This window comes from Paenibacillus riograndensis SBR5, assembly GCF_000981585.1.
In the GTDB taxonomy this organism is placed as follows: Bacteria; Bacillota; Bacilli; order Paenibacillales; family Paenibacillaceae; genus Paenibacillus_AQ; species Paenibacillus_AQ riograndensis.
The window spans coordinates 7,165,131-7,280,473 of record NZ_LN831776.1 but is presented as its reverse complement, the minus strand read 5'-3'; the positions used below and the strand labels follow the sequence as shown (position 1 = coordinate 7,280,473).

The following is a 115,343-nucleotide window of genomic DNA, read 5'->3' as shown; positions in this document are numbered from 1 at the left end:
GAAGTAACAATCCCGCTGGCAGGTGTAACGCTTCGTGCGGAAGACCGCAGCGACGATATGTACGCATCCATCGATGCCGTGGTGGACAAGCTGGAACGCCAAATCCGCAAGCACAAGACCAAGCTTAATCGTAAATTCCGCCAGGAAGGAAGCCTGAAAACACTCTTTGTGGAAGGCGCACCAAGCAGCGTTGCTGTGGAGGAACAGGATTACGATGATTTGGAGGTTGTGCGGAACAAGCGCTTCACCTTGAAGCCGATGGACGTAGAAGAAGCGATCCTGCAAATGAACATGGTTGGACATAATTTCTTCGTGTTTTCCAACATCGACACTTCTGAAGTCAGCGTTGTTTACAAACGCAATGACGGCAAATATGGTCTGATTGAACAAGACTAGGTCTGGTGCATGAAGCCCGGCCGGGACTTGGGATAGGCGGTTTGCTTCAAACTCACGCAGAAAATTAACCGAGCCCCTATTCGCCTTAAGCGAATAGGGCTCTTGTTCGTATATATATGATGTGAGTATGACAATTTAGCGGCACTTTGGCTGAAGAGGGCTCACTTGAAAAATAAGGTTGGAGCTGCTTGTATTGCGGCTTGTCTTACAAACTGTTACAATTTATGAAGCAGCGGAATCGAAATCTTATATGGCCCTTTCAATATTTAGTGAGGATGGGCTCGGTTCCACCATCTGTGTTGCATGAAAGGGGTTAACCATGCTAGGACTTGTAAAAAAAATATTCGGCGACACCAACGAACGTGATGTCAAACGTCTTATGAAGACGGTCGATGTAATTAATGGGTTGGAGCCCGATTTTGTATCGCTTTCCGATGAAGAATTGAGAGCCAAGACTGCTGAATTCCGTGCCCGGATTGAGAAGGGCGAAACCTTGGAAGAACTTCTTCCCGAGGCATTTGCAACCGTACGCGAAGCTTCCAAACGGACGCTGGGCATGCGGCATTTTGACGTTCAATTGGTTGGAGGCATGGCGCTGCATGAAGGCCGGATCTCCGAGATGAAGACAGGTGAAGGCAAGACGCTGGTAGGTACTCTGCCAGTCTACCTGAACGCATTGCTTGGCAAAGGTGTGCATGTCGTAACAGTCAATGACTATCTGGCTCAGCGGGACAGCGCGCAGATGGGACAAATCTATAACTTCCTGGGCATGACGGTTGGGGTGAACCTGAACGGCATGGACCATGCTGATAAACAAGAAGCTTATGCCTGCGATATTACGTATGGCACTAATAATGAATTCGGTTTTGACTATCTGCGCGACAACATGGTGCTCTATAAGGAGCAGATGGTTCAGCGTCCGCTCTATTTCTGTATTATTGATGAAGTTGACTCCATTCTGATTGATGAAGCGCGGACTCCTCTTATTATCTCCGGGCAAGCCGAGAAATCCACGGAGCTGTACTATGCAGCAGACCGTTTCGTGAAGAGACTTACTGCTGAAGAAGATTATACGGTTGATATTAAGGTGAAATCCGTAGCTTTGACTGAAAAGGGTGTGGCTACGGCAGAACGCGCTTTTGGCGTTGAAAACCTGTATGACCACAGCAATGTAACCCTGAATCATCACATTGTTCAAGCGCTCAAGGCGAACGTCATTATGCGCCGCGACGTTGACTACGTAGTGAATGAGGACGAGGTTGTTATTGTCGATGAATTTACCGGCCGGTTGATGGCTGGGCGCCGCTACAGTGATGGATTGCACCAGGCGATTGAAGCCAAGGAAGAAATTCAGGTGCAGAATGAGAGCATGACCCTGGCCACGATTACATTCCAGAACTACTTCCGGATGTACCGCAAGCTGGGCGGCATGACGGGTACCGCGAAGACTGAAGAAGAAGAGTTCAAGAAGATCTATGGTCTGGAAGTCCTGCAGGTGCCAACCAATAAGCCGAATCAGCGTGTGGATATGCCGGACGTTGTGTACAAAAGTGAAAACGGCAAGTTTAACGCGGTTGTAGAGGAAATTGTGGAGCGCCACAAGAAGAATCAGCCTGTACTGGTAGGTACCGTATCCATTGAAAATTCGGAACGTGTATCCGAGATGCTAAAACGCAAAGGTGTCAGACACCAGGTGCTGAATGCGAAGCATCATGCGGCAGAAGCAGAGATTATCTCGCATGCCGGCCAGCCGGGAACAGTAACCATTGCTACGAATATGGCGGGACGCGGTACGGATATCGTATTGGGTGAAGGTGTGACGGATCTGGGCGGTCTGCATATTATTGGTACAGAACGCCATGAATCGCGCCGGATTGACAACCAGCTGCGCGGACGCGCGGGACGTCAAGGCGATCCGGGTTCCACCCAGTTCTACCTGTCGCTCGGCGATGAACTGATGAAGCGTTTTGGTGCAGATAACGTGCTGAACATGATGGACCGTCTTGGTTTTGAAGAGGATCAGCCGATTGAGAGCCGCATGATTACGCGTGCTGTAGAGTCCGCCCAAAAACGTGTCGAAGGCAACAACTTCGACATCCGTAAAGTCGTCCTTCAATATGATGACGTCATGAATCAGCAGCGTGAGATTATCTACAAGCAGCGCCGCGAGATTCTGGAGTCTGACAATATCAAGGATATTGTGGTTGAAATGATCAAGCCGGTTATTGACCGTATCGTTAATGCACATTGCAGTGACGACATTCCGGAGAACTGGGAGCTGCAGGAGGTTGCTGATTATGTGAACAGCAAGCTTTTGGAGGAAGGCCAGTTGACCCGGGACGATCTGTGGGGCAAGGAAGTTGAGGAGCTCATCGAATACATCTTTAACCTTGTGCTGGAGAAATACGCAGCCCGTGAAGAACGCCTTGGCTCTGAGCTGGTGCGTGAATTCGAGAAGGTTATCGTGCTCCGCTCCGTAGACAGCAAATGGATGGATCATATTGATGCGATGGATCAGCTTCGTCAAGGGATTCACCTGCGTGCGTATGGCGGTACTGACCCGCTCCGCGAATATCAATTTGAAGGCTTTGAAATGTTCAATGCCATGACTGCCACCATTCAGGAAGAAGTTGCGACCTATATTATGAAGGCGCATATTGAAACCAACCAGGAACGTCAATCCGTAGTGGAAGAGAACAAAATTTCCACCAATGGCGAGCCTGCCGAGAAGCAGCCGGTACATGTTCAGGCTGCGATTGGCCGCAACGATCCTTGCCCTTGCGGCAGCGGCAAGAAGTACAAGAACTGCCACGGCCAGAACGCTTAAGCGCAGCAGGCCGATTGAGTTTAGGGATTTTGCACTTTGGGACTTGTTCCAGAGTCCGAAGGTTATAATGACAATAAAAAGCGGCTGGGCCCGGGGGATTCCCCGTTTGCGGCCCGGCCGCTTTTTTGGGCATTAAGACTTGGGTGAATGATTCAAGCAGAGAAGGATTGGAACTTGAATATAAAAAATATGGTGAAAGTAACGGAGGGGAAGTTTGGAACTGGAGGAGCGAACGCGTCCGCCTTTATGATTGAATTTCTACCGCGTCCAGCGGCTTAGATCAGGAAATTCAATCATAACAGCGGCCGGAAGTCCAAACATTCCCCGCAGTTACGGCCATCACCTTATGAAGTATTTGAAGTTCCGGGATTCTCAGATGGCCTTTTATTCCCCCTCTTTATGTCCAATAAGCCGCCCCGGCGCAATCATTTTATTTTGAAAGGTGAAGTGACTCCACATGATCGATGCTAATGTTAAGCAGGACCTGCGTGAAATAGGCAAGAAACTAACTGACCTTAGGGGGTCTCTTTGACTTAGATCTCAAGCAGGAAATGATCGCGAACTTCGAAGAAAAGATGGCAGCACCCGGGTTCTGGGATGATCCCGAAAAAGCGCAAGGTGTAATTGCCGAGATGAATGCGGTGAAATCATCCGTGGATCAGTACGAGAAGCTGCAGCAGGAATATGACGATGCAGCGATGATGGTAGAGCTGGCAGATGAGGAAGGCGATGCGGAGCTGGCGGCAGAAGTTGCCGAGACCATCCGCAGTGTAGGCGGCAAGGTCGATGAATTCGAGCTGCAGCTGCTGCTCAACCAGCCGTATGACAAGCTCAATGCGATTCTGGAGCTGCATCCCGGCGCTGGCGGAACGGAGTCCCAGGACTGGGGCCAAATGCTGCTGCGCATGTACACCCGCTGGGCGGAGAAACGCGGCTTCAAGGTAGAAGTCCTGGATTATTTACCGGGGGACGAAGCCGGGATCAAGAGTGTTACTCTGCTGATCAAAGGCTACAATGTCTATGGCTATCTGAAGGCGGAAAAAGGGGTGCACCGGCTGGTGCGTATCTCCCCGTTCGATGCATCAGGCCGGCGGCATACCTCCTTCGTATCCTGCGATGTGGTGCCTGAGATTACGGATGATGTCGAGGTGGAAATCCGTACGGAGGACCTGAAGATTGATACGTACCGTGCCAGCGGCGCGGGCGGTCAGCATATTAATACAACCGACTCTGCGGTGCGTATCACTCACCTGCCCACCGGCGTGGTGGTCACCTGCCAGAATGAGCGGTCGCAGATCAAGAACCGGGAACAGGCGATGAAGATGCTGCGTTCCAAGCTGTATGAGCGCAAGCTGCAGGAGCAGCAGCAGCAGCTTGATGAAATCCGAGGAGAACAATCGGATATTGCCTGGGGCAGCCAGATCCGCTCCTATGTATTCCATCCCTATAGTATGGTAAAGGATCACCGTACTTCCGTGGAAACCGGAAATGTCGGAGCAGTGATGGACGGCGATCTGGACGCTTTTATCGATGGATATTTGCGCAGCCAGATTAAGACGGAAGCTGAATAAGGGCATCATGATAATTCCTACGCGTCTTCGGAGGTGTAGGAATTTTTTTGAGAAGATTAGGAAGTCTATGCTTTAAGTATAATGTTAAGGAGAAAACAACCGGCATGCAAAAAATGAATTCACGCAATAAACCCCCGTTAATTCCACTCAATGGGCCCTTGCGCCATACGGTGGATATTCTGCTGATTCTGCTGGGCTCGCTGATTACGGCTCTGGCTTTCAATCTGTTTTTCCTGCCGAACAGAATCGCTTCCGGAGGGGTGTCCGGCTTGTCCGTACTCGCGGAGGCCTGGCTGGGAGCTGAACCGGCGTTCACCCAGTGGGCGCTGAATATTCCGCTCTTTATCCTGGGGGTGGTAATCCTCGGCAAGCAATATGGCCTGCGTTCGCTGCTGGGCAGCTTTGTGCTGCCGCTGTTTATTTTTCTGACGAAGGATGGGCCGGTTCCGACCACAAATCCGCTGCTTGCCTCCATTTACGGAGGGATTGGTGTGGGGCTTGGGCTTGGGCTGGTATTCCGCGGGCGCGGGTCTACGGGGGGACTGTCCATTTTGGCGCAGATCATTCAGAAGATTACGGGGTTCAGCTTCTCGCTGTCTGTCGTGCTGCTGGATGGTACGGTAATTACGCTGGCTGCTTTTGTACTGGGCATGGAACAAGCGATGTATGCCTTGATCGGCTTGTTTGTAACAGGTAAGGTGATCAACGCGCTGGAGGTGGGCTTCAGCACAACCAAGGTAGCGTATATCATTTCCGACCAGACGGAAGAGATTTCACAGGCGATCTTGAACGATTTGGACCGTGGGTTGACCAAGCTGAACGCGCAAGGCGGGTATACCGGGGATAGCCGTACGGTGCTTATGGTGGTAGTAGGGCAAAATGAGATCACCCGGCTGAAAGCGTTAGTGCGTTCTGTGGATCCGGGGGCGTTTGTGATTATCACGGAGGCGCATGAGGTGCTGGGTGAAGGGTTCAAAAGAGAGGTGCAGTCTCCTTAGGGGGCTGCTTCTTTTTTTGGCGAAATGCTTCGGGGATCTGTGCAGAATAAACTTGACGTTACATGTTGTATTTATATTAATTCAGTCGTATAATAATACATATTTCCAAGAGCGGTATTCATTTATTCATGAAAAGCAGGAAGCGGGGATGACAGTGACTGATAAGCTGAGAGCGGCAATTGTGGGATCAACGGGATATGGGGGCGTGGAGCTGATCAGGCTGCTGCAGGGCCACCCTGATATAGAGATTACTTCGGTGATTTCCTCTTCAAGCGCCGGTGCGCCTATTGAGGAGGGTTTTCCGCATTTAACGGGGATTGTGCAGCGCAATCTGGATGGAGTGGACGCGGCGGAGATCGCCGGGAGGGCAGATGTGGTGTTCACTGCAACGCCTTCGGGGGTAAGTGCCAAGCTGGTGCCGCAGCTGCTGGAGGCAGGACTGAAGGTGGTTGATCTGTCCGGTGACTTCCGGCTGAAGGACGGCGCGGAGTATGAGCAGTGGTATAAGCATCCGGCTCCGCCTGAAGCGTATCTGCAGCAGGCTGTATACGGATTATGCGAGGTGTTCGGGGAGCGTGCGGCTGGAGTGGATTTTGTCTCGAATCCGGGCTGTTATCCGACAGCTACCCTGTTGGGCCTGGTTCCGGCGCTGCAGGCTGGCTGGATTAAACCTGACAGCATTATTATCGATGCCAAATCAGGTGTATCCGGCGCAGGGCGGGGAACGAGTCTAACGGTCCATTTTGCCGAGATCAACGAGAATTTCAAAACCTACAAGGTCAACAAGCATCAGCACATTCCCGAGATTGAGCAGACCCTGACGGAGATCGCGGGAGAAAAGGTGACGGTGACGTTCACTACGCATCTGGTGCCAATGACCCGGGGAATTATGAGCACGATGTATGCCGGGATGAGTGGCGGGTACAGCGAGCAGGATTTTGTGGACTTATACCGTAAGTATTATGCAGGACGCCCTTATGTGCGGGTTCGTGATGCGGGTGTGCTTCCAGCCACCAAAGAGGTCAGCGGCTCCAATTATTGTGATATCGGTTTTGCCACGGATGCCCGTACAGGACGGGTAACGGTTGTATCCGTCATTGACAATATTGTTAAAGGCGCAGCCGGGCAAGCGATTCAGAACCTGAATTTGATGATGGGATGGGAGGAAACCCGCGGTCTTGGTTACACACCTGTGTATCCTTAAGCTTCAGCGGTCAACACTATAATGAGTGAGAAACAGGTTTTTACCGTCGTTGAGGGCGGAAGTGTCACAACCCCTAAGGGGTTTACGGCTGGCGGGCTGCACTGCGGACTCAAAAAAACAGAGCGCAACGACCTGGCGGCGATTCTCTGCGAGGTGCCTGCGACAGCGGCTGCGGTCTATACAACGAATGTATTCCAGGCTGCACCGCTGAAGGTGACGCGGGAGAGTCTGGCGAACGCGACGCTGCAGGCGGTTATCGTGAACAGCGGGAATGCCAATGCCTGTACCGGTGAACAAGGTGAAGCCGATGCTTATGAAATGCGTGCGGCCGCTGCCCGTGAGCTTGGGGTGAATGAATTGGACGTCGCGGTTGCTTCTACCGGTGTAATCGGCGAACTGCTGAAGATGGACCGTGTGCGCAGCGGCATTGCCGGACTGCCGGAGAAGCTGGATGGAGGAGCCGCCGGGGCGGAAGAGTTCTGCCAGGCTATTTTAACAACAGATCTGGTCAAAAAAGAATGCTGCGTCACAGTAAAGGTCGGTGAAGTGGAAGTTACCATCGCCGGAGCTGCCAAAGGTTCGGGGATGATTCATCCCAATATGGCGACCATGCTGGGCTTCATGACCACGGATGCTGTGATTGACGGCGAGGATCTGCTCAGTCTGCTGCGTACTGCGACCAACACCACTTTTAATATGATTACGGTAGATGGAGATACAAGCACCAATGACATGCTGGTGACGATGGCTAGCGGGCTGGCCGGGAATGAAAAGCTGACGCGGCTGCATGCGGACTGGGATGCTTTTGCCGCTGCGTTCACACATGTCTGCAAGAGTCTGGCTATGGCGATTGCCCGTGACGGCGAAGGAGCGACGAAGCTGATTGAAGTGCAGATTGACGGTGCAGTGCATGATGAGGCTGCGGCGGCGATTGCCAAGACAGTGGTCGGCTCCAGTCTTGTGAAATCGGCGATTTTTGGTGCGGATGCCAACTGGGGCAGAATTATTGCGGCGGTAGGACGCGCAGGAGTGCCGGTATCCCCGGAACGGGTAGATATCTCACTTGGCGGGATTGAGGTGCTCAGACAGTCGCGTCCGGTAGCTTTTGATGAAGAGCAGGCTCTGCATTATTTGCAAAAAAGCGATACCGTGCGGATTACCGTAGCTTTAGCTGACGGAGAAGGCAAGGCTACCGCCTGGGGCTGCGATCTGACGTATGATTATGTGCGCATTAATGCCGCATACCGTACCTGATTGACGGCTGGGCTGAGCTTACTGGGAGGGTACCGATACTATGACTTTTGAACCTGTTGAGAACCATAAGGCTGGCGGACTGTTCGTTATGAAATGTGGCGGCAGTACGCTGGCGGCGCTTCCGGATTCATTTTTTGACGATTTGCGGGAGCTGCAGCTGAGCGGTGCCCAGCCTGTTATTGTGCATGGCGGCGGACCGGCGATTTCCGGCAATCTGGAGAAGCTTGGCATTGAGAGCAGCTTTGTGAACGGCTTGCGGGTGACGACCGAGGAAGTGCTGGATGTGGTGGAAATGACGCTGGCGGGAAGCATCAACAAGGCGATTGTCCGAAGGATTCAAGGCAGTGGAGGGCAGGCGCTCGGCTTATCCGGTGTGGATGGGCGGCTGATTACGGCCCGGCTGGTTGCCAATAGCGGTGAAGTGGGGCTGGTCGGTGAAGTGACTGAGGTCAATGCAGAAATTGTGGCGGGTGTTCTGGCGATGGGCTATATCCCTGTGATCGCGCCGATCGGCGTAGATGCCGGGGGCCAGCGCTACAATATTAATGCGGATACGGCGGCGGGTGCGGTGGCTTCTTTTATCGGGTCGCCCCAAATGATTGTGGTCACGGATGTGCCGGGCATTATGCGCACCCTGGACGGACGCAAAACCGTGCTTCCGTCTGTGACGGTAGGGCAGATCGAAGACTTAATCAAAAATGGCGAAATCTATGGCGGGATGATTCCAAAAGTGCGTGCCGCGATCGACTGCATCCAGGGCAGTGTGTCCGAAGTCGTCATTGTTGACGGCAAGGAGCCCCGGGTGCTTAGCCGGGTGCTGCAGGGGGAAAAACTGGGAACACGGATTATTCGTTCATAACTAATAAGATGAACTAAAAAATTCATAAAAGGGTAGAAGTGCGGAGGGGAAGTTTGGAACTGGAAGAGCGAATGCGTCCGCCTTTGTCACCGGATTTCAACCGCAAAAGGCGGTTCAATCAAGAAATCTGGGGACAACAGCGGCTGGAAGTCCAAACATTCCCCGTAGTTACGACCATACCCCACAATGTAAAACTAAAGTTCAACTTATATAATAACAAGCGCTGACGGGAATGCCGGAAGCAGCATGGTGGGAGAGTGACTAAGAATGAGTGAGCTTACGCAAGCGGACAAAGATTCTTTGACAGGGGCACCGCAGGACCGTTCAGCAGAAACAGGGGTTCAGGAGGCTGCTCCTGCCAAGCTGGGTGCGGTATTCCCGTCCTATGCCAGATACGACATCAGTCTGGTTAAGGGTAAGGGCAGCTGGGTGTGGGATGATCAGGGCAACAAGTACCTGGACTTTATGTGCGGCCTGGCCGTAACGAGTCTGGGACACGCACCGGAGAAGGTTGGCGCGAAGCTGAAGGCGCAGATTGATACGCTGTGGCATGTCTCGAACCTGTTCCACATTCCTGGACAGGACCGGGTGGCTGCGCTGCTTACAGCGAACAGCTGTGCAGATCAGGTGTTCTTTTGCAACAGCGGGGCGGAAGCGAATGAGGCAGCGATCAAGCTGGCGCGCCGTTATCACCAGAAGGTGAAGGGAACGGGCCGCTATGAAGTGATTACGTTCGAGCAGTCCTTCCATGGACGTACTCTGGCCACACTGACGGCTACCGGACAGCAAAAGGTAAAAGAAGGCTTCCTGCCGCTTCCGGCAGGCTTCAAGACTGTGCCGCTGCACGATCTCTCGGCGCTGAAGGCTGCAATCTCCGGGAACACCGCAGCAATTATGCTGGAGATGGTCCTCGCTGAAGGCGGCGTGCTGGAGGTGCAGCAGGAATTCCTGGATGCGGTGGTTGAGCTGTGCAAAGAGCATGGCTTACTGCTGATCGTGGATGAAGTGCAGACCGGCATGGGACGTACGGGCAAGCTGTTTGCACATCAGCATTACGGCATTGAGCCGGATATCTTCACCTTGGCCAAAGGGGTGGCCAGCGGCTTCCCGGCAGGTGTCATGCTGGGCAAGGGATACCTGCGTGAGGCGTTCAGTCCAGGCAGCCATGCGTCCACCTTCGGCGGAACGCCGCTGGCCGCAGCGGTAATGGAAGCGACGATCGAAACGATGCTGGAAGATAATTTGGCGCAGCGTGCTGCCGACATGGGAGAATACCTGAAGGGACTGCTCGGAGACAAGCTGGCGGATACGCCGTTTGTGAAGGAGATCCGCGGCAAAGGCCTGCTCATTGGCATCGAGTGCGCGGCACCGGTAGGTGATATCGTGCTGGCCGGACAAAAGCGCGGGCTGCTGTTCGTGCAGGCCGGCCCCAACGTCATTCGGCTGCTGCCTAACCTGTACGTAAGCGCCGATGAGATCCACCAGGCGGTGGACATCCTTTCGGAACTCATTCATACTTATGCTAACAATGGAAAGTGGGAGGCAGGTTCATGAGCCAGGAAGTGAAAAGCGGTGCACAACAAATCGCGCAGCAGCTCAAAGGCCGTGATTTGCTGGAGCTGAACGACTACAGCCCGGAGGAAATCACGTATTTGATTGATTTGGCGATTGAGCTGAAGCGGAAGCAAAAAAGCGGGGAGGTCTATCAGCCGCTGAAGGGCAAGACGATTGGGCTTATTTTTGAAAAATCCTCGACCCGCACACGCGTGTCATTCGAAGTGGGCATGTACCAGCTCGGCGGCCATGCGCTGTTCCTGAGCAAAAATGACATTCAGCTCGGACGCGGCGAAACCGTCGGCGATACGGCGCAGGTCATGTCCCGTTATCTGGACGGCATTATGATCCGCACCTTCGGCCATGACAAAGTAGAGGATCTGGCCCGTTATGCTTCGGTGCCCGTCATCAACGGACTGAGCGATCTGGCCCATCCGTGCCAGGTGCTGGCTGATTACCAGACCGTCTACGAGCATAAAGGCAAGCTGAAGGGCCTGAAGCTGGCCTACATCGGCGATGGCAACAACATGGCGCATTCCCTGCTGATCGGCGGTGCCAAGCTGGGCGTGCATGTCTCGGTTGCCGGACCGGAGGGCTATGAGCCGGATGCGGCTGTTGTTGCGGAGGCGCGTGAGATTGCCAAGGAAACCGGAGCGTTAATCGTGGTTACCCGCAGCCCGCAGGAAGCCGTACAGGACGCCGATGTAATCTACACAGATGTCTGGGCGAGCATGGGCTTTGAAGCCGAGCAGCTCGCGCGTGAGGCCGCGTTCAAGGATTATCAGGTCAACGAGGAGCTGGTCAAAGGCGCGAAGAGCGACTACCTGTTCCTGCACTGCCTGCCGGCTCACCGTGAGGAAGAGGTCAGCACCGGCGTGATCGACGGCCCGAATTCGGTCATCTTCGACCAGGCCGAAAACCGCCTGCATGCGCAGAAAGCGTTGATGGCGGCATTGATGGGCTAAGGACCGTATTCACGGGCTAAGCTATAGCTAAGAGTATTCAGCGATCTGGAGTAAATCAGGATTGGTCATGCAAATCAGGCAAGGCTCTTGCTTGGTCTTATATTATATAAAACACTATATAGGTTGAACTTAGTATTGAGCGTTAGATTCCGGTGCATAGCAGCGGAGTGAAAGTTTGGAACTGTAGGAGCGAATGCGTCCGCCTTTGTCTCCGGATGTTATCCGCAAAGCGGTATAATCAGAAACATCTGGAGACAACAGCGGCCGGAAGTCCAAACATTTCACGCAGCTGCGTCCGGGCACCGGAATCTGCACGCCTGTCTGGGTTCATCCTATATCCCCACACGAAAGGAAGTCGCACCCCCATGCCAAAAGAAAAAATCGTACTCGCCTACTCCGGCGGGCTGGATACCTCGGTCATCCTGAAATGGCTGAAAGAAACCTATGATGCGGAGATTATTGCTTTTACAGCCGATATCGGCCAAAAGGAAGAGCTGAACGGCCTTGAGGAAAAAGCCCTCGCAACCGGCGCGTCGAAGGTCTACATCGATGATCTCCGTGACGAATTCGCGAGCGACTTCATCTACCCGATGTTCCAATCGGGCGCTTTGTATGAAGGCCAATACCTGCTCGGCACAAGCATCGCCCGTCCGCTGATTGCAAAGCGTATGGTGGACATCGCCATCGCGGAAGGCGCAACGGCGATTGCCCACGGCGCAACCGGCAAAGGAAATGACCAGGTGCGCTTCGAACTGAATGCGGCGGCCTTGTCGCCAAGCATCAAGGTGATTGCGCCTTGGCGGCTCGAAGAGTTCCGCAGCCAGTTCCCCGGCCGGGCGGAAATGATCGCCTATGCGGAAGCGAACGGCATTCCGGTTCAGGCCTCGGCGGCCAAGCCGTATTCCATGGACCGCAACCTGCTGCACATTAGCTACGAGAGCGGCGTGCTGGAAGATCCGTGGTTCGATCCAAGCGCACCGGAGAACAAGGGAATGTTCCTCCTCAGCAACGCGCCGGAGGATGCCCCGGATCAGCCGGAATACCTGGAGCTGGAATTCCTCAAGGGAGATTGTGTCGCACTGAATGGCGAGCCGCTATCTCCACTGCAGGTCATGGAGAAGTTGAATGAGCTGGGCGGCAAGCACGGCATTGGACGCGTGGATATGGTGGAGAACCGTTTTGTCGGCATGAAGAGCCGCGGCGTGTACGAAACGCCAGGCGGAACCATCCTGTTCACCGCCCACCGCAAAATGGAGTCCATCACGATGGACCGCGAAGTGATGAACCTGCGCGACAGCCTGATTACCCGCTACAGCACACTCGTGTACAACGGCTTCTGGTTCGCGCCTGAACGCCTTGCGCTGCAGGCGCTGGTGAAGGAAAGCCAGAAGAATGTTACCGGCACCGTGCGCGTCAAGCTGTACAAAGGCAACATTATCGGAGCCGGCGTAAAGTCACCGGTCAGCCTGTACAATCCGGAGATTGCTACTATGGAAGCAGACCCGACCCAGGCCTATGATCAAGGGGATGCAACAGGCTTTATCCGCCTGAATGCCCTGCGTCTGAAGGTTTCGGCGGGCGTAGCAGAATCGAACAAATAACATAACCAGACCGCTGAAGGCCGTTCCTCCCGTCAGGACAGGGGCGGCCCTTCTAGCGTCAATAAAGGAGGATACAACAGGTGAGCAAGCTGTGGGGCGGACGTTTTACCAAAGGAACGAACAAACTGGTGGAGGAATATACGGCCTCCATCGGGTTCGATAAGGTACTTGCTGAAGAGGATGTGCAGGGCAGTCTGGCTCATGTCACTATGCTGGGCAAATGCGGCATCCTGCCGCAGGAAGATGTAGAGACGATCAAGAATGGACTGAACAAGGTACTCGGCAAGGTCCGTGCGGGGGAGATTGTTTTTTCCGTGGCAGATGAAGATATCCATATGAATATCGAAAAGAATCTGATCGAGGAGATCGGCCCGGTCGGCGGCAAGCTGCACACCGGACGCAGCCGCAACGACCAGGTGGCTACGGACATGCACCTGTACTTGCGCAATCGGGTGGTCGAACTGGTAGCTCTGCTGCATGAGCTGCAGGAAGCGCTGATCGGTCAAGCCAAAGACAACGTGGATACGATCGTGCCGGGCTACACGCATCTGCAGCGTGCCCAGCCGATCCTGTTCGCTCATCACCTGCTGGCTTACGTGTCCATGTTCCGCCGCGATGCGGAGCGTCTGACGGACAGCTACAAGCGGATCAATGTGCTGCCGCTGGGAGCAGGCGCGCTTGCGGGGACCACCTTCCCGATTGACCGTCATTTCGTAGCGGAACAGCTCGGGTTCGACGGTGTCTATGAGAACAGTCTGGATGCAGTCAGCGACCGGGATTTCATCGTCGAATTTCTGGCCAACGCGGCACTGGTGATGACCCACCTCTCCCGGCTGAGTGAAGAACTGGTGCTGTGGAGCAGCACGGAGTTCAGCTTCGTGGAGCTGGACGATGCCTTCTGCACAGGCAGCAGCATTATGCCGCAGAAGAAGAACCCGGATGTGCCGGAGCTGGTGCGGGGCAAAACGGGCCGTGTCTACGGCAACCTGATCGGCCTGCTGACGGTGCTCAAGTCCCTGCCGCTGGCATACAACAAAGACATGCAGGAAGACAAGGAAGGCATGTTCGACACCGTAGCCACTCTGACAGGAGCGCTGCAGCTGTTCGCGCCAATGATCTCCACGATGAAGGTGAACAAAGGCCGGATGCGGGAAGCCGTCAATACTGACTTCTCCAACGCGACTGATATCGCTGACTTCCTGGTAGGCAAAGGTCTGCCTTTCCGCCAGGCGCATGAGGTCATCGGCAAGACGGTGCTGTACTGCATTAACGAGGGCAAATTCCTGCTGGATCTGACGCTGGAGGAGTTCAAGCAGTTCTCCCCGCTGTTTGACGAGCAGATCTACGCTGTGCTGCAGCCGGAGGCTGTGGTGAACGCCCGCAACGTCTATGGCGGTACGGCTACGGTGCAAGTGAAGGCCGCGATTGAACGGGCAGAGGCAGCCTTGAATGAGGCTAGTGAGTGGATTGCGCAGCACGTAAATACTATCCGGTAAAATAGGCCGATTGGCTACAATAGACTGCTGATCAGATTGCTGGATAGATTCTGAATAGATTGCTGGATATACGGCTGGATAGATTGCCGAAATGAACAAAAAACTGTCTTTCACCGCATCACCGGATGTGGGGAGGACAGTTTTTTTTATGATATAGAAAATCTGTCCGGAAACTACGGCAGAACTGCCGTTGTCGGAAGCCCTGGAGTGGAAAAAGGAAACTTAAATTCCTCAGAAATCAACATTCCCGAGGATTAAGTGGAATAAGGGAACTTAATTCTGCGATATTCCCATATCCGGAGCGAAATGTGCTGAAATAGGGATACTTTTTCCACTTAACCAGCCGAGCTGCTTGATGCTCAAGCCAATTAATGATACTTTTTCCACCTAAGCAGCTAAAGAAGCGCCAAGAAGACAGGTACTCTCTTACATAAACTGCTTGGCACCAAAAGTACCTACCTTTGAATTCTGCGTAAGCGGGCAATTTGAGGAAATGAGAGGTTCCACGACAAGCTAAGTTCTATCAGGACTTAGCTTGTCGTGCGCCACCTTAGCTAGCTCCGCGTCCACCTTAACTTGTTGTGCTTTCACATTCATCTTAGCTAGCTGCGCGTCCACCTTAGACTTGCGGTGCGTACACCTCAGGCTAAACCTGCCCTTATTTTTCTAGCGGCAGCCAGGCCAGCACATCACGGATTTTGGTATCCCAATAACCCCATTCATGTTCGCCCGGACCTTCCTCGTAGGTTAAGGACAGCGATGTCTTGGCACAGGCCTTGCGGAAGGTTTGGTTGTTCTCATAGAGGAAATCCTCCGTTCCGCAGCACTGGTAGAGCAGCGGTTTGGGCCCCTTGGAGCGGTCTACCTCTTTTAGCAGATATAGCAGATCATCAGGAGTGTTTTCAATGCTCTGTTTACCAAAAACCCGCTCGTACTCTGGGGACTTCCTGGCAGGGTCCTCGGGGTTCATGAAATGATGCGCCATATCCAGCGCTCCCGACAGACTTGCCGCCGCCGCAAAAGTGTCAGGCTTGCGCAGGCCCAGCTTGACCGCCCCATAGCCGCCCATCGAAAGCCCGGCGACAAAGGTATCCTCGCGTTTGGGGGACAGGGGGAAGAATGAACGGGCGAGCGCGGGCAGCTCTTCACTGATAAAGGTCCAATACCGGCCTCCCTCGGCCATGTCCGTATAAAAGCTCCGGTGCACCTGCGGCATCACCACCGCAATCCCCATTTGCGCGACATAGCGCTCAATAGAAGTACGTCGGAGCCAGATCGAGTCGTCATCTGACAGGCCATGCAGCAAATAGAGTGTCGGGTGCAGCTCTCCTTTAGTAACATTGCTCATGCCAATCTGGGTGGTGGTCTGCTGCGGCAGAATCACCGTCATGGAGGTGCTCAGTCCCAGTACATCCGAATAAAATTTGCATTCGATCAAAGCCATTTTATTCTCTCCTTTCTATTCAGCCCAATAATAGCACAGCACAAAATAGATATATATTGTAGAAGTCTCTCGAATTATTACTCGAAAGGATTCTACAGTCTGGTATCAAAGAATTTTAGTGTAACTAAATCCACTACATTACGAAAGGATATTGCAAGAAAAGCAAACAATAGAGCGCGATCTAAGCTAAGCGTAATGTCAACAAACAATGAAATAATCATCACGGTTGCAAGCAGAAGCATTAAAAAGTCATTGTATCGTGAAGATATCTGATGTGTTTTATTTTGGATGCTTTGCCAACGCTCATCATTTTTATATTCTACTTGTTTTTTTGCTTTGTAGACATATAAATATAATGTAGCAGCCCCCACAATAATTAATATAATTAACATAAATGCCTGATCCATCATTTTTCTTCCTCCTGTTCAAATACATCATTAATTGAAACTCCAAAAGCCTTTGCAATATTAAAAGCCAATTCCAAAGATGGGGTATATTTGTACTTTTCAATCGAAATAACTGCTTGTCTGGAAATGCCGACTTTTTCAGCTAAATCTGCTTGTGTCCAATCACGTTCGGCCCTTAATACTTTAATTCTGTTTTTTATCAACGTAACGAACTCCTTACTCAATGTAATCGTTTGTTTACATTATAAATGTAACTACATGATTACAATTTGTCAATAAAAAAGAACCGCAGGCAAGCTGAAAGAAAACAGAATGTCCGTCATATTTTTTTCGCGATGTGTGGGGAGGCGGAGCTTTATTATTTTTTTCTGCCGTAATCTTGTTTTGACCCTATAGGGAATTGGGTATTTTAGCTTAAAAGCTGCAGTAAGGTATAGAGTACTTATCGCACAACTATAAGGAGGAACTGATAATGAACAAAAAAGTGCTGCTCAGCTCAATCGCTCTTTCACTGGGTCTGGTATCGGCGGGGAGCGGAGCGTTCGCGGCTACGCCAGCTTTTGGAGTTGAAGGTGTAAAGGCGGTAGCGGTATCCGCACCGGGCAAGGAAGGTCCGGCAACGATTAACAATCTGACGGTGAAAAGTGTGATCCCGCTCCTGGTTCACGCCAAAAAGCTGTATACATATACCAGTCGCGGGGGCGTGACGTTCCAACCGGAAACGTTTCAATATAAAGGGACGGAGTACCGTTATCTCTCCAGTGATATTGGGAGCAAGCAGCAGCTGATGAATTACGTCAAACGCGCCTACACGCACAATGCCGCTGCGTTTTATGTGCAGACACAGTTTTTGGAGCAGAACGGAAGAATGGCACAAGTGAACACCGATATAGGCAACTCAATGCAGTATGATAAGGCGACAGCACGTATGGTTTCGAAGACTGCGACCGCTGCTGTTTTTGAGTTAAGTGTGCCGGATCAAGGGATGAACCAAAGCGTAGTGGTGAAGCTGAAGAAAGTGAGCGGATATTGGAGAATTGACATGTCTCCGGATACGCTGTTTTAATAGCGGGGCTGGCAGGAGGGATGGAGAAGCGGAAAAGCAGCAGCCGGGTCCGGGCAGACTGAGTGGATGGCAAAGGGGAGCCGGTGAGGAAGGCAAAGGGGATGTACAGAGCTTCACTGGGTATGCACTTGGGAGGGGAGTTAATGCTGCTCCTGTGTCAGGTCAGAAACATACACCACACCGGCAAAAGCTCCTTCCTCCGTAACGATAATGCAGTCGTTCCTCATCGCTTCAGGGCGTTCCAAGGCTGATATCAGAACGTGTTCCGGCGGGGTAGAGATGTCAACAGCCAGCGGTTTGCGGTTCATGAGCCTGGTTACGGATTCCCGGTAGAACAGCTCCATACCCGAACGTCCGGTAACCTTGAGGAAAAAGCGTTCACACATCAAGAGACCAACCGGCGTATGGTCTGGATTGCAGACAACGAGGCATTTGGCTTCGGGGTGCTGGAACATCACGCGGAGGGTTTCACGGCAGGTATAGGCAGCGGGGACGGCTGGGGCGCTGCGGAGCAAGGCGGATAATGGATTGGAAGCAATTAAGCTCATAGCAGTTCATCCTTTCTATTCCAATTCTGCCTCAAGGATACCACTCCATCGTAAAGAGCATATGTTACCGAGGTAAGCGCAATGTAAAGCAGGGGAGGGAAGCTCCTGCCCAGTTAATCTTTATGGCAAAAAGGCGGCAGGACTATGATTGTCCTGACCGCCTTTTTGATGAGATGCAGGGTAGAGCATACTGACTGGAAGCCGCCAGGCGTATTGGCTGCAATCACCCCCGCACCCCATCCTCCACCAGAGGCTGCCTGCGGGAATCAGGCTGGATGGACTTGCCCATGCCGCCCCGGTTGATGGCGATGATGCGTTTTTGTGCGTAATAGGTGTCCCGGGAGAGCAGCTTCTTCTCCACGGCTTTGCCGTCAACGAGCCGGGTGATGTAGGTTTCAACGATATAGCCGGTTCTTCCGTTCTGGATCACCCGTGTGCCTCCGCGCGGGAGTGAAGGATCGCTTACATATTTGTCGGCGGGTGCAAGCAGCTCCACCGTCCGGGACTGGACCAGGAAGGTGACGTTCTTCGGGAACGTGCCGAACAGCTTCACGGTTAAGGTGCGGCCTTGGACGGCGGCATGGATAATCAGAGATTTGCCGGTGTTGTTGCGGAAGCGGAAGTTGATGTTGCCTTCAGAAAAGGTAGCATCCTGTCCTTTGGGCAGATAGTTAACCGGCAGGGAATGGTTGCGCCGCTCCACGATTTCGAGCCCTGAACGCAGGGCGGCGTTATACAGCGTGCTGGATACCTGGCAGATCCCTCCGCCCACCCCGGGCTGCAGCCTGCCGTTGACGATCACCGGTGCTTCCCGGAAGCCGGTGTCAGCCTGGGCTTTCTGGATGGCCTTGCCGTAATCGAAGACTGCGCCCGGAGGCAGAAGGGTGCCGTTGACAGCTTCGGCGGCAGCCTGGATATTAAAAGTGCGTCCGGGGCCGCTTGCTCCGAGGGAGGTGCTGAACTGCGAAATTTTCCGCTCGATGCCCTGCTCTTTCAGGATTTTCAGCGTGACCTCCGGCTGCCGGATGCTGAGCGGAACTTCAAGCATGATCTGTTTGCCCTTAAGGCTGTCGGCATTGTGGAGTGACAGGGGGACTGCTGCCTGCAGGATAAGCTCCAATGCACGCCAGTCTACCTCATAGGTGGTCTTCTCAGGCGTGTATACCACACGGTCATCTGCGGTGATGCGCCGTACAGCGTCAACGGGGACGCCAAAGGTTTCCTTTTCCCAGTCTGGACTCAGACTTTTCTGCAGCTGTGCCAGATCCAGATGTACCCCGAGCTCCCAGCTGCGGGGAAAACTCCAGCGCGCGCGCACCCGTTCCAGCAGTCCGCCTTCGGTGAGCGTATTCAGTCCCTGCAGAAATTTCTCTGCCTCATACGTCATGCCTGCCTGCCGCAGCGTAACCGTGAGCCGGGTGTTAGGCTCTGCTTTCAGCACCAAAGGAACCGCCCCCAGCGCCTGCAATCTGGTGGCTAGTCCCGCACGAACGTCAGCTATTTCCATACCCCCGACGTCCCAGCCGGCAACAAGGGTTTTTGGGGGGAGTGTCTGCTGGCTGCCATATAAATGAAGTCCTCCGGCTACAAGGGAGCCGGCCAGAATCAGGCCGATCAGGGCAATGAGGGCGGCATGGATTTTTTTCATGAAAGATCTCCTTCAGTTGGGCGGATTTGCGCGGATGGGGCGCAGGCCAGGAATACTAGACTTATTGAATGGCTTTTGCAGCCGATATAAATAGATAGAACCGGTAGCAGCCCGGTTGTTTCTGAATTTGCAGAATGCAGATCTAGTGGCGGTACCGAGGTTTTTGTCCGGTTTTTAAGATGCTTTTTATGTATATGTGCGATATCGGTAAAACTTTCGGGTACTCAAGCAGTTACGGATTTGTTACAATAGATACGCCTGCGGTATTCATGCAGTTTATGGAAACTTCCGCGGTTTGCTGCGGAATATGTCAGAATCGGGAAGTGATGAAGTGATTGAAATGCAGGATGTGTGGAAGACCTATCCGAATGGAACCCATGCGCTCCAGGGCGTATCCGTCAAGATTGACCGCAATGAATTCGTCTATGTCGTCGGACCGTCCGGCGCCGGTAAATCAACGTTCATGAAATTAATTTATAGAGAAGAAATGCCAACCAAAGGACAAATTTCGGTAGGCGGGTTCAATATAGGCAAGCTGAAGCCGCGCAAGATTCCCTATGTCCGCCGCAATATCGGGGTGATCTTCCAGGATTTCCGCCTGCTGCCGAAGCTCACGGCCTATGAGAATGTCGCGTTTGCGATGGAGGTCATTGAGGCTCCGAAGAAAGTGATCAAGAAACGTGTTCCTGAAGTGCTCGAATTAGTGGGCCTGCGCAGCAAGGCAAACCGTGAGCCCTCTCAGCTGTCCGGCGGGGAGCAGCAGCGGATTGCAATCGCCCGGGCAATTGTCAATAACCCTTCTGTCATCATTGCGGACGAGCCTACCGGCAACCTGGACCCTGAAACCTCGTGGGGAATCATGCAGCTGCTGGACGAAATTAATTTTCGCGGGACAACCATTGTAATGGCGACTCACAACAGGGATATCGTCAACAAAATGCGCAAGCGGGTCCTGGCTATCGAGAACGGAAATATCGTCAGAGACCAAGTGAGAGGGGAATATGGTTATGAGTTTTAAAACCTTCTTGCGGCATGTGCGGGAAGGCTTCAAAAACGTATTCCGCAACGGCTGGATGTCGGTGGCTTCCATCACTTCCATTGTCGTCTCCCTATTCGTGCTTGGTGTCTTTATATTGCTTGTGCTTAATGTCAACGCTATCGCCGACAAGGCGGACAGCCAGGTGCAGATCAACGTGCATCTGGCACTGAATACCGACCAGAAGATGCGTGAAACGCTGGAGAATGAGATCGGCAGCATGCCGGAGGTCAGCAAGGTGGAGTTCGTCTCCAAGGAGCAGGGGCTGAAGGAATTCCGCGAGGATATGGGGCCGGATGCCGCCGAGCTGCTCGAAGGCTTTGATGAAGATAATAACCCGCTGCCGGATAAGCTGCTCGTGGAAGTCATTCAGCCTACGACGGTTCCGTTTGTGGCGGAGAAGATAGAAGCGCTTAACAAGACCCATGAAGAGAAGCCGATTTACAAAGTGAACTATGGCAAAGGCTCGGTGGAAACGCTCTTCAAGGTGACGAAGGCAGTACGCAACATCGGATTTATTTTTGTAGCGGGACTGGCGCTCATGTCGATGTTTCTGATCTCCAATACGATCCGGGTGACGATCCTTGCCCGCCGCAAGGAAATTGGCATTATGAAGCTGGTGGGTGCGACGAATTATTTTATCCGCTGGCCCTTCTTTATTGAAGGAGCGCTGATCGGGCTGATCGGCTCACTGGTTACCTCGGGGGCGCTTTATGCAGGCTACAGCAGTCTCGTGTCCTCTGTCCAGGGAGACCCGATGCTGGGGCTGCAGCTGATTCCGTTCCAGGATATCTGGGTTCTGCTCTGCGGGCTGCTTGTCGGCCTGGGAGTGCTGATCGGTATATGGGGAAGTACCGTATCGATCCGCAAGTTCCTCAAAGTATAGTCTATGATCCGATTGCAGGATGACCATCTTACAAGACAAAGGACGGGGAGTGCGAGTTGAAGAAGATTGCCGCCGGGCTGGCCGCTGTGCTGCTGGCTGTCACACTATTCCAACCCTCTGACGGATATGCCAAAAAAACTACGGTCGCAGAAATCGACAAGCAGCTGAAACAGCTGCAGCAGGAGGTTCAGGCTGCCAAAGCTGCACAGGACAAGGCCGCTTCACGGAACCAGGAAGCCAAGCATTATTTGAATAAAACGAATCTTAATCTTCAGTACGTGCTGGATCAGATTGATCAGGTCAAAGGCCAAATGACGGACATTTCCGGCAAAATCGCCAGTACGGAGAAATCGCTGAACATTACGGCCGCCGCACTCGATGAGGCGGAAGCGCGTGTGGCTTCCCGTGAGAAGCTGCTGGAGTCCCGGGTCCGCCTGATGTATACTGACGGTGCGGTTTCCTATTTGGATGTACTGCTCTCATCCACCAGTTTTTCCGATTTCCTGGACCGGGCGGATTCCCTCAAAATGATTGTCGACCAGGATCAGGACCTGCTCGTGCAGCACAAGCTGGACAAGCAGACGGTTATTGCCAAGAAGCAGGAGCTTGAAGGGCAATACGCCCAGGCCAAGCAGCTGTATACGGATCTGGAGTCCCAGCGGAGCACGCTAAAAGAGAAGGAGGCGGAGAAGCAGGAGCTGATCGCCTACTACGATAAGGAAATCCAGGAGACGGACGGCCTCACGGAAGAGCAGGATGCCAAGCTGGTGCAGCTGGCCAGCCAACGTTCTGCGCTGGAGAATAAGAAGGACCAGATCAAAGCTGAAGAAGCCGCACGCAAAGCAGCGGCAGCCAAAGCTGAAGCGGCGCGCAGAGCGGCAGCCGCTGCTGCAGCGGCCAAAGCCCGGGCTGCCAAAGCCCAGGCTGCCAGCAGCAGTTCAGACTCCAGCTCCGGCTCGGACAGCAGCGGGGACTACTCTGATTATGCAGGCGGAAATGGGCCATTCCTGCTTCCTGTGGGATCGGCACGGATTTCTTCCCCATACGGGCTGCGTACCCATCCGGTGACCGGTGAAGTAGGCAAGATGCATACGGGTACGGACTTTGCCGTTCCGCAAGGGACAAGCATTCATGCTGCCGATTCCGGTACGGTCATTGTCGCTGAGTGGTGGAGCGGCTATGGATATACGGTAGTGATTGACCATGGCGGCGGGGTATGGACGCTCTACGGCCATATCCGCGAGGGCGGCATCAAGGTTAGTGTGGGCGATCGGGTATCCCGCGGTCAGACCATTGCTGAATCGGGTGCAACCGGCCGCGTCACCGGCCCGCATCTGCACTTTGAAGTGCGGATCGACGGCAAACCGGTTGATCCGATGCCTTACCTGTGAGGCTCGGGACGATCATAGAATGGATTTGGAAAAATAACGGTACAGCATGAACTTGAAACCGGCAGTTTTTATTGTGGATCAGTTGAGGTTTAGCATATTATAAATATTAATTTGGTTTCCGGCATATACTGGAAGAGATACCGTTCTTCGCAGAACGGGCGTGTCCTTGGCTTTATGCCATGGGACAAGAAGGGACGGTGGGAACATCATGTTGAAGAAAAGCACAGCGGCTTTTATGATTGTCGCTGCCTTGCTGTGCGGAAGCCTGCTGACCTTGGGCGTCACCGGCTATGCGGATATATTCGGGCGGGCAGCGGGTGAAAGTGCGGCGGCAGCGGTTGTGCCGCCTGGTGGCTTGCAGGAGAAGGAGTCACAGAAGCTCGGAACCGCGCTGAGCCTGATAGAGGGCTATTACTACGAAAAGGTCGACCGGACGAAGCTGATCGACGGTGCCGTCAACGGAATGATGGAAGCGCTGGGAGATCCTTATTCAAATTATATGGGCAAGGAAACCGCTGAGAAATTTGAGGAGAGTATTGAAGGCTCTTTCTCGGGAATCGGGGCTGAGGTCTCCTCAGAGAACGGCAAGGTAGTTATCGTCTCCCCAATCAAAGGCTCGCCGGCCGAAAAGGCAGGGCTCAAGGCTAAAGACGTGATTCTGTCGGTAAACGGGGAAACGCTCGAAGGCATGGAGCTGAATGATGCCGTTGCCAAGATCCGCGGACCGAAGGGAAGCAAGGCTACACTCAAGATTCAGCGCACCGGAGCGGCGGAACCGCTTGAATACGTGCTCACCCGTGATGATGTGAAGCTGGAAACCGTCTATGCCAAGCTCGAAAAGGATGGCGTAGGTGTTATCGAGGTTACCCAGTTCTCCATGAATACCGCTGAGCGTTTCAAGGAAGAGCTCGGCAAGCTGGAAAAGCAGGGCATGAAGGGACTCGTCATTGATGTCCGCAACGATCCGGGCGGCGTACTGCCGGTGGTGATTGATATGGCTGAACAGTTCGTACCGGCAGGCAAGACCATTGTGCAGGTGGAGGAAAAGGGCAAGAAGCCTGAAGTCAGCCCTTCTAAAGGTTCAAGCAAAAAATATCCGGTCGTTGTACTGATGAATAAAGGCAGCGCAAGCGCCTCGGAAATCCTGGCCGGTGCCCTGCAGCAATCTGCTGGAGCCAAGCTGATCGGAGAAAATTCCTTTGGCAAAGGCACGGTCCAGACGAGCTTTGACAAGCAGCTCGGCGACGGCAGCCTGCTGAAGATTACGATTGCCAAATGGCTGACGCCCAACGGCACATGGATTCACGGCAAGGGCATCAAGCCGGATATCGCGGTGGCCCAGCCGGATTATTTCTCGGTGGCGCCGATTAACAAAAGCGTATCCCTGCAATACAACATGAACAACGCGGATGTCAAAAGCGCACAGACCATGCTGGACGGTCTGGGCTACAAACCGGGCCGCAAGGACGGGTATTTCGATACCGCGACGAAAGATGCGGTGAAGAAATTCCAGAGTGCATCCAAGCTGAAGGCGACAGGCATCGTTGATGCCAAGACCGCCGAAGCGCTGGAGCTGGCACTAATCAAAGCCATTCAGAACCCGGTTAACGACAATCAGCTCAATAGGGGAATTGCCGAGGTGCAGAAGGAAATTCAGGCGTCGTTGTCGAAAAAGTAAGAAGGCTGAGTTCAGCCTTCTTTTTTTCTAAGCGAACGCTGCATTGCTGCAGATCAACACTACCCGGACTTAAAAGGAGTGTGACGAACGGTTTGAATGGAATGCCGGAACTGCTTACTAGCTGGGGCACAGCAGTCGTACATCTGCTGATTCAGCCCTATTACTATATTGCTATTTTGTTTATTGCTCTCTACTACCGCAGGCAGGTGGCGCTGGAACGGAAATTCATTCATGTGAAGCTGCACAGCTGGGGCCGCGAGACCTGGCGTACGGTATGGAGCGGCCTGGTCGCAGGACTAGTCGTTTCTCTGGCAGCTGTAGCTCTGGGGATATCCCTGACCGGTACGGCGGTGGCTATCATTTGGGCTGTCAGCCTGGTGCTCATGCTGTTTCGTGTGCGCTATTTGTGTTTTGCTTACTCCATTGGATTGCTTGGCATCCTGCAATTTATTCTTTCGTTCTTCCCGGACACGCTGCAGAGCGGGCTGGCCGGAACCATCGCCACCGCGCTGCGGGAGATGGATATTCCCGCCCTGCTGGTGCTGGCCGCCCTGCTGCATCTGGCCGAGGCGCTGCTGGCGCGCTGGCAGGGCGCAAGGCTGGCTGCGCCGCTCTTTCTCAAAGGCAAGCGCGGCAAGGTGGTCGGCGGCTATCAGCTGGAGGCGTTCTGGCCGCTGCCGCTGTTCCTGCTGATTCCTTCGGGCGCAGGAATCGGCGATCTGCCCTGGCACCCGCTGCTGGGCGGCGGGCTGGGCCTGGTGTCCCTGCCGGTCATCATCGGCTTCAGCGAGATGACCCAAGGCCTGCTGCCCGGGCGGAAGAGCGCCCGCACAGCAGGACGGCTGCTGCTGTACAGCACCGTCCTGCTGGCTCTAAGCGGGCTTGCCGCCTGGTGGAGCCCGCTGACCGTGCTCGCGGCGCTCGCCGCGGTGCTGCTGCACGAAGCACTGGGCTGGTACAGCGCTCTGGAGGAGCGCAGTCTAAGCCCCATCTTCGTGCATCCTCCAGCCGGCCGCAAGGTGCTGGCCGTGCTGCCGGACAGCCCCGCGCAGGAGCTGGGCATCCTGCCGGGCGAGATCCTGCTGAAGGTCAACGGGGTCCTGTTGACCGATGCCGCGCAGCTGCATGAGGCGCTGCGCATGAATCCCGCGTTCTGCAAGCTGGAGGTGCAGAACCGCGCAGGCGAGAGCAAATACCTCCAGCGCGCGATCTATGACGGCGACCACCATCAGCTCGGCATCATTCTGGTGCCGGAGCCGGACGGATGGGTCACCGCAGAGGCCAAGTCTTCCAGTATCTTCAGCATTATCGCGATGAAGACCGGGGCGAGCCGCCGTAGTCTTCCATCCGGCGGACTGGGACGGGCCAAGGGTACGGCTGCGGAACCCAAGAAGGAATCAGCGGGAGTTTAGCGTGGGCCGATTTTTGCGGCTCTGAATACTGGACAAACTCCAGCAATTGTTATGCACGCCTACCCATGCGGGAAATGGGCAATTATAAAGGGCAGTAATAATTCAAAAGCCTGTGTTCTCCTGGTATTCAGGGAGCACAGGCTTTTTTTACAGTACAGGAATTATAGAATACAAAAATTGCGGATGACTTGAAAGTTGCCGGCGATACAGGCGGCGCACTCGGGTTCATCTGCAGCATGAAGCGGACGAGAAACCTGCGTGTTGTGCAATAATGTGCACTCCAAGCACTTCAACTGGTAACTCTCCTGCACTATGTACAATAATGTGCGCCTCAAGCACTTCAATTGGTAGTTCTCCTGCACAATATACAACATTATGCACGCCTAGCACGCCAAATGGGCAAAAATCTTGCAACTCATACAACAATGAGCAGTCTAAGCGCGTCGGCTTAAAAATTCTCTTGCAAATTGTACAACAATCCAGGCCGTGTAGGCTCCGATTGTCTATTCACCAGTTATATAGATTGAGCTGAAAAAATTTATGAACTGAGCCAGTCATCCATAGTGGGAAAAAGGTTCACTCGTCAGACTCATTCAGCTTATGGAGTAGCCTATGTTGGAAAAAGTATCACTAATTCGCCTGAAAACGGTCGTATGGGATGAATTGGCCTGAATTAGCTTTAGTTTCTGATGAGCCTTACAAATGTTGTACTTTAGATTCTCATATTGGGGTTGGCCGCAACTGCGGGAAGCAGCCAGGCTCGCCGCCGCAAATCTCAATTCCCGTGTTCCCGCTGATTTTTCCAATAGAAGATGGCGATTTGTGTACGGTCCCGCAGGCCGAGCTTGCTGAGGATATCGGTGATGTAATTTTTGACCGTACCTTCACTTAAAAAGAGTTCGGCAGCGATTTCCTTGTTGGTATGGCCTTCCGCGATTAAGGATACCACAGCCAGCTCGGCTTTGGTCAGCCCGTATCCCTCCAATGTTTTGGGCATCGCCTCTTTCGGGGGCGCGGCCGGCTGCAGAAAACCGGCCAGCTTGCGGGCGATGTCGGGATGGATGAGCAGATTGCCTTCATGAACCGTTTTGATCCCCTGGATAATCCGGTCCGGCGGAATATTCTTCAGCAGATACCCGCTCGCCCCATTCCGCAGCGCTTCGATAATGTATTCGTCATCGTCGAAGGTCGTCAGCATCAGCACGGAGATACCGGGGTAAGCTTCCTTGATGAATTTGGTACCTTCGACACCGTCGCAGTTCGGCATCCGGATATCCATCAGCACCACATCGGCATGAGGCAGCTGCTCCAGCAGGGCCAGAGCTTCACGGCCATCGCCAGCGGAGCCCGCTACCTCAATCTCCGGGTCGAGTGCTACCAGTACCTTAAGGCTTTCGCGGATAAATGAATCGTCGTCAACGATAACTACTTTAATCATATGAGGCCGGTCTCCTTTAGCTATAAGAAGTTGAGCTTTAGATCTCCTGGTGTATACAACCTATTTTTCAATTTTGGGATTGGTCGTGACTACAGAGAATGTTTGGGCTTTCGGCCGCTGTTCATCTGCAGATTTCCCGATTGTGTAATTTCACAGGGGAAGTTTGTCAGGCTGACTGTGCAGGGCAACCCTGGTAATGACAGCAAACTCCGGCTCTAGCTGGAGCTCCAGCGTTCCACCGATCAAATGGACCCGCTCAGCCATTCCCTGCAGGCCCATCCCTCCTTTACCCCTGAGTCTCAGCAGAGGGTTTTCTTCCGGGCGCTGGCCGTTATTGCCTACCTCCATGGCCACCTCTTGCTCGCTGAACGAGACATTGATCCATATAGCGGTGGCCCGGCCATGGCGGATAGCATTGGTAAGAGCTTCCTGGGCGTTTTTGTAGAGAGTGACGCGAACACTGGGATATAGGGGGTACGGCATCCCGTGCACCTGGTAGGAGGTTTCAATGCCGGTATCCCGGCCAAGCTCCTCCAGCAGCCGGTCCAGCGCATAAGCCCCTTCGAGCTGTGAGCCATAATTGATCCGCCGTACCGCTGCACGCATATCGTCCATACTGGCCGCCAACTGGTCCCGGATCTGATTCATCATTTCCATCCCTGTCTCTTGGGAATGCGGCAGCGTGTGGATGGCGGCCTCAGTCATCATTTTAACCCGGATCAGGCGGTGGCCGATATCGTCATGCAGCTGACGGGCAATCCGTACCCTTTCCTCAGCTTGAGCGGCCGCTTCGATCTGGGCGGTGAATTGGAGCAGGCTGCTGCGGGCTTCTTCCAGCTCAAAATGCTTTTTGCGCAGCTCGTCATAGAGGAACAGTGTGTCAACTCTCCCGCGCCCCGAGCGCATAAGCAGCTTGTTCAGAGCAGCGGAGAGCAAAAAGGTAAGATTCATAACCACCCGGACCTGGGGCTCTGAGCCGCTTAACGCCACATTTAGCGCCACTGCATGAATGACGAAGAAGACAAGCACCATAAGCCTGTTCTCCAGTCGGGAGTAATTCAACATTGCCGAAACGGCCGGAAAAATCATCAGATCTCCATAATGCCAGCACAGCCAGGCCGTATAAAGCAGCTCAATGGCGCAGGCCAGCGCACGAAAAGGACCCGACAGCCGCCCGCCAAGAGCGGCAACCAGCAGCAGCAAAAGGAAATGGAAAGTAAACAGATCATAGTCCGCATAGTCATAGAGATAGATAGCCATCAGGGCGGGGATGATCATAAGCGCATAGCGCAGGACGTTCATTTCTCTGTTCAAATGGAGGTCATCCTTTATAAGGTTGTTATGTTTATCTTAGCATAAGAACCTGCTGATTCAGGAGATGACTTAAGTCACCTCCAATTCATGACCTTTCGTACCTTCGGGAGCCTCCATCTTACGCTACAATAAATCCATAGAAGCACATAGGAACAGGAGAGATGAAGATGGCATTTGCAGTCCTAAGCGATGTGGTGAAACGGTATGATCAAAAACTAACGGTAGATCACGTGAATTTCAGCATTCAGGAAGGAGAGATCTTCGGCCTGCTCGGCCCGAACGGTGCGGGGAAAAGCACTACCATCAGCATGATCTGCGGTTTGCTGAAGGCTGACGGCGGCGATATCGTGATTGACGGACTGTCGGTCCTGAGCAAACCGCTAGAGGTCAAAAAACGCATCGGCCTCGTTCCCCAGGAGCTGGCCTTATATGAAAATATGACCGCAACAGAAAATGTGAGCTTTTTCGGCAAGCTGTACGGCCTGCGCGGCAAGCTGCTAAAGGAACGGGTTGAGGAGGCGCTGGCCTTCACCGGACTTAGTGACCGGGCAAAGGACAAACCGTCCACCTTCTCCGGCGGGATGAAAAGAAGGCTGAACATCGCCTGTGCGATCATGCACCGTCCGAAGCTGATTATTATGGATGAGCCGACCGTGGGCATTGATCCCCAATCGCGCAATCACATTCTGGAATCGGTAAAGGCACTGAACAAGCTAGGCTCAACAGTCATCTATACGAGCCACTATATGGAGGAGGTAGCGGCTATATGCGACCGGGTAGCGATTATGGACAAAGGCCACATCATTGCCTGCGGAACCGAACGTGAGCTGCGGGAGCGGGTAGCCCATGAAGAAAGGATTGTTGTGAAGGCTGCTCATATTACGCCGGCCTTGATCCAGGAGCTGGGCAAGCATCCGCGGATAAACCGCGCCGAACTGAACGGAGATACAGTAGAGCTGTATTTACCTTCCTCGCAAAGTGAGCTGCAGGACATTTTATTTATTTTCGCCAAGCATGAAGGGGTTATTGCTTCCCTGAATATTGAAGAGCCGGACCTGGAAACCCTGTTTCTCAGCCTGACCGGGCGGACTTTGCGGGACTAGAGGAGGAGGGCTGAAATGAACATTTGGACGATTATGACATACGAGCTGCGCAGATTGTTCCGCTCACGCTCGATGCTGCTGAATATGTTTTTGCTGCCGCTGGTGCTGATCTTTCTTCTGGGCGCCTCGCTGTCCGGGGTGGTCGGTGTCAAAAGCGCAACCAAGATAGAACCTGTACGGGTGGCGGTAGTTAATCCAGCAGGTGACGGGCAGTCAGCGATGATTGCCGCTTTTCTGAAGCTGCCTGACATCCAGAAGGTTATTGTTCCACAGGACGCAGAGAACCGCCAGGCGGCTGAAAGTGGGCTGCGTACCGGCAAATACGGCTATGCGGTTATTGTTCCCGACGGCTTCGACAGCGAGGTGCAGCAGGGCGGTAAGGCACAGCTCGAATTTATTCTCGGCAAGAACCACACGGATAATATGACGGCGGGAACCGCTTTTGACAATTTTCTAAGCACGGTAAATTATAAACAGGCAGCGACAGCGGCTCTTGGACCACAGGCGTTGGCGGTTGCCACCCCCTCTTCAGAGGACCGTGAAGCCGTCAAGCTGGGCGATCTTAACAACGGGGGCAGAACCTATACGGCTTCCCAATTCTATGCGGCATCCATGCTGCTGATGTTTCTGCTCCTTAGCGGAATGACAGTCACGAACTCTCTTTTCAGCGAAAAGGATAACCATACCCTCCACCGGATCAATTCCATGCCGGTCAAAGCCTCAGAGCTGTTCATCGGCAAAATGCTCGGTGTAGGCATCGTATCCATTATTCAGTGCCTGGCGATTATTTTGCTCAGCGATTGGCTGTTCGGTGTTTACTGGGGCAACCGGCCGGGGCTGCTGCTGCTGTTCTGTCTGCTGATGATTATCGCCTCCATGACGATGTCCATTGTGGTCTCCATGTTCAGCAAAACGGCGGCGGGCGCAAGAAGCATCATTAGTTTAATTACGGTAGGCATGACCTTTATCAGCGGGGGAATGGCTCCTCTTCCGGATTCCTGGGTAAATACCTTGGGTGCTTTCACCATTAACCACTGGGTACTGCAGGCGATCATTCGTATGATGCTGCATTCGGGGCTGCCGCAGCTTACGCCGAATCTGCTCATGATATCGGTTATCTGTCTGGTGATGCTCTGCGGAGCGATTCTCTCATATTGGAAGGTGGGCTACCATGAATAAAATACTGGCGATTGCCTGGAATATGGTCAAGCGGACGATCGCGTCCCGCAAAGGCATGCTTACGTATATTTTGCTGCCGAGTATTGTCATCGCCGCCATTATTTCCGTTACCGGAGGGATGGAAGGCGACAAGCCAACTGTATTGTACAGCAATATGGACACTGGTGCAGCGGGGCGGCATCTGCTGGCTGAACTTGAGAACACCGGAGATTACAAGCTGATTGCCCGCAATGATGAAGCGGCACTGAAAGAAGGCATTATTCAGCAGGAAGGCGCAGCGGGAATATCGATTCCGGCGGAGTATACCGCCCAGCTTGCCCATGGACAGCAGCCTGAGCTGAGCGTATACGAGCTTAGAGCGTCAGAAACCTCGATTTTGGTCAAAATGAAAGTGAACACCATTGCGGGTGAAATGCTGGACACTGCCCGGACCGTAAACGCCGTTAACGGAGGAGCGGGTGATGCAGAGGCTAAGCTTGGCGAAATCCTGAAGCAGGCGGAGCAGCATAACGTGGGAAGTACGCGTACAGATTATGATCTGTACCCCCGGCAAACGCTCGGCGTCATTACTGGGCTGACACTCATGTTCCTCATGGGGCTGGTAACAAGCACCGTCTCCCTGATTATGGATGACCGCAAGGGGCGGACCATGATGCGGATGTTCAGCGCCCCGGTCCGTTCTTATGAAATTGCACTGGGTAATTTTTTGGGCAGCTGTATGGTGGGAATCCTCCAGATTGCCGTTGTGCTGACGCTCGGAAAATGGGTGCTGCGTTATGATTATGAGGTTCCGATGTACCTGTACTTCCTTGTTCTTGCAGCCTTTATGCTGGTATCGATGGGGATTGCCAGCACCGTGGCGGGGCTGGTCCGCAATCCCGGCAACGCAGGTATGCTGAATGCCCTTATTCTTACACCGACCTGCATGCTGGGCGGCTGCTTCTGGCCAATCTCGGTGATGCCGGACTATATGCAAAAAGCGGCTAACTTCGTGCCGCAGAAATGGGCCATTCAAGCGGTGGATATCGCTGCAGCCGGTGGAAGCTGGAATGAGCTATGGCTGCCCTTTGCCGTCCTGGGGCTCATGGCCGCGGTTCTGCTGGCGCTTGGCTCGGCCATTCTCCGTCCGAATGAGGCGGGGATCAGCGCTTAGGCTTGCAGCCCCTGTCATCAAAGGGATAGAAACAGCCTGCTATATCCGGCTTGGGGCCGGAGAGGCAGGCTGTTTCCTTTTTCAAGAATCATAGGAATCAAGAAAAATTATGGTATACTACTTGCAAAAGTTATCCGCAGAAATCTATTGTAATAGCGCTATGAAAGCGTTATTAATTCAATGGGAGGATGAGAACATGGGCAGCAACAAATTGGCTTGGACCTGGCGGGTTAAAGAGGAGAGTCTGGAAGAGTATGTGCAGATGCACCTGAATCCCTGGCCGGAAATTTTGCAGGAGCACTCCAAGGCCGGAATTACGAATTATTCTATTTTTCAGCACGGCAATCAGTTTTTTTATTGCTTTGAGTGCAACGACACGGAAGCGGCTTTTGCCTACATCGCCCAGAGTGAGGCCTGCAACAGATGGAATGCCATTACCTCGAAGATGGTCGAAGGCTCCTTTGACTTCAATGAGGAAACGCCGATGGTGCCGCTGCGTGAGGTGTTTTATCTGGAGTAAGGTTATTTCTGCTAACTGAACCCCACTTAGGCTTGCTTATTTAGTCCCTCTTCTAAGGAAGAAGGGCTTTTTTGTGCTGTGTGGATTTAACGCTGCACCAGAATGCTCTATCTCTGGAAGGAGAAGTCCCTGGTCTGGAGAACGAGAGCGAAACCCATCGCCGGGCGGTTTTGGAGATGGCCTTCAGGCCCTACACTTAGCTAAGTGAGCTATACATAAGAATCAGACATACAAAACCTATTTTTTCATGACTGGAAGGGGAAAAGAGAAATGGCATGGTTAACAAAGTGGTCGTTCGGCAACAAGGGGGCCGTGGGGCTTCTGGTTGTTATGGCGCTTGTGGTGGGGGTCCTGAGCTATACCTCGCTGCCAATGGAGTTTATGCCGGAGGCCGATAATCCTCAGGTTACAGTTACGGTGCTCGGCCCGGGCCAGGATGCGCATTCCATGGAGGCGAATGTGACGAAGCCGATTGAGGCGGCTACCTCAGCCGTGAAAGGCAAAACCGAGCAGATGTCCACTTCCGGAGACGGCTATGCGAAGGTGGATATTTATTTTGATGGCAAAACCGATATGAAGGATGCGGCACAGGAGGTGGAGAAGGCGGTCGGCGCGCTGCATTTCCCCGAAGGGGTTATGGACCCGTTCATTGTGCAGCTGAACACCTCGATGATTCCGATCTCCCAGCTCACGGTGTCCTTCGATGAAGGGATCACCAAGGATAATCTGAAGCTTGCCGAAGAGACCATCCTTCCCGAGCTGCAAAAAATCGACGGAGTAGCGAATGTGGCCCTGTACGGCAAAACGGCTCCGCAAGTCAACGTGAAGCTTAATCCGCAGGCGATGGCTGCAAAAGGCATAGCAACAGCCCAGGTGCTGGGACTGCTGCAGGGACGAAGCGTATCGGCTTCGATTGGAGAGCAGACCATCGGCGGGCAGACGGGAAATGTGAATGTGGTTTCCTCGATTGACAGCATCGATACGCTGAAAAAGCTGCCGGTCGCACCCGGCGTTACCTTGCAGGATATCGCTGCTGTGGAAGCGGTGACGGATCAGGAGAGCGTCAGCCGTTCGAACGGCAAGGATGTATTGTTCGCTGTTATTACGAAGGAAGCCAATGCCAATGCAGTCGATGTAGGCGGTAAGGTGCGTGACGTTGCAAAAGACCTGACTGCGTCGGTTAAAAATGCAGAGGTCGCCGTCATCTTCAGCACCTCGGATATGGTCGTCACCTCCGTTAACAGCATGATGCGTGAAGTACTGCTCGGCGCTTTGTTTGCAACCCTTGTCATTCTTGTCTTCCTGCGCAATGTGCGCGCCACCCTGATCACCGCGGTATCGATTCCGCTGTCACTGGCAGTTACACTTTATTTGCTGGACGTGTCCGGCATTACCTTGAATATTGTAACGCTGGGCGGCGTGGCCGTCGCCGTCGGGCGGCTGGTCGATGACAGCATTGTCGTCATTGAGAACATCCACCGCAGGATGCAGAAGGAGCCCTTCTCCATTCACATGATTATCAGTGCCACCCGTGAGGTCGCAAGGGCAATCACTACATCGACAATTGCTACGGTTGCTGTATTTCTGCCGATGGGTCTGCTGAATGGAAGCCTGCAGGCATTCCTGCTTCCGTTTGCGCTGACGGTAACTTACTCGCTGCTGACTTCACTGGTAGTGGCGCTGACTGTGGTTCCGCTGCTAAGCTCCCGGCTGCTGCGCAGCTCTTCCCTGAAGGAGCATGAGCCGTCCAGACGGTTTGGCCATTTTCTGGAATGGAATTTGCGCCATAAATGGATTACGCTGACGCTGGGTCTGGTGCTGCTGGTCGGCTCCGTTGCCGCCTATGTTACCATGCCCAAAGGGGCGCTGGATGCTTCGAATGCCAGCAATGTTACCGTTCAATTGGTCTACCCCAATGACGTTCCGGTGAAAGAAGTGCTGGAAAAAGGCAAACAGCTGGAAGCCGAACTCATGAAACAGCCGCAGGCCGAAACTGTAATTATGATGACCGGCAACAGTGCCGACTCGGCACAATGGGGGAGTGTGACCTCGCTGACCCAGGTGGATTATACCGTGATGATGAAAAAGGATGCCGATGCGCAGGTATTTCTGGACCAGGTTCGCGGGTGGCAGAAATCCTATGCGGGTGCAACGCTGACTGCCAATGAGTCCAGCATGATGGGCGGAGGCTCGACCAGTGAATACGTAGATATCGTTGGAGATGACCTGAAGTCTATTAATTCAGTGGCCCAAGCCGTAGCTGCCAAAGTGAAAACAGTAGACGGTGTACAAAAGGTTACCAGCAACATGGAGGATACCAAGCCGGTGTTCGCTTTCAAGGTGAACCCGGTTGCCGCCAATGCGCAGGAAATTTCCATGCAGCTGGCGGCGATGCTGAATCCGGTTCCGCTGGGGCAGATAGAACTGGACGGCTCGCCTGCCGGAGTGGTATTGGAGCCTGTGCTGCAGCCGAAGGGGCAGAAGGATCTGGAGAATATCACGATTATGACTGCCGGGGGTCCTCAGCCGCTCTCAACATTGGCGGCTCTTGAGGTCACCGACCAGCCAGCCATGCTCTACCATAAAGACGGCAAGCCTTATGTGCGCATTACCGCCGAAGTTGATCCGAAGAAAGTATCGGCCATCGGGGCAGATATCCAAAAACAAACAGACCGCATTACCCTGCCCGCAGGGGTAACACTGTTCGCAGGCGGAGCCTCGGCAGACCAGGCCGGAGACTTCAATGACCTCGGCATGACAGCGTTGATCTCCATCGGTCTCGTCTATCTGATCATGGTTCTGACCTTCAAAACACTGCGCGCACCGCTGGCCATTATGTTCTCCCTGCCGCTTGCGGCTATCGGAGCAGTGGTTGCATTGATTATTTCCGGTGTAACTCCCGACTTCACAGCCTTGTTCGGAGCCTTGATGCTGATCGGTATCGTTGTTACCAATGCGATTGTGCTGATCGACCGCATCAAACAGAATGAAGAGCATATGAGCGTACGCGAGTCGATTATCGAGGCCGCCAGAACCCGGCTGCGTCCGATACTGATGACGGCCATCGCAACCATCTGTGCCATGCTGCCGCTATTGTTCGGGCATTCCGAGCAGGGCAGCATTGTCTCCCAGAGCCTTGCAATTGTAGTCATCGGCGGCTTGACCGCAGCTACACTGCTGACATTGGTGGTTGTACCGGCTATCTATGAGCTGCTGTATTTCCGTAAGTCCGCTAAGGAACGGACACAAGAGAAGACTCCGGCTGCGGCTTAGGCAGTTCGTGCAGCAAGAATGGTTAACAATGCGGGTCTGCAGAAATTCAGACGGGAGAAGGTGCTGGACAACTACAAGCTGACGGGGAGAGAGAAGGAAGTCGCTTTGCTGTGGTTCTCCGACAAAAGTGCGCTGCATATCTCCAACACGCTGGGCATCAGCGAGGGCTCCGTACGCTATGTTGTGAAGAGTATCTATATTAAAATGAATGTAAGTGACCGTTCCCAATTCGCCAAGAAGCTTTTGTAAATGAAAAAAAGGCTAATCCGCAAAAAAGCCGGGAATGACTTCGGGATTAGCCGCTGTGAGTGATATTGCGCTGCCGTTCTTAGAGAAGGACGGCGTATCCGCGCTGCTTATTGCACTGTCAAAAGCTTAGCCGCAGGAGCAGTTCAGCACCGGCTTGCGTGCAGCCTGTGTCTCGTCAAGACGGCTGATCTCCGTGGTATGCGGAGCATTAATAACGATTTCCGGTGTTTCCTGGGCTTCCTTCACGATCTGAATCATCGTTTCAATGAAGCCGTCGAGCGTTTCCTTGCTTTCGGTTTCGGTCGGCTCGATCATCATGCACTCTTCTACTGTCAGCGGGAAGTACACCGTTGGCGGATGGTAGCCGAAGTCCAGCAGCCGTTTGGCGACATCCAGTGTGCGCACACCGTACTGCTTAAGGTTTCTGCCGGACATGACAAATTCATGCTTGCAGACACCCGGATACGGGATTTCAAAATACGGTGCGAGCCGGTGCATCATATAATTGGCGTTCAGCACAGCGTTCTCGGATACCTCACGCAGTCCATCCGGTCCGTAGGTGCGGATATAAGCGTAGGCACGGACCAGGATGCCGAAGTTGCCGTAAAAGGCTTTGACGCGCCCGATGGATTCCGGGCCGCCGTAGTTCAGCGAGTAGCTGCTGTCTTCGTTTTGAACCACTGTCGGCTGCGGCAGGAACGGAATAAGCTTCGCCTTCACGCCTACTGGTCCGGCTCCCGGGCCGCCGCCGCCGTGCGGGGTGCTCATGGTTTTATGCAGATTCAAATGCACAACGTCAAAGCCCATGTCGCCGGGGCGGGTAATGCCCATAATTGCATTGGAGTTCGCTCCATCGTAATAGAGCAGGCCGCCGGCTTCGTGTACAATCCGGGCGATTTCCACGATTTGCGTCTCGAACAAGCCGAGGGTGCTCGGGTTGGTCAGCATCAGGGCCGCCGTGTCGCTGCCGACAGCTGCTTTCAGAGCCGCCAGATCGACCATCCCTTTATCGTTGGAAGGGATCGTTACGGTTTCCAGTCCGGCCGCGGAAGCGCTGGCCGGATTCGTGCCGTGCGAGGAGTCGGGCACGATGACTTTGGAGCGGGTTTCGCCGCGGCTCTCATGGTAGGCGCGGATCATCATCAGCCCGGTCCATTCACCATGGGCCCCGGCGGCTGGCTGCAGGGACACGGCATCCATGCCGGTCAGGGCCGCCAGATCCTTTTGCAGCGTATGCATCAGCTCAAGTGCACCCTGAATGCTCTCTTCCGGCTGGTACGGGTGAATCTTGGCCAGGCCGGGGAAGCGGGCGACATCCTCGTTAATCTTCGGATTGTATTTCATCGTGCAGGAGCCGAGCGGATAAAAGCCGTTGTCGACGCCAAAGTTGCGGCGGGAAAGCGCGGTGTAGTGGCGGATGACATCCACCTCCGATACCTCCGGCAAGACTGCCGGCTCGCTGCGCAGCAGCCCTGCCGGAATCAGCGCATCGATGCTTTCTTCCTGCGGAACATCGCACTGCGGCAGGGAATAGGCCGAGCGGCCGGGACGGCTCAGCTCGAAGATCAGACTTTGTTCCGGTTTCATATACAGCCCTCCAGTGCGCCTCTAAATTGGTCAATTTCCGTTTTGCTTCGTTTCTCGGTCACGGCAACCAGCATATGTCCGGCCAGCTCGGGATAATCCCGGCCCAGATCATAGCCGCCAAGGTAGCCTTGCTTCAGCAGCTTGGCATTGATCCCGCTGACGCTTGCGCCTTCCGGCAGCTTCAGGACAAATTCATTGAAGAACGGTGCGGTAAACGCCAGGGCAGCACCGGCCAGCTCCCCGAGCTTGCCGGCTGCGTAATGGCTCTTGCGGATGTTCAGCTCCCCAACCTCGCGCATGCCCTCTTTGCCCATTACGGACAGATAGACGGAAGCGCACAGCGCAAGCAGCGCCTGGTTGGAGCAGATGTTGGAGGTCGCTTTTTCGCGGCGGATATGCTGCTCGCGGGCCTGCAGCGTCAGCACGAAGCCGCGCTTGCCGTTCCGGTCAACGGTCTGGCCGACAATCCGGCCCGGCATGCGGCGCATGAGCGGCTCGGCTACGGCAAAGAAGCCGCAGGTTGGACCGCCGAGTGAAGCCGGAATGCCAAGCGGCTGCGCGTCACCTACAACGATGTCGGCGCCAAGCTTGCCCGGCGTTTCGAGGATGCCGAGAGCCAGCGGGTTGGCGCTGACCACGAGCAGGCCTTTGACGGCATGGATCAGCGGTTCAATGGCGCCCAGGTCTTCTATCGCGCCGAAGAAGTTCGGCGACTGCACGAGCACGGCAGCCGTGTCGCTGTCAATTGCGGCGGCGAGTTTCGCCCCATCCGTCACTCCGTCTTTGTAGTCTATTTCTACAACATCCAGGCCCCAAGCCCCTGCAGAGGTGCGCAGCACCTGGCGGGCTTCCGGATGTACGGTCCGGGAGACGACCAGCTTTTTGCGTTTCGTGGCACCGGCGGCAAGCACAGCGGCCTCTGCGAAGGCGGTTGCGCCATCGTACATACTGGCATTGGCGACCTTCATGCCGGTCAGCTCACAGATATAGGACTGGAATTCAAAGATCGCCTGCAGCTCACCCTGGCTGATCTCCGGCTGGTAAGGCGTGTATGCCGTATAGAATTCCGAGCGGGAAATGACATGATTAATGACAACGGGGATATGGTGGTCATACAGTCCGGCGCCGAGGAAGCTGGCGTGGGTGTCGAAGCTGGCATTTTTGTCCGACAGCTCTTTCATATGGCGCAGCAAGGTGTATTCATCCAGCGCCTCTGACATCGGCATCGTTCCATGATAGCGGACGGATTGCGGAATATCGGCGAACAGCTCCTCCACGGACTGAATCCCGACCGCCTCCATCATCTCCTTGCGGTCTTGTTCGGTCATCGGCAGATAACGGTGCTTCATTGCGGCTTCACTCCTTGGCTCTTTTTATAAAATGGCGTTTTGACCACGGCCGCCTTAAGCTGCTTGCCGCGGATTTCCACATAAACCTCTGTTCCGGTTTCTGTATAGGCGGCATCCAACAGGGCAAGGCCCAGATTGCGCTTCAGTGTTGGGGACTGTGTGCCTGTCGTGACCTCCCCGATCTTGACCCCGTCCGCATAGACCGGATAATGGGAGCGCGGAATGCCGCGGTCGATCATTTCGAGGCCTACGAGGCGGCGGGGCAGTCCGGATTCCTTCTGCTTCAGCAGCGCGTCTCTGCCGATGAAACCGGCTTTGTCCAACTTCACGAAGAACTGGACTCCGGCTTCCAGCGGTGTAATATCCGCCGACAGCTCCTGGCCGTACAGCGGCAGCTTTGCTTCAAAACGCAGCGTATCGCGTGCGCCAAGCCCGGCGGGAGTCAGGCCGTGCGGGGCACCTGCGGCAAGCAGGCCGTTCCACAGCACAGCCGCTGTGTCCTGCGGGGCGTACAGCTCGAATCCGTCCTCCCCGGTATATCCGGTGCGGGAGAGCAGGACCTCTACGCCGCAGACTACGGCGCGCTCAATGAAATGGAAGGGGGCAAGCTCCGCGATGGGAGCTGAGGTTACTTCGGCCAGAATCGTCTCGGCCAGAGGCCCCTGCAGCGCGAGCAGCAGCGTCTCATCCGAGACATTTGTCAGCGTCACTCCGCTGAATTCATCGGTAAGATGCTCCTGCAGCCACTCGAAATCCTTATCGATATTGGAGGCGTTGACGACCAGCATGTAGCGCTCTTCGCCGAGGCGGTAGACCAGGAGATCATCGACGACTCCGCCGGTTGGATAGAGCATCAGCGTGTACTGCGCACCGCCATCCTGAAGACGGCTGACATCGTTGGTGGTCATAAGCTGCAGGAAGGCTTCAGAGCCGCTGCCGCTGACCATGAATTCACCCATATGCGATACATCGAACAGTCCGGCCTGCCGGCGGACGGCTTCATGCTCCTTCACGATTCCCGTGAACTGCACCGGCAGCTCCCAGCCGCCGAAATCAATACATCTGGACTCCGCGTAGGCGGAATAGAGATCGTAAAAAGGCGTTCTTTTCAAGGCTTCCATCTGCTCACTCCCTTGTCTGATTACATGCGAAAAAGGACAGGCGAAAGACAAATATGCATAACCCGCATATAAGTCCTTCGCTCTGTCCTTGGTACCTGAGAGTTACCCTGCCGCCCGGCGTGCAGGTTTCCCCGTTGGTGATCCGGACCCTGCGAGGCAGAGTCCCGATAGCTCTCCAGAGATGCGTCCGGCAAAGGTCCTTTTGCCTGAGAGATTCACCCTCCCGGGCTTACTCCTTCGGCGCTGTCTTCCTGTGAGACAGTCTCTCCCTATGCCATCATTCGCAAACCGTATTGTTTTCTACTGACTCCATTAAACCGGGTATACAACTCCGCTGTCAACAAAAAAACGTCAAAAAGATGACAAATTTTATTTTCCTGTTAGTTATATTGACATTGAGCGGCGCGATAACTTAGTCTATAACTAATTTTACAACTCCAAATTTGGAAAAGAGGCGGCTTAAGAATGAGTGAAGTGCTAGACAACCTGCTGTACAGCGAAGAGCACGAATGGGCCCAGCAGGGTGAAGGGCGCGTAGTGCGTATCGGGATAACGGATCATGCCCAGCATCTGCTTGGCGATATCGTATTTGTGGAATTTCCTGAGGTTGGGGCAGCTATCTCTGCGGGCGACAGCGTGGGCAGCATTGAATCCGTCAAGACGGTGTCGGAGCTTTACTCCCCGGTATCGGGAACTGTGACCAAAATCAATGACACACTGGAAGCCAGCCCGGAACTGATTAACGATCAGCCGTACAGCGGCGGATGGATTTTTGAGCTGGAAATCAGCGGGGAGTTTGCGGAAGCGGCGTCCGGGCTGCTTGATGCGGCAGCTTACCGCGAATTAATCGGGGAATAAATACCCGGAAGACAGCGGTTTTCCGGCTCACCAAAAAGGCAGACCTTTCTCATCACATTAAGTGTTACTAATGTGTGAGGTCTGTCTTTTTGTGATATTTTAATGTGGAATGCCGGGAGGGGGAAGTCCTGCTGCTCTCAGAGTTGACAGGTGAGCTACTCTTCTTCCTGAAGCTGCCGCAGGACTGTGATCTCAACGCGGCGGTTTTTCTGCCGGCCTTCCGGGGTGGAGTTGCTGGCAGCAGGGCGGGTATCCGCATATCCGGCATACTGAAACTTACCGGGGCTGAGGCCCTCATTATCTAAAAAGAAGCGCAGCACCGAAAGGGCGCGGGCACCGGACAATTCCCAGTTGTCATTATAACGTGAGCCTGCCGATACGGGGGTATCATCCGTATGGCCTTCGATGCTGATTGTGGCCCCAATCCCGCGGAACAGGCCTGACAGCTGCCGCAGCGCGGGAAACGCCGGCGCCTTGAGCTCGGCTCTGCCGGCATCGAACAGATAGCGGTCACTGAGCGTAATTGCGATACCCTGAGGCTTGTCCGCCACAAAAATCTGGTCGCCCAGGTTATTGTCTTCAACATATTTGGTGATGACGCCCATCAGTGCAGCGAGCTTCGCTTCCTGGTCGCGGAAGGCCTGTTCACGTGCCGAGGGCTGTGTGGCTTCTGGAGGAGGGCTGGCTGCCGGGCTGCCGCCTGCATTCTGCTGCTTCTGATTCATACCGGATTCAGCAGCATCTCCGGGTTCACCCTTCTGCCCGTTGTCTGTTCCTTCGGACGTTATTCCTTTTTGACCATCCAGTACGCCGTTCCCCCCCTCCAGCACCGGATTTCCGCTTTTAAAGGTGTCCGATAAGGCACCGGTCACAATATTGAATTTCTGAGTGTCCAGACTGCTCATCGCATACAAAATTACGAAAAAAATCAGCAGCAGCGTAATAAGATCCGCATAGGTGATCATCCAGCGGTCGCGGCTTTCCCGGCCTCCCGCGCGGGGTTTTCTCCGGTTTCTTTGTCTCATGACAGGCCTCGTGTATTGCCGGTGCTGCGTTCTTCGGCGGACCGGTTCAGGAATGAACGGAGCTTTTTGCGCACAAGCTGGGGATGGTCCCCGTTCTGCAGGGCAAGAATGCCTACCATAAGCATCTCCATCGAACCCAGCTCGCTTTGGCTGCGGGATTTGATTTTGGAGGCAATGGGTAAAAATATTAGATTAGCACTGGCTACCCCATACAGCGTTGCCGTAAAGGCAACTGCGATCGATGCTCCCAAATTGGAGGGATCGGTAAGATTGCTGAGTACGCGAATCAGCCCCATGACTGTGCCGATGATGCCCATGGTGGGTGCATAACCGCCTGCGGCTTCAAAAATTTTGGCATAGCCTTCGTACTTCAGCTCCTTGGCGTCCATCTCCAGCTCCAGAATCTGCCGGACCTGTTCGGGGTCTGTACCGTCCACAATGAGCATAAGACCCTCGCCGGTAAAAGGGTCGGGATGCTCTTCGGCTCGTTTCTCCAGGGCCAGTACACCGCTGCGTCTTGTCACGGCTGCCATGGAGATCAGCTCTTCGGCTTGTTCTTCCGTAGTGTCCGCATGTCTGCCAAAAGCCAGCCGCAGCGCCGCAGGCACGGAACGCAGTCTGGAGGCCGGGAAGCTGACCATAACGGCGGCAAGCGTACCTCCGAACACAATAAGCGCTGCATTCAGCTGGAGCAGCCCGGACAGGCTTCCGCCTTCCCAAAAAAAGCCGCCGACCAGCGCAGCCAGACCAGCCAGCAGGCCGATAATTGAAGTGATATCCATTAGTTCAAGCTCCTTAAATTTCTATATATTATGGTTTGCATGAATCTGGGCAACACTGTATAATAAACGGGAACAAGTATTCTTATCTTCCATATATTTCAGAGCAGTATGGAGAGAGAATCATCGGGCCACAATTATAATATATTCATATATTTTAGACGATAGAGGGGAGACGGGCAAATGAGTGATATTGTCGTCAGTACGCAGACTTTTCAATTGGAGTCCGAGTATACACCCCAGGGCGATCAGCCTCATGCCATACAAGAATTAGTAGACGGCATCCGGCAGGGCAAGAAGCACCAGACGCTGCTGGGAGCGACGGGTACAGGGAAGACCTTTACCATCGCACAAATGATTTCCAAGCTGAACCGGCCTACGCTGGTTATTGCACACAACAAGACACTGGCTGCTCAGCTGGCGAGTGAGTTCAAGGAGTTTTTTCCAAGCAATTCGGTAGACTACTTCGTCAGCTACTACGATTACTACCAGCCAGAGGCGTACATTCCCTCCTCCGACACCTACATCGAGAAAGATTCCAGCATCAATGAAGAAATAGATAAGCTGCGTCACTCCGCGACCAGTTCCCTGTTCGAACGGCGTGACGTTATTATTGTCGCCAGCGTCTCCTGCATTTACGGCCTCGGCTCGCCAAAGGAATATGGAAGCCTGCTGCTTTCGCTGCGGGTGGGGATGGAGAAGCCGCGGAACCAGATACTGAGCCGGCTCGTGGATATCCAGTATCAGCGCAACGACATTAACTTTGTGCGGGGCACATTTCGTGTGCGAGGTGATGTGGTAGAGATTTTCCCGGCCTCGCAGGGCGAGCATGCCATCCGTGTAGAGCTGTTCGGTGATGAGATCGAGCGCATTACCGAAATTGACGTGTTGACCGGAGAGCTGATCGGGGAACGCGACCATGTGGCGATTTTCCCGGCCTCCCACTTTGTTACCCAAGAGGAAACGATGCGCGTGGCACTTGTTAATATTGAGCGGGAGCTGGAAGAACGGCTGGCTGTACTCCGGGACGCCGGCAAGCTGCTGGAGGCCCAGCGGCTGGAGCAGCGCACCCGCTACGATATCGAGATGATGAAGGAAGTCGGCTTTTGTTCAGGTATCGAGAACTATTCCGGACCGCTTACCTTCCGTGAGCCTGGAGCAACACCGTATACACTCATGGATTATTTCCCTGATGATATGCTGATTGTAATCGACGAATCCCATGTGACCTTGCCGCAGATCCGGGCGATGTACAACGGCGACCGGGCACGCAAGACCGTTCTCGTGGAGCATGGCTTCCGCCTGCCGTCCGCGCTCGACAACCGGCCGCTGCAGTTTGAGGAATTCGAGGACAAGGTGAATCAAATCGTATATGTGTCAGCCACACCCGGCCCATACGAATTGGAGCATTGCGACACTATGGTTGAGCAGATCATCCGTCCTACCGGTCTTTTGGATCCGATTATTGAGGTGCGTCCGACTGAGGGCCAGATTGATGATCTGATCAGCGAAATCCGTGAACGGGTGGAGCGTGACGAGCGTGTGCTGGTTACAACCCTGACGAAGAAAATGTCCGAGGATCTGACCGATTATTTCAAGGAAATCGGCATCAAGGTGCGCTATATGCATTCCGACATCAAGACGCTGGAGCGCATGGCGATTCTGCGTGATCTCCGGCTGGGCACCTTCCATGTTCTTGTGGGGATCAACCTCTTGCGGGAAGGGCTTGATTTGCCCGAGGTATCCCTGGTTGCGATTCTCGATGCCGACAAGGAGGGCTTCCTCCGCTCGGAGCGTTCGCTGATTCAGACCATTGGCCGTGCGGCCCGCAACTCTAACGGCCGAGTAATTATGTATGGTGACCATATCACGGAATCCATGGAAAAGGCTATGACCGAAACCCAGCGCCGCCGGGAAACGCAGATTGCCTACAACGAGAAGCATGGCATCACCCCAACAACGATCAATAAGAAAGTGCGCGATATCATCGAGGCGACGAAGGTCGCCGAGTCCAAGGCAGAGTATCTCACCGGCGTGGGCGGCAAGATGAGCAAGAAGGACCGCCAAAGCCTGATGCAGCGTCTGGAGGCTGAGATGAAGGATGCCGCCAAGAACCTGCAATTCGAGCGCGCCGCTGAGCTGCGCGATGCACTTCTGGAGCTGCGGGCCGAGTAATACACCCAAGCCACACTCTTGGTTGATCCGCAAGTACAGGACGGCGCTGTCCCGGCCGTTCTTTTTAAATAAATGTCGCCCTTGCGCATCCCGAAGGGACAGCTCCGCAGTTAAGGCACTTTGCGCATCCCGAAGGGACAGCCTGCACTTAAAGCACTTTGCGCATCCCGAAGGGACAGCCTGCAGTTGAGGCACTTTGCGCATCCCGGAGGGACAGCCCGCAGTTAAGGCACTTTGCGCATCCCGAAGGGACAGCCCGCAGTTAAGGCACTTTGCGCATCCCGAAGGGACAGCGGTTTTCCCTGGAGCACCCACATTTCAGCGGTCCCGTAGGGACAAGCGCTCCTATCGTCACACTAGCTAGGTCCCTTCTCTCCAGCTCTCTCGCCAGCAGCCTTGCGGGTGTCCAGAGGGTGCAACCCTTGGGGCCCTCCCTTGGCTAAGGGAGGGTTTGGGAGGGATCGAAAATATTTTGAAATAGGCTTTTATAAAGGAGAGGTACCGTTGGCGAACGAAAATATTGTAATTAAAGGTGCGCGTGCGCACAATCTCAAGAACATTGACGTAACGATTCCGCGTGACCGCTTCGTCGTGCTGACGGGACTTAGCGGCTCCGGCAAATCGTCGCTGGCGTTCGATACGATCTACGCTGAAGGACAGCGCCGTTATGTTGAGTCCCTGTCGGCCTATGCCAGGCAGTTCCTTGGGCAGATGGAGAAGCCGGATGTCGACTCCATTGACGGGTTGTCTCCGGCAATATCCATCGACCAGAAGACAACAAGCCGCAACCCGCGTTCGACCGTGGGCACGGTAACGGAAATTTATGACTATCTGCGGCTGCTGTTCGCCCGGATCGGGCATCCGCACTGCCCGGATCATGGCATCGAGATTACGTCCCAGACCGTTGAGCAGATGGTGGACCGGATCATGCAGTATCCTGAGAAAACCCGGCTGCAGATTCTGGCGCCGGTGATTTCCGGCCGCAAGGGTGAACATAAGGGACTGTTCAGTGATATCTCGAAGCAGGGTTTTGTCCGTGTACGTGTGGATGGCGAGCTGCGTGAAGTCACTGAAGATATCGTGCTGGAGAAGAACAAGAAGCATACCATTGAGGTTGTAGTCGACCGGATCGTGATCAAGGATGATGTGCAGACGCGGCTGACTGACTCTCTGGAAACTGCGCTGAAGCTTTCCGGCGGGCAAATTCTGGTCGATATCATCGGCCAGGAGGAACTGCTGTTCAGTTCGAGCTTTGCCTGCCCGGTTTGCGGGTTCAGCATCGAGGAGCTTGCACCGCGCATGTTCTCGTTCAACAGCCCCTTCGGAGCCTGCCCGGAATGCGATGGACTTGGGATGAAGATGGTTGTCGATCCCGACCTTTTGATCCCTGATCAGGAGAAAAGCATTGAAGAGGGCGCTTTTCTGGCCTGGACAGGCAGCACTTCGAACTACTACCCGCAATTCCTGAAATCCGTATGCGAGCATTTTGGAATTCCGCAGAACGTTCCTGTGAGCAGTCTGTCACCAGAGCATATGAATAAGCTGCTGAACGGTACAGGCAGCGAGAAGATCCGCTTCCGGTATGAAAATGACTTCGGCCAGCGGAAGGATGCGCTCGTTGCCTTTGAGGGGATTATCCCCAACCTGGAGCGGCGCTACCGTGAGACCGCCTCCGATGGCATCCGCGAATTCATCGAAGGCTTCATGAGCGCCAAGCCTTGCCATGTGTGCAAAGGCAAAAGATTGAAGAAGGAAATTCTCGCCGTAACGGTCAATGACCGTAATATTGCCGATGTGACTGATCTGTCGATTGGCGACTGCCTCCAATTTTTTGACAATATTGCACTGAGTGAGAAGGAAACAGCCATTGCCCACCTGATCCTCAAGGAAATCAGCAGCCGTCTGGGCTTCCTGGTCAACGTGGGACTGAATTATCTGACGCTTAGCCGTGCAGCCGGCTCACTCTCCGGCGGTGAGGCGCAGCGGATCAGGCTGGCGACCCAAATTGGCTCCAGCCTGATGGGCGTGCTGTATATTCTCGATGAACCAAGTATCGGTCTACATCAGCGGGATAATGACCGGCTGATCTCAACACTTGGGCATATGCGCGATTTGGGCAACACCCTGATTGTAGTCGAACATGATGAAGATACGATGATGGCGGCTGACTATATCATTGATATTGGTCCGGGTGCAGGGATTCACGGCGGCCAGGTCATGGCCCAGGGCACCCCGAAGGAGATCATGAATGACCCGAATTCCCTGACCGGGGAGTACCTGAGCGGACGCAAGTTTATTCCGGTTACCTCCAAACGGCGTGCTACAGATGACCGCTGGATCGAAATCCGCGGCGCCAAGGAGAACAACCTGAAGAATGTGAATGTCAAAATTCCGCTCGGTGTCTTTACAGCGGTAACCGGGGTATCAGGTTCTGGCAAATCATCGCTGGTGAATGAGATTCTCTACAAGAGTCTGGCCCGGCAGCTGAACAAAGCGGTGAAGGTCCGTCCGGGGCAGCACAAGGAAATCCGCGGTCTGGAAAATCTGGACAAAGTCATTGATATCGACCAGTCGCCGATCGGCCGGACTCCGCGTTCCAATCCGGCCACCTATACCGGTGTATTCGATGATATCCGCGACCTTTTTTCCAAGACCAACGAAGCCAAGGTGCGCGGCTTCCAGAAAGGCCGCTTCAGCTTCAATGTCAAAGGCGGACGCTGTGAAGCTTGCCGGGGGGATGGGATTATCAAGATTGAAATGCACTTCCTGCCGGATGTCTATGTTCCCTGCGAGGTCTGCAAAGGCAAACGCTATAACCGCGAAACACTGGAAGTGAAGTATAAAGGGAAAAGCATCTCCGATGTGCTGGAGATGACCGTAGAAGATGCTACTGAATTCTTTAAGAATATTCCGAAGATTCACCGCAAGATGCAGACTCTGCTGGACGTTGGATTAGGTTACATCAATATCGGCCAGCCGGGAACAACCCTGTCTGGCGGCGAGGCGCAGCGTGTGAAGCTGGCTTCCGAGCTGTACCGCCGCAGTACCGGCAAGACGCTGTACATTCTGGATGAGCCGACAACGGGGCTGCATGTGGATGACATCGGGCGGCTGCTTGAGGTGCTGCACCGTCTGGTGGACTCCGGCGAATCCGTACTCGTCATTGAGCATAATCTCGATGTGATCAAAACTGCCGACTATCTCATTGACATGGGACCGGAAGGCGGAAGCGGCGGAGGTACAGTGATTGCAACGGGGACACCGGAGAAGATTATCGAGGTGGAGGAATCCTACACCGGGAAATACCTGAAGCCCGTACTGATCCGCGATACAGAGCGGACCAAGGCCCTGGAGCTGCAGACTTCGGACATGGTATAGCGGATAGCATATGGCTGCAGCGACAGCACTGTTTCTGTCCTGTAATCGAAGCATAGGAAGGGCCGTAGCAATACACTACGGCCCTTTTACATACATGCAGCTTTCTTAATAACTGCTGATCCCAATGATAATTTTGAAGGCAGTGCGTGTTTTTCTGGAACGCTTGAAGCCTTCTCTACTATCCATAATCCATACAGTTTGTCTTATCCATACTCTTATATACAACGAATGGAATTTGAGAGGAGGCACAATTCCCTTTTCTTCAGTCTCTGTGCCGTCACTCCATTCAGTTTCCGTCCGCAGCATCCATCGGTTGCCTATACCGAACTCGATATATTTCAAATTACAGTACCCCTTGGATATTGTAGTCGTATTACTCAGTCTCCAAAATAGCAGTAAGCTGTTCTTGAAATGCCGGTACACCTACCCGGTTTGTGAACGCATAGAAATTCTCCTGCTCCTGCCGTTGCTCAGTGTAGAAGGAGATGAGCTGCTCCAGAACCGGGCCTACCCGGTCTCCTTTTACCCGGCCCTTCAGCGGGCGGGCGAATTCGGCCGCAGGACCGCGGTCTCCGCAGCCGAGCGTCCCGCCTACTGCGATATCGAATGCATCGGTCATGCCTTCCGGTGTTTTGATCAGCGTACCTTGCAGACCGATATCGGCAACCTGCTTTTGCCCGCAGGCATTGGGACAGCCAACGAAATGAATGCGCAGCTTCTCATCCAGATGGATATGCTCATCCAGATATGCAGCAACACTGACCGCACGCTGCTTGGTCTCCACGAGAGCCAGGTTGCAGAATTCATTGCCGGTGCAGGCGACGGTGCGGCTGATGAAGTTTTTGGCGGTTGGCGACAGCCGCTGGAGCACCGGGGCATCCAGTAGAGCTTCAAGCTTATCATCCGGCACTCCGCTAATAATTATGTTCTGGGTCATGGTGGTGCGGAGTTTACCTTCGCCGTACTGATCGGCCAGCCCGGCCAACTGCTCCAGCTCATCGCTGCTCAAGCGGCCGGCTGGAACGTTCAGGCCTACGTAGCTGAGGCCTTCCTGGATCTGGGGATGCACACCGTCAAAAAAAGCGGCCTGCCACCCAACCGTCTGGTCTTCGCCGCGGGATGGGAGCTCGCCTACGGCTTCAATCAGCTTCGCTTTGAATTTCTCGGCACCCCAGTCGGCGACGAGGAATTTCAGACGGGCATGGTGGCGTTTCTCCCGGTAGCCGTAATCACGGAACAGGGTAACCACCCCGGCAGCTACCTTAAGCGCTTCTTCCGGTTTCACGAAGACATCCAGCTTTTGCGCCAGATGAGGTTTGGCTGAGAGTCCGCCGCCCACCATCAGATGGAACCCTTGGGTTAGAGCGCCATCAATGACTTTTACCGCAGGTGTAAAAGCCAAATCGTTAATTTCCGCCTGCGCATTATTGAACTTGTTGGCCGATACAGAAATTTTGAACTTGCGCGGCAGGTTGGAGAAATCGCGGTTCAGCATGAAAAAATCATTCAACTGCTCGACTATACCCGTGGTATCAAACAGTTCATCCTTATCAATCCCTGCCAGCGGGTTGCCGACAATGGTCCGTGGGCAGTCGCCGCACGCTTCGAAGGAATACAGCCCTGCGGCTTCAAGCCGCTTGAAAATATCCGGCAGATGCTCAACCGTCAGCCAATGGAACTGGATAGCCTGCCGCGTAGTTACATCAATTAGATTCCGGCCGTACCGCCTGGCGATTTCCGCCAGTGTTCTGGCCTGGTCTGAGGTCATAATGCCTGTATTAATGCGCACACGCATCATGAAATGTCCTTCACGCGGCTTTTGCTGGTATACACCGGCCCATTTGAACAGATCCAGGTCATCGGCCGGAATGGAGCTGTAGCCCTCTAAGGCATATTTTTCAATAATGGTGCGGATCACATCCAGCCCGTCCTTCTGCAGTTTGACGAATTCGAACTTGTTAAGTTTCTCGGGAGCAGCACTCCATAACGGTTCGTAAGCCATATCCAACATCCTTTCTGTATACGCTCATAAGCCCGATGGTAACACAGGTGCGGAGTCACAGGCAGTGAGGGTTGTGGCAAAGGGTATAACGATTGTTTATGAATAAATAAGGACTTGCTGATAGTTCGGACAGGCATAAGCAGAGCATGTCCACCATAAGATTCAAAGAAGGATATTTTCGTTAAATAATGATATAAGCAAGCTCTTTGACAAAGAATGCACACATGCAAATGAAGGTCCCCAACTGCTGTTGTGCCGCATAATTTCGCCCCGGATAATATTTTTGTGACAAATACATAATTTTTTAAGCATTTTCTATTGCGTCACTCAAATGGTAGCGATAACATAGAAGGAGATATGGAATAGATGAACTTGCTTGACAATACTCTCGGGGAGGTAATGCCATGCTGCTTGCTGAAGCTGCCGTGCAAGAGCCGTCTAAATTTCATACCTTCGATGTGTTTATGATTTTGTTCACCATTCTGATCTTTATTGGAGTGATCCGCTTGCTGCGGGCACCCCAGAAGAACAAATTCGCTATTGCTTTTGGAGTCGTGAGCCTATTGGTATTCGTGGTTTCGGACTATGCAATGGTGATGAACTGGTTAAGCTAGGAAGGGTCAAAATCACCCCTGGTACAGGCAAAAGAGACAATTGCAGAGTCGGAAATTCCCAAAAGACACCTTTACCGCCGCTGGCGTGGCTGAAGGCGTCTTTTTATCATTGTGCAGGAGTGCACTTAAGCATTTTTTAGAGTTTTGTAGACAGGGAGAGGGCCGGTGAAAGCTTGATGAAGTGGGGGAAAAGGATGTATAAAAAGCACCTTGGCATGTTGCTCCTGAGCGGGGTGCTGCTATTCGGGGCGGGAGGCGGTACACCTTCAGCGCTTGAAGCCGCGTTCCCGGACAGCAGTCCGGCTGCGGGGGAAGTTAAGAGCTTCGTTGACGGGGATTTCAGTCAGGTGGCCGCTGCGGCAGCCATCAGCAAAAAGAATACAGCGGTCACCGCCGATGCCGTGCCGCAGATTATTAAGGCGGTGTCCCCCTCGGTGGTGGGCATCATCGGCAAATTTACGGGTGACCCTGGCAGCGGACCGGATGACCGGTACAATTTGACCCATGGCTCCGGCATTATAGTCAAAGCGGACGGCTGGATTATAACCAATGCCCATGTCATCAAAGGGCTGAAGAATGCGGTCGTGGTAACATCAGACGCTAAAAGCTACAACATTACCGCCTCCTATCTGGATGAGGTCAGTGATCTGGCTTTGGTCAAAATCAATGCCAAATTCCTGAAGCCTGCCAGGTTTGCCAATGCAGCGGATAAGATTCAAGTGGGGGAAAAGGTGATTGCGATTGGGACACCGATCTCTTTTTCATTACGGAACTCGGCTACAGTAGGCGTGGTGAGCGGACTGAACCGTGCGGTGGATGCCGCCTACAGGCTGATCCAGAGCGATACGGCGATTAATCCCGGCAACAGCGGCGGTCCGCTGGTCAGCATGAAGGGGGAGGTGCTGGGGGTGAACAGCCTGAAATACGCCGCAGTTGGCGTTGAAAATATGGGCTTCTCCATACCGGCGGATACGGTTCAGTACATCATGAATCAGCTGTTCCAATACGGAGAGGTGAAACGCCCCAGTCTGGGCCTGGAGCTGGAGGAGAGCTGGTCTGCGATTGTCGGGCTGCCTGCACAGGACCCGCTGACCGTAACGAAGGTCGTGTCTGCGGAAGCGGAAAAGGCGGGGATTGCCGCAGGCGACGTGCTGTATGCGATCGACGGTCACCGGGTTGCGTCGCTGGTGGATATCAACGAATGGTTCAAAGGCTACAAGCCGGGTACGGCAGTGAAGCTGCTGATGCAGCATGACGGGGATATTGTGACCCGCAAGCTGGTGCTCGGTCAAGGTGACCCGCTGATCGGCGGAGGGGAGGCGGAGGGAGATGGAGATGCTGAGGCACATACAGAGGAATAACAGATCCCCGGTGGAGGCACAGACCACTGTAAGCAGAATGTTGCGTCGCGGGATTTGCACATTGCTGGCAGTGCTGCTGTTGCTGGCATGGCTGCCCATCCGGGAAGTACAGGCGGCGGAGCAGAAGCTGCTGCAGTTGAGCCTCAAGGCCGGGAGCACAGCTGCAACCGTTAACGGTGAGAAGGCTGTGATTCAAAAGCCCATAGAGGAAAACGGAGTGGTGCTCGTCCCGCTGGGAGTATTCAAAAAAGCCTTCGGCAGCACAGTCTCCCTTGAAGGGGACGATGTGGTGAAAGTGATGTACGGACCCCATACCGGGGCGATGACCATTGGCAGCACAACCGCCTGGAAGGATGGAGTCAAAGTCACACTGCCTGTTCCACCGCGTATCGTAGATGGAACACTGCTGGTACCGCTGCGTTTTGTGGCCGGAGTGCTGGGAGCGCGCATCTCTCCCGTAAGCGGCGGAGGGCTGCTGGTGACACTTACCTCATCAGCGAGTGAAGAAGACGCGCCGGAAACCGGCGGCATTGACAGCGATGTCGGCAAAACCCGGATAGGCAACAGCTACTATCGCTGGAGCCTGAATTATCCGCCGGGTCTTGTGGTCGGTGACAGTGGCGGCAATGAAAGTGTAGCCACCTTTACGAGTACGGAGAATAAGTATTACTTGGAGGTTCATGCCTCACCGCTCGAAAAAGCCGCAGATCCGGAAGAACTGCTGGACAGGCTGGTCCGTGAGGCGCAAGAAGGCGGGGAGACTGTGCTGGACCGGGGGGCTTTTCCGGATGCGGCAGTGCCCTACGCGCGTATTGTCAGTAAGGACACCAGCGGTGCTTTATGGGAAGGCAGGCAGTATTATAACGGCGGAAGATTGTTTGAAATCTATCTGACCGACGATACGGCAGCCAATTACAAGGATCTGAACAAATATGCTTCACTGCTGAACTCATTCCAACCTTCATTCAACGCCGAAGATAAAAGCATCCGCGATCTCTCAACGGTCAAAAACGGATTGCGCGAAGGCTACAACGACGATTATGGCTTATCATTGCAGGTGCCTGCGGATTGGAGTATGGATGACCAGCACCTCAACTACGAGAGCACAAAAGGAAGCTATCTGCGGGTAAAGGTCACTTCCGCCCCGTCAGGGTCTACGCTGGAGAGCTGGAGCAAAGATCTGGATTCGCAGATAAAAGACACCTATGTGGCCGGCGCCTACGCCATACAGGACGCTGTGAAGGCGGAAGTTTCCGGTGAACCGGCGCTCGTGAAAGAAACGAGGTTGAATCCAGGCAGCGGCTGGAGCACCAAATACCAGATCCTGCTGCAAAAGTCCGGGTACCGCTATTACGTGGAATATCTGGCTGCGGCGGGGCAGGACGAGGACAAGGCGAGGTTCAAGACAATCTTAAGCTCCATAGATATTGATTTTGACCGGATCAAAGAGAATTTCGGCAGACTGGAGACGGAGGATTACCCGGCTCTCCGCAGCCAGGCTGTAACCAAAAGCTCCAAAACCTACGGCTACAGCATCGATATTCCACGGCTGTGGATACCGTATCAGGATGTTTTTGAGACCCAGACCGTGGAGTACCGCTTCACCGGCGGGCGTTTTCTGATCAATGTGAGCCCGGAAGGTTCAGTAGACTATGCCGTAGGTTTGCTGCAGAGCTATTACAAGAACAGCAAAAACGACCCTAAAGGCCCGCAGCTCATCAAGGTAGAGGAAACCACCTTCGCCGGAGTTCCTGCGACCCTGCTGACTGTCCGCCAGACTAAAGGCGGCATCCCTGAGCAAACGCAGCAAGTGGTTTTTGGCAACAATGATCTGGTCTATACCCTCACCGTAACCCTGAACGACGCCAACGCGACTTCCGTACAGCAGGCCGATCTGGATAAGACGCTGAAGTCGTTCCGGCTTGCGGGAGGCGAGTAGGGGGCAATACCAGATAAAAAAACATCCCAGCCGCCGGGGGTCTGGGATGTTTTTGTACTGAATCCGTCTATCTGCTGAAAAGAGGGGGTGGTCTTAGAATAAGCTGCCGCAAGCACTACAGCACACTACCTTCTAATAGACGAAATTAAGTGAAACGTCCTTAAGCAGCGGTGCATTCTCATCTTTAGCAGACAGCACAGGGGTAACGTCGATCGGCCATTCAATACCGATGTCAGGGTCATTCCACAAAATACTCCCGTCGCATTCCGGTGCGTACAGCTCATCGCATTTGTATTGGACCTCCACTTCCTCGGTTAGCGTCATGAAACCATGGGCGAAGCCTTTAGGAATGAGCAGTTGCTTCTTGTTCTCAGCCGTTAGTTCAATCCCGAACCACTTGCCGTAAGAAGGGCTGCCTTGACGGATATCTACTGCCACATCATAAATTGATCCCCGTGTGCAGCGGGCGAGCTTGGTTTGCGCTTTTGGATTTAATTGGAAATGGAGTCCGCGCAGGGTCCCCTTAACGGCCGAATAAGATTGATTATCCTGAACGAACTGATAGGCAAGATTTTGTTCCTGAAACTTTGCTTCGCTGTAGGTTTCCATGAACCAGCCGCGGTGGTCTCCAAAGAGTGCCGGTTCGACAACGAGGACGCCTTCAAGATTGGTTTTGGTAAACTTCATCTTATTCACTCTCTCTACTTTTTAAAATTGGATTTTGCCGGTAGCTACCTTAATCAGGTATTGCCCGTAGCCGGTCTTGCTCAGCTTATGTCCGCATTCCAGCAGATGTTCCTTTGTAATCCAGCCGTTAATATAAGCAATTTCTTCAGGTGCTGAGATTTTAATGCCTTGATGGTCTTCGATTGTTCTGACGAAATTGGTGGCGTCGACCAGACTTTGGTGTGTTCCGGTATCCAACCAGGTGAAACCGCGTCCGAGCAGGGCAACATCCAGTTCTCCCAACTTCAAATAAGCCTCATTAATTGAGGTGATTTCTAGTTCCCCTCGGCGTGAGGGCTTCACTTCTTTAGCTAAAGAAACCACCCGATTGTCATAGAAATACAGGCCGGTAACTGCATAATTGGATTTAGGGTGCTCCGGCTTTTCTTCAACGCTGAGAACCTTGCCCTCTCCGTCAAATTCTATCACACCAAAGCGTTCGGGATCGGGCACATGGTAGCCGAAAACGGTTGCACCACGTTTTTTCCTGGCAGCTTCTTTTAGAATCTTGGTCATACCGTTCCCATAGTATATATTGTCTCCGAGAATCATAGCCACCGAGTCTTCACCGATGAACGATTCACCCAAAATAAAAGCTTGAGCCAGTCCATCTGGATTAGGCTGAACAATATACTGCAGGGAGATTCCGAACTGGGAGCCATCGCCGAGTAAATTTTTAAAACGTGGGGTATCCTCAGCGGTAGAAATTATAAGAATCTCTTTGATGCCTGCGAGCATCAGCGTAGACAGAGGATAGTAAATCATGGGTTTGTCATAGACGGGCAGTAACTGTTTGCTGGTCACCATTGTGAGAGGATAAAGGCGGGTGCCGCTTCCTCCCGCAAGAATTATACCTTTCATAACCGTTTTCAACTCTCCTTGCTCCATATGAATTTTGAACAGTGTAATCTCTTGCGTATTCATTCTTTCCATTCATATTTTACGCTGTATGTTCTTGATTTGTCTATTAGGGCAAGAACACATATATATTAAGATGTCTCAGAGTTGAAATTTACATCCAAGTGTTTCTATTTTGCTGGTAGATGGCTGTGATATTTGATACAATTAATAAGTTAAAAAGCTGTAAATGACCCGCCGGCAAGGCGGTTTGGGAGGATATAAATGAACGAGAAAGAAATACGCAGAGAAGACGTGGAGCTGCTGGCTCCGGCAGGTGACTGGGACTGCATGCGTGCGGCGGTGGCGAACGGGGCGGACGCTGTCTTTTTTGGCGTAGAGAAGTTTAATGCACGGGCGAGAGCGAACAATTTCCGCATGGACGAGCTGCCGGAGATTATGGCGTTTCTGCACAGCTATGGTGTGAAGGGGTTCCTGACCTTTAATATACTGGTATTTGAAAACGAACTGGCAGAGGCTAAAGAGCTAATCGATGCCTGCGTGGATGCAGGTGTAGATGCAGTCATTGTGCAGGATTTGGGGCTGGTTAAACTGATCCGCGAGATTTCACCGGACTTCCCGATCCACGGTTCTACCCAAATGACGATTACTTCACCTGAGGCGGTGGAGTTCACGAAGCCTTGGGGGCTGGAGCGCGTAGTGCTTGGCCGCGAGAATAACCTGAAGCAGATCCGTACGATCGGAGAGCAGGCACGCCTGCCGATGGAGGTTTTTGTGCATGGCGCGTTGTGTGTCTCCTATTCAGGCCAGTGTCTGACCTCGGAAATGTGGGGCGGGCGCTCCGCCAACCGGGGGGAATGTGCGCAGGCCTGCCGTCTGCCGTATGACCTGATGGTGGATGGTGAAGTCAAGCCGATGGGCGATGTCACCTATCTGCTGTCACCTAAGGATCTGGCGGCGATTGATCTGATGCCGGAGCTGATCGAGGCAGGGGTAACCTCCTTCAAAATTGAAGGCCGCCTCAAAAGCCCGGAATATGTAGCGAACGTGGTCAGTAAGTACCGTAAGGCGATTGACCGGTATTTTGACGGGAATTGGTCCCCGGCGCCCAAGGAAGACATCCGCGAGCTGCAGCAAAGCTTCTCCCGCGGCTTCACGCACGGATTCCTCGAAGGGACGAATAATAAAAAGCTGGTTGACGGCACGTTTCCGAAAAGCCGGGGGGTCTATCTGGGGACCGTCGAACAGATTCTGCGCGATGGTGTCGTATGCCGTATTCATGCCCCGCTGAAGCGCGGGGACGGCATTGTATTTGATGCCGGCGATCCGACGAAGAAGGAAGAAGGCGGCCGCGTCTACGATCTGCGCCGCAAAGGCGTGAAGCTCGAGGGCGAGGCCGGAGAAGGCTGGATTCTCGACATTGTGCCCGGCCGCAATGACGTAGACCTGCGCCGCCTGCATGTCGGCGACCGCATCTGGAAAACCAATGACCCGGCGCTCGACAAGGCGCTGCGCCAGTCTTATGAAACGGAGAAGCCCTACCGGGTCTTCCCGGTGCGCGTGAAGGCACAGGGCCGCGTCGGTGAACCGCTGGCCACCTGGTGGACCGACGTTCAGAAGAACGTCACGGTCCGCGTAAATTCGGAGCTGCTGCTGGAAGCCGCGCAGAAGCGTCCGATGGATGCCGCCCTGCTGGAAGAGCAATTCGGCCGCCTGGGCGGGACCGTATTCCAGCTGGAGGCACTGGAGTCGCATCTGGAAGGCGACGTGATTGTGCCTATGCGCGAGCTGAACAGCATCCGCCGCCAGGCGGTGGAGCTGCTTGCGGGCGAGCGCCCCAAACCTCCCGTATACGTGAAACGGGAGGTAGAGGTCTACGGCGGCGCCTCCCGCAGGGGCGCCGCAGGGAGCACCATCCCGGCTGTGCGGGATGGTGCGGGTGCACGCGGCGGTGAAGCGGAGCTTACCGCGCTGTGCCGCAGCCTGCCGCAGGTGCAGGCTGCCCTTGAAGCCGGCGTAACGAACATTTACGCCGACTTCGAATTCATCAAGCAGTTCCCGGCAGCGGTGGACGCTGTACGGGCTGCGGTGGCCAGCATTGCGCTGGCCACGCCGCGCATTCATATGCCCGGCGAGAACGGCTACCATGCCAACATCCTGCGCCTGCAGCCGGATGCTGTCCTGGTGCGCAATACAGGTGCGCTCTATTACTACCTGAAGCGCCGCATGGAGCAGCCGGATGCCGTGCATCCGCGCCTGATCGGTGACTTCTCCCTGAATATCGCGAACCACCGGGCAGTGGATTTGTTCCTGGAAGCAGGCTGTGACAGAATTACACCGTCCTACGACCTGAACATCCAGCAGATGGTCGATCTGCTGGAACACAGCGACACCTCGCGTATAGAGGTTGTAATTCATCAGCATCTGCCGATGTTCCACACAGAGCACTGCGTCTACTGTACCTTCATGAGTGAAGGCACAGACTATACGAACTGCGGACGTCCCTGCGAGGAGCAGCGTGCTTCCCTGCAGGACCGTATCGGCATGGCTCATCCTGTCCGTGTTGACGAAGGCTGCCGCAACACCGTCTACAACGCGGTTGAACAATCCGGTGCGGAATACTTGAATAATTTCCGTGAGCTGGGCGTGAACTCATTTCGAGTTGAGTTTCTGGAAGAAACCCCGGAGCAGGTCGCAGAGGTCATCAGCCTTTACAGCCGTGCGCTGCGCGGAGAGATTTCCGGCACACAGGTATGGAAAAGCCTGAAAGCCACCAACCAGCTCGGAGTGACGCGTGGACAACTGGTAAATGCAAAGTAAGCTGGAAACGGTTGGGTTATCAGTAGAACTTGCGGCAGACAGAACGCCATGATCCTGCTTTTGCCCGGTTGGATGCGGACCGAATTGGTTCTGGATAGCCTGAACACGGTACGTTTACGGGGATAAGCACTATCAGTGTTTCTGTAGCCAGAGAATCCAATCAGACCATGTAACAGCAATTGGTGTTCAAGTACTCTCTGCAGTTACAATCGGTAGCCGAAATGGAAATATGCGCAGGTTCTATCGATACGGCAGTCTGCAGCCTTATTATGAATAACCCAAGCCAATGTGCTGAAGAGACTTGCAGACAAGCTCTCCAGCACATTGGCCTTTTTCGTAATCTAGGCCTGCTTTCTCCAATAACCACACTGCCAAAATCAAACCAGAACTGCTATAATTAAAGTAAATATGCCATTTTCCTTTAGCGCTATAATGAAAATGAGGGAAGATTATTGAAGGAGTCCTGTCATGAAGATCCGTAAGGCAATTATTCCCGCGGCTGGTCTTGGTACCCGCTTTCTGCCCGCGACCAAAGCAATGCCCAAAGAAATGCTCCCGATAGTAGACAAGCCTACCATCCAATATATTGTTGAGGAGGCGGTTGCCTCCGGCATTGAGGATATTATCATCGTAACGGGGAAAGGCAAACGGGCGATTGAAGACCATTTCGACAATTCGTTCGAGCTGGAATTCAACCTGGCGGAGAAGCAGAAATGGGAGCTGCTGGAGTCTGTACGCAAATCCTCTGAAATGGCTGACATTCACTACATCCGCCAAAAGGAACCAAGAGGTCTGGGACACGCCATCTGGTGTGCCCGCAAATTTATTGGCAATGAGCCGTTTGCCGTATTGCTCGGGGATGATATTGTCCAAGCGGATAAGCCTTGTCTGAGACAGATGATTGAGGTTTACGAACAATACAAATCCTCAATTGTTGGCGTTCAGCCTGTGCCTTGGGAGGACGTTTCCCGATACGGTCTGGTAGATGGTACGGAACTGGCTGAGCGGGTATATAAGGCCAACCGATTGGTTGAAAAGCCAAAGAGAGAGGAAGCACCGTCCAACCTTGCGATCCTAGGGCGGTATATCCTAACTCCGCGTATTTTTGACATGCTGGAGGAGCAGCAGGTAGGTGTTGGCGGGGAAATCCAGCTGACCGACGCCATCTCCCGCTTGAGTGAAGTGGAACGCATTATTGCTTATGATTTCGAAGGCAAACGCCATGACGTCGGCGAGAAAATGGGTTTTATCCAGACGACCATTCATTATGCCCTCCAGCATGAGGAACTCAAGGAAGGCCTGCTTGACTACCTCAAAGAGGTGATTAACAGCGAAGCATTGAAAGCGGCGAGGTAAGAAGGCCGGCAGCTTTCAAACTAGAGAATTCATCTTCAGCTAATTATTATTCGGGTCCAAAATAGAGCGCCCCGCTGAACACAGTCAGCAAGGCGCTCTTCTGATTTTGAAACAGCTATTGAATCTCCAACTTAGAAGATTAATACATTCCTCTTATCTCTCACAAAACGGTGCCATCCTTATCAAAGGACGACACCGTTTTTTGTTTACAATCCTATTTATTGGTACTGAGTATTCACAATAGCATCTATCTGTGCAGCTTCCGCGGGATCTGCGGCAATCAGTTTGTCGTAGACCGGTTGATCTTGATCAAGGCCAGCCTTTTTCAAGGCTGCCAGGTACCAGCGGGCCATCTCCCGGTTAGTGGCATCGTTATAATTTTCGCTCAGCCCAAGCTTTAAGGTCTCTGAGGCTGCTTGAATCTGACCCGCCATCACCTGGATTCTGCCAGCGTTCAGCGCAATTGCCGGAGGTACGGCAAGCGACTGGACTTGTAAGTCAGCCTGCACCTGATTATAGGCACTAAGACCGACATTCAGGTATGTTGTTTTACCGGTGGCATCCTGCTGGGTGAAAGCTTGCTGAGCCAGATCATAGGAGCGGGCAATAAGCGAGCTGTACCAGGTCGTATCCCAGAGCGTTCCGTTATTTACGACATCTGCATAAGCATCACCAAGCCCAAGCTTTAAGGTTGCTGCTGCTTCGTCATTCTGTCCTGCCATCTGCTGCATTTTACCGGCATTCAGGGCAATCGTTGGTGTTACCGAGAACGCCCGGCCCTGCAGCTGCTCTGGAGGCAGAGTTTTCAGATGTTCTACACCAGCAGTTACATGTTTATAGGCATCCAAACCCGTGGTCAGGTATTCCTGCTTTTTGGCTTCATCTTTTTCGGCATTTGCCGCACGTGCTAACGCCTGGGAGCGGCTGATCAGTGCTTCGTACCATTCAATATCCCAGTTGAACTTATCTGCGTTATCCCGGTAGACGGCGAATGCGAGATCGTTTTGACCTTTCAAGTCATAAGTGGAAGCGAGTAGAGTGAGCAAAATCTTATTATTTGGCTCGTCCTTGAGCGCACGATTCAGCACGCTGAACGCTTCGTTCAAGTACTGCTCATCTTTAGTTTGATTAAAAACCTGCTGATCCATGGAGGCCAGATAAGCTGCTGCTTCCGGATGATAAGGGCGGTCTTTTAGGGTTGCTATCAAAGGTGCCTTGAGCTCTTCATAGGACTGGCTGACACCGATCAACCGCTTGGCTTTCATTACCGAATTGCTTGAGCCGGTCGCACTAACCGACAGGAAGAACATAAAGATTATACCGATAGCCAGGACTGCAAGGTAACCATAACGCATACCAGGCTTATTCCAGTTCCGGCGCAGCGGTTTGCTGTCCATGGCGGCGCCCATTCCGGCAAGGCCGATAAACACCAGAATTCCCATAAAGGCATAACTGAGATTGAAGTCTAGTATGCTGTGAATAAGAATCGATAGAGCAATGATGTAGAAAATGAATCCATTATCAAATTCATCTTTGTCCCGTTTAAGGTATCCACGAATGTATTTATAGAAAATGTAGCCGATAAAGCCCATGAAGACAACAAATCCGACAATTCCGACTTCTATCAAATATTGCAGGAAGAAATTATGCGCCTGGCGGCTTGTGTACGGGTAGTCCTGGTAGTGCTCATAGAGCGAAGCCCAGCCTCCACCCCCGGCGCCAATAATGGGATAATCTTTTACAACTTTCATAGCATCTTTATAAAAAGTAATACGTTCCAGTACACTGTGCTGCTTGAAGTTGATGTTCTCCAGCCGTGTCTCCATGTTAGCAGGGAGAATAGTGCGTGCGCTTGTTCCGATCAGTAAAAATGCGACTACGGCAACAAGTACAACTGAGAGGAGCGGCAGCCACAGACCAGCAAGCTTGCGCGATTCCCAGCCCCCTAGTTTAGTTTGCAGCCACGGTGACACAAAGCGCTGGATTACCCAGCCAAGTGCGGCAACAACGGCGGAGGCGCCAAGCAGATAAGCCCAGCCTTTAAGAGCAGCAGAAGAGGTAAAGGCCGTGCTCAGTTCAGTTCCAAGATTGGTCACCGGGCTTGCAATCGCCAGCGAGGCAATCCCGGCAATTCCCAGATGGATAATCCAGAGAATCTGCTTCACTGGCTTCAGAGACAGCAGGAGCAGAATGAAGACAACAGGCAGCATAACTAATCCGCCGCGGGACAAGGTCAGCAGCAAAGAAACAATGATCGGCACGAGCATAAATCCGTGAGTCAGCGTCCCATACCATTTCTTGGAGCGAACCAATGCAAAGACAGCTACGAACAGAAAAGCCATCAGGAAAGCTGCGTATGTATTCGCATATTGGAAGATCGAGGTCAGCCGCAGACCGTTTGAGTCGGTCATAACCGCATCCAAATATTTACCGCCTTGCACCGTGTCTGAGAACCAGCCAACCAGTCCGCCGGCGAATTTCCAGGCCCCCAGCCAGTTCAGCAAGCCAAAACCCACGATAAAATAGGCAATGGCCAGTACGGCATTTTGAATGACAACATTTAGTTGCTTTTGCTTCAGCAAATATAACGCTATAATGAATACTGCAATATACATACTCTGAATAAAGAGAATGTTCATCGCCATATAATGCGAAGCAGCGCCAAATAGCGACAGAGCATACGTTATCGGCAGCAGCAGCGAAGCCACAGCCAGCAAGTCACGCTGCTCCTCCAGCTTGAACTTCTTATAGTACAAGCCGATCCAGACCAGCAGCAGCAGGCCGCTGAGCAGAGATGCCACATAAATCGGCTTTTCATAGTCGATCTGCTGCCCATTAAACAATCCAACCTGAAATGGGGTCCACACCAAAAACACAATAAAAGCAACAACCAACGCCCACACCGGGCTGGATATCTTTTCAACATTTCTCGACTGCACAGCATTTTTACCGTATACTGGTTTCGACACGTTTTAATCTCCTTTTCTTGTAGGTACGAGGATATTTTAGCATATCAGTATATTCAGAGTCAGTATAAATTCATCTTTTGGATAAAGGGCATGAATTTCCTGAAATATCGATGAGGGGGAATTTATGTGGATTGGTGCTGTTCTTTATCTGGTATTTTAGCGCATTTTCCTTGATAATAGATAATTTGAAGAATGTTCAAAATGATTGTCAATTGGAATATTACATGGCCGACCAGTAAGCAGTTCCTTCGGGAATGCAGCGATGACTGCGTTCCAATTTTATCATAAACCGTTAATGCTGTTTCGTAATTATGGTTTGCAGCAGTAGAAGTTTCTAAATAATGATCCTTACCCAATCATCAACGAATTACAATGAACTTATTACACTACCAGACTATGTCTTGAGCACTTAGTCGTATCATACGGAGTATAGTTCGTTGGAGCTTTAAGATAATCACAGTAAGAATGAAAACGATTCTCCAATGTTTGAGTTGTTAATATGTATTGGAGATAGTAACTTAGAAGGAGAATTGTTATGACGATATTTGAGTATACCCTTAGTATTTTTAAACAAAAAAATATAATTAAAGAACTTGCAAAAAAAGATTTCAAGGCTAGATACCTTGGATCAACGTTAGGAAGTTTTTGGGGTTTTTTTCAACCGATTTTATTGATTCTGATTTATTGGTTCGTGTTTCAAGTTGGATTTAGAAATAATCCTGTTGAAAATGCGCCGTTTATTTTATGGCTTTTAGCGGGTATAGTACCGTGGTTTTTCTTTTCTGAAAGTTTGGCATCAGCTACTACTTCCATAGAACAAAATAGTTTTTTAGTCAAAAAAGTTTCATTTAATACGTATTTATTGCCTGTTGTTAAAATTGTGTCTGCATTAATAGTTCATATTGTATTTATCGCGTTGAGTTTAATAATTTATTACTGCTATGGAAGACCGATAGATTTATATCAGTTGCAGATATTCTACTATTCATTTATTTTATGTCTTTTTCTTACAGGACTATCTTGGGTTGTATCTGCGCTTAATGTTTTTTTAAAAGATGTCGGACAAGTTGTGAATATTATTCTACAGTTCGGTTTTTGGCTCACGCCAATATTTTGGTCATTTAATCAGGTTCCAACTAAATTTCATTGGATATTTAAAGTGAATCCAATGTATTACATTGTTGAAGGGTATCGCGACTCATTGATCAATAAAATTTGGTTTTGGCACCATTATAATTTGACTATTTATTTCTGGTTAATTACTGGATTTCTTTTAGTAGTCGGTGCTACTTTATTTAAAAAATTAAGCCCACATTTTTCCGATGTGCTTTGATTTGAAAGGAGTAACTATGGCAAACCCAATAATTAAAATTAATCAGCTTTCTAAGATATATCGAGTTTATAAAAATCCTGGAGATAGATTAAAAGAAACACTAAGCTTGACTAAGAAAAAGTTCTCATCTGATTTCCATGCACTAAATAATATTTCATTGGTAATAAACAAGGGAGAAACAATAGGTATAATTGGTAGAAACGGATCTGGGAAATCTACTTTATTGAAAATACTATCACACGTCTCCACCCCGACAACAGGTAGTGTTCAAATTCAAGGGTCTGTTTCTGCAATATTAGAACTCGGTGCAGGATTTAATCAAGAGTATAACGGATTAGAAAATATATACTTGAATGGTACAATCCAAGGGAAAAGTAAAGAGCAAATGAACGAGAAACTAAATGATATTTTAACATTTGCCGACATTGGTGATTTTATATATCAGCCTGTAAAAACATACTCGAGTGGAATGTTCGCTAGACTAGCATTTGCTGTAGCAATTAATGTTGAACCTGATATTTTAATTGTTGATGAGGCGCTAGCGGTTGGGGATATGAAATTTCAAGCAAAATGCTTCAGAAAGTTTGAAGAGTTGAAAGCCAAAGGCACTACAATACTGTTCGTAGGGCATGACGTATCTAGTATTCGTAAATTTTGCGATAAAGCTATGTGGTTGCATCAAGGTAATCTAGTTGCTTTTGGTGATACACTAGGCGTGACAGCGGAATATATGGAATTTATGAATTCAGAAGAATCGGGACAGCCTGATATAAAAACGCTTGAAGATAATGGCTTGCGTGATGGAGAACCTGTTGAAATGATTGGGGACACTAAAATTGATGCAATAAATAGGTGGGGTACTCATAAGAATTCAATAAAGAGTGTGGCTTTAATCAACGAAAAGGGAAGAACTACAACAGTTTTTCAACATGGTGAGATTGTTAGAATCATCCTTAAGTTTTCTTTTCCGGAAGATATTGACTTATTGCATTTTAGTGCAGCGATCTCAATTAAGAATACAATGGGACTGGATTTAATTGTGTTTACAACTCATGACGACAAAAAAACTATATTTTCATCTACATCTAACGAGATTGAATTGACCTTTGAATTTGTTAATTACCTAACAGAAGGAGACTATATTCTCGTAGCCGCACTCGAAAATCGTAAAGGAATACAACCAGAATATTACGATTTTATAGAAGGGGCAGCATATTTTAAGTCAATAACGACAAAGCAACTCTTTGGAGTCATTCATACGCCCTATCGTATATTGTTGAATAAAGAGGTGAATCTAACCAGTGGAAGATAAGTTTTTAGTTAATAGTAAAGAATACTGGGATTCTAGATTTGAAACGAATTGGGATTCCTATTCAGGGAGAGAACAAACGTTATACTTTGGGGGCATTGCTATTGAGATGCTCCCAGATTGGTTTAAGAATGTTTTATCAGAAGGGGTAACTTTTGCTGATGTTGGTTGTGCAGAAGGAGACTGCACGAATTTTTTTTCTGAATTATTTCCTAACACCAAATTCACGGGTATTGATTTTTCTGAATCAGCTATACGGAAAGCAAAAGAATATTATCCAGAACAAACATTTATCCAAGCAGATATTAAATCTATCGATAAGAAATTTGATGTAGTATTCTCATCTAATACTTTAGAGCATTTTATTAATCCATTTGATATTATCAGAGAATTATTTAGAATATCCTCCCAATATACTGTCATATTAATTCCCTTTCAGGAATATGAAAGATTCAGAGAGCATTTTCATACTTTTGATTATAAGGATTTTAATGTTGAATATAACGATTTTACTATTGTTTATGCTCAGGAATATGATTGTTCAATAAAAGAAAATATTTTTTGGGCTGGAAAGCAACTTTTGGTGATTTATGAAAGAAACCAAGAAAATCAGAAAAGAAAGAAAGATGTAACCCTAAAAGATTATATTAATTCATTAACTTATAATTATAGTGATTTAAAGAAACAATTGGACGCAATTCAACTTGAGAACACATCTTTAAAAGAGAAGAACGAGAGAATTGAAATCACTTTAAATCACTTGATAGAAACAAACAAAGAACAGTTAGCATTGATTCATGCTAATATAATTAACACAGATAAACTTAACGATGAAAGAATTAGATATATAGAACAAGTGAATAGCCTGGAAAATGAACTAAACACTTCTATTTCGCAAAAATTAGCGTATGAAGAAAGGCTGGATTTTTTCGATAAACAAGAAAAATGGTTGATAGCAGAAAAGTATAGATTAGATACTGAGGTTAATGAGATTAAATCTTCAAATATATATAAGTTATCTAGGAAATATTACAAGATAAGGGATAATATACCAATCATCAAACATGCTTATAAAGGGTTGCGGATTTGGAAAAGACATGGTTTTTATGCATTGTGTCGGCAAATTAAACATAAAATCACTAAACCAACATCTCAAAACAAGGAGAATAAAAATATTGATACACTGTATAGCCATATTAATGAAAAATATCAAGAAAATAAAATAAATGGTTTCTTTATTATTCCCTCAGCATTTGAGTTTGATGAGTTATACAATCAAAGAACAATAAATTTAGCGAAATATTCATCTAAAGATAACAAAGCAGTTTTATTTGTTGTATGGCAGTGGAATAAAAATGAAATAATCCCTGATGCATTTAAAGAAGTGTATCCAAACGTCTTCCAGATACCTTTGTTTGAGTTTATAGAAAACATAGAGAAGCTGCAATTATTGAATGAAATAGGTAACAAAAAAGCTATATTGAACATACCTTCAGAACAATGGAATACCGCCTTATATCGTATTAAAGAACTTGGGTATAGTACCATATATGACATTATGGATGATTGGGAAGAGTTCAACAAAGTAGGACAAGCTGCATGGTATAATAAACAGTTAGAGGAAGAAATGATTATCAATGTGGAGAGTGTTGTAGCTGTATCCCCTCCATTATCGGCAAAATTTAGTTTTTTGCGCAGGGATATTATATGCATTGGTAATGGCTATTACAAAGACTTATTGGGAGAAAACAATAAATATATCTCCGGAAAAAAAAATTCTTCTAATAAAATCACGCTCGGATATTTTGGCCATCTGACTGAATCATGGTTCGATTGGGGATTAGTGGAAGAAATGCTTAAGGATGAGAAGATTTTTGTTGAGATCATTGGATACGGCGCTAAAGAAGCTACGATCAGCAGCCTCAAAAAATATTCTAATTTTAAATATATTGGAAAAGTAGAACCGAAAAATTTATATAAGTATATTCAGAATTGGGATATAGGGATGATACCTTTCAAAAAAAGTAAATTATCTGAAGCTGTAGATCCAATAAAAATTTATGAATATATCTATTTTGGATTAAAGGTAATTGTAACGGGAATTCCACATCTTGAGTTGTTTCCAAATACATTATTATATAGTGATGAAATCCCGATAGTTGATTTTATTTATAAAGTATATAAGGATCCAAAAGAGGACAATGATCTAGTTGTTGAAACATTTCTGAATGAATCATCTTGGGATCAACGTTTTAAAAAGATGATGGAATATAAAAATATCTATAATACGGAGATATATCATTATGAAACAGCTAAGAATTCTTAATGTATATAAATGGGCAACAATGGGCGGAGTGGAAAGAGTATTTCTGAATAGAGCTCATGCGTTTAAAGAATACAATAGTCCCGTTATATATGATATTTATTTTATGTATGATAGTGGTGGATTATCACAATTTAAAGATTATATTAAGAGAAATGCGTTAGGTAGTTTTATTCAAGTGGTTGATACAATTGATGAAGCAAAATACGATTTTATTTTCTCAGTTGATACACCCGAAATTTTTGACATGGTTAATTCGAATCAAAAAGTGTTTATAGAATGCCACACTGCATATAAAGATAATCGAGCATATATTCGTAGATTACCTCAAAATATTGCAGGTATCATTGTTCCAAGCAATCATTTCAGAAATATTTTAATAAAAGAGGTTACTAACAATTATACAGATAGAGTCTTCAAAATTTCTAATGCTGTGATTGCACCTACAAATAAAAGTGAGCATTTCGAACAGATATGGAATAAAAAACCGATGCTCTATTTGGGAAGAATGGACAAACTTAAGAATGTAGAAGAGGTTATAGAAATTTTTTCTTATTATAAGCAGAATATTGATGATGACATGATTCTGGTACTTGTTGGCCACGTAATTAAACATGAATTAGATTTAATTTCATTACTGGAAAAATATCAAGTTAGGGGAAGAACTATTATTATGCCCCCTATTGCTTTTGAAAATGTTCATAAAATCTTTGAAATGGTTAGAAATCATAGAGGGATATTTATATCTTCATCAACTCAAGAAACTTTTGGACTTTCTGCTGCAGAAGCGATATGCAGTGATATACCAGTGATATTATCAGACATAGTGGCTCATAATGAACTTGTTTCAGGTGATAATGAATTTTTGTACACAATCGGAAATATAGAAGAAGCGGTATCTAAGTTAGCAGAAGTTAATAGGCATTATAAAGATTATCAAACAACACTAAAAAACCACCAATCTAAACTGCAATATAATCAATTCATAGAGGATTGGAATAATCTTATGAGCGGTAAGCTATATGGTTAAAATTGCATACTTAATGCATATAGATTGGAATTGGGCAAAACAGAGACCTCATTTTATTGCAGAGGAATTATCTGCGGTCTACGATGTAGACTTAATATATATAAAACAAGTTGCCAATAGTAGCAGATATAAAAAACAAGAGGTTTGTAAAAAATTAAATATACGCAAATTATACAAGCTGCCTTATTCCGGGAAATTAAAGATTATAAAAAAAGTTGAATGTTTATTGAATAAGAAAATCCGATCCATAGACTTTTCCGTATATGACCTTATATGGGTGACTTCACCTATTATATTTAATTTCATTGATTTTAAACATATCAATAATAATAGCAATATTATTTATGATTGTATGGATGATTATTTAGAGTTTACTGAACATAAGAAAGACCTCAGTAAACATAAGCAATTGGAGGAACAATTGGTTTGCAAATCAAAGATGATTATTACTTCATCAAGTACGTTAAAAGAACGGCTTCAAAGCCGTTATGTAGAATATATTAGAGATGAAGAAATATATGTAATAAATAATGCAGTTAGTCAAAAATGGCTAGATAAAAAAGATGAGTACCTACAAATAGTTAACAGATATAGTGAAACCAGTAAGTATGTAATTGGATATGTTGGTACAATAAGTGATTGGTTCGATTTTGATTTACTTATGTATATTTTATCCGAAAATAAAAGAGTTGAATTTAAACTTATAGGTCCTAGTACAGTTAAAAAGGTTCTCCATCCACGAATTACTTATATCGGTGCAGTTAGTCATGATTCCCTTGTTACTCATGTGAGAGATGTTGATGCATTTATAATGCCTTTTGTTGTAAATAAATTGATAGAAGCCGTTGATCCTGTCAAAATATATGAATATATTATGTTTGATAAGCCGATTTTCTGTATAAGATACCCGGAAGCGGAGAAATTTTATGAGTATGTAAGTTTATATAGGGACAAGCATGAGGTGTTAGGTGAAATTAATAAAATGATTAGTGGGTCACATGAAGTTAAAGAATCATATGAGTATTTGAGAGATAATACTTGGATCAAAAGATTCAATGAAATAAAAAAAGTAATTAATTTAGCAATAGATGAATGAGTATAAATAATCAGAGAATAGTTCAATATTGTTATCGATATTATTCAATGTTAAATGAAATAACATATTGTGAGTTTGTAGAACGAGTTAATCTGTATTTTCTGCACATGGTGTTTTATGGGTATAGAGCGAAAAAGCAGAATGGATAACATGATAGAAACAATATATAAGAGGAGAATAATATGAATGTAATAAAGTGTGAATTGGAATTAAATTATAAAAAAATATTAATGGGTATTATATTTGTTGCATTAGTTGCACGAATATTGGTTTTGTTGAATTATGGTTATGGGTTAAGTTTGAACAGTGATGATATGGGTTATTGGAAAAGTGCGATTAATTTAATTTCATCAGGAAAGTTGACCTACCATGATCCCAATGAGTTGACAACACATATAATGCCTGGTATGCCGGTATTATTAGCTAGCATTATCCTAATATTCGGAAAAGGTAGTATAGGAATGACAGCTGCTAAAATATTTATGATTTTATGTGGCGTACTTTCGGTCTTTACGGTTGCATTAATCGCTAGATGTCTTACCAGAAATGAGTTCGTCTCATTATTATCCGCATTTTTCCTGGCTATCTATATACCACAACTTGTTACTGATAACTTACTACTCACTGAAAGTCCTTATACCACATCTCTATTGTTGATGGTGTATTATTCTCTTGTTTTAGCAGAAAAGAAAAAAAGTAAGTATCTAATTTTATTAACTGTATTTTATTTGATTTCTGTGTACCTTAGACCGGCAGTAGCGTTATACCCATTAGTTTTTGCTATATATTTCCTTTTAAAGAAATATCCAGTGAAATTATTGCTTAAACATGGTGGAATTGCTGCGATTATTATAATTGTATTTCTAGCTCCTTGGTGGATTAGGAATTACGTAGAGTTTGACAAGTTTATACCATTAAGTTCTGGGGTGGGTAATCCTCTATTACTTGGGAGTTTTCAAGGTGTGGGATATCCTGATACTATAAGTTTAGATGATACGATTAACGACATAGAACAACATAATAAGATAACGAGTTGGTATGAACGATTTGAACTTCAAGAAAAGGTTGCAAAACAAAGATTAGTCGAGTGGTATGATAAAAATCCAATGGATTTTTTGTATTCACATATAGTGCTAAAACCAAAAATTATGTGGAATTATGCTTTTTATTGGATACCGATATTTGATATAAAATCAAATCTTGTTCATACTAGTCACTTGATTATTTTGCTGTGTAGTTCTATAGGAATAATTTATTCTATGATAAGAAATAAAGAGAATAAACTGGAGTCTTTTTACCTTTTTGCAAGCATTTTGTATTTTACTTATGTCTATAGTATGTTCTTTGCATTTAATAGATACAACATAACTTTGATGCCATTTGTATTTATTGGATTTTCAATATTTATATATAAAGTTTATTCGTACTTATACAGTTTTATAAGAAAACTGTCAGGAGGTATTATATGAAGAAAGTTTTATTGATCATTCCAGCATATAATGAAGCGAAGAATATAAAGAATTTACTTGGTGAAATAGAGTCGTATAAACTTAATATGCAGCTAGAAATTTTATTAGATGTTTTAGTTATTAATGACTGCTCGACGGATGAAACTTCAAATGTGTGTAATTTGTCTTCGGTAATAGTTATAGATTTACCATGTAACTTGGGGATTGGCGGCGCTGTTCAAACCGGTTATAAGTATGCTTATAAATATAACTATGATATTGCTGTACAAGTTGATGGAGACGGTCAACATGATCCTTCATATTTGAGTTCCGTATTAGTACCACTGGTTCAAGATCAAGCAGATTTAGTTATTGGTTCAAGGTATATAGCTAACGAAGGTTTTCAGTCCACACAATTCAGAAGAATTGGAATACGCTTCTTTTCGAATCTTTTGAAGCTTTTGAGTGGTAGTAAGATTAGTGATCCAACTTCTGGTTTTCGTGCCTGTAATACTAAAGTAATAAAACAATTTTCAAATTATTACCCTAAAGATTATCCAGAACCTGAATCAATAATGTGTCTGTTGCGTTTAGGTCATCGGATTGAAGAAGTGCCTGTACAAATGCGGGCACGTAAAGAAGGAATTTCATCTATTAATATTAAGAGATCAATATATTATATGTTGAAAGTAACTCTAGCAATTCTAATAGACCGACTACGTGAAAACAAAGCAGTATAGGGGGATAGCTCTTGATGGCACCGCAACTTCAAATATTATTAATAGTAATAAGTATAGGGGTTTTAGTGATTTTTTTGAGGAATATTAGAAGTTACAAGCTGAATTTAAAGTATGCTTTAGTATGGATCTTTACAATAGTATCATGCTTGGTATTGTCTATCTTTCCAGGTTTACTAGATATAATCTCAAAAGTTTTTTATATAAAAGATCCAGTAAATGCATTATTTACTGTAGCAATCGTGTTTGTACTCATTATAATATATACATTAACAAAAGCATTATCAGATGCTTCAGATAATCTTAAACAGCTAACACAAGAAATTGCTATTTTAAAAAAACAAGTAGAGAGTGAAAAAAATGAATAATGTTAGGAAACTTGTTTGGGATTTTACAAATACAATGTTTATTCGATATGCCTTTATAGGAGTCATAGGAACAATTATCCATACTGTAGTATTAATGATAATGACAGAGAGATTATTTTTAAATCCTCTACTATCTTCTGTTATTGGTTTCTTATGTTCATTGATTGTATCGTTTTTTTTGAATGTGAAATGGACTTTTAATAAAACAGCAAGGGTTAGCATCTTTAAGAAGTATTTTGTTGTTTCTGTTTTTGGACAAATTCTTAATATGTTAATTATTTATTTCTTTATAAATGTGCTTGTAACTAGTTATTTGATAGGACATTGTATTTCTATTGTAATTGTTCCGGTAGTGAATTATTTCTTAAATAAGAAGTATGCATTTAAATAAAATGGGATTAAGTTAGTTTCCCTTGCTATGGTGGATGTCTGATGTTATGACAATTTGGTAAATTAAGTGCGGCAGTTCTATTATGCAAGTTTCGTCAGCAAACTTTTATCCAAGACATTTGCGAGGGATGTTATTAATTAGCTGAATGGCTTCGGAAAGTAATGGCAGCGAAGTCATGTTCTTTTGGGGGGAGGATTATCGAGGTAGGCCATTTGCGTTTTCGTTGGAGCTTCGTTGCAGGGAAGATTAATAGTTCGGAAAATGGACTTTTACATCATGAATAGCTTCCAATTTTGCGTAACAAGCAAATTCTTTAACTCGGTCGGTTGTAGCATTTGGAACGTACAGTTCGGGTATTGACTAGTTGCGCCCTCAAACGTAATCTCCACAGAGTGTGCGGTTCGGTCAGGTATCTTCAACGCCATATACTGCCGCGTCTTTTGTTGGATAAAGTTCGTCATACACGCCTTGATCACGATAATCCGTGACTTTTTTATTGTTGCAAATAATAATTACATATGCGTTACTGTGAGAAGGAAAACACAGTATTTTACAGTCCGCAGTATGTGAATGCAGTAATATCGAAGCGCTTTTTTGAGAATTTCCGTTCGCAATCTTTAGAAGTCAGAGTATATGATAATAAAAAATAGTTTATTGAGTAAGTCTAATCAATTCGAAGTGGCAATTAATTAGCAATGAGAGGGCTATTCGAGAGTGGTTTCTTGGAGTTACGTTCCTGGAGAATTGTGTTGAAGTAATTTGTTAACCTTACTAAAGTTAACAGTTTAATTGGAGACCTTTGCTACTATCGTAGGGGCTCTTCTTTGTTGTGTGAAAAAACTTTCGTACCACTTTGAAGTGCTCTATAATCTAACAATGAAGAGGGTAGTCTTTCACTACTCATTAAAAGTAGGTGGGAAAATGGATAAAGTACAAGTTCTGATGTCGACATATAATGGCGAAGCATATATTGAAGAACAGCTTAAGAGTATATTACAACAAACCTATCATAATATAGTCATCCTTATTCGTGACGATGGTTCAAGCGATAACACTGTACTCATAATTCAGAAGTTTATGGGTATGTATCCTGACAAGTTTCGCTTCATTAAAGGTAGTAATGTAGGGGTTATCCAAAGTTTTTTTAATTTAATGCATTCAGCTGACTTAGATGCATCATATTTTTGTTTTTGTGATCAAGATGATGTTTGGATGAATGATAAAGTTGAAAGATCGGTGCAGCTTTTGCATTTATGTGATACGGCTGGAATGTACTTCTCACCTACAATGCTAGCAGATCAAAATCTTAGTCCGATTAAAGTATGGCCGGCTCCTCCGAAAAAGGATCCACACTTCTACAATGCTATAGTTCAAAATATTGCTGTAGGTGCAACCATGGCTATTAATAAAGCAGCAAGAGACTTAATTGTCTCTAAAACAGTTAATATGGAAAACCTTCAAATGCATGATTGGTGGGTCTACCTATGTGTATCTGCATTTGGCAAAGTATATTATGACGAGCGGCCAACGATTTATTATAGGCAGCATAACAATAATGTTATAGGTGGTCATCGAACTATTCTTCACGAGTTGCGGAGTAAATGGAGAAGCTTTCGTAACCATTCAGGTCATAAGCTTTTGAAAAAGCAAGCAGTGGAGTTTAACAAGACCTATGTTGAATTATTAGATGCTGAGAAACTCGATCAACTACAATTATTTATTCAAGATCGAAAATCAATAAGAGAGAAATATCAGTTTCTTCAAAAATCAAAGCTATATCGAAATTCGTTTTTAGAAAATCAGCTATTTAAATTTCTCATTTTAATTGATTATGTCTAGGTTCTATGGATATTCAAACTCCAATTTCGGATTTGGTTCTGGGCGCTCTTGCATAAAAAGGCAGTTGAAGCCTAGGATGTTCATGAAGAAAGAGATGGATTTCATCAGCATGATGGGTGTGGGCTTGTCTAAGATCATAACCATTCGACCTATTGCCAGAATAAATTCACTTCAACACCTAGGTATTAAATTCAAGTTCAAGTGGTCTAATACCATTACATACACTATAACTGTAGCATATTATGGAATAATCCTTTATGAATGAAATGAAGTGAACTTTATTAAAGGATACTGAACTTGAAACTATTAATGTTATTAAAATAAAAGGTGGGTAAACACATGAAACTGCTAGTTACCGGCGGGGCCGGCTTTATCGGCAGCAATTTTGTAATTTACATGCTGCAGCAACATCCGGAGTACAAAATCATCAATGTAGATGCACTTACTTATGCAGGCAATCTGGAAAATTTGAAGTCGATTGAGAATCATCCGAATTATACGTTTGCCAAGGCTGATATCACGGATGTACAGGCGATGGATGTGCTGTTCAGCCAGGGCGTTGATGTTGTGGTCAACTTTGCGGCGGAGTCGCATGTGGACCGGAGTATTTTGGAACCCGATGTGTTTGTGAAGACGAATGTGCTGGGGACGCAAGTGCTTTTGGATGCGGCCAAAAAATATAACGTGACCAAGTTTGTTCAGGTCTCCACAGATGAGGTGTATGGAACGCTTGGGGCGACTGGCCTGTTTACGGAAGAAACGCCGCTTACTCCGAACAGTCCGTATTCCGCCAGCAAGGCGGGAGGGGATTTGCTGGTGCGTGCTTATCATGAGACATTTGGTCTGCCGGTGAATATCACCCGCTGCTCCAATAACTACGGTCCCTACCAGTTCCCTGAGAAGCTGATTCCGCTGATGATTTCGCGGGCTTTGGCGGATCAGGCACTGCCGGTGTATGGTGATGGAATGAATATCCGTGACTGGCTGTATGTTGAGGATCACTGCAGTGCGATTGATCTGGTTATTCATGAAGGTGTGAATGGCGAAGTGTACAACATTGGCGGGAACAACGAGCGCACAAATGTTCATATTGTAAAGACGGTGCTGCAGGAACTGGGCAAACCGGACTCGCTGATCACCTATGTTCAGGACCGTCCCGGGCATGACCGCCGCTATGGCATTGATCCAACCAAAATCACGAGAGAGCTGGGCTGGAAGCCTAAGCATACTTTTGAAACGGGGATTAAGGAAACAATCCAGTGGTATCTGAATAACCAGGAATGGTGGACCCGCATACAATCTGGTGAGTACCAGAAATATGCTGAGCTCCAGTACGGCAGCCGTCTGGGGGATTCGCTGTAATGCCAAAGATGAAGGTGCTTGTTACAGGCTCAGCCGGGCAGTTGGGTCAGGATTTGGTGCTTTTGCTTCAAGCGCAGGGTCATGAGGTTCTGGGCTGCGACCGTCAGGAGATGGATATTACCGATCTCGATCAATGTGTGGAGATCATTGGTGGATTCGCACCGGATGCTGTCATTCACTGTGCTGCTCATACTGCGGTAGATGTTGCTGAGACAGACATAGATGCGGCGTATCTGATCAATGCCACCGGCAGCCGGAATGTGGCGCTTGCTGCTGAGAAGGCGGGGGCAAAGCTGGTGTACATCAGTACAGATTATGTTTTTGACGGCATGGGCACTCAGCCATACCATGAATATGATAATACCGATCCACAGAGCATCTACGGCAAGTCGAAGCGGGCTGGAGAAGTCTTGGTACAGTCCTTATCCTCCAAGTTTTTTATCGTTCGCACTTCCTGGGTATACGGCAAATATGGCAACAATTTTGTCAAAACCATGCTGAAGCTGGGGCAGGAGAAGCCGCTGCTGCAGGTGGTGGACGACCAAAAGGGCTCACCGACGTACACCGTTGATTTGGCTAACTTTCTGCTTGAGCTTATTCAGACCGAGAAATACGGCATTTACCATGCTTCGAATACGGAGTTCTGTACCTGGTATGAGTTCACACAGGCGATCTTCGCTGAAGCAGAGGACATCTTGGGGCTGAAGTTTACTGCCAAGCTGGAGCCATGTTCAACCGAGCAGTTTCCACGTCCAGCACCACGCCCTCAGTATTCGGTAATGGAGCACTTGGCCATCCGGACGAACGGATTTCAGGATATACGGCCATGGCGTGAAGGATTGAGAGATTTTTTGTTTGAGCTAAAATAATTTATATCACTAATTTCGGAGACTCCTGAACCGCGACTGGCGGGTTGGGAGTTTTTTTGTGAAAATATACTTTTGCGTATGAATTATTGCTGCTTCTTTGAAGAATGGAACGGCGTTTCATGAGCAAGCGTCCTGGCTCCTTGTGGAGTGGTGGTAAGTGAATGGATTCCTGCTACAAGTCCACATAGCCGCCCCTTCTTGTTTTCGGTATAATGGAGTGTAGCTGTTCAGTCTTCGGACCGCCCAGTACCTCTTAAAAACCAAAACTCGAGGTCACTTATGAACAACAAATTCAATAGCAGCATCAGTAATAAAATCAACAACAAAACAGTAAGCGTACACATTGTTACCTATAACAGCGCAGATGACATTGTGGATTGTCTGACCGCAGTGTATGCCCAGGACTATCCCGTCCAGCAGATCGTTGTGGTAGACAATGCCTCGGCAGACGGCTGCGCGGGCAGGGTGAGAGCGTTCAGCGATACACTCGCCGCGCAAGCCCATTCAGCACAGCAACTGGAAGGCGGGGCGGACGGTGGCTTGAAGTCGAAGGTACATGTTCCTTCCCTGACTCTTTTGGAAAACGACATCAACACCGGCTTCGCCCCCGCTCACAATCAGGCTATTGCGGCTACGGATACAGATTATGTACTGGTCCTTAACCCGGATCTGACGCTGGAACCTGATTATATCTCCCGCCTGATTGCGGGGATGGAAGCCGACCCCCGGATCGGCAGTGCCACAGGCAAGCTTTTGTTAAAAGCGGATCACTCCCTCGTAGACAGTACAGGACTGCGGATGAACAGGGCGCGGCGCGCCTTTGACCGTGGAGCCGGAGAGCCTGCTGCGCAGTGGCCGGAATCAGGAGTTGTATTCGGGGTGTCTGGTGCAGCGGCGATGTATTCCCGCCGGATGATTGAGGATATCAGCGTGAATGGCGAGTTTTTTGATGCGGATTTTTTTGCATATAAGGAAGATGTGGATGTGGCTTGGCGGGCAGAGCTATTCGGCTGGCTGGCCTACTACGATGCAGAGGCGGTCGGCTACCATGAGCGGGGCTGGAAAACGTCGGGCCGCGACAGCAAGCCGATGTTCATCCGGAGAAATTCTTATATTAACCGTTATAAAATGATCTATAAAAACGAGCCTGCGCGCACGTTGTTTTCGACTTTTCTCTATTCTCTGCCCTACGAGGCCGCAGCGCACGGATATATGCTTTTAAGAGAACCAAAGCTAATTAGAGCCTGGGGTTCATTTTGGGCACAGAGACGGAATCTAAAGCAAAAACGGAAGTATATTCAGGCGAAGGTTAAGAGCCTCAGAGCAGGTAAAACCAGCCAAGGTAACAAGGCAGTGGAAAGATAACTTTAGTAGTGAAGGTTGGCAGTTACGTAAACAGCAGTAACAATCAGGAAATAGTTTCTTAACAAATCACTCTGCAAAAACCTCCCACACAGGCTGCGCCTATCAGGGAGGTTTTTGTGTTATAATAATTGTCGTTAGATTACTATATTTGTCAGGAGAGTATTGCAGTGAGTGTAGATGTCAGTATTATTGTGCTAAATTACAACACATGCCGCCTGACGATGGATTGTCTGAGGTCGGTATATGATTCGGAAACTAATTTTGTCTACGAAATTATTCTGATAGATAATAACTCGCGGGATGACTCGGTTGAGCGGATTAGCCGGGAATTTCCCGGTGTGATGCTGATTGCCAACTCTGAGAATGTCGGGTATGCCCGTGCCAATAATCAGGGGATGGAGGTGGCTTCAGGCCGGTATGTGCTGCTGCTGAATTCGGATACGGTCGTGTTGAAGGACACGCTGCAGACGATGATCTCCTTTATGGACGGCCGGCCGGATCTTGGAGCTTCGGGCTGTAAGGTGATTTTGCCGGATGGTTCGCTGGATAAGGCCTGCAAGCGGGGATTCCCTACGCCTTCTGCTTCCTTCTATTATGCTTTCGGCTTCAGTAAGCTGTTCCCGGACCGGCCGCGATTCAATGGCTATCAGTTAGGTTACCTTGATCCTGATCAGGATTATCCTGTAGATTGTCTGGTCGGAGCGTTTATGCTGCTGCGGCGGGAGACGATTGAGCAGGTGGGCGGATTGGATGAGGACTTTTTTATGTACGGTGAGGATTTGGATTGGTGCTTCCGGATTAAGGAGGCCGGATGGGGAATCTATTATTATCCGCAGACGTCCATCATACATTTGAAGGGCGGCAGCGCGCGGCGCAGGCCGTTCAAGATCGTCTATGAGTTTCATCGGGCGATGATTTTATTTCACCGCAAGCATTATAGCAAGCGGTACAACAGTATGATAAATGGAGCGGTGTATGCGGGAGTGGGCGTGAAGTTCGCACTTTCTCTGGTGCGTAATGCCCTGATCCGTCCCCGGACTGCACCGTCCCCGGCGCAGACTCTTACAAGTACCGCAGAAGCGGGTTCAAGAACGGAATCGAATGCTGAGGTGAGATTATGATTCGCCGTAATCAGAGGTTTTTAACACAGCTGTATATGGTTGCCGATTTTTTAGTGATTCAGTTGGCCTTTCTGGCCGCCTGGTGGCTTAAGTTCAGAAGCGGCTGGCTGGAATACTCCGAGACATTGCCCATTGAGTCTTATGCGTATTGGAGTTTTATTTACGGCGGTATTGCCGTACTGATTGGGATTGTACTTTCGCTGTATTTGCCAAAGCGCAAGAAGCGTTTCGTCGATGAGTTCCTTAAGATTTTCCAGGTCCATATCATGGCTGTTTTTATGCTGCTTGGCTTAATGTTTTTTCTGAAGGAAATTGACGTATCCCGGCAATACCTTGCGATCTATATGGGTTTTAACGTCCTTTCTATTATGCTGTACCGCTATGTGCTGAAGAAAATGCTGAAATCGCTGCGCGAAAAAGGCCTTAACCGCCAGTTTGTCCTGATTCTAGGTGCCGGTACGTTGGGTAAAAGATTTTACAACAACCTGGTGCAGTACCCGGAGCTGGGATATGAAACCATTGGTTTTCTGGATGATTTTCATACATGGGATGACATTGAAGAGCAGCGCTACAAGCCGATACTGGGGACCGTGGATGAACTGCCGGGGATGCTGGAAATGCTGCCGGTGGACGAGGTGATCCTGGCCCTTCCGCTGGATGCCCATTCCAAATACCCGGCGATTATCGCCGCCTGTGAGAAGGCCGGGGTGCGGACGCTGATTATTCCTGATTTCTTCGATTATTTGCCGGCCCGGCCTTACTTTGATAATTTTGCCGGCATGCCGATGATCAATGTCCGTGACATTCCGCTGGATATGACCGGCAATAAGCTGGCCAAACGTGCTTTTGATATTCTTTTCTCACTGTTCGCCATTATCATTTTGTCGCCTGTGATGCTGCTTGTGGCGCTGGGTGTGCGTCTGACTTCCCCGGGTCCGGTCATATTCAAGCAGGAGCGGGTGGGGCTGAACCGGCGCAATTTCATGATGTATAAGTTCCGCTCTATGAAGATGCAGCAGGAAGGGGTGGAAGATACGGGCTGGAGTACTCCGGTCGATCCCCGGCGGACCAAGTTCGGTACCTTTATCCGCAGGACCAGTCTGGATGAGCTGCCGCAATTTTTCAACGTGCTGTTTGGCCAGATGAGTGTGGTCGGCCCCCGACCGGAACGTCCCTACTTTGTGGAGCAGTTCCGCGGTGAAATTCCGAAATATATGGTCAAGCATCATGTACGTCCGGGAATTACCGGCTGGGCACAGAGCAACGGGCTCCGTGGTGACACCTCTATTGAAGAGCGGATCAAGCATGATATTTTCTATATCGAGAACTGGTCGCTGCTGTTCGATATCCGGATTATTTTCAAAACCATCCGCAACGGATTCAAAAATGCTTACTGAACTTATAGTTGTTTCCTAATAATCTTAACTGCCGAAACGGTTGCCTTCCTTGAATCCGGGAAAGACACAGCCGTTTCTTTTTGTTTCTACTCCATGTGTTGGAAAGGAAACCGCATCTATGAAAAACACAAAGATTATTGCTACAGTCGTCATGATTTTCGCTTTGATCTCTCTGCTGGTGATCACACTGGATGACCGGGATAAAGAACCGGCAGCCGGCTTTCTGTCTCACCGGATCGTTGCCCACGCTATGGGAGGCGTCAATGGGCATGCGTATACGAATACTCTGGAAGCTTTTGTGGCTAATTATGAGCAGGGAACCCGTGTGTTTGAGGCCGATTTAATGCTTACGAGCGATGGTCAGCTGGTTGCCCGCCATGAGTGGTCCAAAAATATGAGCAGGCTGCTGGGACAGCAAACGGTACTGCCTGCCGCCAAGCAAGGCACTGTGCTGGAATATGCCCAGTTTATGAACAGTCCCATCCTGGATATCTATTCTCCGCTGGATATTGATAAAATCCTAGATCTCATGCAGGCATATCCGGATGCCTATATCGTTACAGATACGAAAGAGACGAACCCGGAACGGGTAACACAGCAGTTTAGGCTGCTGACCGAGGCTGCGGAGCGCCGTGATCCGGCTTTGCTGGAACGGGTGGTTCCGCAGATTTACAATCAGGACATGCTGGGTGTAATCAATAAGGTCCATGTTTTTCCGGAAGTGCTGTATACCCTCTACCAATCGCAGGACAGCGATGAGCAGGTAACCGATTTTGCAAAAGAGAGCGGTGTAGACATCACCATGCCGTCCGACCGGGCCAACAAGAGCTTTGTGCAAAAGCTGAAAAAGGCCGGAGTCCGCGTCTATGTGAATACGGTTAATGAGGAGAATGAAATCGTGGAGCTCTCGCGCCTTGGTGTGGACGGCTTCTATACAGACTTTGTTTCTGAAGATGATTTAAGAACGTTCAAGGGGCTTCGTTAGGATGCAACAAAAGGCGAAAAAATGTTCGTGTTTTTCCGTTCTTTAAATTGACACCCCCTCTGTGCTGACATAGACTAGAGATACAGCTTTTGCGGCAGCGGAAGTGTTTTTGGCATGAAATATTAGCCTGAGCCAACAGGTGCTTGAACCTAAGTCGGTTGAATAATGAGGATGGACGAAGATGATAGAAATGCGGCAAAAGATACAGCCATGGAGGCATGTATTTAAGCTGGACCCGGACCGTGAGCTGGGGGACCGTGAGCTGGAGGCGGTCTGCCTGTCGGGGACGGATGCGATACTGGTCGGAGGCTCCACCGGAGTGACCTATGAAAATACGGTTGCTTTGTTAGCCAGAGTGCGTCAGTATGAGCTGCCCTGTGCCCTGGAAATCTCGGATTTAGAGGCAGTAGTGCCGGGTTTTGATCTGTATATGATTCCAATGGTGCTGAACAGCCCGGATACCGACTGGATATTGGGCCATCACCGCCGGGCGATTGAACGCTACGGGAGTCTGATTCCGTGGGAGCAGCTGCTAACCGAAGGCTACATCGTATTGAACGGCGATTCTTCCGTAGCCCGCCTTACAGGAGCTGACAGCTCGCTGAGCGGGGAAGGGGCAGCGGCTTACGCACAAATTGCGGACAAGCTGATGAGTCTGCCGGTGATTTATCTGGAGTATAGCGGTGCATTCGGCGACATGGATACGGTGCGCACAGTAAGAGAGACTGTGGAGCATAGCCAGCTTTTTTATGGCGGGGGGATTACAGGCGTGGCTGAAGCCGGGCAGGCTGCTGCGCTGTGTGATACTGTTGTGGTCGGCAATGTGATCTACCAGAATTTGCAGCAGGCGCTGCTTACCGTACAGGCGGTGAAGCAGACGCTGCAGATTGAATTTTAATTCGTGATATTTAGAAAGGAGCATGTCACACATGCAACTTGTTAACATACAGGATGCCGTAAGCCGGCTTAATCCTCCACAGCGTCAGGCTGTAGAAACCACTGAAGGCCCTTTGCTCATTATGGCCGGAGCGGGCAGCGGCAAGACACGTGTGCTTACCCACCGTATTGCCTGGCTGATTGCGAACCGCAAAGCGCCGCCGTGGGCGATTCTGGCGATTACCTTTACCAATAAGGCCGCCCGGGAAATGCAGGACCGTGTCTCCAAGCTGGTAGGACCGGAGGGCCGGGATATTTGGGTATCTACCTTCCACTCGATGAGTGTGCGGATTCTGCGCAAGGATATCGAGCGGATTGGCTTCACCTCCAACTTTTCTATCCTGGATTCCACGGACCAGCTGTCTGTTATCCGTAACTGCATGAAGGATCTGAACATCGATACGAAGAAGTTCGAGCCTAAGGCTGTCCAGGCCATGATTAGTGCCGCGAAGAATGAACTGATCACACCTGCGCAATATGAGCAGAAAATCGGCGATTATCTGGAGGGCCTCGTGGCCAAAGTGTATACGATGTACCAGAAGCGGCTCAAAAGCAACAACTCGCTGGACTTTGATGATCTGATTATGAAGACGATTGAATTGTTCAAGGAAGTGCCGGAGGTGCTGGATTTCTACCAGAAGAAATTCAAATACATCCATGTCGATGAGTATCAGGATACGAACAGGGCACAGTATATGCTCTGCCGGATGCTGGCGGACAGCCATCACCGCATTTGCGTGGTCGGCGACAGCGACCAGTCGATCTACCGCTGGCGCGGGGCGGATATCACGAACATTCTGAATTTCGAAGAGGATTATCCCGAAGCGAAGACGATTCTGCTGGAGCAGAACTACCGCTCAACCTCCAATATTCTGAATGCGGCCAACGGCGTGATCGCGCTGAACACCGGACGCAAGCCGAAGAAGCTGTGGACGGATTCAGCGGAAGGGGCGAAGATCAAGGTTTTCCGCGGCGACTCTGAGCATGACGAGGGTTATTTTGTAACTGGGGAAATCAGCAAAAATGTACAGCAAGGGCAGTCATACCAGAACCATGCCATCCTGTACCGTACCAACGCCCAGTCGCGTGTAATAGAAGAAATTCTGATCAAATCGGATATTCCTTACCAGATTGTCGGCGGGATCAAGTTCTATGACCGCAAGGAAATTAAGGATCTGCTGGCGTATCTGCGTCTTCTCTCTAATCCCGATGACGACATCAGCCTGACGCGGATTATCAACGTGCCCAAGCGGGGGCTGGGGGATACGACGGTGGGCAAGCTGGCTGCAGCCGCTGCTTCACAAGGGGTGTCTATCTTCCGGGCGCTGCAGACGGTGGATGATCTGGGTTTTGCGGGACGGACGCGCAATACGCTCGTAGAGTTCTACGATATGATCGAGGCACTGCACCGGATGGTGGAATTCCTGTCCGTGACGGAGCTGACGGAGAAGATTCTGGAGCTGTCCCAGTACCGGCTGGAGCTGCAGAATGAGAATACCCTCGAATCCCGCTCCCGTCTGGAAAATATCGACGAATTCCTGTCGGTAACGATGGAATTTGAGAAAAACAATGAGGACAAGTCGCTGGTGTCCTTCCTGACCGATCTGGCGCTGATCGCAGACATCGACAGCGTGAACGATGATGAGGAGCGCAGCGATGCGGTGGTGCTGATGACCATGCACAGCGCCAAGGGGCTGGAGTTCCCGACCGTCTTCATTATCGGGATGGAGGAGGGCGTCTTCCCGCACAGCCGGGCCTTCCAGGACAATGATGAGCTGGAAGAAGAACGGCGGCTGGCGTACGTAGGGATCACCCGTGCGGAGAAGCAGCTGTTCCTCAGCTGTGCACGGATGCGCACGCTGTTCGGGCGGACGACGGCGAATCCGCCGTCGCGCTTCCTGGACGAGATTCCGGAGGAGCTGAAGGAAGATACCGGCGGGGCCCCGGACCGCTTCCGCCGCGGCGCGGAGGTAGGCGGTGCCTATGGCGGCCGCGGCTTCGGTAGCGGCAGCCGGGGGAACTTCGGCAGCCGCAGCAGCGCTGCCGGGAATGCGCCGGCAGGCGGCGGGAACGCCGGCTTCGGCGGCAGCACAGCGTCCGCGGCGGCTGGCGCGGGCCGCGTGACCGTGGCCACCGGAGGCGCGCAGCGCGCTCCGGGAGCGGCGGCGCCGGGCGACTTCAAGGCCGGCGACAAGGTCTCCCACGGCAAATGGGGCACCGGCACCATTGTGTCCGTGAAGGGCAGCGGCAACGATACGGAGCTGCAGATTGCTTTTCCGGCGCCGGTGGGTGTGAAGCGGCTGCTGGCGGGCTTTGCGCCCATTACCAAAGTCGAATAATTCGGCTGCGATTAACGAATGCGTTTTTAGACCACGCTAACCGTAGGACACTATTTGATGGAGGGATGTTCCCGGATGGATGTTATGCACACCATAGAAGAGCTCGTAGCCGAGCTGAATCAATATAATTATCACTACTATACGCTGGATGCGCCTCAGGTCAGCGACAAAGAGTACGATGTCCTTTATGATAAGCTGGTGGCCCTTGAAGCGGAGAGCGGCATCATTCTGCCTCATTCTCCTACACAGCGTGTAGGGGGAGAGCTGCTGAAAGGCTTCACCCCGCACCGGCATCTGGCCCCGCTGTGGAGCCTGGATAAGGCGCAGAATATTGAACAGCTCCGCAGCTGGCACACGCGGGTGCTGAAGCTTGTGAATGATTACAACAGCAAAAATCCGGAAAACCCTCTTCCAGAGCCCTGCTACGCGGTGGAACTGAAATTTGACGGCTTGACCCTGAACCTGACCTATCGTGACGGAACGCTGGTACAGGCAGCGACACGCGGCAATGGCGTGACCGGGGAAGGCATTCTTGCCCAGGTGAAGACGATCAAATCGGTTCCTCTGACGATTCCTTTTAAGGAAGGCGTTATTGAGGTGCAGGGTGAAGGGATTATGAATCTGTCTGTGCTGGCCGACTATAACACAAGGGCTGCGGAACCGCTCAAGAATGCCCGCAACGGGGCGGCAGGGGCGCTGCGCAACCTGAATCCCAAGACTACGGCGGAACGAAGACTCAACGCTTTTTTCTATAATATAGGTTATGCAGAAGGTGTGCAGTTCTCCGACCATCAGGAAATGATGGATTTTCTGCGGACCAACCGGTTTAAGGTCAATCCGTATCTTACTTATTTCGATAAGTTTGATGATGTCACCGAGCAGCTGGCGGAGATCGAAGAGAGCCGTTCCGGTCTTGACTATCTGATCGATGGGGCGGTTATTAAGGTAACGGACTTCCGCATCCGCGAGGTGCTGGGGTATACGGACAAGTTCCCGCGCTGGGCGGTGGCTTATAAATTCGAGGCAGAAGAAACCACAACCGTTCTGGAGTCGGTAAGCTGGAACGTGGGCCGCACCGGCAAGGTCACTCCTTTGGCCCGGGTTGAGGCGGTTGAGCTGGCTGGCGTGACTGTCCAGAACTGTACACTGAACAACGTTGGAGATATTGAACGGAAGAATCTCAAGCATGCCCTCGGTACGCGTGTGTTCATCCGCCGCTCCAATGATGTCATTCCGGAAATTCTCGGCAAAGTCACAGAAGAGAGTGACGGGGGGGAGATTATTTTCCCTGTAGACTGCCCGGCCTGCGGCTTCCCGCTGGAAATGCGCGGTGCACACCTCTTCTGTAACAATAAGCTGAACTGCAAGCCGCAGATCATCGGACGGATTACTCACTTTGCCTCCAGGGATGCGATGGATATCGAAACCTTCAGTGACAAGACGGCTGGTCAGCTATATGAAGAATTGGCTGTGCGCGAGCCTGCTGATTTGTACGAACTCACCTTTGAGCAGCTTGTCAAGCTGGAACGTTTTGGAGAGAAGAAGGCGGCGAATCTGCTGAAAGCGCTGGAGGAGAGCAAAGGACGGGATCTTGCGTCTTTCCTGTATGCGCTGGGGATCCCGAACACCGGCAAGGCGACCACCAGAATGCTCGCGGATCATTACCGCAGCCTGGAAGGGGTCATGAAGGCAACTGCCGAGGAACTGTCCGGACTTCCGGACATCGGGGGCATTGTTGCTGAGAGCATTGTCAGCTTTTTTGCCGATCCCTTTGTGGTAACCAGTATCAACCGTATGCTTGAGCTAGGGGTGGAAGCGAAGGCACCTGAGGCTCCGCGCCAAGTGAGTACCGATTCTTTCTTCAGCGGCAAAACGGTCGTGCTGACCGGTTCGCTGCAGAAGCTTACCCGCGAGGAAGCGGCAGAACGTCTGGAAGCGCTGGGTGCCAAAGTTTCCGGCAGTGTCTCCAAAAAAACCGATCTCGTCATCGCCGGCGAGAAAGCAGGCAGCAAGCTGGCCAAGGCGCAGCAGCTGGGCATTCAGGTGATTGAGGATGAAGAAGAACTGATCCGGCTGTTGGAGAGTTAGGCATCGCAGTTGAATACACAGGCATTTCTGAAGCCCTGATCCGAAAAATATCGGATGCAGGGCTTTTTGTCATATCGATCTTTAATATAAAATAGTGGGGAATGGTATTTTTGGGGTAGAGAGGATACTTGCCTATGAAACAAGAAACAATCCTGCTGGTTGACGATGAGAAGGAGATTGTAAATCTGCTGGACATCTACTTCCGCAATGAGGGATACCGGCTGCTCAAGGCATATGACGGGATGGAAGCGCTGGATTACTTGAGAGAAGAGACCGTCGATCTGATTATTATGGATGTAATGATGCCCAGGATGGACGGAATTGCAGCCTGTATGGAGATCCGTGAAGAGCAGAACATGCCGATTATTATGCTCTCCGCCAAAAATTCGGATATGGACAAAATTCTCGGGCTGAGCATAGGGGCCGACGATTATGTAGGAAAGCCGTTTAATCCATTGGAACTGGTGGCCCGGGCCAAATCCCAGCTGCGCCGCTACCATCGGTTCAATAAGGAGGCTCCGGTGAAACCTAACGAGAATGAGCTGGTGTTCGAAGATTTGGTGGTAGACATCGCGAAGCATGAGGTCAGTGTGGATAGCCGCAAGGTGAAGCTGACCCCCCGGGAATTTTCCATTCTGGAGCTGCTGGCCAGACATCAGGGGCAGGTGCTCAGCATGGAGCAGATTTATACGAATGTCTGGAGTGATCCTTTTCTGGATGGCGGCAATACCGTGATGGTACATATCCGCAATATCCGCGAGAAAATAGAGCTTGACCCGAAGCGTCCCCGCTATATACAGACCGTGTGGGGAATCGGCTACAAATTGGACAGGCCGTCCTGAAAGCCTGAGGTGAGAATGGGTGAATGCCAAATATGTAACTACAATCCGCTGGAAATTCATATGGGCGTTTATACTTAGCGTTGTCTCGGGAGCAATTCTGCTAATCGGAGGGTACCGGCTGGTGAATTCCCTCGTCTATTTGAATCCTTCTCCGCCGTCAGCGGCGTATTCACAGCTCCTGAGATGGGTTATTAATCATATTGGCTCAGTTCCCGTAATGACTGCTGCCGGTATTCTGAGCTTTCTGTTTTTCTTTTTTATCTATACGCGGAAAATAGTTCTGTATCTGGAGGAGATCACACGCGGCATTCAGCAGATTACGAAGCTGGGAGAGTCGCACCGGATTGAGGTCCGGACGGCGGATGAGCTGGGCCTGCTGGCGGAGAACATCAATATCATGTCTGAACGGCTCCAGCATTCCCTCCTGGAAGAACGCAAGACGGTCGCTGCCAAAAATGAGCTGATTACAGGCGTATCCCATGATTTGCGCACCCCGCTGACATCCGTTCTCGGCTATCTTGAGTATATTGAGCAGGACCGCTGCCGGGAAGAGACGGAACTGCGCTATTACGTGAATATTGCCTACCAGAAAGCATTGGTTCTGCAAAAACTCATTGATGATCTGTTCGAGTATACCCGTGTCAGCAGCGGAGGACTCCCGCTTGTGCCGGAACGTCTGGATTTGAAGGCCTTTATGCGCCAGTTGGCGGAAGAAGCGGTTCCGGAGCTGGCCCGGGCAGGCATGACCTACGAACTGGTGGATGAGACCGATTCGCTATGGATTCAGGCCGCCCCTTATGAACTGCTGCGGGCATACGAAAATCTGATTACCAATGCGATAAGGTATGGACGGGAGGGCAAGAGGCTGGAGATCGGACTGTCCCGTGAAGGCGATGAAGCTGTGGTGCGGATCAGCAATTTTGGTGAACGGATTGCGGAAAGCGATCTTCCGCATATTTTTGAACGCTTTTACCGGGCTGAACGCTCCCGTTCACAATATACGGGCGGTTCCGGGCTGGGTCTGGCTATTGCCAAGGGGATCGTCGAACGCCATAAGGGGGTCATCTCAGCCGCAAGCGACATGTACCGGACAGATTTTATTACACGTTACCCGCTCGCCTAAGATTTCTTAAGAAAATCTTCAGCATTTTGGCCGCTGCTTCTTAAGAATTGGCCGGTAGTCTAGTTGACATAAGGCGGTTATTGCCTGTGTGACTAGGAGGGGAATGGTTTTGAAAAAATTCAATACGGTACGCTCCGGCTATCTGTATATCTTTGGAGGAAGTGTGCTGCTCAGCGGAATGCTGCTCGCTGCCGCGTATTGGATGGTTGCATTGCTGTACTCGCATTATGGCGCCGAATCTGCAGCTTTTTGCATTCGGCTCCTGCATTGGATGACGAATCATATCGGGCGGAGGCCGCTTGCGGTGCTGCTGTTCACTGCCCTGTTTACCGGAATCTTTCTGCTGCGTTCGCAGAAAATATCCGATGATCTCAAGAGCCTGCTGCAGGCAACAGAGGAATTGTCCAGCCGGGGTTCCGTCGGGGAGCTGAAGGTGGACAGCGGCGGCGAACTGGGCCAGTTGGCTGCTAATCTGCGCAGAATCAAGAGACTGGACACGGCGGAGTTAGCGGATAAGACTGGTCATAGGATCAGCCAGCAGGATGAGCCGGTACTGGATAGCGAAGCGCTTATGGCTCTGATACTAAGAACACGAACGCTGCTGCGTTTGCTGCATGAAGCCGCAGCGGAAGAACAGGCGCAAGAGCTGGTTCCGCAGATAGAAGCGGCTCAACGAGAGGCGATGGGGATGGAAGGGTTCCTGGAGAACCTGATGGCCCGGTCATGAGCAGGCCGGATACCAGAGTCGTACGCAAGCTGCAGCATGTCTTTTATACTGCTTTTGACCTTGCGGTAGTCTCTGCCATACTGCTGCTGGTTGTACTGGTTTATGTCCATCAATACGGAAGTACTGTACTTGACCGTTATCCCGAAAAGCAGAAGCTTCCGCAATCCAGTGTAATTCTTGCCTCGGATGGGACGGTACTGCGCCGAATCCCGCTTCCCGAATCAGGCTACAGAGTAACGGCCCGGCTGGAAGAGATGCCGGAATTGCTGGTCGAGACCTTTTTAGCCGTCGAGGACCAGCGGTTTTATAGCCATCAGGGACTGGATTACCCGGGAATCCTTCGTGCTGCGTTGCACAACACGGTGCAGCTCAGCGCCTCAGAGGGAGGCAGCAGCATCACCCAGCAGCTTGCCCGCAATCTTTATCTGAACAGGGATAAAAATATGCTGCGCAAGCTGAAGGAGGCCTCCCTTGCACTGGCCTTGGAGAAGCGGCTACCGAAACAGGAGATTTTGCAGCTGTATCTCAATCAAATCTACATGGGCCACGGCCAATATGGAGTAAAGTCAGCAGCGGAATATTATTTCGGTATAACTCAATTGAAAGAATTGGAGATCTGGCAAATTGCTGCGCTGGCGGCTATTCCCAAAGGGCCCTCTGTATACAACCCTGAGGCGGAGGGGGAGCGGCCTAAGGGAAGGAGAGACCTTGTACTGCGGATGATGCAGCAGCGGGGATTGATTACCCATGCGGAAATGGCTGCTGCGATGAGCAAGGAGTTTCAGCCTGTAGAGAGAGCTAGAGCGCAGAGGATAGGCGATTCTTATATGGATGCGGCACTTAAGGAAGCTTCCCGGCTCACCGGACAGCCGCTAGAGGAATTGCGGACAGGGGGCTACACGATAGTGACCGGAATGAATCCCGGTGCACAGCAGGCGCTGGAAGAGACTTTCGGTAATCCTGAATTCTTCCCCCCGGACGGTACAACGCAGCAAGTGGAAGCTGCTATGGCTATAATCAATCATAACACTGGTGATGTTGTGGCGTTGACTGGCGGGCGCCATCCAAGTATAGGCGGTATTAACCGGGCTATTATCGATGCCCGCCAGCCTGGTTCAGCCTTTAAGCCAATAATCGATTACGGACCCGCGCTGGAAAGCGGACGTTTTACACCGGAGAGTATTCTTCCCGACCGGAAGGAAAGGTACGGAGATTATAGTCCCGATAATCTGAATGGTATCTACCGGGGACAAGTCAATATGGCATTGGCGCTGCAGCAGTCCATTAATGCTCCGGCCGTTTGGCTGCTGAAGCAGGTGGGAATTGCAAACGCCCGTTCTTTCGCGGCCAAGCTTGGAGTAACGCTGCCGCCGGAAGACAATAATTTGTCAATTGCCCTTGGCGGACTGCATACCGGAGTGTCTCCGCTCAAGATGGCGCAGGCTTACAGTGTGTTTGCGAGTGGAGGAACCTTTCACGAAGCCCATACCGTAAGAAGCATTGCTGATGCAGAAGGGAAAACATTGTACAAGTATACTTCTGCACAGCGTCAAGTCATCTCGCAGAGGACCGCAGCAAGTATGACAGTTATGCTTCGTAACGTCGTTAACAACGGGACGGGGGCAAAGGCGCGCATGAACGTTCCGGTAGCCGGGAAAACCGGCACGACCCAGGCCGGTCTGCCTGGTGTCACCGGCAAGGCCAACCGCGACCTCTGGTTTGTCGGTTATACCCCGGACTTAACAGCAGCTGTATGGATGGGATTCGACCGTACAGATAAGGATAACTCCATGACCGCCGGCAGTGGAAAGGCGGCCGGATTATTTTCTGCTGTGATGAACAAAGTGTATGCGAGCACAAGACGATAGACATACTGCCGGTCTATACCCGCTTCGCATTTGGCAGCCAGGCATCCTTGTCATAACCGCGTTGTTCCCAGTAGCCGACATGGTCCTCGTCAATAAGCTCTATCCGGTTAAGCCATTTCACTGATTTATAGGCATACATTTGCGGAGTCACCAGGCGTACGGGGCCTCCAAGCTGGTTCGGGATGGGTTTGCCGTCATGCATCACGGCGACCATTACATCCTCCATCTGGGCCTGAGCCAGCGTCAGTGAATCGGTGTAAACTCCATCGCCGGAATAGAACTTCACCATCGCTGCTTGCTCACTTACACCGGCCATGTCAAGCAGCTTTGCGAGGGGGAGCCCTTCCCAGGTGTTTTTATATACCGACCAGCCCGTAACACAGTGAAAATCGCTGACCTGCACCTCGCGCTGCAGCTTGACGAATTCCTCCCAATTCCAAGTGAATTTTTGGTCAACCAGGCCATCGATGGTAAAAGACCAGTTGCTGTTATCGAAGGCAGGGATATCCGTAACGGTATACACCCGGAAGCTGCCTTCCGCTCCACCTCCGACGGGAGGCGCAGAATCGGCCAGCGGTACCGGATCGGGAAGCAGATTATTGGCATTGTTCGCGGCATACTCGGCAGCACCCGGAAGCTGAAGGGATTTGCCGATCCAGCGCACAAAAGTTGGGCCAAGCGTAACGGCCAGCCCTGCGCCAACTGCAACTTTAATGAACCCGCGGCGTGAGTACATCGGCTGAGGCCCCTGTGCTGCTGCGGGCTTTTGAGTTCCGCCTATAATCTTGTCCTTGCTCTCCAAAGCCGTTTCCGGCACAATGGAGCGCTTTTTGGGCTCCTTCAGCCATTTGACCCTGGTAATGGAATGGTAAATCATGATCGGTAGCCCAATCCAGGTGAGCAGGTCGTGAATGAGCAGAGCGCTATTGGCCGCCCCCGGACCGGCAAGTCTGAACTGCCAGAGGACAATTCCGGAAACGATCCAGCCGGCCAGCAGAACCAGCACAAAAATCACATTGGCCTTCTGCGGGCCCTTGCCCTTCAGTCTTTTCCAGTGTTTGGCCGCAAGGAGTAAATAATAAATGACCGGTACTAGCAGCACCAGCCCAAATCCGATATGCGCCCACTTCAGCCACACTCTTCCTTCGCCAAGCAGCTCCCGCCAGAACCCTCCGACCAGCAGCAATCCGCTTACTGCCAGGAACAATACCAGCCAGGCATTCCACTTGTGAATGGAAACCAGCTTTTTTCCGTAGCCTTTGCGGACCCGCGCCAAAGCTTTCCCCATTGCTGTCCCTCCTCTAGCTCTACTGCTATGACGAATCATTCAACTTTTAACTAATTGTACCGCAAAAATCGGCTGTTGAATAATTCTCTGCTTGGCTGCCGCTGCCATCTGTTACATTCGTCAAAAAGCCCATCTTTCTCAACAGACAAGAAGGATGGACTAGGCTATAAAGAGGTTTTGAAGTTCGCGCTCAGCAGGTTATTCAGCCGCCCACTCTTCCAGCTTTTTGTCTCCGGGGAGCAGCAGGGCAAGCAGACCAAGCAACGGGAGGAATCCGCAGGCCACGAATACTGTCGTGATGCCAATCCGGTCAATGAGCTCACCAATGACAACAGAACCGATACCGCCGAGTCCAAAAGCCAGTCCGGTAATCAGGCCGGAGACCGTGCCGATATTTCCCGGATACAGCATCTGTGCATAGATTACCGTCACGGAGAAGCTGGACAACAGGATGAAACCCGAGATAACCAGCAGGACAAGCGCAAAGGTCTGATTTACAAAAGGAAGCGCCAATGCGAAGGGGACTGTTCCCACCATCGAGAGCAGGATCAGGTTCCGCCGTCCAAAACGGTCCGCAAGCGGCCCGCCAAAGAATGTGCCAACCGCACCGGCAGCCAGGTACATAAAAATGTAGATCTGGGCATCATCAATGGTCATCCCATAATTCTTCATTAAGTAGAAGGCATAGTAGCCGCCAATGGAGGCGCCGTACCAGGAACGGACAAATACAAGGAAGACCAGAATAATAGTGGCGGTCAAAATGCTTTTGCTGCGTGCAGGATCAATCGTTCGTGCAGCAGATTTTTTACGGAAGGTATATCCTTCGTTCAGCATTTTCCGGTACCATTTGGCCACGTAGGTCTGAACAGCGATGCCAGCTGCGGCAATGACAGTGAACCCCAGCGCGCCCATCTGACCAAAGGGGATGAATACCCATTTCATTAAGAGTGGGCCCAGGGACTGTCCGGCGTTGCCGCCAACCTGAAAGATGGATTGGGATAATCCCTTTCGCTGACCCGCAGCCATATGAGCCACACGCATCCCTTCCGGATGGAACGCAGCCGATCCGAATCCGACGAGCATCACTGAAAAGATCACGAGCGCATAATTGCCGGCAAAAGCGAGCAGGAACACTCCGGCAAAGGTGCAGCACATCCCCAGCGGCAGCAGGATAGGCCGCGGCGTTCGGTCAGCGGCATAGCCTATAACAGGCTGAATTACTGAGGACGTAATGTTCAGGGCAAAAGCGATCCATCCCACTTGAGCATAAGAAAGCAGCATATTGTCCTTCAGGATAGGAAACATGGCCGGGATCAGCGCTTGAATAGAATCATTAAATAAATGAACAAAGCTGACAGCAAGCAAAATACGGTAGATAGTAGCCTGCTGCAGGTGGCGCTGATCCTGCTCTTCCTTGATTATTGGTGCTGTGGACGATATGGTCTTATTATTCATCAGTTCTCCTTTCCGAGCTGGTTAATAATGTGAGTGATTGCTGGCTTTCATTAAGCTTTATTTTAGCCATAAGTATTGTATTATGGAAATCAATTTGTGCCCTATCCGTACAAATTATGCGCCAGTTCATTTATTTATAAAAAAAGCTTGCAATCACCCTAGTGGCGTGATATATTATCTCTTGTGCTTATGAGGCATCGGCGCTGAATGAATGAGCGCAGAAGAAATAAGTTGACAAGATACAATGAAACATGATATGATCTAATTCCTGCGCTTGACACGAAGTGTTGAGTTGACGGGAGCAAGTTCTTTGAAAACTGAACAAATGGAACGCGTTAATTTTTAAGAGATTCATATAATGAATCGTCAGTTTCAAGATGAGCTATCGCTCTTTTAATAACATTTCGGATGGTTATTTTCTTGGAGCAATTCAAGGAAGCGGCCGCTCGAAAAAACCTTATTGGAGAGTTTGATCCTGGCTCAGGACGAACGCTGGCGGCGTGCCTAATACATGCAAGTCGAGCGGAGTTTATCCTTCGGGGTAAGCTTAGCGGCGGACGGGTGAGTAACACGTAGGCAACCTACCCTCTAGACTGGGATAACTACCGGAAACGGTAGCTAATACCGGATAATTCCTTGACCCACCTGGGATAAGGATGAAAGGCGGAGCAATCTGCTACTAGAGGATGGGCCTGCGGCGCATTAGCTAGTTGGTGGGGTAACGGCCTACCAAGGCGACGATGCGTAGCCGACCTGAGAGGGTGAACGGCCACACTGGGACTGAGACACGGCCCAGACTCCTACGGGAGGCAGCAGTAGGGAATCTTCCGCAATGGGCGAAAGCCTGACGGAGCAACGCCGCGTGAGTGATGAAGGTTTTCGGATCGTAAAGCTCTGTTGCCAGGGAAGAACGTCCGGTAGAGTAACTGCTATCGGAGTGACGGTACCTGAGAAGAAAGCCCCGGCTAACTACGTGCCAGCAGCCGCGGTAATACGTAGGGGGCAAGCGTTGTCCGGAATTATTGGGCGTAAAGCGCGCGCAGGCGGCTGCTTAAGTCTGGTGTTTAAACCTTGGGCTCAACCTGGGGTCGCACTGGAAACTGGGCAGCTTGAGTACAGAAGAGGAAAGTGGAATTCCACGTGTAGCGGTGAAATGCGTAGAGATGTGGAGGAACACCAGTGGCGAAGGCGACTTTCTGGGCTGTAACTGACGCTGAGGCGCGAAAGCGTGGGGAGCAAACAGGATTAGATACCCTGGTAGTCCACGCCGTAAACGATGAGTGCTAGGTGTTAGGGGTTTCGATACCCTTGGTGCCGAAGTTAACACAGTAAGCACTCCGCCTGGGGAGTACGGTCGCAAGACTGAAACTCAAAGGAATTGACGGGGACCCGCACAAGCAGTGGAGTATGTGGTTTAATTCGAAGCAACGCGAAGAACCTTACCAGGTCTTGACATCCAACTAACGAAGCAGAGATGCATTAGGTGCCCTTCGGGGAAAGTTGAGACAGGTGGTGCATGGTTGTCGTCAGCTCGTGTCGTGAGATGTTGGGTTAAGTCCCGCAACGAGCGCAACCCTTGACTTTAGTTGCCAGCAGGTAAGGCTGGGCACTCTAGAGTGACTGCCGGTGACAAACCGGAGGAAGGTGGGGATGACGTCAAATCATCATGCCCCTTATGACCTGGGCTACACACGTACTACAATGGCCGGTACAACGGGAAGCGAAGCCGCGAGGTGGAGCCAATCCCAGCAAAGCCGGTCTCAGTTCGGATTGCAGGCTGCAACTCGCCTGCATGAAGTCGGAATTGCTAGTAATCGCGGATCAGCATGCCGCGGTGAATACGTTCCCGGGTCTTGTACACACCGCCCGTCACACCACGAGAGTTTACAACACCCGAAGTCGGTGGGGTAACCCGCAAGGGGGCCAGCCGCCGAAGGTGGGGTAGATGATTGGGGTGAAGTCGTAACAAGGTAGCCGTATCGGAAGGTGCGGCTGGATCACCTCCTTTCTATGGAGAATCGTTCTCTGCAATGAGAACATTCAAATCGGAAGCTTTGCTTCCAGATACTTAACGCGTATCCATTTGTTCGGTTTTGATGGAATTTGCTGGGCCATAGCTCAGCTGGGAGAGCGCCTGCCTTGCAAGCAGGAGGTCAGCGGTTCGATCCCGCTTGGCTCCACCAACAAACTTCATCTATTTGTTATGTCTTGAATATCTTGATCCTTGAAAACTGGATACCGAAACGAAAATGCGTTTTAGAACATCTTTTAGCTGAAACTTGTGTGAACAAGTTTTAAATAGTTATTAGTATGCTGAAAGCGAAGATTTTCGATTGTGCAGCGACTTTTGGGCGGAGATCCCTTTGTGAATGATGTAAATCATGAACAGGATCGGAGTCCAAGCGGAGCGAACAAGCGAAACTATCTACGCGATGGTTAAGCTAATAAGAGCACACGGAGGATGCCTAGGCGCCAGGAGCCGACGAAGGACGTGGCGAACAACGAAACTGCCTCGGGGAGCTGTAAGCAAGCTTTGATCCGGGGGTGTCCGAATGGGGAAACCCGGCTGTGGTAATTCGCAGTCACTCACATCTGAATACATAGGGTGTGAAGAGGCAGACCAGGGGAACTGAAACATCTAAGTACCCTGAGGAAGAGAAAACAATAGTGATTCCGTCAGTAGCGGCGAGCGAACGCGGAACAGCCTAAACCAAGGAGCTTGCTCCTTGGGGTTGTGGGACGTCTCACATGGAGTTACAAAGGAACCGGGTAGGCGAAGAGGTCTGGAAAGGCCCGCGATAGAGGTGAAAGCCCTGTACCCTAAACCCTGTTCCCTCCGAGACGGATCCCGAGTAGTGCGGGGCACGTGAAACCCCGTATGAATCCGGCAGGACCATCTGCTAAGGCTAAATACTACCTGGCGACCGATAGTGAAACAGTACCGTGAGGGAAAGGTGAAAAGCACCCCGGAAGGGGAGTGAAATAGAACCTGAAACCGTGTGCTTACAAAAAGTCAGAGTCCTCTATATGGATGATGGCGTGCCTTTTGTAGAATGAACCGGCGAGTTACGTTTAACATGCAAGGTTAAGGTGAGAAGCCGGAGCCGCAGCGAAAGCGAGTCTGAATAGGGCGACTGAGTATGTGGACGTAGACCCGAAACCGTGTGATCTACCCCTGTCCAGGGTGAAGGTGCGGTAACACGCACTGGAGGCCCGAACCCACGTACGTTGAAAAGTGCGGGGATGAGGTGGGGGTAGCGGAGAAATTCCAATCGAACTCGGAGATAGCTGGTTCTCCCCGAAATAGCTTTAGGGCTAGCCTCGGTGAATGGAGTCGTGGAGGTAGAGCACTGATTGGGTGCGGGGCCCGCAAGGGTTACCAAGCTCAGTCAAACTCCGAATGCCATGGACTTCTTGCCGGGAGTCAGACAGTGAGTGCTAAGATCCATTGTCAAAAGGGAAACAGCCCAGACCATCAGCTAAGGTCCCCAAGTGTGTGTTAAGTGGGAAAGGATGTGGAGTTGCACAGACAACCAGGATGTTGGCTTAGAAGCAGCCACCATTGAAAGAGTGCGTAATAGCTCACTGGTCGAGTGACTCTGCGCCGAAAATGTAACGGGGCTAAACACACCACCGAAGCTATGGCTTGATGCTTTGCATCAGGGGTAGGGGAGCGTTGTGTAAGGGTTGAAGGTTGACCGGAAGGACAGCTGGACATTACACAAGTGAGAATGCCGGTATGAGTAACGAAAAGATCAGTGAGAATCTGATCCGCCGAAAGCCCAAGGTTTCCTGAGGAAGGCTCGTCCGCTCAGGGTAAGTCGGGACCTAAGGCGAGGCCGACAGGCGTAGTCGAAGGACAACAGTTTGAAATTACTGTACCACCGTAATCCGCTATGAGCGATGGGGTGACGCAGGAGGGTAGTGACGCGGACCGATGGATGTCCGTCCAAGCAGTGAGGCTGGTGTGTAGGCAAATCCGCACATCGTAAGGCTGGGCTGTGATGGGGAGCGAAAATTACAGTAGCGAAGGTCATGATCTCACACTGCCAAGAAAAGCCTCTAGCCAGGAGAAGGTGCCCGTACCGCAAACCGACACAGGTAGGCGAGAAGAGAATTCTAAGGCGCGCGGAAGAACTCTCGTTAAGGAACTCGGCAAAATGACCCCGTAACTTCGGGAGAAGGGGTGCCTCGGTAGGGTGAATAGCCCGAGGGGGCCGCAGTGAAAAGGCCCAAGCGACTGTTTAGCAAAAACACAGGTCTGTGCGAAGCCGCAAGGCGAAGTATACGGGCTGACGCCTGCCCGGTGCTGGAAGGTTAAGGGGAGCGGTTAGGAGGCAACTCCGAAGCTGTGAACCGAAGCCCCAGTAAACGGCGGCCGTAACTATAACGGTCCTAAGGTAGCGAAATTCCTTGTCAGGTAAATTCTGACCCGCACGAATGGCGTAACGACTTGGGCGCTGTCTCAACGAGAGATCCGGTGAAATTTTAATACCTGTGAAGATGCAGGTTACCCGCGACAAGACGGAAAGACCCCATGGAGCTTTACTGCAGCTTGATATTGAATTTGGGTACGATCTGTACAGGATAGGTGGGAGCCGTAGAAGCCGGAGCGCAAGCTTCGGTGGAGGCGCCGTTGGGATACCACCCTGATCGTATCTAGGTTCTAACCTGGTACCCTAAACGGGTACGGGGACCGTGTCAGGCGGGCAGTTTGACTGGGGCGGTCGCCTCCTAAAGAGTAACGGAGGCGTTCAAAGGTTCCCTCAGAATGGTTGGAAATCATTCGAAGAGTGCAAAGGCAGAAGGGAGCTTGACTGCGAGACCTACAAGTCGAGCAGGGACGAAAGTCGGACTTAGTGATCCGGTGGTACCGCATGGAAGGGCCATCGCTCAACGGATAAAAGCTACCCTGGGGATAACAGGCTTATCTCCCCCAAGAGTCCACATCGACGGGGAGGTTTGGCACCTCGATGTCGGCTCATCGCATCCTGGGGCTGAAGTAGGTCCCAAGGGTTGGGCTGTTCGCCCATTAAAGCGGTACGCGAGCTGGGTTCAGAACGTCGTGAGACAGTTCGGTCCCTATCTGTCGTGGGCGCAGGAAATTTGAGAGGAGCTGTCCTTAGTACGAGAGGACCGGGATGGACGTACCGCTGGTGCACCAGTTGTTCCGCCAGGAGCATGGCTGGGTAGCTACGTACGGACGGGATAAGCGCTGAAAGCATCTAAGCGTGAAGCCCCCCTCAAGATGAGATTTCCCAGTATGTAAGACCCCTTGAAGACGACGAGGTAGATAGGTTGGAGGTGGAAGCACGGCAACGTGTGGAGCTGACCAATACTAATCGGTCGAGGGCTTATCCAAAAAATTACCCCAAAAAGTGAAGAAGAGGCTGACGAAGCTGATTCCGAGTACTTTCCGGGGGCCCCGAAGAGATGAAGGGCAAACGCAGTTTCGTTTCGGATTCAGTTTTCAGGAATCAAATTCCTGAAGCATTTGCACCGCAAGTGCCCGTTTGGTGGCGATAGCGGAGGGGTTCCACGCGTACCCATCCCGAACACGACCGTTAAGCCCTCCAGCGCCGATGGTACTTGGACCGAAGGGTCCTGGGAGAGTAGGACGCCGCCAAGCACATGACCACTGTTGAGTTACTGACAGTGGCTTTTTTGCGTTGTGCAGGGTTGTGGAAAAGTTGTGGATAATTTTCAGCAACTTCAGAAAAGTTGCACACATGTGGATACAATTGCAGTAAGCCATCTATACACTAAATCTCCTGTTTAAATACATAAGAATGTGGATGAGTCAAGAGAAAACCCTAATAATTCACGGTTTTTGTGGATAAAAAGTGGATTATGTGGATAATGTTCTGGAAATGGTGGATAACTTATTGAGGGAAGCATAATACCGGGTGGACATGATTTGTTTCGTGTTTTATCTGTGGATAACTTGTGGGAATTCTGATTTTCTCCGGCAGAATAGCGCTGATGCGTTTTGCTTGCTATACTCACGTAGAGAGTACTAATACTAACTTTGATGAGGTGAGCGGAAGTGGAAATCAGGCAATTGCATGCTGAGGAATTTGAAGCGAGCTTGAGCTTGTCCGAATATGCTTTTAAATATAAGGTTGCCGATGAAGCCAGAGCTGAGGCCAGGCAGAAGTTTAGACCGGAAAGAGTATGGGGAGTCTTTGAGGACGGGACGCTGGGCGCTCAATTGAAATTGCTTCCGCTTCAGGCCTACATACAAGGCAAAGCATTTCCTATGGGTGGAATAGCCGGAGTATCCACATGGCCGGAGAACCGCAGGCAGGGGCTTGTGGCCAAGCTTTTATCACATACGCTGCAAACGATGAACGAGTCGGGGCAGACGTTGTCTTTTTTGCATCCGTTTTTGATCCCCTTTTACCGTAAGTTCGGCTGGGAGGTCTACTGTGAGTATAAAAAGTATTCTATCCCTGTGGACAAATTTCCGCGAAAAACTGAAATTGAGGGCAGTGTAAAACGTGATTCTGCCGCTCTGGAAATACTGGAAGGGCTGTACAGCCGGTTTGCCGCTGAATACAATGGAACCCTGCAGCGTGATCAGGAGTGGTGGAAGCAAAGAGTATTGGATGCGGACACGCATCAAAGTGTTTTTTACTCAAAGCTTGGTGAGCCGGAAGGCTATGTGCTGTATAAAATAGTCAACAATGAACTGGTTATTGATGAGTTTATCTTTTTGAACGAACAGGCGCGTAAAGGCTTGTGGACATTTCTGGCTAACCACGATTCGATGATTACTGGAGCTTCGCTCAAGCTGGTGCCCTCTGATGATATTCTTCCTTATTTGCTGCCAGACCCGCGGATTCCGCAGGAGAATTATCCATACTTTATGGCGCGGATTGTGAATGCGCGGGCTTTTATAGAGAATTTTACCTTCCGGAGCCGCAGCAGCCTTGAGAGTAGAACCCTGTATATTGAAGATGAGCATGCCCCTTGGAATAACGGGTTGTGGTTATGGAGTGTGGCAGGGAATGGTGCGTCAACGTTAGAGCGTCTGGATGGTGAACAGGCTGCTGCTGATTGCAGCTGCACCATTGGAGCACTCACAGTGATGTTGCTGGGCTACAAACGGCCTGGAGAACTGGCGAAGTACGGGCAGCTTAATGCAAGCCCAACCGGGCTTGAATGGCTGGAAGAGGTTATTCCTCAAGCCAAAACAGCGCTGTTTGACTTTTTCTGATCCTGCAGTTTAGGGCTCGTCTTTACCGGCTTCTTCGCAGGTGCTATATAAGTTGAACTTGAGAACTTCAGAAAAGGGGTAAAAGTCCGGAGGGGAAGTTTGGAACTGGAAGAACGGTAGCGTCCGCCTTTGTCACCGGATTTCAAGCGCAAAAGGCGGTTCCAATCAAGAAATTCTTACGACAACAGCGGCTGGAAGTCCAAACATTCCCCGCAGTGACGTCTATACCCCACAATGTAAAACTAAAGTTCAACTTATTTAGTTGGAAAAAAGGAACTTGTTTTTCCGAAAATTAAGAAATTCTGAGAGTTAAGTGGAAAAAGTAAATCTAATTGGGCCACATTTCTGGTCCAATGGCGAAATGAGCTGAATTAGTGTCCCTTTTTCCACTTCATCTGCTCGAGGATAGGGTACTCTGGCATATTAGTTAACCTTTTTCCACTTAAAAAGTTGCCGTAGGATTCATGGGGAGTCGTTCTCCAGGTAACGCTAGAACCAAGACGGCTGCGCTGTCCCGTGGAGGACGGCACAGCCGTTTTTGTTCTCGCTTTATTCACCTCTTGTTGAGAAAGAAAGGAATACAATGGGCAAAAAAAGTAAAAAATAAAAGCAACCCCTTGGAATTCAGTGAGAATGTGTTATAATATGAAAAAAGTCAAAGAAAGTCAAAGTCAACGCAGCTCGGAATCAGTTCTCTGATCGGAATCAGTTCTCTGATGAGAGGCAACAACAATGGCGGCAGGCTCTTCATGAATGGCTTTTTTGGTATACCTCCGGCTTGATGCTGTATGAAGCTTAACGCCGGGTTCACTCCGATTCGGGCTGATGCACTTGGGTTAAGTTCTTAGAGATCATTGCCGGACGGAAGTGCAACAAGAGGGACTATAAGTTTTGAACACTGGAGGATGAGTGATGCGTAATATCTCTGATATTATCGAACAATATCTGAAGAATATTTTGCATGAAAGTCCCGAAGGTACGGTGGAAATTCAGCGCAATGACCTGGCGGACCAGTTCTCATGCGTACCGTCTCAGATCAATTATGTCATCAGTACACGTTTTACTTTGGAAAAGGGCTATGTAGTTGAGAGCAAGCGCGGCGGCGGCGGCTATATTCGGATTCAGCGTTTCGAGCTTCCGCAGAATGTGGCATTGTATGCCCATCTCAATTCTACAATAGGAAAGGATATCGATCAAAATTCCGCCGAAGGACTGATTTATCAGCTGGAGGAGGCCCGGTTTCTAACCAAGCGTGAAGCGTGTCTCATGCGTGCCGCTGTTTCCCGGGAATGCCTGACGGTTAATCTGCCGTACCGGGATGAGATTCGTGCCAAGCTAATGAAGGCCATGCTAATCTCCTTATTGGGCAAATAACGGTCAAATCTGAAGGAGGGACACCGCTTATGCTTTGCCAGGAATGCGGGGTCAAACCGGCGACACTCCATTTCACCAAAATTGTGAATGGGGAGAAGACGGAATTTCATATTTGTGAAAGCTGTGCGCGTGAAAAAGGGGAGCTGATTCCAGGAACTGCCGGAGGGTTCTCTATTCACAGCCTGCTGTCAGGTCTCTTGGATCTGGAAGGAGCCGGCAAGGAAAAAAATGCGGCAGCCCAGACTGTACAGGGTCTGCGATGTGAGAATTGCGGGATGACTTACTCCCAGTTCAGCAAGCTTGGGCGTTTTGGCTGCAGCTCCTGTTATAAATATTTTGACAGCACGCTGGACCCGCTCTTCAGACGGGTGCATGGCAGCACCGCTCATGTCGGCAAGCTTCCCAAACGTGCCGGAGCACAGATCATGTGCAAACGCAAAATTGATGAGCTGAAGCAGGAGCTCCAGCAGAGTATCGCAGAGGAGGAATTTGAGACTGCAGCTGAGCTGAGGGATCAGATCCGAAAACTTGAAAAAGAAATGCCGCAAGAGTAAAGTCTTTGATATATAGGGGGGATAAGACATGTCAAGTCTCCGGTTTACCGAACAAGCCCTTAGTGACTGGATGCGCTGCGGAGGCAGCCATTCCGAGATTGTCATCAGCAGCCGGATGCGGATCGCCCGCAATCTGGAGCATCTTCCCTTCCCTTTGCTGGCTTCGGCAGAGCAGTCGGAAGAGGTAATGAAGCAGCTTGCTCCTGTTTTTCAGGGGGAAGCAGCCGCGGATTTCGGCAGCTTTCAACTGCTGAAGCTGGATGAGCTCGATGAGCTGGACAAAAAAGTGCTTGTGGAGAAGCACCTCATCAGCCCTAATCTGGCCAATGACTCCCGGGGCGGCGCAGTGATCCTGAACGAGGATGAGTCGGTCAGCATCATGATCAATGAAGAAGACCATCTGCGCATTCAGTGCCTGTTCCCTGGTCTGCAGGTTAGAGAGGCTTGGGTAAGGGCGACAGCCATTGATGATATTTTTGAGGGCGCGGTTAATTACGCCTTTGATGACCGAAGAGGGTATTTGACCAGTTGTCCTACTAATGTAGGTACAGGGCTTCGCGCCTCGGTGATGGTGCATTTGCCTGCACTTGTCATGACTCACCAGATCAACCGGATTTTATCCGCAGTGAATCAGGTGGGACTCACAGTAAGAGGAATTTACGGTGAAGGCAGCGAAGCAGTAGGGAACATCTTTCAGATTTCCAACCAAATTACGCTTGGACAGACGGAAAATGAGATTATCGAGAATCTGCACAGCGTAGTCACCCAGATTATTGAACATGAGCGCAATGCCCGGGAGCGGCTGCTGGCCGATTCCGCTTTGCGGATTACGGACAGAATCAAACGTTCCTACGGGATTTTGTCTTATGCAGCGGTGATGGAGCTGAAGGAGTCCGCACAGCGGCTCTCTGACCTAAGACTGGGAGTCGATCTTGGGATTCTGGAAGGACCGCCGATTTCAGTGCTCAACGAGCTGAATGTGAAGACACAGCCGGGCTTTCTGCAAAAGATGTTCGGAGACGAGATGACAGCCACCGAACGCGATATGTACCGGGCGAAGCTGCTCCGGGAGACACTGGGATCACAACATTAATTATAGATATTTATTATCCGTGGAGGTGCAGGAGATATGATGTTTGGAAGATTTACGGAACGCGCACAAAAGGTGCTCGCACTGGCGCAGGAAGAAGCCGTTCGTTTGGGACACAACAACATTGGGACAGAACATATTTTGCTCGGACTGATTCGTGAAGGAGACGGCATCGCCGCCAAGGCTTTGATTGGTCTGGGTCTGGGTCTTGAGAAAATCCAGGACGAAGTGGAAACACTGATCGGCCGGGGACAAGAACAGCCTACAAACATTGCTTATACTCCTCGTGCCAAAAAGGTTATCGAGCTGTCGATGGATGAAGCCCGCAAGCTGGGCCACACTTATGTCGGAACAGAGCATATTCTGCTCGGTCTGATCCGTGAAGGCGAAGGTGTAGCCGCCCGTGTACTCAATAACCTCGGAATCAGCCTGAATAAAGCCCGCCAGCAGGTGCTTCAGCTTCTGGGCAGCAGCGAAGCTACTTCGAGCCACAGCGGGACGCCAGCCAATGTCAGCACGCCTACGCTGGATGGCCTGGCCCGTGATTTGACCGCTTATGCCAAAGACGGCAACCTTGATCCGGTCATTGGCCGCAGCAAGGAGATTGAGCGTGTGATTCAGGTGCTCAGCCGCCGGACCAAAAACAATCCGGTGCTGATTGGTGAACCCGGGGTAGGTAAAACAGCGATCGCCGAAGGTTTGGCACAGAAGATCATCAACAACGAAATTCCGGAAACTCTGCGTGACAAACGCGTAATGACCCTGGATATGGGTTCTGTGGTTGCCGGCACGAAATACCGCGGTGAGTTCGAAGACCGCCTCAAAAAAATTATGGATGAGATTCGCCAGGCAGGGAACATTGTGCTCTTCATTGATGAGCTGCATACCCTGATCGGCGCAGGCGGTGCGGAAGGCGCCATTGACGCTTCCAACATTCTGAAGCCTGCACTCGCCCGTGGAGAGTTGCAATGCATTGGTGCTACCACGCTGGATGAATACCGCAAATACATTGAGAAGGACGCCGCGCTAGAGCGCCGGTTCCAGCCGATCACAGTGGATCAGCCTTCTCCGGAAGAAGCCGTGCAAATTCTCTACGGTCTGCGTGACCGCTATGAAGCCCATCACCGGGTGAAGATCACAGATGAAGCCATCGTGGAAGCTGTGAAGCTTTCCGACCGCTATATTTCTGACCGCTTCCTGCCGGATAAGGCCATTGACCTGATTGATGAAGCAGGTTCCAAGGTAAGACTTAATTCTTACACTATCCCGCCAAATCTGAAGGAACTGGAAATGCGCCTGGACGATATCCGCAAGGAAAAGGATTCCGCTGTGCAGAGCCAAGAATTCGAGAAAGCAGCTGCACTGCGCGATACTGAACAGAAGATCCGTGAGGAACTGGATACTACCAAAAACCAATGGAAAGAAAAACAGGGACGTACCGATTCCCAGGTAACGCCAGAGGATATTGCTCAGGTGGTTGCCAGCTGGACAGGTATTCCTGTCAGCAAGCTGAAGGAAGAAGAAACGGACCGGCTGCTGAATATGGAAGCTCTGCTCCATGAACGTGTTATTGGCCAGGATGAAGCCGTGAAGGCTGTCAGCCGGGCACTGCGCCGGGCGCGTGCAGGTCTTAAAGACCCGAAACGTCCTATGGGTTCCTTCATCTTCCTCGGACCAACCGGGGTAGGTAAAACCGAGCTGGCCCGTGCGCTTGCAGAAGCAATGTTCGGTGATGAAAATGCGGTTGTCCGTATCGATATGTCGGAGTACATGGAGAAGCATTCCACTTCCCGTCTGGTCGGGGCGCCTCCAGGGTATGTCGGTTATGAAGAAGGCGGACAATTGACCGAGAAGGTCCGCCGCAAGCCATATTCTGTAGTGCTCCTGGACGAAATTGAGAAGGCGCATCCGGAGGTATTCAATATTCTGCTGCAGGTGCTGGAAGACGGCCGTTTGACCGATTCCAAAGGCCGTGTAGTCGACTTCCGCAACACTCTGATCATTCTGACCTCCAACGTTGGGGCACAGGCAATCAAAAAGAACTCGACGCTTGGATTTACAGCGGTGCAGGATGCAGGAGCGGATTACAACAACATGAAGGGCAAAGTCATGGAAGAACTCAAGAAGAGCTTCCGCCCTGAGTTCCTGAACCGTATTGACGAAATCATTGTCTTCCACTCCCTGGAGGAAAAGCATATTGCCGAAATCGTCACGCTCATGTCCGATGAATTGCGCAAGCGGCTGCGTGAATATGATGTGGACTTTATGCTTACAGATGGCGCTAAGGCCTTCCTGGCCAAAGAAGGCTACGATCCTGCCTTTGGTGCCCGTCCACTGCGCCGGGCCATCCAAAAGCATATCGAAGACCGTCTTTCCGAAGAGCTGCTGAAGGGCAACATCAAGAAGGGGGATTCCCTCAAGATTGATGAAGTAAACGGTGAGCTTGTGGTAACCACAGTGGAACCGCCGATAGCCGTCACTACGGAAAATGAGGTTGGAACCGAATAACAGCTGCGTACTTGAAACAAAGCTCCCGCTCCTCCGTATAGAGGAGCGGGAGCTTTTTTGAATATAATAAAATTCGCGTCATATACCGATGTTTAATTAAGCTATGTTTCAGGAAGGTTAATGAGAAGGTTGTAAAAAAGTAGATCATAAGTGACCTTCCGTTCAGTGTGCAGAAATGGTAAACTTTGAGTATGAGTAAATTATCCGCAATTTTAGTCAGTTCAGACTGATAGGAGCACACATGGCCAAACCAAAAACGAAATTTTTCTGCACCGAATGCGGCTATGAATCGCCGAAGTGGTTCGGTAAGTGTCCCGGCTGCCAGGCATGGAATTCCATGGTGGAAGAGACGGAAAGCGTAGTTAAAACACAAGGTATGACTGCACCGATTTTTCAGAGTAAAGAAAAGGCGCAATCGATCATAAATATAGAAAGTGATAAGGAGCCGCGTATCCTGACAGGCATTGGTGAGCTTAACCGTGTGCTTGGGGGAGGAATTGTGCCCGGCTCGCTGGTGCTGGTAGGCGGTGATCCAGGGATCGGTAAATCGACGCTCCTGCTGCAGACCTCCCATGCGCTGACCACCCAGGGATTGCGTGTACTGTATATTTCAGGAGAAGAGTCCGTCCGGCAGACAAAGCTGCGTGCAGATCGCCTAGGGGCGCTGTCGGCAGAGCTGTATGTGCTGTGTGAGACAAATATGGAGAGCATCGAAGAAGCCATTGAACAGATCCAGCCCCAATTTCTTGTCATTGACTCCATCCAGACCGTATTTATGCCGGAAGTGACAAGCGCGCCCGGCAGTGTGACGCAGGTTCGGGAATGTACAACAAGATTCATGCGGATTGCCAAAATTCGCGGAATTGCCACGGTTCTGGTAGGACATGTGACCAAAGAGGGGGCCATTGCCGGACCGCGGATGCTGGAGCATATGGTCGATTGTGTGCTCTATTTCGAAGGGGAGCGGCACCACACGTACCGGTTGCTGCGTGCGGTCAAAAACCGGTTTGGCTCCACGAATGAGATCGGAATTTTTGAGATGGGGGAAATCGGCCTTGCCGAGGTGGAGAATCCCTCGGAGCTCTTTTTGTCGGAGCGCCCGCTGGGAGTAGCCGGATCAGCCGTTGTTGCCAGTATGGAGGGCACCAGACCCGTGCTTGTCGAGCTTCAGGCGCTGGTAGCCGCCACCCATTTCCCTTCCCCGCGGCGGATGTGCACGGGCATGGATCATCAAAGAATGGCACTTATTATTGCGGTTCTCGAGAAACGGATGGGGATGTTTCTGCAGAACCAGGATGCTTACCTCAACGTTGCTGGAGGGGTGAAGCTGGATGAACCAGCCATTGATCTGGCGGTTGCCGTCAGTATTGCTTCCAGCTTCCGTGATATATCGACAAAACCTTACGATGTTTTTTTTGGCGAAGTTGGACTGACTGGAGAAGTAAGAGGCGTTTCCCGCGCGGAAACACGCGTCAAGGAGGCTGCCAAGCTGGGCTTCCGGAGAGTCATAATGCCCGAAAAAAGCATGAAAGGCTGGAAGCATCCGCAGGATATCCAGATTATTGGCGTCAGCACCGTAGCAGATGCACTAGCGGTCGCGTTAGATTAGGGGGCACTGAACAATGAAGGAATTAGAAAATATGAATGACCTGCTCAGAATGGCGGCGCCGGGAACACCCTTCCGGGAAGGCTTGGAGAATGTGCTACGCGCGAAGACAGGTGCGCTTATTGTTGTCGGATATAGTCCTGAAGTGATGGAAGTAGTAGATGGCGGTTTTTCCATCAATTGTGATTTTTCGCCCAATTATTTATATGAGCTGGCCAAAATGGACGGCGCGATTATATTAAGCGAGGATTTAAAGCGGATTCTCTATGCGAATACACAGCTGATTCCTGATTCCTCCATCTCCTCCATCGAGACTGGCATCCGGCACCGGACAGCCGAGCGTGTTGCCAAGCAGACAGGCAAGCTTGTAGTTTCCATCTCCCAGCGGCGGAACATCATCACGCTCTATCAGGGCTCCATCCGGTATGCGCTCAAAGAAATCGGATCGATTCTGGCCAAGGCCAATCAGGCGATTCAAACGCTGGAAAAATATAGAGCCGTGCTCACACAGAGCCTGACTAATCTCTCCGCTTCGGAATATGAGGGGATTGTCACTGTAGCTGAGGTAGTCGGAGTGATACAGCGTGTGGAAATGGTGCTGCGGATTAAGATGGAGATCAAGCGCTATATCAATGAGCTTGGCAATGAAGGGCGTCTTATCAGTATGCAAATGGAAGAACTGGTTGGAAATACAGAGGAAGAAGCATGGCTTCTGTACAGAGACTATGCCAGAGAGGAGCAGGAGGACAAAATCCGCGAAATTATCGCCGGACTCAAACGCACCAGCGATGATGATCTCATGGACGATAATCATATTGCCCGTTTGCTTGGATATTCCTCTACGGCGATTTCTTCAGAGGAAGTGGTGACGCCGCGCGGATACCGTCTGCTGAACAAAATTCCGCGGCTGCCGAATGTGATCATCCATAATCTGGTTGAACGGTTTGAAATGCTGCCTAACCTGATGACAGCCAGCATCGCCGAATTGGATGAGGTGGATGGCATCGGAGAAGTGCGTGCCCGCAATATTCAGGACGGACTAAAACGGCTGCAGAAGCAAGTTCTTATTGACAGACAAATGTAAATAACATACAATCACGTAATATTGAAGACGTAATGGCTCACAGTAAGAAAACAGAGGTGAAGAAATGATACAAAAATCAATTCCGAGTTTATTTACCATTGGTAACTTAATGCTTGGGATGTTTGGTATCATGATGGCGTTTGACGGTAAACTGAGCATGGCCGCTATCATGGTGATTATCGCTATGCTGTTAGACGGGCTGGACGGTCGTGTTGCTCGGGCGCTGAAATGCGAAAGTGAATTTGGCAAGGAGCTGGACTCTTTATCCGATGTCGTTTCGTTCGGAGTAGCGCCTGCTCTAATCATGTATATTACAAGCCTGCAGGATTTGAATTCTGCATTAGGCTGGACTGTAGCAGCGATTTTTCCGGTATTCGGTGCGCTTCGGCTGGCCCGTTTCAATGTCCGTCCCGGCATTCCGGGTTATTTTGTAGGGCTTCCGATTCCTGCTGCGGGCGGGGTGCTGGCTACACTGGCGCTTTTTCATAAAGATGTGTCGGCTCCGTATATGATTGTTGCTACGCTGCTGCTGTCCTATCTCATGGTCAGCACGGTTAAATATCCCAATTTCAAAAAGGTTGGCCTGCCCAAAAAGGCAGTTGTAGGCTCTCCTGTAGTTATTGTGATCGCGGTTGCGGTTGCTGTGATTTTTCCGGAACAAATCTCCAAGGTGATTTTTGTACTGCTTGCGTTATATGCGCTGTATGGATTTAAGCAAAATATCGACCGGCTGACGGCCCGCCGCCGTCACCGCCGCAGACGCCGCGCAGAAGATAAAGTATATCAATCCAAGAATGGATAATCGGCTGCTGCAGGGCAGAGTGGATCACAGTTATTATTAGGGTTTTACAAATATGCGTACGCAAAAGGCTTTGCCGTTCCCTGGGATCAGTGGATGGCAAAGCCTTTTTGGATTGAGTGGAGGAAAATAGCGCATCATGCGGATCAGGAGAAATTAAACAATCCAAGTGTGGCGCATTTTTGCGATCCCTTTTCTACAACCTCGTCCATATTAATATCAAGCAAATTGCAGAGGGCAGACATATAGAACAGCTCGCGTCCCAGCTCCGAGGCCACCACCTCACGGCAGTTCTCGCACAGTTCCCCTTGGAGATGCGTGCCTGCAAGTTCCTTGGCTTGTTCAAGCCCCAAACCGGGCTCAAATACCTGCTTCGTGGCGTGCAGCTGGATACAGCCGCATTCGGTAATAGCTTTGACGACTGCACGATTGACGGAAGCGCTGCTCTGCCCGTTTTTGGACATTACATCCAGAAGACTACGGTGACGGAGCAGCAGTTCGGAGACTTGATCCTGGAAGGCCTGTAAACTTGGTGCGCTCATTTTCCATTCACCCCTGGGTTCGTAATTGAGTTCATTATATGTCAGGCCTCCCCCTGTTTTCAACCAAATAATAGAAGTTTACGGTTATCTTTTTACTGGAGCTGATGGCTCTTGTCAGAAAAAATAACAGGCTCACGGATTATCGTCCCAAAAATTGGAACATACTGGTGAGGAACAGATCATTTTTGGATGAATAAAAGGAGGTGCCAAAGGTTATGTGGAAAAAATTAATTTTAATGCTTGCCGCATTATGCGGAGCTTGGTCAGGTTATACGCTATACCATGCGGCAGAAAGAGGATTCCCGGCAGGAATGGACAAACTGGGAGACAGCTTGCCCGTGCAGGGCAGTATTTTGTTTGCGGTGCTGGGTGCCATTATTTTTTTGTTTGCGGTGACTTTATGCGCGGAATGGGGAGGTTCGAAACTGCGGGAAACGGTGCAGTATTATTCGCGCATACCGATGAATGAACTGGCTGCAGGTACTGCAGGGCTTACGGGAGGACTCCTGTTATCCCTGCTGTTATATCCTGCAATGACCTGGCTTGGAAAGGCAGGAGAACTGCTGCAGGTGGCTGCTACGCTTACGTTCGGGTATATGGGGCTGCGGATTGGGCTGGAAAAGAAAGAGGAGCTGGCTTCGCTGTGGACAACCGGCCGTTGGGGACAAGCACCTGAGCCGGAAGGCCGCGGGCTGGAAGAACACAAGATTCTGGATACAAGCGTCATTATTGACGGACGGATTGCCGACATCTGCAAAACGGGATTTATCGAGGGAACCATCGTGATCCCGGAATTCGTTCTGGAGGAGCTGCAGCATATTGCCGATTCTTCGGATCTGCTGAAACGCAACCGCGGGCGGCGCGGGCTGGATATCCTGAACAAAATCCAAAAAGAGCTGGATGTGAAGGTTCTGATCTACGAAGGTGATTTTGAAGAAATCTCCGAAGTGGACAGCAAGCTGGTCAAGTTGGCAAAGGTGCTGCGCGGCAAGGTGGTCACCAATGATTTTAACCTGAATAAGGTATGTGAACTGCAGGGAGTGTCGGTTCTTAATATCAATGACCTGGCCAATGCGGTGAAGCCGGTGGTTCTCCCCGGTGAAGAGATTATTGTGCAAGTGATCAAGGATGGCAAGGAGCACGGGCAGGGCGTTGCCTATTTGGATGACGGAACCATGATTGTGGTAGAGGGCGGGCGTGAATATATCGGTACAACCATGGAGGTTCTGGTCACCAGTGTGCTGCAAACTTCGGCGGGACGGATGATCTTTGCCAAGCCAAAGCTGATGGAAAAAGCGCAATAAACGGTTCCGGGACTGTGAAAGCTGCTCCAGCGGGTTGGAAATGGCCGCCAAACACGTTATGATGGGGGTATACGTGCAGACAGGAGAAGGGCAGAATGTCAAACAGTGTAGGCGCCGTGATCGTGGCGGCAGGCAGAGGAACAAGAATGGGGACTGTGGAGAGCAAGCAGTACTTGCTGCTGCAGGGGAAACCTATTATCGTGCATACCCTGGAGGTATTTCAGCGGCATCCGCTGATCTCTGAAATCGTACTGGTTACAGGCAAAGAAGATGTGGACCGCTGCCAGGAGTGGGTTAAGGCCTACAGACTCGACAAAGTGGTATCTGTAGTGACCGGAGGCTCCGAACGCCAGCATTCCGTGCATTTAGGGCTGAGACACCTCAAGACAACTTGGGTAATGGTGCATGATGGGGTCCGTCCGTTTGTGCAGATTAACGAAATCACAGCCTGCTATGAGCATGCCAGGGAGATTGGTGCCTCAGTGCTTGCTGTACCGGTAAAAGATACGATCAAACAGGTGGACAAGGATGGCAAGGTGCTGTCTACACCGGATCGGCGAAGTCTGTGGGCGATTCAGACCCCGCAGACTTTTCGTCTGTCCGAACTGCTTGTAGCGTACGAATCGGCAGAGCGTGACGGATTTCTCGGCACCGATGATTCCAGTCTCGCGGAACGCAGCGGTATTCCGGTTGCTGTTGTGGAGGGGAGCTATGCCAACATTAAGATCACCACACCGGAGGATCTTGATTTCGCAGAATTTACACAAAGAAGCAGGGGAGAGGTACAAACATGATTGCTGTAGGACAAGGTTTCGATGTACACCAGTTGGTGGAAGGAAGGCCATGCATTATTGGCGGTGTCACCATTCCCTATGAAAAAGGATTGCTTGGACATTCCGATGCCGATGTGCTGCTGCATGCGGTGAGCGATGCCATTCTGGGCGCACTGGGGCTTGGCGATATCGGCAGGCATTTTCCCGATACCGACCCGGCGTTCAAGGATGCGGACAGTCTGAAGCTGCTGGAGCAGGTGTGGGCACTTGCCCGTGAGCGCGGCTATAAGCTCGGAAATATCGACTCCACGATTATTGCCCAGAAGCCAAAGATGGCGCCGTATATCCCGCAAATGACCGAGATTATTGCGAGTGCACTGGGTGCCGAGACATCGAAGGTGAACGTAAAAGCAACCACCACCGAACAGCTTGGCTTCACCGGACGCGGAGAAGGAATTGCGGCACAATCTATTGTCTGTCTGCTCCAAGATGTGATATCATCTTGAGATGGCTGCACATTGCCTGATTTTCACCATTATGAAGCGGAGGGATTGACATGGCAGATCAAGTCCGGGTGCGTTACGCACCAAGCCCTACGGGACATTTACATATCGGAAATGCCAGAACGGCATTGTTCAATTATCTGTTCGCCCGCAATCTGGGCGGCAAATTCATTATCCGGATCGAAGATACGGACGTAAAGCGCAACATTGCTGAGGGGGAAGAAAGCCAACTCAAATATTTGAAGTGGCTGGGAATGGATTGGGATGAAAGCGTGGATGTCGGTGGTGAATTTGGACCATACCGCCAGACTGAACGTTTGGATCTGTACCGCGTATACTGGCAGGAGCTGCTTGACCGCGGTCTTGCATACCGCTGCTACTGCACCGAAGAAGAGCTGGAAGCGGAACGTGAAGAGCAGGCTGCACGCGGCGAGACTCCGCGTTATTCCGGCAAGCACCGGAATCTGACCGAGGAGCAGCAGAAGGCGTATGAAGCGGAAGGACGCATTGCAAGCATCCGTTTCCGTGTACCGGAGGACCGCACTTATACCTTTGATGATATCGTAAAGGGCAGCATTTCTTTTAATAGCAAAGAGATGGGCGACTTTGTCATTGTGAAGAAGGATGGAATACCAACCTATAACTTCGCTGTGGCTGTAGATGACCATCTGATGGAAATAAGCCATGTCCTGCGCGGCGAAGACCATATCTCCAATACACCCCGCCAGCTGATGATTTATGAGGCCCTTGGCTGGGAGGCGCCGCTGTTTGGACATATGACGCTGATTGTCGGTGATGACCACAAGAAGCTGAGCAAACGCAACGAATCCATTATTCAGTTCATCGAGCAGTATGATCAGCTCGGCTATTTGCCGGAAGCGCTGTTCAACTTCATTGCTCTGCTGGGCTGGTCTCCGGAAGGCGAGGAGGAGATCTTCAGCAAAGAAGAGCTGATTTCTAT

Annotated in this window: 86 protein-coding genes, 3 rRNA genes, 1 pseudogene and 1 riboswitch (2 of these 91 cut by a window edge); of the genes and pseudogenes, 69 read left to right on the top strand and 21 right to left on the bottom strand. The window is 50.6% G+C overall.

The features are described 5' to 3' along the window. The 11 genes from hpf to argH form a co-directional block, all read left to right on the top strand. On the top strand, positions 1 to 396 hold the 3' portion of the coding sequence (gene hpf / locus PRIO_RS30775) for a ribosome hibernation-promoting factor, HPF/YfiA family (protein WP_020431975.1). It extends 156 nt beyond the left edge of the window; 396 of the gene's 552 nt are visible here — the last part of the coding sequence; its start codon lies off the left edge, out of view; its stop codon occupies positions 394 to 396. 319 nt (positions 397 to 715) lie between these two features. Then, on the top strand, positions 716 to 3,223 hold the full coding sequence (gene secA / locus PRIO_RS30770) for a preprotein translocase subunit SecA (RefSeq protein WP_020431974.1): 2,508 nt from the start codon (positions 716 to 718) through the stop codon (positions 3,221 to 3,223). Between the two features lie 457 nt (positions 3,224 to 3,680). Further along, positions 3,681 to 4,794 (top strand): peptide chain release factor 2 gene (prfB, locus tag PRIO_RS30765; protein WP_099091760.1). Its coding sequence is split into 2 segments (ribosomal slippage): positions 3,681 to 3,752 and positions 3,754 to 4,794, totalling 1,113 coding nucleotides; the frame shifts between segments, so codons are not numbered across the junction. Positions 4,795 to 4,898: 104 nt separating this feature from the next. Next, positions 4,899 to 5,792, top strand: a complete 894-nt coding sequence (locus PRIO_RS30760; RefSeq protein WP_020431972.1) for a YitT family protein — start codon at positions 4,899 to 4,901, stop codon at positions 5,790 to 5,792. A gap of 148 nt (positions 5,793 to 5,940) precedes the next feature. Beyond that, on the top strand, positions 5,941 to 6,996 hold the full coding sequence (gene argC / locus PRIO_RS30755; protein WP_039790654.1) for an N-acetyl-gamma-glutamyl-phosphate reductase: 1,056 nt from the start codon (positions 5,941 to 5,943) through the stop codon (positions 6,994 to 6,996). A 21-nt stretch (positions 6,997 to 7,017) separates the two neighbouring features. Then, complete coding sequence (argJ, locus tag PRIO_RS30750; protein ID WP_020431968.1) at positions 7,018 to 8,250, top strand: bifunctional glutamate N-acetyltransferase/amino-acid acetyltransferase ArgJ; 1,233 nt, start codon at positions 7,018 to 7,020, stop codon at positions 8,248 to 8,250. A gap of 40 nt (positions 8,251 to 8,290) precedes the next feature. Then, positions 8,291 to 9,109, top strand: coding sequence for an acetylglutamate kinase (gene argB, locus PRIO_RS30745; protein ID WP_020431966.1), 819 nt, complete (start codon positions 8,291 to 8,293; stop codon positions 9,107 to 9,109). A gap of 267 nt (positions 9,110 to 9,376) precedes the next feature. After that, positions 9,377 to 10,663: an aspartate aminotransferase family protein gene (locus PRIO_RS30740; RefSeq protein WP_020431963.1), complete on the top strand. Its 1,287-nt coding sequence runs from the start codon at positions 9,377 to 9,379 to the stop codon at positions 10,661 to 10,663. Further along, a complete protein-coding gene (argF, locus tag PRIO_RS30735; RefSeq protein WP_020431961.1) occupies positions 10,660 to 11,628 on the top strand; it encodes an ornithine carbamoyltransferase in 969 nt (322 codons plus the stop codon). The genes PRIO_RS30740 and argF overlap by 4 nt, the downstream gene beginning before the upstream one ends. A 365-nt stretch (positions 11,629 to 11,993) precedes the next feature. Next, complete coding sequence (locus tag PRIO_RS30730) at positions 11,994 to 13,229, top strand: argininosuccinate synthase (protein ID WP_020431959.1); 1,236 nt, start codon at positions 11,994 to 11,996, stop codon at positions 13,227 to 13,229. An 80-nt stretch (positions 13,230 to 13,309) separates the two neighbouring features. Then, positions 13,310 to 14,725 carry an argininosuccinate lyase gene (argH, locus tag PRIO_RS30725; protein WP_020431958.1) on the top strand — a complete coding sequence of 472 codons (1,416 nt, stop codon included), beginning with the start codon at positions 13,310 to 13,312 and terminating at the stop codon, positions 14,723 to 14,725. Positions 14,726 to 15,383: 658 nt separating this feature from the next. Here the strand turns inward: argH and PRIO_RS30720 are convergent. The 3 genes from PRIO_RS30720 to PRIO_RS30710 all read right to left on the bottom strand — a co-directional run bounded on the left by PRIO_RS30720 (position 15,384) and on the right by PRIO_RS30710 (position 16,779). Then, a complete protein-coding gene (locus tag PRIO_RS30720) occupies positions 15,384 to 16,169 on the bottom strand; it encodes an alpha/beta hydrolase (RefSeq protein ID WP_020431957.1) in 786 nt (261 codons plus the stop codon). Positions 16,170 to 16,261: 92 nt separating this feature from the next. Then, the gene (locus PRIO_RS30715) at positions 16,262 to 16,579 is read right to left on the bottom strand and encodes a hypothetical protein (RefSeq protein WP_046505922.1); all 318 of its coding nucleotides are present in this window, start codon (positions 16,577 to 16,579) and stop codon (positions 16,262 to 16,264) included. Then, entirely contained in the window at positions 16,576 to 16,779 is a 204-nt protein-coding gene (locus tag PRIO_RS30710; RefSeq protein WP_046505920.1) for a helix-turn-helix transcriptional regulator, read from the bottom strand. Before PRIO_RS30710 ends, PRIO_RS30715 begins: the two co-directional genes overlap by 4 nt. Before the next feature lie 269 nt (positions 16,780 to 17,048). Here PRIO_RS30710 and PRIO_RS34220 point away from each other — a divergent pair, with 269 nt between their 5' ends. After that, positions 17,049 to 17,642 carry a DL-endopeptidase inhibitor IseA family protein gene (locus PRIO_RS34220; RefSeq protein ID WP_020426076.1) on the top strand — a complete coding sequence of 198 codons (594 nt, stop codon included), beginning with the start codon at positions 17,049 to 17,051 and terminating at the stop codon, positions 17,640 to 17,642. A gap of 140 nt (positions 17,643 to 17,782) precedes the next feature. On the opposite strand, the gene PRIO_RS35815 is transcribed toward PRIO_RS34220, so the two are convergent. Both PRIO_RS35815 and PRIO_RS30695 read right to left on the bottom strand, forming a co-directional pair. Further along, positions 17,783 to 18,190, bottom strand: a complete 408-nt coding sequence (locus PRIO_RS35815) for a CBS domain-containing protein (protein ID WP_141639039.1) — start codon at positions 18,188 to 18,190, stop codon at positions 17,783 to 17,785. Positions 18,191 to 18,413: 223 nt separating this feature from the next. Beyond that, the gene (locus PRIO_RS30695; protein WP_020426073.1) at positions 18,414 to 19,838 is read right to left on the bottom strand and encodes a VanW family protein; all 1,425 of its coding nucleotides are present in this window, start codon (positions 19,836 to 19,838) and stop codon (positions 18,414 to 18,416) included. Positions 19,839 to 20,169: 331 nt separating this feature from the next. Between PRIO_RS30695 and ftsE the strand changes: the two genes are divergently transcribed. From ftsE to PRIO_RS30670, 5 genes are all read left to right on the top strand, one after another. Then, positions 20,170 to 20,856, top strand: coding sequence for a cell division ATP-binding protein FtsE (gene ftsE / locus PRIO_RS30690; RefSeq protein WP_039785422.1), 687 nt, complete (start codon positions 20,170 to 20,172; stop codon positions 20,854 to 20,856). Next, positions 20,846 to 21,760, top strand: a complete 915-nt coding sequence (ftsX, locus tag PRIO_RS30685) for a permease-like cell division protein FtsX (protein ID WP_020426071.1) — start codon at positions 20,846 to 20,848, stop codon at positions 21,758 to 21,760. Before ftsE ends, ftsX begins: the two co-directional genes overlap by 11 nt. 56 nt (positions 21,761 to 21,816) lie before the next feature. Then, entirely contained in the window at positions 21,817 to 23,151 is a 1,335-nt protein-coding gene (locus PRIO_RS30680; protein WP_046505917.1) for a murein hydrolase activator EnvC family protein, read from the top strand. A 208-nt stretch (positions 23,152 to 23,359) separates the two neighbouring features. Then, complete coding sequence (locus PRIO_RS30675) at positions 23,360 to 24,829, top strand: S41 family peptidase (RefSeq protein ID WP_020426068.1); 1,470 nt, start codon at positions 23,360 to 23,362, stop codon at positions 24,827 to 24,829. A gap of 92 nt (positions 24,830 to 24,921) precedes the next feature. Next, positions 24,922 to 26,241 carry a PDZ domain-containing protein gene (locus PRIO_RS30670; protein WP_020426067.1) on the top strand — a complete coding sequence of 440 codons (1,320 nt, stop codon included), beginning with the start codon at positions 24,922 to 24,924 and terminating at the stop codon, positions 26,239 to 26,241. A 775-nt stretch (positions 26,242 to 27,016) separates the two neighbouring features. Here PRIO_RS30670 and PRIO_RS30665 read toward each other — a convergent pair. Next, positions 27,017 to 27,679 carry a response regulator transcription factor gene (locus tag PRIO_RS30665; protein WP_020426443.1) on the bottom strand — a complete coding sequence of 221 codons (663 nt, stop codon included), beginning with the start codon at positions 27,677 to 27,679 and terminating at the stop codon, positions 27,017 to 27,019. 150 nt (positions 27,680 to 27,829) lie between these two features. Continuing rightward, complete coding sequence (locus PRIO_RS30660) at positions 27,830 to 28,993, bottom strand: sensor histidine kinase (RefSeq protein WP_020426444.1); 1,164 nt, start codon at positions 28,991 to 28,993, stop codon at positions 27,830 to 27,832. Positions 28,994 to 29,160: 167 nt separating this feature from the next. Between PRIO_RS30660 and PRIO_RS30655 the strand changes: the two genes are divergently transcribed. The 6 genes from PRIO_RS30655 to PRIO_RS30630 all read left to right on the top strand — a co-directional run bounded on the left by PRIO_RS30655 (position 29,161) and on the right by PRIO_RS30630 (position 36,470). Beyond that, positions 29,161 to 30,096 carry an ABC transporter ATP-binding protein gene (locus PRIO_RS30655; RefSeq protein WP_020426445.1) on the top strand — a complete coding sequence of 312 codons (936 nt, stop codon included), beginning with the start codon at positions 29,161 to 29,163 and terminating at the stop codon, positions 30,094 to 30,096. A 15-nt stretch (positions 30,097 to 30,111) separates the two neighbouring features. Further along, positions 30,112 to 31,275, top strand: coding sequence for an ABC transporter permease (locus PRIO_RS30650; protein ID WP_020426446.1), 1,164 nt, complete (start codon positions 30,112 to 30,114; stop codon positions 31,273 to 31,275). After that, positions 31,268 to 32,428 carry an ABC transporter permease gene (locus PRIO_RS30645; protein WP_020426447.1) on the top strand — a complete coding sequence of 387 codons (1,161 nt, stop codon included), beginning with the start codon at positions 31,268 to 31,270 and terminating at the stop codon, positions 32,426 to 32,428. Before PRIO_RS30650 ends, PRIO_RS30645 begins: the two co-directional genes overlap by 8 nt. A gap of 196 nt (positions 32,429 to 32,624) precedes the next feature. Further along, complete coding sequence (locus PRIO_RS30640; RefSeq protein ID WP_020426448.1) at positions 32,625 to 32,948, top strand: L-rhamnose mutarotase; 324 nt, start codon at positions 32,625 to 32,627, stop codon at positions 32,946 to 32,948. Positions 32,949 to 33,218: 270 nt separating this feature from the next. Further along, entirely contained in the window at positions 33,219 to 36,221 is a 3,003-nt protein-coding gene (locus PRIO_RS30635) for an efflux RND transporter permease subunit (protein WP_020426449.1), read from the top strand. A gap of 18 nt (positions 36,222 to 36,239) precedes the next feature. After that, positions 36,240 to 36,470 carry a helix-turn-helix transcriptional regulator gene (locus PRIO_RS30630; protein ID WP_020426450.1) on the top strand — a complete coding sequence of 77 codons (231 nt, stop codon included), beginning with the start codon at positions 36,240 to 36,242 and terminating at the stop codon, positions 36,468 to 36,470. Positions 36,471 to 36,596: 126 nt separating this feature from the next. Here PRIO_RS30630 and gcvPB read toward each other — a convergent pair whose 3' ends face one another. Genes gcvPB through gcvT form a run of 3 tightly spaced genes read right to left on the bottom strand, consistent with a single transcriptional unit; the run spans position 36,597 to position 40,527 of the window. Then, the gene (gene gcvPB / locus PRIO_RS30625; RefSeq protein ID WP_020426451.1) at positions 36,597 to 38,057 is read right to left on the bottom strand and encodes an aminomethyl-transferring glycine dehydrogenase subunit GcvPB; all 1,461 of its coding nucleotides are present in this window, start codon (positions 38,055 to 38,057) and stop codon (positions 36,597 to 36,599) included. Then, positions 38,054 to 39,406, bottom strand: coding sequence for an aminomethyl-transferring glycine dehydrogenase subunit GcvPA (gcvPA, locus tag PRIO_RS30620; protein ID WP_020426452.1), 1,353 nt, complete (start codon positions 39,404 to 39,406; stop codon positions 38,054 to 38,056). Before gcvPA ends, gcvPB begins: the two co-directional genes overlap by 4 nt. Continuing rightward, positions 39,403 to 40,527, bottom strand: a complete 1,125-nt coding sequence (gene gcvT, locus PRIO_RS30615; protein ID WP_020426453.1) for a glycine cleavage system aminomethyltransferase GcvT — start codon at positions 40,525 to 40,527, stop codon at positions 39,403 to 39,405. Before gcvT ends, gcvPA begins: the two co-directional genes overlap by 4 nt. Before the next feature lie 184 nt (positions 40,528 to 40,711). Then, a riboswitch (glycine riboswitch) is annotated at positions 40,712 to 40,808 on the bottom strand. A 184-nt stretch (positions 40,809 to 40,992) separates the two neighbouring features. Between gcvT and gcvH the strand changes: the two genes are divergently transcribed. Further along, a complete protein-coding gene (gcvH, locus tag PRIO_RS30610; protein ID WP_020426454.1) occupies positions 40,993 to 41,385 on the top strand; it encodes a glycine cleavage system protein GcvH in 393 nt (130 codons plus the stop codon). 155 nt (positions 41,386 to 41,540) lie between these two features. Here the strand turns inward: gcvH and PRIO_RS30605 are convergent, their stop codons facing one another. Then, complete coding sequence (locus tag PRIO_RS30605; RefSeq protein ID WP_020426455.1) at positions 41,541 to 42,410, bottom strand: flagellar motor protein MotB; 870 nt, start codon at positions 42,408 to 42,410, stop codon at positions 41,541 to 41,543. After that, positions 42,407 to 43,192, bottom strand: a complete 786-nt coding sequence (locus PRIO_RS30600; protein ID WP_020426456.1) for a flagellar motor protein — start codon at positions 43,190 to 43,192, stop codon at positions 42,407 to 42,409. Before PRIO_RS30600 ends, PRIO_RS30605 begins: the two co-directional genes overlap by 4 nt. Positions 43,193 to 43,372: 180 nt before the next feature. Between PRIO_RS30600 and uvrB the strand changes: the two genes are divergently transcribed. Continuing rightward, positions 43,373 to 45,364, top strand: coding sequence for an excinuclease ABC subunit UvrB (gene uvrB / locus PRIO_RS30595; RefSeq protein WP_020426457.1), 1,992 nt, complete (start codon positions 43,373 to 43,375; stop codon positions 45,362 to 45,364). Between the two features lie 504 nt (positions 45,365 to 45,868). Then, positions 45,869 to 48,742 carry an excinuclease ABC subunit UvrA gene (gene uvrA / locus PRIO_RS30590; protein ID WP_020426458.1) on the top strand — a complete coding sequence of 958 codons (2,874 nt, stop codon included), beginning with the start codon at positions 45,869 to 45,871 and terminating at the stop codon, positions 48,740 to 48,742. A gap of 105 nt (positions 48,743 to 48,847) precedes the next feature. Here the strand turns inward: uvrA and PRIO_RS30585 are convergent, their stop codons facing one another. Both PRIO_RS30585 and PRIO_RS30580 read right to left on the bottom strand, forming a co-directional pair. Then, complete coding sequence (locus PRIO_RS30585) at positions 48,848 to 49,084, bottom strand: DUF3977 family protein (protein ID WP_020426459.1); 237 nt, start codon at positions 49,082 to 49,084, stop codon at positions 48,848 to 48,850. Positions 49,085 to 49,115: 31 nt separating this feature from the next. Next, the gene (locus PRIO_RS30580; protein ID WP_020426460.1) at positions 49,116 to 50,744 is read right to left on the bottom strand and encodes a nitrite/sulfite reductase; all 1,629 of its coding nucleotides are present in this window, start codon (positions 50,742 to 50,744) and stop codon (positions 49,116 to 49,118) included. Between the two features lie 404 nt (positions 50,745 to 51,148). Between PRIO_RS30580 and PRIO_RS30575 the strand changes: the two genes are divergently transcribed. The 3 genes from PRIO_RS30575 (at position 51,149) to PRIO_RS30565 (ending at position 54,658) form a co-directional block, all read left to right on the top strand. Continuing rightward, entirely contained in the window at positions 51,149 to 51,358 is a 210-nt protein-coding gene (locus PRIO_RS30575) for a hypothetical protein (RefSeq protein WP_020426461.1), read from the top strand. Positions 51,359 to 51,552: 194 nt separating this feature from the next. Further along, positions 51,553 to 52,719 carry a S1C family serine protease gene (locus tag PRIO_RS30570; RefSeq protein ID WP_020426462.1) on the top strand — a complete coding sequence of 389 codons (1,167 nt, stop codon included), beginning with the start codon at positions 51,553 to 51,555 and terminating at the stop codon, positions 52,717 to 52,719. A 70-nt stretch (positions 52,720 to 52,789) separates the two neighbouring features. Beyond that, on the top strand, positions 52,790 to 54,658 hold the full coding sequence (locus PRIO_RS30565) for a stalk domain-containing protein (RefSeq protein WP_231869777.1): 1,869 nt from the start codon (positions 52,790 to 52,792) through the stop codon (positions 54,656 to 54,658). Between the two features lie 132 nt (positions 54,659 to 54,790). Here the strand turns inward: PRIO_RS30565 and rfbC are convergent, their stop codons facing one another. Together rfbC and rfbA are read right to left on the bottom strand one after the other, a co-directional pair. Continuing rightward, positions 54,791 to 55,345 carry a dTDP-4-dehydrorhamnose 3,5-epimerase gene (gene rfbC, locus PRIO_RS30560; protein ID WP_020426464.1) on the bottom strand — a complete coding sequence of 185 codons (555 nt, stop codon included), beginning with the start codon at positions 55,343 to 55,345 and terminating at the stop codon, positions 54,791 to 54,793. 21 nt (positions 55,346 to 55,366) lie between these two features. Next, complete coding sequence (gene rfbA, locus PRIO_RS30555; RefSeq protein ID WP_039785825.1) at positions 55,367 to 56,245, bottom strand: glucose-1-phosphate thymidylyltransferase RfbA; 879 nt, start codon at positions 56,243 to 56,245, stop codon at positions 55,367 to 55,369. A gap of 261 nt (positions 56,246 to 56,506) precedes the next feature. Between rfbA and PRIO_RS30550 the strand changes: the two genes are divergently transcribed. Both PRIO_RS30550 and galU read left to right on the top strand, forming a co-directional pair. Further along, positions 56,507 to 59,062, top strand: a complete 2,556-nt coding sequence (locus PRIO_RS30550) for a U32 family peptidase (protein WP_020426466.1) — start codon at positions 56,507 to 56,509, stop codon at positions 59,060 to 59,062. A gap of 468 nt (positions 59,063 to 59,530) precedes the next feature. Further along, entirely contained in the window at positions 59,531 to 60,418 is an 888-nt protein-coding gene (galU, locus tag PRIO_RS30545) for a UTP--glucose-1-phosphate uridylyltransferase GalU (protein ID WP_020426467.1), read from the top strand. Positions 60,419 to 60,636: 218 nt separating this feature from the next. Here galU and PRIO_RS30540 read toward each other — a convergent pair whose 3' ends face one another. Beyond that, positions 60,637 to 63,387 (bottom strand): O-antigen ligase family protein, encoded by a 2,751-nt coding sequence (locus PRIO_RS30540; RefSeq protein ID WP_020426468.1) that lies wholly within the window; start codon positions 63,385 to 63,387, stop codon positions 60,637 to 60,639. A 535-nt stretch (positions 63,388 to 63,922) separates the two neighbouring features. On the opposite strand from PRIO_RS30540, the gene PRIO_RS30535 reads away from it, so the two are divergent. The 9 genes from PRIO_RS30535 to PRIO_RS37555 all read left to right on the top strand — a co-directional run bounded on the left by PRIO_RS30535 (position 63,923) and on the right by PRIO_RS37555 (position 73,422). Beyond that, entirely contained in the window at positions 63,923 to 64,720 is a 798-nt protein-coding gene (locus PRIO_RS30535; protein ID WP_046505901.1) for an ABC transporter permease, read from the top strand. A 16-nt stretch (positions 64,721 to 64,736) separates the two neighbouring features. Next, positions 64,737 to 66,032, top strand: coding sequence for an ABC transporter ATP-binding protein (locus PRIO_RS30530; protein WP_046505898.1), 1,296 nt, complete (start codon positions 64,737 to 64,739; stop codon positions 66,030 to 66,032). Continuing rightward, positions 66,022 to 68,355 carry a methyltransferase domain-containing protein gene (locus PRIO_RS34215; RefSeq protein WP_052741538.1) on the top strand — a complete coding sequence of 778 codons (2,334 nt, stop codon included), beginning with the start codon at positions 66,022 to 66,024 and terminating at the stop codon, positions 68,353 to 68,355. Before PRIO_RS30530 ends, PRIO_RS34215 begins: the two co-directional genes overlap by 11 nt. Beyond that, positions 68,333 to 69,382 (top strand): glycosyltransferase, encoded by a 1,050-nt coding sequence (locus tag PRIO_RS30520; RefSeq protein WP_046505895.1) that lies wholly within the window; start codon positions 68,333 to 68,335, stop codon positions 69,380 to 69,382. Before PRIO_RS34215 ends, PRIO_RS30520 begins: the two co-directional genes overlap by 23 nt. Further along, complete coding sequence (locus PRIO_RS30515; RefSeq protein WP_046505893.1) at positions 69,375 to 70,478, top strand: glycosyltransferase family protein; 1,104 nt, start codon at positions 69,375 to 69,377, stop codon at positions 70,476 to 70,478. The genes PRIO_RS30520 and PRIO_RS30515 overlap by 8 nt, the downstream gene beginning before the upstream one ends. Positions 70,479 to 70,660: 182 nt before the next feature. Next, positions 70,661 to 71,947 carry a glycosyltransferase family 39 protein gene (locus PRIO_RS30510; protein WP_052741537.1) on the top strand — a complete coding sequence of 429 codons (1,287 nt, stop codon included), beginning with the start codon at positions 70,661 to 70,663 and terminating at the stop codon, positions 71,945 to 71,947. Continuing rightward, positions 71,944 to 72,666, top strand: coding sequence for a glycosyltransferase family 2 protein (locus PRIO_RS30505; RefSeq protein ID WP_046505891.1), 723 nt, complete (start codon positions 71,944 to 71,946; stop codon positions 72,664 to 72,666). The genes PRIO_RS30510 and PRIO_RS30505 overlap by 4 nt, the downstream gene beginning before the upstream one ends. A gap of 14 nt (positions 72,667 to 72,680) precedes the next feature. Continuing rightward, positions 72,681 to 73,031: a DUF2304 domain-containing protein gene (locus PRIO_RS30500; RefSeq protein WP_046505889.1), complete on the top strand. Its 351-nt coding sequence runs from the start codon at positions 72,681 to 72,683 to the stop codon at positions 73,029 to 73,031. Continuing rightward, complete coding sequence (locus PRIO_RS37555) at positions 73,024 to 73,422, top strand: GtrA family protein (RefSeq protein WP_052741536.1); 399 nt, start codon at positions 73,024 to 73,026, stop codon at positions 73,420 to 73,422. Before PRIO_RS30500 ends, PRIO_RS37555 begins: the two co-directional genes overlap by 8 nt. Before the next feature lie 105 nt (positions 73,423 to 73,527). Here the strand turns inward: PRIO_RS37555 and PRIO_RS37610 are convergent. After that, positions 73,528 to 73,892, bottom strand: a pseudogene (locus tag PRIO_RS37610) (IS30 family transposase); the annotation flags it as partial. Between the two features lie 451 nt (positions 73,893 to 74,343). Here PRIO_RS37610 and PRIO_RS30485 point away from each other — a divergent pair. From PRIO_RS30485 to PRIO_RS30415, 14 genes are all read left to right on the top strand, one after another. Then, the gene (locus PRIO_RS30485) at positions 74,344 to 75,261 is read left to right on the top strand and encodes a glycosyltransferase family 2 protein (protein WP_046507638.1); all 918 of its coding nucleotides are present in this window, start codon (positions 74,344 to 74,346) and stop codon (positions 75,259 to 75,261) included. A 339-nt stretch (positions 75,262 to 75,600) separates the two neighbouring features. Then, complete coding sequence (gene rfbB, locus PRIO_RS30475) at positions 75,601 to 76,623, top strand: dTDP-glucose 4,6-dehydratase (protein ID WP_020433217.1); 1,023 nt, start codon at positions 75,601 to 75,603, stop codon at positions 76,621 to 76,623. 8 nt (positions 76,624 to 76,631) lie between these two features. Beyond that, the gene (gene rfbD / locus PRIO_RS30470; protein ID WP_039790897.1) at positions 76,632 to 77,492 is read left to right on the top strand and encodes a dTDP-4-dehydrorhamnose reductase; all 861 of its coding nucleotides are present in this window, start codon (positions 76,632 to 76,634) and stop codon (positions 77,490 to 77,492) included. Positions 77,493 to 77,771: 279 nt separating this feature from the next. Further along, a complete protein-coding gene (locus PRIO_RS30465; protein WP_020433213.1) occupies positions 77,772 to 78,857 on the top strand; it encodes a glycosyltransferase family 2 protein in 1,086 nt (361 codons plus the stop codon). Positions 78,858 to 79,078: 221 nt separating this feature from the next. Then, positions 79,079 to 79,978 (top strand): glycosyltransferase family 2 protein, encoded by a 900-nt coding sequence (locus tag PRIO_RS30460; RefSeq protein WP_046507635.1) that lies wholly within the window; start codon positions 79,079 to 79,081, stop codon positions 79,976 to 79,978. Next, positions 79,975 to 81,375: an undecaprenyl-phosphate glucose phosphotransferase gene (locus PRIO_RS30455; protein WP_020433209.1), complete on the top strand. Its 1,401-nt coding sequence runs from the start codon at positions 79,975 to 79,977 to the stop codon at positions 81,373 to 81,375. Before PRIO_RS30460 ends, PRIO_RS30455 begins: the two co-directional genes overlap by 4 nt. A 118-nt stretch (positions 81,376 to 81,493) precedes the next feature. After that, complete coding sequence (locus PRIO_RS30450; RefSeq protein ID WP_020433208.1) at positions 81,494 to 82,360, top strand: phosphatidylinositol-specific phospholipase C/glycerophosphodiester phosphodiesterase family protein; 867 nt, start codon at positions 81,494 to 81,496, stop codon at positions 82,358 to 82,360. A 190-nt stretch (positions 82,361 to 82,550) separates the two neighbouring features. Next, entirely contained in the window at positions 82,551 to 83,258 is a 708-nt protein-coding gene (pcrB, locus tag PRIO_RS30445) for a heptaprenylglyceryl phosphate synthase (RefSeq protein WP_039790895.1), read from the top strand. A 31-nt stretch (positions 83,259 to 83,289) separates the two neighbouring features. Further along, the gene (gene pcrA / locus PRIO_RS30440; RefSeq protein WP_046505886.1) at positions 83,290 to 85,635 is read left to right on the top strand and encodes a DNA helicase PcrA; all 2,346 of its coding nucleotides are present in this window, start codon (positions 83,290 to 83,292) and stop codon (positions 85,633 to 85,635) included. A 75-nt stretch (positions 85,636 to 85,710) separates the two neighbouring features. Next, entirely contained in the window at positions 85,711 to 87,723 is a 2,013-nt protein-coding gene (gene ligA / locus PRIO_RS30435; RefSeq protein WP_020433727.1) for an NAD-dependent DNA ligase LigA, read from the top strand. 134 nt (positions 87,724 to 87,857) lie between these two features. Next, the gene (locus PRIO_RS30430) at positions 87,858 to 88,565 is read left to right on the top strand and encodes a response regulator transcription factor (RefSeq protein ID WP_020433729.1); all 708 of its coding nucleotides are present in this window, start codon (positions 87,858 to 87,860) and stop codon (positions 88,563 to 88,565) included. A 19-nt stretch (positions 88,566 to 88,584) separates the two neighbouring features. Beyond that, the gene (locus PRIO_RS30425; protein WP_020433734.1) at positions 88,585 to 89,688 is read left to right on the top strand and encodes a sensor histidine kinase; all 1,104 of its coding nucleotides are present in this window, start codon (positions 88,585 to 88,587) and stop codon (positions 89,686 to 89,688) included. A 109-nt stretch (positions 89,689 to 89,797) separates the two neighbouring features. Continuing rightward, a complete protein-coding gene (locus PRIO_RS30420) occupies positions 89,798 to 90,415 on the top strand; it encodes a hypothetical protein (RefSeq protein ID WP_020433736.1) in 618 nt (205 codons plus the stop codon). Next, the gene (locus PRIO_RS30415) at positions 90,412 to 92,283 is read left to right on the top strand and encodes a transglycosylase domain-containing protein (RefSeq protein ID WP_046505882.1); all 1,872 of its coding nucleotides are present in this window, start codon (positions 90,412 to 90,414) and stop codon (positions 92,281 to 92,283) included. Before PRIO_RS30420 ends, PRIO_RS30415 begins: the two co-directional genes overlap by 4 nt. 13 nt (positions 92,284 to 92,296) lie before the next feature. Here PRIO_RS30415 and PRIO_RS30410 read toward each other — a convergent pair whose 3' ends face one another. Together PRIO_RS30410 and PRIO_RS30405 are read right to left on the bottom strand one after the other, a co-directional pair. Then, entirely contained in the window at positions 92,297 to 93,571 is a 1,275-nt protein-coding gene (locus PRIO_RS30410) for a molybdopterin-dependent oxidoreductase (protein WP_020433740.1), read from the bottom strand. Positions 93,572 to 93,769: 198 nt separating this feature from the next. Continuing rightward, positions 93,770 to 95,026 carry an MFS transporter gene (locus PRIO_RS30405; RefSeq protein WP_020433742.1) on the bottom strand — a complete coding sequence of 419 codons (1,257 nt, stop codon included), beginning with the start codon at positions 95,024 to 95,026 and terminating at the stop codon, positions 93,770 to 93,772. A gap of 457 nt (positions 95,027 to 95,483) precedes the next feature. Between PRIO_RS30405 and PRIO_RS30400 the strand changes: the two genes are divergently transcribed. The 11 genes from PRIO_RS30400 to pssA all read left to right on the top strand — a co-directional run bounded on the left by PRIO_RS30400 (position 95,484) and on the right by pssA (position 111,263). Continuing rightward, positions 95,484 to 97,034: ribosomal RNA gene (locus PRIO_RS30400) — 16S ribosomal RNA — on the top strand. Between the two features lie 426 nt (positions 97,035 to 97,460). Next, a 23S ribosomal RNA gene (locus tag PRIO_RS30390) occupies positions 97,461 to 100,388 on the top strand. A 150-nt stretch (positions 100,389 to 100,538) separates the two neighbouring features. After that, positions 100,539 to 100,655, top strand: a 5S ribosomal RNA gene (gene rrf / locus PRIO_RS30385). The 16S, 23S and 5S rRNA genes sit together here, the layout of an rRNA operon. A gap of 417 nt (positions 100,656 to 101,072) precedes the next feature. Further along, entirely contained in the window at positions 101,073 to 102,245 is a 1,173-nt protein-coding gene (locus tag PRIO_RS30380) for a GNAT family N-acetyltransferase (RefSeq protein WP_020430012.1), read from the top strand. 912 nt (positions 102,246 to 103,157) lie between these two features. Continuing rightward, positions 103,158 to 103,619 (top strand): CtsR family transcriptional regulator, encoded by a 462-nt coding sequence (locus tag PRIO_RS30375; protein ID WP_020427103.1) that lies wholly within the window; start codon positions 103,158 to 103,160, stop codon positions 103,617 to 103,619. A gap of 29 nt (positions 103,620 to 103,648) precedes the next feature. Then, on the top strand, positions 103,649 to 104,173 hold the full coding sequence (locus tag PRIO_RS30370; protein WP_020427102.1) for a protein-arginine kinase activator protein McsA: 525 nt from the start codon (positions 103,649 to 103,651) through the stop codon (positions 104,171 to 104,173). 28 nt (positions 104,174 to 104,201) lie between these two features. Further along, positions 104,202 to 105,266, top strand: a complete 1,065-nt coding sequence (locus tag PRIO_RS30365; RefSeq protein WP_020427101.1) for a protein-arginine kinase McsB — start codon at positions 104,202 to 104,204, stop codon at positions 105,264 to 105,266. Positions 105,267 to 105,302: 36 nt separating this feature from the next. Continuing rightward, entirely contained in the window at positions 105,303 to 107,771 is a 2,469-nt protein-coding gene (gene clpC, locus PRIO_RS30360) for an ATP-dependent protease ATP-binding subunit ClpC (protein ID WP_020427100.1), read from the top strand. A 241-nt stretch (positions 107,772 to 108,012) separates the two neighbouring features. Further along, positions 108,013 to 109,380 carry a DNA repair protein RadA gene (radA, locus tag PRIO_RS30355; protein WP_020427099.1) on the top strand — a complete coding sequence of 456 codons (1,368 nt, stop codon included), beginning with the start codon at positions 108,013 to 108,015 and terminating at the stop codon, positions 109,378 to 109,380. Positions 109,381 to 109,393: 13 nt separating this feature from the next. Further along, entirely contained in the window at positions 109,394 to 110,461 is a 1,068-nt protein-coding gene (gene disA / locus PRIO_RS30350) for a DNA integrity scanning diadenylate cyclase DisA (protein ID WP_020427098.1), read from the top strand. Positions 110,462 to 110,525: 64 nt separating this feature from the next. Continuing rightward, positions 110,526 to 111,263, top strand: a complete 738-nt coding sequence (gene pssA, locus PRIO_RS30345; RefSeq protein WP_039786601.1) for a CDP-diacylglycerol--serine O-phosphatidyltransferase — start codon at positions 110,526 to 110,528, stop codon at positions 111,261 to 111,263. Positions 111,264 to 111,406: 143 nt separating this feature from the next. Here pssA and PRIO_RS30340 read toward each other — a convergent pair whose 3' ends face one another. Continuing rightward, positions 111,407 to 111,802, bottom strand: a complete 396-nt coding sequence (locus tag PRIO_RS30340; protein WP_020427096.1) for a nucleoside triphosphate pyrophosphohydrolase family protein — start codon at positions 111,800 to 111,802, stop codon at positions 111,407 to 111,409. Between the two features lie 215 nt (positions 111,803 to 112,017). Between PRIO_RS30340 and PRIO_RS30335 the strand changes: the two genes are divergently transcribed. From PRIO_RS30335 to gltX, 4 genes are all read left to right on the top strand, one after another. Continuing rightward, positions 112,018 to 113,106: a PIN/TRAM domain-containing protein gene (locus PRIO_RS30335; RefSeq protein WP_020427095.1), complete on the top strand. Its 1,089-nt coding sequence runs from the start codon at positions 112,018 to 112,020 to the stop codon at positions 113,104 to 113,106. Between the two features lie 95 nt (positions 113,107 to 113,201). After that, entirely contained in the window at positions 113,202 to 113,900 is a 699-nt protein-coding gene (gene ispD, locus PRIO_RS30330) for a 2-C-methyl-D-erythritol 4-phosphate cytidylyltransferase (protein ID WP_020427094.1), read from the top strand. Continuing rightward, positions 113,897 to 114,385, top strand: a complete 489-nt coding sequence (gene ispF / locus PRIO_RS30325) for a 2-C-methyl-D-erythritol 2,4-cyclodiphosphate synthase (protein WP_020427093.1) — start codon at positions 113,897 to 113,899, stop codon at positions 114,383 to 114,385. The genes ispD and ispF overlap by 4 nt, the downstream gene beginning before the upstream one ends. A gap of 50 nt (positions 114,386 to 114,435) precedes the next feature. Continuing rightward, positions 114,436 to 115,343, top strand: the 5' portion of a protein-coding gene (gene gltX, locus PRIO_RS30320; RefSeq protein ID WP_020427092.1) for a glutamate--tRNA ligase. The gene runs 556 nt beyond the window's last position; 908 of the gene's 1,464 nt are visible here — the first part of the coding sequence; the start codon lies at positions 114,436 to 114,438; its stop codon lies off the right edge, out of view.

Coding starts and splice junctions, on each gene's coding strand:
- argJ (WP_020431968.1), top strand. CDS start 7,018: ATGAGTGAGAAACAGGTTTTTACCGTCGTTGAGGGCGGAAGTGTCACA.
- PRIO_RS35815 (WP_141639039.1), bottom strand. CDS start 18,190: ATGAGCTTAATTGCTTCCAATCCATTATCCGCCTTGCTCCGCAGCGCC.
- PRIO_RS30635 (WP_020426449.1), top strand. CDS start 33,219: ATGGCATGGTTAACAAAGTGGTCGTTCGGCAACAAGGGGGCCGTGGGG.
- PRIO_RS30520 (WP_046505895.1), top strand. CDS start 68,333: ATGAAACAGCTAAGAATTCTTAATGTATATAAATGGGCAACAATGGGC.
- PRIO_RS30370 (WP_020427102.1), top strand. CDS start 103,649: ATGCTTTGCCAGGAATGCGGGGTCAAACCGGCGACACTCCATTTCACC.
- PRIO_RS30485 (WP_046507638.1), top strand. CDS start 74,344: ATGGATAAAGTACAAGTTCTGATGTCGACATATAATGGCGAAGCATAT.
- PRIO_RS30455 (WP_020433209.1), top strand. CDS start 79,975: ATGATTCGCCGTAATCAGAGGTTTTTAACACAGCTGTATATGGTTGCC.
- PRIO_RS30760 (WP_020431972.1), top strand. CDS start 4,899: ATGCAAAAAATGAATTCACGCAATAAACCCCCGTTAATTCCACTCAAT.
- PRIO_RS37555 (WP_052741536.1), top strand. CDS start 73,024: ATGAATAATGTTAGGAAACTTGTTTGGGATTTTACAAATACAATGTTT.
- radA (WP_020427099.1), top strand. CDS start 108,013: ATGGCCAAACCAAAAACGAAATTTTTCTGCACCGAATGCGGCTATGAA.
- PRIO_RS30405 (WP_020433742.1), bottom strand. CDS start 95,026: ATGAATAATAAGACCATATCGTCCACAGCACCAATAATCAAGGAAGAG.
- disA (WP_020427098.1), top strand. CDS start 109,394: ATGAAGGAATTAGAAAATATGAATGACCTGCTCAGAATGGCGGCGCCG.
- rfbA (WP_039785825.1), bottom strand. CDS start 56,245: ATGAAAGGTATAATTCTTGCGGGAGGAAGCGGCACCCGCCTTTATCCT.
- pcrB (WP_039790895.1), top strand. CDS start 82,551: ATGCGGCAAAAGATACAGCCATGGAGGCATGTATTTAAGCTGGACCCG.
- PRIO_RS30450 (WP_020433208.1), top strand. CDS start 81,494: ATGAAAAACACAAAGATTATTGCTACAGTCGTCATGATTTTCGCTTTG.
- PRIO_RS30415 (WP_046505882.1), top strand. CDS start 90,412: ATGAGCAGGCCGGATACCAGAGTCGTACGCAAGCTGCAGCATGTCTTT.
- secA (WP_020431974.1), top strand. CDS start 716: ATGCTAGGACTTGTAAAAAAAATATTCGGCGACACCAACGAACGTGAT.
- PRIO_RS30575 (WP_020426461.1), top strand. CDS start 51,149: ATGCTGCTTGCTGAAGCTGCCGTGCAAGAGCCGTCTAAATTTCATACC.
- PRIO_RS30655 (WP_020426445.1), top strand. CDS start 29,161: ATGGCATTTGCAGTCCTAAGCGATGTGGTGAAACGGTATGATCAAAAA.
- PRIO_RS30665 (WP_020426443.1), bottom strand. CDS start 27,679: ATGATTAAAGTAGTTATCGTTGACGACGATTCATTTATCCGCGAAAGC.
- rfbB (WP_020433217.1), top strand. CDS start 75,601: ATGAAACTGCTAGTTACCGGCGGGGCCGGCTTTATCGGCAGCAATTTT.
- PRIO_RS30715 (WP_046505922.1), bottom strand. CDS start 16,579: ATGATGGATCAGGCATTTATGTTAATTATATTAATTATTGTGGGGGCT.
- gcvPB (WP_020426451.1), bottom strand. CDS start 38,057: ATGAAACCGGAACAAAGTCTGATCTTCGAGCTGAGCCGTCCCGGCCGC.
- PRIO_RS30465 (WP_020433213.1), top strand. CDS start 77,772: ATGAACAACAAATTCAATAGCAGCATCAGTAATAAAATCAACAACAAA.
- PRIO_RS30510 (WP_052741537.1), top strand. CDS start 70,661: ATGAATGTAATAAAGTGTGAATTGGAATTAAATTATAAAAAAATATTA.
- PRIO_RS30500 (WP_046505889.1), top strand. CDS start 72,681: ATGGCACCGCAACTTCAAATATTATTAATAGTAATAAGTATAGGGGTT.
- PRIO_RS30340 (WP_020427096.1), bottom strand. CDS start 111,802: ATGAGCGCACCAAGTTTACAGGCCTTCCAGGATCAAGTCTCCGAACTG.
- PRIO_RS30740 (WP_020431963.1), top strand. CDS start 9,377: ATGAGTGAGCTTACGCAAGCGGACAAAGATTCTTTGACAGGGGCACCG.
- PRIO_RS30515 (WP_046505893.1), top strand. CDS start 69,375: ATGGTTAAAATTGCATACTTAATGCATATAGATTGGAATTGGGCAAAA.
- PRIO_RS30335 (WP_020427095.1), top strand. CDS start 112,018: ATGTGGAAAAAATTAATTTTAATGCTTGCCGCATTATGCGGAGCTTGG.
- PRIO_RS30645 (WP_020426447.1), top strand. CDS start 31,268: ATGAATAAAATACTGGCGATTGCCTGGAATATGGTCAAGCGGACGATC.
- ispD (WP_020427094.1), top strand. CDS start 113,202: ATGTCAAACAGTGTAGGCGCCGTGATCGTGGCGGCAGGCAGAGGAACA.
- PRIO_RS30600 (WP_020426456.1), bottom strand. CDS start 43,192: ATGGATATCACTTCAATTATCGGCCTGCTGGCTGGTCTGGCTGCGCTG.
- uvrB (WP_020426457.1), top strand. CDS start 43,373: ATGAGTGATATTGTCGTCAGTACGCAGACTTTTCAATTGGAGTCCGAG.
- PRIO_RS30410 (WP_020433740.1), bottom strand. CDS start 93,571: ATGGGGAAAGCTTTGGCGCGGGTCCGCAAAGGCTACGGAAAAAAGCTG.
- PRIO_RS30535 (WP_046505901.1), top strand. CDS start 63,923: ATGACGATATTTGAGTATACCCTTAGTATTTTTAAACAAAAAAATATA.
- PRIO_RS30570 (WP_020426462.1), top strand. CDS start 51,553: ATGTATAAAAAGCACCTTGGCATGTTGCTCCTGAGCGGGGTGCTGCTA.
- clpC (WP_020427100.1), top strand. CDS start 105,303: ATGATGTTTGGAAGATTTACGGAACGCGCACAAAAGGTGCTCGCACTG.
- PRIO_RS30695 (WP_020426073.1), bottom strand. CDS start 19,838: ATGAAAAAAATCCATGCCGCCCTCATTGCCCTGATCGGCCTGATTCTG.
- gcvH (WP_020426454.1), top strand. CDS start 40,993: ATGAGTGAAGTGCTAGACAACCTGCTGTACAGCGAAGAGCACGAATGG.
- PRIO_RS34220 (WP_020426076.1), top strand. CDS start 17,049: ATGAACAAAAAAGTGCTGCTCAGCTCAATCGCTCTTTCACTGGGTCTG.
- PRIO_RS30730 (WP_020431959.1), top strand. CDS start 11,994: ATGCCAAAAGAAAAAATCGTACTCGCCTACTCCGGCGGGCTGGATACC.
- PRIO_RS30720 (WP_020431957.1), bottom strand. CDS start 16,169: ATGGCTTTGATCGAATGCAAATTTTATTCGGATGTACTGGGACTGAGC.
- rfbC (WP_020426464.1), bottom strand. CDS start 55,345: ATGAAGTTTACCAAAACCAATCTTGAAGGCGTCCTCGTTGTCGAACCG.
- ligA (WP_020433727.1), top strand. CDS start 85,711: ATGGATGTTATGCACACCATAGAAGAGCTCGTAGCCGAGCTGAATCAA.
- PRIO_RS30550 (WP_020426466.1), top strand. CDS start 56,507: ATGAACGAGAAAGAAATACGCAGAGAAGACGTGGAGCTGCTGGCTCCG.
- argB (WP_020431966.1), top strand. CDS start 8,291: ATGACTTTTGAACCTGTTGAGAACCATAAGGCTGGCGGACTGTTCGTT.
- PRIO_RS30505 (WP_046505891.1), top strand. CDS start 71,944: ATGAAGAAAGTTTTATTGATCATTCCAGCATATAATGAAGCGAAGAAT.
- pssA (WP_039786601.1), top strand. CDS start 110,526: ATGATACAAAAATCAATTCCGAGTTTATTTACCATTGGTAACTTAATG.
- PRIO_RS30365 (WP_020427101.1), top strand. CDS start 104,202: ATGTCAAGTCTCCGGTTTACCGAACAAGCCCTTAGTGACTGGATGCGC.
- PRIO_RS30460 (WP_046507635.1), top strand. CDS start 79,079: ATGGATTGTCTGAGGTCGGTATATGATTCGGAAACTAATTTTGTCTAC.
- PRIO_RS30430 (WP_020433729.1), top strand. CDS start 87,858: ATGAAACAAGAAACAATCCTGCTGGTTGACGATGAGAAGGAGATTGTA.
- PRIO_RS30375 (WP_020427103.1), top strand. CDS start 103,158: ATGCGTAATATCTCTGATATTATCGAACAATATCTGAAGAATATTTTG.
- PRIO_RS30530 (WP_046505898.1), top strand. CDS start 64,737: ATGGCAAACCCAATAATTAAAATTAATCAGCTTTCTAAGATATATCGA.
- PRIO_RS30605 (WP_020426455.1), bottom strand. CDS start 42,410: ATGAGACAAAGAAACCGGAGAAAACCCCGCGCGGGAGGCCGGGAAAGC.
- gcvPA (WP_020426452.1), bottom strand. CDS start 39,406: ATGAAGCACCGTTATCTGCCGATGACCGAACAAGACCGCAAGGAGATG.
- PRIO_RS30675 (WP_020426068.1), top strand. CDS start 23,360: ATGTTGAAGAAAAGCACAGCGGCTTTTATGATTGTCGCTGCCTTGCTG.
- argF (WP_020431961.1), top strand. CDS start 10,660: ATGAGCCAGGAAGTGAAAAGCGGTGCACAACAAATCGCGCAGCAGCTC.
- pcrA (WP_046505886.1), top strand. CDS start 83,290: ATGCAACTTGTTAACATACAGGATGCCGTAAGCCGGCTTAATCCTCCA.
- PRIO_RS30640 (WP_020426448.1), top strand. CDS start 32,625: ATGGGCAGCAACAAATTGGCTTGGACCTGGCGGGTTAAAGAGGAGAGT.
- ispF (WP_020427093.1), top strand. CDS start 113,897: ATGATTGCTGTAGGACAAGGTTTCGATGTACACCAGTTGGTGGAAGGA.
- gcvT (WP_020426453.1), bottom strand. CDS start 40,527: ATGGAAGCCTTGAAAAGAACGCCTTTTTACGATCTCTATTCCGCCTAC.
- PRIO_RS30650 (WP_020426446.1), top strand. CDS start 30,112: ATGAACATTTGGACGATTATGACATACGAGCTGCGCAGATTGTTCCGC.
- ftsX (WP_020426071.1), top strand. CDS start 20,846: ATGAGTTTTAAAACCTTCTTGCGGCATGTGCGGGAAGGCTTCAAAAAC.
- galU (WP_020426467.1), top strand. CDS start 59,531: ATGAAGATCCGTAAGGCAATTATTCCCGCGGCTGGTCTTGGTACCCGC.
- PRIO_RS30630 (WP_020426450.1), top strand. CDS start 36,240: ATGGTTAACAATGCGGGTCTGCAGAAATTCAGACGGGAGAAGGTGCTG.
- argC (WP_039790654.1), top strand. CDS start 5,941: ATGACAGTGACTGATAAGCTGAGAGCGGCAATTGTGGGATCAACGGGA.
- PRIO_RS30580 (WP_020426460.1), bottom strand. CDS start 50,744: ATGGCTTACGAACCGTTATGGAGTGCTGCTCCCGAGAAACTTAACAAG.
- rfbD (WP_039790897.1), top strand. CDS start 76,632: ATGAAGGTGCTTGTTACAGGCTCAGCCGGGCAGTTGGGTCAGGATTTG.